The organism is Eubacterium album (assembly GCF_025336545.1).
Classification (GTDB): domain Bacteria; phylum Bacillota; class Clostridia; order Lachnospirales; family Lachnospiraceae; genus Eubacterium_U; species Eubacterium_U album.
Genome location: NZ_JAODBU010000006.1, coordinates 57,672 through 173,014, shown reverse-complemented (window position 1 = coordinate 173,014; position 115,343 = coordinate 57,672). Strand labels below are relative to the sequence as shown.

Genomic DNA, 115,343 nt, shown 5'->3' with positions numbered 1-115,343 from the left:
AATATCACAACAAACAGAAAAAAGTTGTAGCTGCCGCATAGGAATTCATAATAGCATTCTTATGGGGTAAGGGGAACTATACCCTTTTTTATGCAATATAACTATTATTATAACCATAAGCAAAAGGACGCATGAAAAAACTCTCGTTTTTTCACACGCCCTTTTAAATAAATGCAACCGTTACAATATTTACTGTGTATCTTATTACAAAGGGAACCTTGGAAAGGAGTCGTGTACATATATGAAGGCTTATAAAAAAATAATCAGTTTTATCCTAACACTCGTTATGATGCTGTCGCTAAGTGTTAATGTTTTTGCAGCAGAGCCGCTTACAGATGACCCTAATATGATTGAATGGAAGTACACTGTGTTTGCTGACGAAAGCCTGCAGAAAGTTGTTGAAGAAGGTGTTATTCCAAATGCATATGCCCGATATACTTGGCGCGGAATCACATTGAAAAATGGCGAAGTCGCCATATTAACACCATCAAATAACAGTATGGGACTTTATTGTAATAGCGGCAGATACATAACTATAAATTACACTTTGAGCCGTTCTGCTTTTCATCGTTCAAGAGTACGCGCATACGTAGCTGGACCTTCATCAGAATTTGTGCGTGAGATTACAGCAAGTGGTTTGCGTTCAGGATTTACGACACAGGCAACAGATTACTATTACGGCATGGTAACTAATCTGTCCTCTGATGCCTTTACAATCAAATCATTTTCTATTACATTTTAATAGTGGAAAATATTTCAAGTGCTGGTGAGTACTTATCCTGATTTTAATTGAAGCTTTTTAACTTGGTTTCTCGGTTCCCTTTTTTGAAAATACACATTCCCATTATTAAACCACTGCTATAGTATTCACTGAATTTATGAGGTAGAAGCATGTTATTTAACATAGATGAGAAACAACTGATGCTCGAACTAAAAAATAAAGATGAGCGCGCTTTAAAAATATGTATGAACAAATACTACAGATATGTTGTATACATAGTCGAGAATATTATTGGAAGTGCTTTGCCATATGAAGACAAGGAGGAGGTCGTGTCTAATGTTTTTGTAGCTCTATGGAATTACAGTGCAGATTTAGATACAGATAACTACAGCACATTCAAACCCTATTTAGGAACAATCGCAAGAAACATGGCAAAAAACGCATTACGAAAAACCTCTAAGATGCATTTTGAAAATTACGAAGATGCGTTTCAGGTTGGAACGAACGAACATATTGAATACGGGCCGTTAAAAGAAGAAGTAATCAAATGCTTAAAAGAAAGCATATATGAACTATCAGTTGACGAAAGAAAATGTTTTATCTCGTACTACTATTACACTAAGACAATCGCTGTAATAGCAGAAGAAACCGGATTAAAAGAATCTACAGTAAAATCCAAACTGTTACGCGGACGTAAAAAATTAAAACTAAAAATGGAAAAGAAGGGATTTAGATATGAAGACTGTAAAATTTTCTTTGAATGAGTTAATGAGTGAAATTGATGAATCTTTTATTGAGGAAGTGTATTTTCATGATTGCAATAAAATACTGAAAAAATATTCCAAACAAAAGATACGTCAAAATGTATTTTGTAAAACAGCTTCAAAACATAAGCCTTTAAAGTTCACTTATAGAACTGCAATTATTGTAACTGTGGTTTCAGTGTTTTTGTGTATGCCTGTATATGCTGCAATCAGTCATCTGTTAACATCGGCTTTAATTGATGACAGCAATCGACATTTAATCGGGACAGAAACCAATGATAGAAGCTACATCATATTAAAAGACGGTGTATATACCAATGAAAAGGGGAAAGTTGTTGATATTGAGGAATTAGCCAAATCTTCATCAGAATTTCCTGAAAGCAGAATTGTTAAAAGCAGTCTGATGCCTAATTTCATACCATCATCAATAGTAGAGATTCCTACTGATAAATCAGATGAAATGTATATCATTCCAGAAATAATTCTAATCAACAATTCACTTTGTGTACTTACACAAGACAATGGAAAGGGATGGGAACTAACTGATAAAGATAATATAGTCATTTCGTTTGATAAATATAAATCAGACATTACAGTATCCCAAGATTTGATTATCGGTTATGTAAAAGACGGGATAATGTATGAAGGAGAAGTGTTCGATGAACTGAGTGGAAAATATAGTTTCTCACCAGATGAAAAAGGGGAATATTTTTTCTATCTGCTTAGCGGAAGTTCCGATTATCTATCTCTTAAAAGCGGTAATCTGGAGGTAAATTAAATGTTGCTTTTGCGGGACTTCAGCATACCAATTAACTTTAGTATAAGGACAGGAAGACCTCTTCCGTACAGGAATAGGTCTTCTTGCTGTCTCCGTGCATGCTTTAAAGTATAAATAGGCTTTAATCTGGATACAATTTCAACTGCATCGTTGATACACGCTGTGTTTATCTCGTTTACTGTATCATTCATAAGAATTTAATTGGTTATGTTTATTGTGATGATAGAGTAGCCTTTGTTTTGAACATCTTCCTTGAAAGATTTGTAAACGATACTGTAGATTATCATATTCATTATGTCGGCGTAGATTCTTTAGATGAAGAATGTATTGAATGCAGAAAATACTCTGATTATTGTGAACATATTTTACCTGCTTTCTGGATAGATGACGATTTTTGTGAATAATGAAACACTGGTGTTTGGTTATTCAAAATTTAAGCTGATAGATACTGGTGTTAAGTATATTAATCCGAAGCATTTTTCCGTAAAAAACTTTGTAAAGTATTGCAGATTCAATAAAGAGTGAAATTACAGTAAAATAAAAGATAGTTTTTTCGTTCCTTTGTTATGCCATTGTTCTACGCCGGAATCTTTTCTGCCATCTCCGGCAGGCACTTCTCAAATAATTCCCGATATCTTCGATACCCTTCATCCCGGAGTGGACCTTGCAGTGATGTCAGAGACCAAAGGAGAAGCTCTTCCTCTTCCACAGCATACGGAGAGGTATAGACAAATTTTTTCCCGTCAAAATGCGGTTTTGATAACTTCAGTATTTCCGTAATCTCTCCTTTTGTTTCCGCCTGCATAATCATTTCCACTTTCTTCCGATGGAACTCGCAGACGATGCTCTCCAGAAATCCCTGCTTCAGATAAAATTCCGCCCTTCTATAAAGTTTTACAAGAGCCTCCACTCTTTCATCAAATAACTTGTCCTTTTCACTGACTATCATCTGTGCCAGTGCGTTTGCATGTTCCATAACCAATGCTGTTCCCATTACATTTCCTCCCATAATAAAAGCTGGCATAAGAAATTTCTTCTCACACCAGCACGATTCTTTTATTCCTCTGTGATGATCTCACTGCTTAATTTTCCATGTACCAGATAGCGATAATTCCGTCTGGAATTGACACAGGTAGACAGCGTAACTATCCGATCCGTTGCCGACAGCTCGGTGCCGGTATCATAATCCCTATAAGAAGACACCGTATCCAGAAACGTCTGAAAATCTTCCGCTTCCGGGAAATGATACCTATATCCCTCACTTCCGGTTCTTCCCGCATAGCAGGAAAAGATACGATACTTGAGGATCTTGTCCGGCAAATAGAGATAAAACTCCGGATGTTGTTCAAATAGCTCTTTGTCTTGGTACTTATCCAGAGTTCCGAACATGCTCCCGTTTTTCATATTATGCCCGTACACGATCGTATTCTGATCCGTAAAGTCCGGCTGATTATGGCAGTCCACAAAGATGCTCCCGTTGATATTGGATTCTCCCGAAAAAAGGTGATGAAGATAATATGCATTATCTTTCCCCTGTACCACTGGATAACTGATATCCAGTGCCGGAATCTGAATCCACGCTATGACATCCGGATTAACCGCTTTTAAACCTGCAAAATCAATTTCCAGATACCTATTCTTAGGTTCCTCCTTTTCTTTCTCAGGCTCCGGTGATTCTTCTTCCTCTGGTTCCTGAACATATTCCTGCAGTTTCTCGTAACTTACGTCCCCTTTCTGATACTTCAGATAAGCACCAAAGAGTTTTCCTGCCGCTGCGAGAAAAACAAGCAACAGGCAGATAATGAGTCCTGCAAGAACCGTATTTCCTTTTTTTCTCATGATTATTCTCCTTTCGGAAGAGCCGAAGTCTGTGCCCCGGCTCCTTCCTTCTGTTTGATGGCGGCTAAATAGTCATCAATCCCCTTGTGTTTCCCGTTCCACTCCCCGCTCTCGTCCATATCCCAGACCATCCGGTTCATCGGCAGGGAAAGCTCCCGGCAGATTTCATAGACCTTATTGCAACCGTTCTGGATAATCCTCCGTTTCTCCGCCTTATGCTGGCAGATAACAGGGGAACGCTCAAAACAGACCGCACACTTACTGTCATGATGATTACAGGCTACTTTCATCTTCTTATCCATGTCATACGCCTCCAAAAGCTGTTTCATCCCATAACCTTTCATCCGTTCCAGCACTGGTTTTAAATTCCGATACTGATTCACTCCGGCAACACATACAAAGGTCGCACTGGATAGATAATGGGCGATAGTTCCTTTTAACGCCCCTTCTGTCAAATAGACTCGTTCAGCATGAAGATCACCGATGACATGTACCGGACTTCCAGAGGAAACTCCCTGGTCATAATTGACACTGGACAGCCAGATATATTTTTTCGTGTCAGTCACATGATCTACCCGGATCTGAAAACCCTGGATGAACCCGTCCAAAGAAACTATGGGAATCAGGATTCCTGAGTTTTCTGCTTTGAAGTTAATCGTCCAGTTTCCGTCTGTATCCCGGTAGAATCCCGGCACGCCTTTCACCCTATATCCTTCTTCTGCCAGCCTTTTGACCAGCTTCTTCATTCCAAACAGCGGGACACTCCGGTAACGCTGTGCTTCGATCTGTTCCGGTTTTAATCCCCGTCTTTGCAGATCCTCCTGATGCTTCCTGTTAAGCGTGAGCATGGACAGCATTCTCTGATACGTCCGATGGATTTCCTCTATGGGTGCAAGCTCTGCCGTTGCCTTTTCTTCCTGTACCGGCGTTGCTTTGATATAATCCGTCCGGTATTCTCCTTTTCCTAATGCTTCCCGGATCTGCTGATTTGCTTCGGAGAGTGTAACATTGTGCAAATCCGCATAAAGCTTCAGCATCCCCCCGGACGCATCACAGCGGTTGCACCGGAATACATTCTTTTCCACATTGATATTGAGTTTTCCATGCGTCTCTCCACAAAACGGGCAGTCATAATAGTTTCCCCGCCGCTTTCTGAGATGCAGCACCTGCACCACATCCAGTATTCCATAATCAAACCCAGACATATCATAATACATCCCGGTCTCTTCCTCCTTTCCCCCACAGAAAAAAGCTCTCTGCGGGGTTCTTCCTTAACCAGCCATCGGCATTGCTTTTTGTAAAATTACCTTTGCTGCCGCCGGAACCAGATTGTTCGGTCCGGAATATTGCTCGGCAAACCACTGGATCGTTGACGGGCTTTCAACTGCCACCTGTCCCATGGTCTTTCCGCCGTATTTTCCCTTTCCCGGAATCACAGTCCCGACTGCCATTTCATAGTTCATGTGTTTCATCAGTTCTTCTACCGGAAGGGACGTATCCAGATTCTGTAATGCTCCCTGCAGCATCTGTCCGGTCTTTGGCGGCGTAGAGGCAGCCGGAGCGGAACCGTAGCCAGGCATTTGTCCACTGCCATGGTAAATGGTGCTTCCCGCCGCCTGTGCCTGCTGATAGAACTGATTCATCATCTGCTGACCTGCATATTCCGACTGGCCTGACATCTCTCCATAATTTGGCATAGCCGCCTTTGGCATGACACCCGAATCCGACATGGCAGCATTTGCCATGGCATCTGAATCCGGCATCTGTGGATTCTGATATGGAATTCCGGCATCTACCTGTGCAGGATCATTTTCCTCTCCCACATCCGCAAACTGCACACCATATCCAGCATCCGATAATGCCCTTCCTACGGCTGCTGTTTCCGCCATTTCCAGAAATTTGTCTCCAAACTTCGGATCATCGCTCCGGAATTTCTGTGAAAAGGAATTGGCTACATAATTGTCTTCCTGATCACATTTATCCAGATAGATACGTGCTTCCACAACTGCCATATTCTCTGTGAAAGTGATAATCCGGCTGATGATCTTTCCTGCAGGATTGACCAGACGAAACCAGAGCTTCCGGTATTTCACATCCAGATAAAGCTGCTCCTCCTGCCCTTCTTCTCCAATCTTTCTTGCCAGTTCCATCGGATGGAAGCCATCCACACGGTTTAAAGCGGCAACTGCCTCTGATTTCTTATACAATAATTCTTTCATTCTCTGCTCCTTTCATTTAGAAAAGCAGACGTTCCCCTATATAAGAGTAATAGTCCGCTTATTTCAAAAATTGAAAAATATTTTTAAACAACAAGTTTTAACTGCTCCATTTCCGGTTTCTGTTCACTCTGATACTGATCGTAATACTGTACGATCCGCTCACTCAGAATGGTGTTCCTTGTCCCGCTGTCATCCGTATGGATTGCCTGACAGACTGCAGCCCATTCCCCTACCAGATAAACCTTGCTTTTCGCTCTGGTCACTCCGGTATAGAGAATATTGCGCTTCAGCATCATATAAAAGGCTTTTACCCAAGGGATGATGACAACCGGACATTCGGAACCCTGTGCCTTATGGATGGTTGTTGCGTTGGCATGTTCGAGCATTTCCATCTGGTCAGCTTCATATTGCACCTGCCGCCCGTCCGGGAATCCGATCACTGCCCTGGCATTTCCATCCTCATCCGTGATACAGTCCAGTATCTTGCCCAGATCGCCGTTACTCGCCATCTCGGTATTTTTATTCTGTAAAATCTTATCGCCAACCCGGAACACCTGACTGCCGATATGCAGTTCCTTCTTCCCTGCGATTGGCGGATTTACAAAATCCTCCAGAGATTTGTTCAATTCATCCACTCCGGCAGCACTGCGTTTCCGATACGGAGTCAGGATCTGTACCTGATCCATGCCGTTTTTTGCAATCTCGTCCAGATAAATCCTCCGGACAATCTCTGCCGCCTCATCTGCTCCTTTGCAGGCAATGAACTGAAAATCCTCCCCAAAGCTCAGATTAGTCTTATTCTCCTGCATCAGTTTTGCATTATAAGGGATGCTGCTCAAAGCGCCCTGTCGGTAAACCAGATCCAGTACCGTGACCGGAATCAGCCCGCAGGCAATCATCTGCCGGAACACATCCCCGGCTCCTACCGATGGGAGCTGGTTCTTATCCCCGACTAAAAGGACTCTGGCATGTCTGCTTACCCGCCGGAAAAATTCATAGGCAAGATGCATGTCCACCATGGACACCTCATCTACATTTAAAAATCCGGCAGACAGGTACTCAAAATCCGGTTCAAAATCCGTATCATCTCCCAAAAGCCCCAGGGCCAGATGCATCGTGGATGCATTTTCACAGCCGGTACTCTCCACCATACGTCTTGCCGCACGTCCGGTCGGAGCCATAAGCTGTACCTCTGACCTGCATAACGCCTGATGGATATAGAGAATCACCTTGAGAACCGTTGTCTTTCCGGTTCCGGGACCTCCGGTAATAATACTGATGGGATGTGCAAACACCATCCGCACTGCCTGTTTCTGTGTTTCTGACAGCGTGATCCCCAGTGTCTTCTGTGCCTTTTCCAGCTCCAGTTCAATGGACAACGGAACCGGCTTTTCCAAAAGCCGTCTCGCTATCATGGAAGCAGTCTGCGTTTCTTCTTCATACTGCCGGATAGAATAGATCCGTTCTTCCTCCACTACAATGCTTTTTTGCAGCACCAGCCGGTAAAGCACCTGACTGACATCCTGCTCCGATACTGCCATGACCTGCAGATCCCGGTTCAGCATTTCCAGTGCTTCCCTGATAACCTCCTGACGCTGCTTAAACAGATGTCCATCTTTCATTGCCTGATTCATGATATGTCCGATGCACCCGGATATCCGCATGGGATCATTGAGTGCACAGCAGCACTGTCTTCCGATCGCATCCACAGTCAGAAACCCGAAGCCTTTGACTGCACTCAGCATGTAAGGGCGGTGCCGGATAATATCCACCGATTCATTTCCGAATTTCTTCAGAATCATATTCACTTTTTTGGGTGTCACCTTAAAAGGCGCCAGAAACGTCATCAGTTCCCGGAACACCTGGTTTTTTCCATAGGACTCCACAATAGCAGAAAGCTTCTTCTCGGAAATCCCACGGATCTTTAAAAGTTCTTTCGGACTGTTTTCCATGATTTCCAACGTCTGAAGCCCAAACTTCCGGAAAATAGTATCTGCCATCTTGGGACCGATGCCTTTGACTGCACCGGAAGAAAGGTATCCTAAGATACCCTCCTTTGTCCGTGGTACAACCTCCATGAAATTTTCCACCTGATACTGGGTTCCATGCTCCCCGCTCTCCCATCTGCCTTCCATCTCAAGCTCAATCTCGTCTGTAAGCGGAAGACCGAATCCAATCGCTGAGAAGCCGATGATATTCCGGGATGCCAGATATTTGTCTCTGGCTGACAGGGGGACAGACGTATCCTGTGTGGTGAATATGGCAATCGTATACCCATTCTCCTCATTCCGGAAAATCTTATGTTTAAATCTGCACCTCATTGTTTATATCCCTCCAGCTTTTTACCCGCATCCGTTCATTTAGTTTTCTCATTACGCCGCCTCCTTCTTAATTCGGAAAGTACGGCTCTCCGTTGTTTTTGTATATTCCTCATAGATATCCGGATGCTGGTTTTTCAGCTTCTCCATCTGGTCTTTCCCAACCGAAGTACGTCTGGTCGGATTATAGGTAATACGGTAACGGTTCGTACCGTCCTCCAGCACTGCCTTGCAGCCCTGCCCCAGCTGTTCCACAAAAGGAACACTGATTGCCCGCTGTTCTGCTTCGATTTCCTTTTTCCGTTTTTCCAACTGTGACTTTTCCTCCGAAAGGGTAAGATACTTCTCAAGATTTTTTGATTCCAGACCGGAAAGCACAATTTCCGGAATAGATTTGTCTGCAAAACCACCATAATTACGGATATTTGCCAGAACCAGATCGGAATTCCCGTTATGCGGCGGTACTACATTTTTCAATACATGTTCCTGCCAGAAATACGTTTCCTGATCAATGATGTCTTCTTCCTCAATCAGATCACGCTCAATGGTGCGATACACAAACTCATTCTCGTTATTTCCATACAGGCATGCGATAAAGGCTTTCTGCATATTCATCACAGACAGATAATGCCTTACCTGCAGCACATAATGAGCTGGAATACCCTCATCAGCCCACTTATCTTTCGCATTATAATTGCAGGTTTTACATTCCAGAATCGCAAATGTCCCATCCGGCATACGAACAAAAAAATCCACATCTGCAAGCATGAACGGATATAATGGATGCCGGAACATGACACGTACCGGAAATACTTCCAGTCCGGTCTTTTTGGAAAAGATTTCTGCCACCAGATCTTCCAGCCGGTGTCCGACTTCCTTGGCAACCCAGTTGCTTTCCTCTTCCTCCTGAATGACCGGCTGCACACCTGTTTTGTTGTAAAACAGATCCCGGATAGTGGCAAATGGAGAGATCCCCATGATTGCCGCTACATCACTGCCGCCGATTCCTTTTTTGCGGTATTCCAACCAGTCTTCTCTTGACAGGTTACTGATATCCACAACCTTTTCCGGTGTATACTCTGCTTTGTTATTCATTCCAATTCCTCCTAACATTTGACTGCTCCATAAACGTCATATTTTTTCCAGTCTTTTATAAGCGCCTTCGTAATATCCTCCTCCAGCTTCAGGATGCCCTGTCCGGACATTCCTTCACAGGCTGCAAAAAAGGAGGCTTCATTCATGGCATAATAAAGATCATGTGCCGTACAGGCACCTTCCCCGTTCTGGGATACAAATAGCTCCACCACCTCATTCCGGATCTTCTGTTTAATGCCAAGTTCCTTCATCAGCAGCTTCAGGCAGTTCACCGGATTACGGATCTCAATGTCCATAAGCTGAGTAAGATTCTTCATCGCATCCACATAGCGGGCGCATACCTGCTCCAGATTTTTCCGGAAGTCCAGAATCGTTGCCCCTTTATCGTGAGCCAGCTTGATTGGACTTCCCAGACTGATAACGCCGTTTGGTCCGTCTGTCAAAAGCATCGGATACAGATTTGCACCGCTCGCTGCCACGTCAGATGTGGTAAAACGAAGTGCCGGTGACAGGATCTTCTCATCCATTCCGTGTGCATCCAGTGCTTTTCGGTAAGTATCCAGAAGTTCCTGACTTCCTCCGAGCTTCCACATGGCAGATACAATGGAATGGTCATAGATACCAGAGCCCTCCATGTAAACACTGCCTTTGAAATTCAGATTCAGATATTCGCAGGTTGTCTCAAACATGGCTTTCATATCAAGGATGCAATAATCATGTTTATCCCCGCCATGTACTGCGGAAACCTTTCCGTCCGCAATCTTAATCAGGGCATCCCCTTTTGCAACCCGCAGGCAGTAATTGACTACCTTCGCATATGTTGCCTTATCCAGCTTGCGAAGCCCGTCTCCATTGACACCTGCGCGGCTTAAAATGGTGCGGATGGCACAGTCACGTACCGGATAGGATTCTCCTCTCATTTTCAGTATAAGCTGCGTATTCTTCTCTGTATCCTCCAAAATTTCTTCCATGGATGCATCTGCCGCATCCAGATTTTGAGCCTCCTTTTCCAGTGGTGCCAGCCGTAACGTATTCGTTGGCTTTCTGATCCATTTGGCATTTCTTCCTCTCTCTGCCAGAAACTCCAGCAGATCTTTTACTTCTGCAAAGGATCTCTCAAATCCATCTGCATACACTCTTGCTTCATTCATGTTCTTATTCCACCTTTCTTAAAATAATATTTATCCATCAACAGCCGAAGCTGGTTGTGGCATGCAACTATGCCGAAACCTAAATGTAAGCACAAAAAAAGAATGAAAAGAGAGTCTTTTCTCTGTTCATTCTTAAAAGTCTGGTTTCTTCCTGAAAAAACAAAAGTGCCACGCAGCCAAAAAAGGCATACCGTGACACTCACTACAAACATAAACTACTTATGCCAGGAATCAGCTCCTGCTGTTTCCTGTAAGTTTGGAGATTCTTATGAATCCCGAAACTCCCCAAAAAGGGTGTGCATAAAATAAACTATATCAGTATACTAGCACAAGATATTCCTCATGTCAATTCAGGCTTATACTATATATGGTGTTTATATTTGTTCAAAATACTACATCTATTTTTCTACTACGAATTCAATCTTCTCTTTCAGATACTCCCGGCAGCCAAACCGAACCGTTCCACACTGCTTTGACTCCTCTTTCGCCTTTTCATTACAGCAGTCCAAGTAGGGACAATCGTTACATTGATTCCGCAGTGCTTCCTTCGCCCATTCAATTTCCTGCTCATTTCCTATAATCCGCACAGACATCCACTTCCTTTGCTATCATCATACCCCAAAATCCATTTTCTATCATCCATAATTTCTTTTTTTGTATCATTTTAGTAAATTACGGTTATATTACGGAATAATCACTATATTTCAAATATATCTCTATTTTATTCCGTAATTTGCTGTAAGTAAATAGTTTAAAATGTGGAAGAGAGGTGTAAATGTATGGATAAAAACTTTATTGGAGAACGCATCAGCGAACTGCGTTTAAAGAAAAATGTATCTGAATATCAGATGAGTCTGGATCTTGGCAAAAATAAAAGCTACATCCAGTCCCTCACTTCCGGACGTTCTCTGCCTACCATGCAGAGCTTTCTGGATATCTGTGACTATCTGGAAGTCACTCCTCAACAGTTCTTCGATTCAGAGCTGCACAATCTTCCTCTGATTGACAAAGCAACTGATCTGATGAAACAACTCGATGACGAGGATATGCTTGCGCTCATTTCCATGCTGAATCGTCTGGCTCTAAAACGCAAATAGATTTCCGTGGCTGCCAAATCAAGGCAGCTTTTATTTTTATCATTTTTTCTTAAAATTTTTCAATCTTAAAGAAAAGCCCCCTATTCCTTAATTGAATGGGTAATATATCCATTCGCCGTACCTTGAAAACAAAAGAAATCTTTCGGGAGATTGATATAGGTGACTGCAGATAGTTTGCATCTTCGCACGCCTGCAGCTTAATAGTTACAAAGTAACACCGTTTTACGTGGCCGGAACGGGCATAGGAACTGGCTTCTGAAAGAATAACATAGACTTTTGGGATTTTAGCTTATAGCGCTTTTATTAGAGAACTTTTACTCAAAATTTGATATAATAATAGACAGGTATCAAGTTGATTCCCTGTCTGTGGAAAGGAGATTCATGATAACTGTAACAAAAAGGGATTTGATTGAATTAGGCTACGGTCCTTCCTTTGCTGCTGATATTATCAAAAAAGCAAAGGAACTTATGGTAGAAAAGGGGCATACCTATTATCAATCCAGAAAATTAGACAGGGTTCCAAAAGAAGCCGTTGAAGAATTATTAGGGATTACTTTGCCCGATAAGCAAGAATGATCGTGCTTTTTGCATTTTAGTAAGGAGTGAAATCATGGCAAAAGATCCAATTAAAAAAGCAGAAAACGGCACTTATTATTTTCGAGCCAACCTCGGATATCATCCTGTAACCGGAAAACAGATTCAAAAATACCGCAGCGGATTCTCAACAAAAAAAGAAGCCCGTGCCGAGTATTCCAAATTGATTCTTGCATCAACGGAAGAATTAGCTGATAAGAAGGAAGACATTACCTTCAAAAAGTTTATTGAAGAAATCTATCTTCCGTGGTACAAAACTCAGGTGAAAGAAAGTACCTACAAGAATCGTTACTCGACCATTCAAAAACACTTTGCCTATTTCTACAAGAAGAAAGTGTCCGAAATAGAAGCGATAAATGTACAGACCTGGCAGCTCAAGTTGGCAAAACAATTCAGTCCAAACTATGTACGCATTGTTCAGGGAATGTTATGTTTAGCTTTTGACCGGGCGATTATCCTCGGACTTGCAAAGAAGAATCCTGCCCGCATGATCGGCAATATCAAATCTAAAAAAGTAAAGATCGACTTCTGGACTTTGGAGGAGTTTCAGAAGGTAATATCCCTGCTGTACAAAGGTGACTACTACGAGCACTATCTCTTCATCTCGTTCTGGCTTTTATTTATGACTGGAATGCGTATTGGAGAGGCTGCCGCCTTACAGTGGGATGATATTGATTTTGAAACAGGTATGCTGATTATTAGTAAAACACTGTACTATAAAACAATGAATGACTACAAATTCGTTGAACCTAAGACGCAGGCAAGCAACCGTACCATTTATATTGATGCTGATACCATCAAGGAATTACAAGAATGGAAGGCGGTCCAGGCAAAGGTTTTACCAAATTGTGGATTCGTACTGAGTTATAACAGTACACCCACCAGCAAAACAACGCTTCCAAGAGCATTAGAGAAATTGGCAAATTTAGCTGGTGTCCACAGAATCAAAATTCATGCCCTGAGACATTCGCATGCTTCCCTGCTTATCAGCATGGGCGAAAATCCACTGCTGATTAAAGAGCGTCTTGGACATGAAAAAATACAGACGACACTAGGAACTTATGGTCATCTGTATCCAAACACCAATATTGAGATTGCAAAGAAGCTGACCGGGGTTCTCAGCTACCAGTCAGCTTCTCAAAGTATTGCTAATTATACCAGTAATCAGCATACTGCAATGTATCACAAAGAAATATAAAAATGCAATGATAATGCAATTTCAAACACCCAAAGCCGCAAAGCCCCGTGGTTACAGGCTTTGTAGCCCAGCGTCAACTATTCAAACTCCTACTCACAAAAATTTACTTCTTTACAAAGCAGGATATTTATTGTATTTAACAGTTCTCTTCTGTACTGTTTTAGTATTGTTACATATAGTTTCCAGTGAAAATATTGTCATTTTATTGTCATAAGATATATTCTAATAAACTAATTTAATTATAATCATAAGCAATAAACTAATGATTCTTCCTAAAATCATATATAAGTGCTAATCGTCGTAACGTTGTTGGCACCTTTATTTCCCCTTTGCTCTTAATCTTATTAAGTTCATCTATTATATATTCTCTACATTTTTCAATTCCAATAGTATCAATATTTGCAGCAACAACACAATGTTTATGGTATTCTTTCAACCCTGCATTTTTAATTTCTTCCAAACTATTATACTTTTCAGTAAACTGTAACAAATCTATTTGATCTTTAACATCTACAAATGTTCTTAATCTTTTTCTCAATTTTTCTTTTTCGCTTTCAGCTAAACTACTTTTCAAAATAGATTCCTCCGATAGGTATCTCCAAAAAGGAAGAATATTATTATTTTGGCTCGCTATGAACCTAAGCATAGTATCATTATTTTGCTCTGTATCATCCCTAATGTAGTCTAAAATATATTCTACAACATTAGGCATATTGAAAATAAGTTTACTATCGCCTATTGCCACTACAATATTCCTATCTTTTAGATTTTTTTCTATATCATCCAGCTCATTCGGTGATACCAAGACTGACTGAAGACTTCCAGCTTTTCCCTTTTCAATAATTAACTGTTTTATTACATGTTGATATCTTCTAACTTCAGCTGGAGCAACGCCCTGATTTATTTCCGCAATCTTATCATAAATTAATGAATAATTATCTGTTCTTATAACTGTAAGCCTGCATCCTAAATCCGGGTCATTTATAACCTGCTCGACAAGTTTTTCACTGCCTTTCTCCCATTGAACCAAGAGTAATCTTTTCTCTAGTTCCTCTTTTTCTTGATCTGATAAAGACATAGCAAAACTTTTAATTAGTTTTCTCACATTCCGGTCAGTCAAAGAATATCCTAAAAAAATAATGGGAGAATGTAAAAGCATCGAAATAACTTTTGCACTAATTAAAATACTATTTTCATCATATAATTCATAGTCCGTTTTTCCAATAACTAATGACTTAGGTTCAGATATGCAACCATGTATCTTATATATTTCTGAATAACCTATCGTTTGTTGAAAGAATCCCCGTTGTCCTATATACTTTTTTATATTATAACTACTTTCCTTATTATATTGATCCTCAATAAAAGTATCATAGTTTGTTGTCAGTATCATTTGAGACTTCACCAACATTTTTCTAAAATGTGCCAACTCCTCCAAATAACTATCTTTTATCTGGTATTTTGAAAACCTATTAGCCAATGCTTTTTTAAATGGGGACAAATCATTTTTATATGCTTCTTTTTGAGTCAATCCTTCTATTTCTATATCTCCATTATAGAATTTCATATTAATTATTTTTTCTATTTCTGACGCAACATTTACATTTATCTCAAAATCTTGATCAATTCTACTAGATAAATCTCCAATTTTGTCTCGTTCTTTATTCAGAAAGCCATAAAAATTTTCTTGTTCGGCTTTCCTCCAAAATTCTTCTAACAACTCTTCCCAGCTCGGGTATTTAACCAAATACCTCCTAGGTATCCCTGAACCAATAAAAATAATTGGAAATTCATTCCTATTTATCATAATATCAAGAATTGATTTTTCCATAGCATCCTCCTATTTTTATCTTTTTTTCACAAAACTATATTGCAAAAAATTTCTTTATGGGCATATAATCTTTTTAATGTTATATACAATCATTCTAATCTTAGCACCCAAACAACAGTATTTACTATACTACATTAACCGTTTTTCATCACCCTCCCTTGAATATAACATCATTATGATATTTTATAAATTCTCTTCCTGGCAAAAATTTATCTGGTAATCTTATTTTTTTGCCATTATAAAAAGAAAACCACTCTCTTGTTTTGTCATCCATCACCACATCGTTAATTATACGAGAATTTACAATACAGTAATTCTTATCAATGGTTATTAGCCCTCTATCAAAAGCCTTATCATGCATAGCATTTAAGCACAATCCATTGCTTGGATTTGTCCTCTCTGTTTTAGCATCACTTACATTCCAAGGTTTAATATGACTTGCAATAAGTAATTCATTATTTTTCAAGCCTGTAACACAACATGCATTTCCGTATGACATAAGTACAGATGTACGAAAAAAATACTGTCCTATTCTTACCTTTGCCTGTTGGTCTTTAGTTATACCCAATGGTATTTTATCCAATTGTAAATCTGGTAATAATTCATCTACTGATACATGTTGTAGTTTAGCTAAAATATTTTGCGCCACAAAAGATAATTCTTCTATATTATTCGAAAATTCATTATAAATAATTTTATCTAATTTACTTGTATGAGATAATCCCGATATATTTCTTGCCTGCAACTCTGGGTCATAATGTGCTATATTAGACATCTTGTACGCTACCGCATCTGGAGTTCTATTTATAATCCGTGCGAGCTTAACTATCTCTGGATTATTTTTTCCTATTTTTGAAAAAGGCATACGTGTATATAGGTCCATTGCTAAAATAGTTTCTTCCCTTGTCCAATTTCTCCTAACCATACCTTCACCACCTTTATAATTATTATATAACTTTGGATGCTATCTGTATATAAATTATTTTTGCTGCTTTACGCAGCATATATAAATAATTATTGCGTTTTTGCAGCAAATATTGTATAATCAACTGGAAGGAGGATGCAATGAACAATCCAGGACAATATTTAAAAAATATACGCAAAGAACTCGGACTTGGTGTAAAAGCTGTATATACTAAAACAGGTGTAGGTGATTCCACTATCCGCCGTATAGAAGAAGGCGTAACAAAATGTCCTCCTGCTCCACAGTTAAAAGCCCTTGCTAATTTTTACGGAATAAATCTGATTGAATTATACAAAGCTTATGGATATTTGGATGAAGCGGATATAAATTGTAAAAACAACTGTTTTAAAAATATAGAATTTTTAAGCGATGATGCAACTTCTCATATACAGGGGCTGATAAATTTATTGACAGAAAAGAGGACACTAAAATGATTTATAGACTAGGTGAATTATTCTGTGGGCCCGGTGGAATAGGCTGGGGTGCCACTAATGCAAATATAGGTGATGACAACTACCGTATTATACACCAATGGGCTAATGATTATGATGAATCGACTTGTGAAACATATCGTCACAATATCTGTCCTAACGCTCCTGAAACAGTTTATCACGAAGATATTAGGACACTTGATATGTCTAAATTAGCACCAATTGACGCTCTTGCTTTTGGTTTTCCATGCAACGACTATAGTGTTGTGGGCGAGCAAAAGGGAATAGATGGAACATTTGGTCCTCTCTATTCTTATGGTGTCAAAGCATTAAAGCTATTTAAACCAATGTGGTTTCTTGCCGAAAATGTTGGTGGATTAAGAAGTGCAAATAAAGGGAAAGCTCTTACCAAAATTTTGAATGAGTTAAAGGATTCCGGATATACCATCACTCCTCATTTATACAAATTTGAAGACTACGGTATACCTCAGGCAAGACATCGTTTGATTATTGTTGGTATAAGAAATGATATAGAAGTAGAATTTAAAATTCCTTCTCCTGCACCTTATTCGAATATTGATAATACCTGCAAAAATGCAATTGAAAATCCACCAATTCCTATAGACGCTTTTAACAATGAGTTTACAAAACAATCAAAACAAGTTGTTGAGAGATTAAAGCACATAAAACCTGGGCAGAATGCTTTTACAGCTGATTTGCCTGAAGATTTACAATTAAAAGTTAAAGGTGCAAAAATTAGTCAAATATACAAAAGACTTGACCCAACAAAGCCATCTTACACGGTAACCGGTAGCGGTGGCGGTGGTACACATATCTACCATTGGTCTGAACCACGCGCTCTTACAAATCGTGAGCGTGCACGTTTACAAACCTTTCCTGATTCATATCAATTTTTAGGGTCAAAAGAAAGTGTCCGTAAACAAATAGGAATGGCAGTTCCATGTCAGGGAGCAAAAATTATTTTTGAAGCAATACTTAAATCATTTGCTGGAATTGAATATGAAAGTATTCAGCCTTCCATTAACGAATAAAATTAGCTGTACTACTTCTATTTTGAATAGTACAGCTATTATTTTACACATCTTCTATAACATCATAATAGATAATATCATTTGGTAACTTTATATTAGGTATCCATAATTTTCTACCACCCCAACCTTTATTTCCAGTAACTTGATACATTGTCAATACTAAATTTGAAGGAAACTCACTTCCTAATCTCCAATCATTTGGCGAAAGCAACGCCCCAGTTCCTTGTGCAACATCTCTGTTTCTTCGAACAATCAATATTCCTTGTCCTGTTGGTTGCTCTGATAATATTGTATCAATTATAGAAACAAATGCTTTTAACTTAAAATCCGGACTCGGTATGATATGACTTAAAATTTTCTTAATAATTCTAAGATTAACTTGATAATACTGCTCATCAGCATTAAATGGTTCTAGTAGTTCTGATAATTCTTCTATTGAATCATTATCGGGATATGATGGATAGTAATTTGTTCCACCTGATAGCATCTCCACACAGTTACTATCAAGTACATTTTTTCTTGTCGGATTCAAACCATTTGGATAATATACCTTTACATCATCAATCCCCCTTTCAATCTGGGCAATAATGGAGTTATTTGTTGCGTTTATATCTGAAAATAATTTATACAATTTTTCTTCGATATATACTCTCATAAGTCCTGGATCTCTATCATATCCAAACATCCTACTATGTTGCCACATTGTATCAGCTTGTGGTTTTTTGCTAGTCCTTGTGTAATAGATTGTTTGAAGACAAGGAAATGTAACTCCTCTTCCCAAAGTGTTTCCACCAACTATGAAATTACATCCTTTCCCATACTGCTCACTATCAACATCATTTTTCCCATTCATTATAAGTATGTGAATCATTTTGTTATCTAATAACTCATATGCCTTTTGAATATATTTACTAAATTTAACCTTATCATTTCTATATGGTGTCAAATTATCATATTCTTTTTCCAACGCCTCTTTAAAATCCTCATTTCTATTTTCTACACACCACGCAATTTCATTAAGTATTTCATCAGCATATTTTTTATGTTCTGCCTGTCTTACACTTGGATGAAATAAACAGTTGGCAACTTTTCCTCCAGATGCTAAAATCTGTGCTGCCACAGCAATATGCCTAATAACTACGTTTCTTGTAGGATTTTGAATCTGTTCTAAAAATTTTACACATTGTGGTTTTCCTGTTGAAGGGAAGAAAAAGTCACCACCCAAATAACTCTCTCCCGGTTGAAAATAATAAGTAAAGTATGGGTGCCATCCAGACTCTATCGTCTGCAAAAAAATTGCTTGGGGTGTTCCTGTTACTTGTAAATATATACTACTTGATGCTCCATTTTTAATTATATCCAAATACTTATTAATTGATGATTGTCGATCCCTATTAACAAGTGTATTCAAAGATGCTGCATCTGCTTCATCATCAATAATAAATAGCGGATTTCCTCTCATAAATCCCGTAGAATTAAATATGTTAGACCATAATTTCAAAATACGAACGTTCTTTTTTAAAACAATAATTGTCGGTTTTGTCAAACAGTTGTCTGTGAAAATTCGTGCATCATTCTCTCCACATATGCAATACCCCTCAAGATCCGACTTAACTCTATCTAATGTTTGTTGTTGTAACACAACATTATCTGTTGTCAGCAAAACAAAAACTGGAAAGCCTAAATCGGTTGCTTTTGAGATTATTCCAAACATCTGACCCGTCTTACCTGATTGAACATTTCCAAAAAGCAAACCCACCTCATGACTTGTAAACGAGAAATTTTTAATATATTTATCTCCAACTTCTTCAGCTGTATTCATAATAGATTCTGCAAGTTTCTCATTGCCGCGTATTACTATTTTATCAAGATAATTCTTCAAATACTGCATTACTCTTCTTCTCCTTTCTCTTCAATCTGCTTAAATGAAAGCATCCATACATCTAGCGGTGTTCCATCGCCATCAAGTGCTGTCTGCCCAGTTTTTTTGAGATATAGATTATCACATCCGTATTCTTCGAGCATCTCCTTTGTAATCATTCCTTCACGCTCGGTATCTGCTTGAGTATCATTAACAGGTTTTACCAATCCAGCAGCCGCTAACCTACCCTTAAGCCATCTTCCCATAATTAATTCATCGCCTACCGCACTAAATTGTTTATTTCCATCACTTGTAGTGTGGGCTTTGAACCAATAACCATCATCTGTCACAATATAAAAAGGAACTTTCTTTTCCGGATAGCCTTCCAACCTTGTTATCTCTTTTGACACCGTAAGTTGTGTTTCATACCAATCCCTGGATTTTCTTTTATTTCTAGGAGCTGCATAGCAGACATTAACATTTGATTTAGTAAAATGTTTTCCATCATCCATATACCTTTCGTTCTCAGAAGGCACCTTTAACGGCAAACGAAATGATGCATATGATGCACACCTTTTATAAAATTCAACATTTGATTTTGGAACCTCTGTAACAAGTTCAATACCTGACAATGCTGTATTTTTTTCATAAATAAGTGGCATTCCTTCTATTTCAGCTATATTTGCTGATACATTCGATTTCTTTAATTCTTCTATATGATTCACAATTTCTTCAACTTCATACTTTTCCTCTGTTATAGCTGAAATTTCATACTGTCTTCTATTATTTGCCTCAAGTTTTAATACTCCCAAATTAGCTGATCCAATTATTGCAGAAACTGGTTTTCCCTCTTTATAAAACACATAAAGTTTTCCGTGATATTTGAAAGCTTTAACCATACGAATTTCTCCGATTCCCAAATTCTTCCACTTCTTATTTATTCTAAGCGCAGTATGATATGAGCCCTCTGGCATTCCCTCAGTAAAATACATTCCTAAGTTAAGACAAATATTTTTTATATTATGCTTCTCAACTAACATATCAATTTCTTCTAATGCTAATCTTGAAACGTACCCAACTGCAATATCAATCCTATCTGCTAACTGTATTTGACTATTTATTGCTTCTGCAATAGTTTCTTTTCCTTCTTTTATCGCCATCGGTAATATATTTGAATATAGTAGCTTCATTTTTTCTCCTCCATTGTGTGATGCAAACAACTAAATGGTTTAAATAAATTACTTTAAATATATACTACCATAAAATTATCCACTTCTAAATAGTCCTTTCATTCAAATAATATTTTCAATTATATGGTCTTACTTATTTCACTTTATATTTTCTACTGCACCTCCATTTTTAATTTTCCTTTAAAATCACTTTTACATAATTCTTTTACAGTATAAGTTGTATTTTTTTCTTCTCGTCCATCTTTACTTTTTTCTCTCGCTGATGCCTTTTCCTGCACATTCTCCATATACTCCCTGACGTTCTCATCCAACATTTCTTTAGCATCCTCCGCCCTGTCAACGGAATCTTTATACGCATCCATTTCCATTCTCATTCGGTTAAATTTTCTTATAACCCCATCCACACTGTCACCATTTAATTTTTTCAACAATCTGTTTTCTAAACTCCTTGCTGTTTTCTCCCGCTTTTCCAACTGTGAAATTTCATCCTTTAACTTTTTCTTTCCTCCAAACATCCTGTATTCTTTTCGGTCTATTTGGTCTTTTGCCTCTCTTATTGCCATATGCACTCTGTTTAATGCCCTATGATTTTCCAATAATTCATCAACCATTTTTGCATACTGCTTATACTCTTTAACCGGTTGTGGTGGCTTTGGTGCAATTGCACCTCTAAATATCCTAATTAATCCCTTTAAACAATCACATGCCATTTCAACAGTCTTTTCAAAAACTCCGGCAAATATTCCTACGCCTGCACTTTCCCTTGATGACTTGTTTTTCCTTAATCCACCAACTGTCTTTGTTTCCGTCTTTCCAAATTTATTTACATTCTTAAGTATATTTTCCTCTTTAATGGTTCTGATGTGTTTTTTTGGAACCTGATAAAACAGTGCTTCATCAACTGTACTGTTCCACTTCATTCTCACCTGATTGTTTTTTCTTATCTGCTCTGCTTTCGGATTATTCTTTCCAATCTTTTTTGTTGGCAGATAGACATCTTTATTGTTAAACACCTGCAGTTTATCTTTGTCATTTAAGAAGGAATTGATATGCTCCGTGTACAATGATTTTACTCCCTTTAGAAATGACCTTGCCTTAAACTCCACTTTCTTTTTTGAAAATCTGTTGTACTCATAAACCTGACCTTTTCTGATGATGTTACAGCCTTTTCTTACATTCCCATTGTCATCCAGTATTTCCTTTTTGGTCCTTACATGCTTTCCTGTTTCATCATAAAACATGTTTCGTGTGGAAATTTTCTTTATGCCGTTTTTCAATTCCTCTCTTTCCGAAAATATCAAATGAATGTGTAAGTTTGTTTTTGTCTTGTTGTGATGCATTGCTGCAATGCAGTTTACTCCGTAAGTTTTTCTAAACAGCTCAGTAAAATCTTTCAATACCCTTTGTTTGTCTATGTTACAGAATGGTTCAGGCAATGCAATAATCAGTTCTCTTGATTCGATACACTTTCCTGCACTTCCGCTTTTCTTAAATTCCAATCTGTTACACCCGGCAAGATCATGCCAAAATGTATCGTCTGTTGTATTGTAAACAGCGTACAGATTTTCCTGCCTTTTGGGATTTGTAATGTAATCTATGCGCCCCTTTAAATTGCCTAATTTGCTTATCTGAATAAATGAATTTCTAGCCATATATTTGTTCCTCCTGTTCTTTAAATCTTTATGTTTAAGTAAAATAAAAAGCCCCCTGCAAGGGCGAAATGTAAACCCTTAAGAGCATAAAATCGTAAGATTTTGTGCGATGGGTGTATTTCGCTCTCAATCGCCGAGGGCTAATCTGCTTTCCTTTTACCTTTAGTTTTTTTGTCGCTACCGCATATATTGTTGCCGACTTGTCTGCTCTACAACCTGCAAGTGCCACTTGCAGGTCATTAACATTAAGCAGAAATTTACCAACGGAAATCCTCCGGGATTTCCTTTCTGTCAAGATATTCTTTTCTTGCATTTTCTCTCTCCTCTGCTGATTCGGCAATCTTGCTTTCTGTATAAATGTTTCTCAAAATCATCTTATCCATCTTATCTTTAAGACCTGTCTTAATCAGTTCCGTTTCGTCCTCACGACCATATATAAAATACTGATATATCATTCTAAATAAGTCTTCATCTATTTTTATCTGTTTAACCTTTTCAACCATACCAATCTCCTTTCCGTAAATTGAAAATGTAAATCGGTTTTAAAAAACTTTATTTTTTTAGTTTTATTTAGCCAATTTACAATTTACGATTTACAAATTTCAAAACATCCCTTAAATAAAGGGATTGAAACCATTCTGATGTAAATTGGCTCTTTTTTTTACGTCATTTCCAATTTACAAATTCATCTTTCTGATTTGCAAACCACCCAATTTACATAACAAATTTACATTTTTCTCTTCCATGCAAGCTGGGTTCCATATCCTTCCTTAATGAATCTGTGACTTTTCACCTCTTCCCACTGCTCTGCAAATTTAAGCCTCATGATACTTGTAATCTCTCTTGATTCATACTGTTTCGGCTTGCAGTTTTCGTGGTGCAGCGCCCTCTCGTAAATCATTTGAACACACACAAACTCCTCATCCGTCATTTCAAGAAACATTTCAATGATGCCAACAAGAGTATCCTGAGGCATACATTCCTTCTGAAATTCGATGAGTTCCTTTTCCAACTCCTTATTAAATACAAGTCTAGTGTTAATGCCCTTTTTATACATATTCATTATTTCAGCCCAGCACTGTTCTATGTAAGCCCTTGTTTCTTCCTCATCCTCCAACGGATGATGCAATGCCTTTTCCTTATTTACCATTACCGGTACAAATCTTCTGTTACCTGTACGGTCAAATGGCAGGAAATCAGCATTATTGGAAGAACCCACAAATATGCACTGTCTTGGTCTGTCCTCAGGATGAGTTTCATAAGGTACCTTGTAAGTTTCACTCTGACGGCTTAGAAATGACTTAATGTCCTCAACGCTTCTTGCGTTACAGGTTGCAAGCATTTCTGCCATTTCAATAATCCAATGTCCCTGAATCTTACGAAACACATTGTCATCATCAAGTTTTCTTAAGTCATCCGAAAACCACTCATTTTCCATTGCAAGAAGTCTTAGAAAACTTGACTTGCCTGCTCCCTGCCCACCTACCAGACAGACCATATATTCAAACTTACACCCGGGATTATACACTCTGTGTACCGCTCCCATCATCATTATTCTTGTAGCCTCAAATATGTAATCACTTTCATCTGTTCCAAGATATCTAGGTAACAAATATCTAAGCCTTGAGTTTCCATCCCACTCCAGACTTTCCAACTTGTCTATAATGGGATGATAATGGTTGTTGTTGCCTACAATGTCAATTGCACGCTTAATGTTTTTATCTCTTGTAATACCGTAAAACTTTTCCATTCTAAGCATTATGTTGTTAAAATCCGTATCTGTAAAAGTCTTTGAACGTCTCCCCCAGTCCATTTCCTTAACAATGTCCGTCTTACAGGAAAGTTCATTACGCCTTATTGCATCCTTTAACATTGGGTCATTATTTAAAACTTCGATGACATTTTCAATGGTTTGTCTCGGACTTCCATCAAAACGTTTTTTAAGGCTATCCCTTATAGCCTCGATTTCTTTATTATCTGTGTCCTCCACATTGGAGGATTTATTCATTACCGTGTTATTCATTTTTCCTCCGTAATTTAAAAATTTTGTTGTTATTGGAGGTAACCCCTGCTATAATTTAATTGGTGATAAAAGTAGCGGGGACAACCTCCTTGTTACCTTGTAAGTCTTAAGCTTATTGCTTAGGGCTTTTTTCTTTCTTCAAATCCATCTAATATATCCAACATTGTTCTAATTGGGACAAATACCTCTTCATCAATTTCTCCACCAGCCTCAATCCTCTTTAACTGTGCTATTATTTCTTGGAGATATTTTCTGAAACTAAGCATCATTAGCGGATTCCCCACAGCTCTTATTTTTGTATAAAGTAATGATTGAACAATAAATTCCTGCTTTGTCTGAAATCCACTTAGTTTTGCCCTCATATTTATTTCTTCGTTTTCTTCTTGTGACACCCTAAAGGCAACTGTTACATTTCTCCATCTGCCTTTTGCATCATTATTCTTCGCACTCATCTAATAAAGCCTCTCTTTCTGCATCCATAGTTTTTGCCATATCTGTTTGTACAGTTGGAAATAGATGTGCATATTTATAAGTGATGTCTACAGCCTCGTGGCCTAGTCTGTCGGCTATGGCAAGTGCTGTATAGCCTTTATTAATCAAATATGATACATGTGAATGTCTTAAATCATGTATTCTTATTCTTTTAACTCCTGCAGCTTTTGAACCTCTTATCATTTCATGGCGAAAATAGCTTTTTGAATTTTGAAATATTCTGTCATTTTCTTTGATGCCATATATACTTGCCAAATATTCCTTAATTTCTTCTGCCAAAAATTCAGGAATTACTATATCCCTTATGCTTTTAGGTGTCTTTGGGTCCGTCACAATGTCTTTACCTTTAACCTTTTTATATGACTTTGTTATTTTCAAAACATTATTTTCAAAATCAAAATCTTTCGGTGTTAAGGCAAGAAGTTCACCAATTCTAAGCCCACACCAATAAAGTATTTCAAATCCATAATATGATTGTGGTTTATCTGCCACCTGCTCAATAAATTTCTGGTATTCCTTCTGCGTCCAGAAATCAACATTTCTATCTCTTGCACTGCCCATGTTCCCAGCCTTGCTTGCGACATTCCATTTAAGCCCATAATATCTGACTGCATGATTAAGCATTGCACTTAGCTGATTATGAATTGTTCCAAGATATGATTTTGAAAAGCTCTTACCATTTTGAGTTGTTAAGCTCTGAATTTCTCTTTGCCACTCAAAAATGTCCGTTACCTTTAATTCATTTATTTTTCTCTTGCCAAGATAAGGAAGAATTTTTGTTAAAATTATGTATTCCTTTTCTTCCCAAGTGTTTGGTCTTACCTTATGACTTACATCTCTTTTATATAATTCAAAGAAATCTTCAATGGTCATATCCAGGTCCTGGTGGTCTTGCAGTTTGAAATGTCTTTCCCAATCAAGAGCTTCAGATTTTGTTCTGAAGCCTCTTTTGGTTTTCTGTTTTCGCTCACCTTTATAATTTTTGTAATAACATCTAACTTCCCATTTATCTGTTTTGGGATTCTTAAAAACCATTTATTTCACCTCCTATTTAGTCTTAATTCCATAGATTCGTTCTTCAAAATACTGTCTGCTAAGTCTCCCCTGAACAGTTACAAACCCCTGCTCTTTAAGTTCATTATTAAGTTTTCTAATAATCTTATAAGCCATAGCTTCTGAAACTCCCATTTCCTTTGCTACATCGCTTGCTCTAACAAAAAGTGTATCTGCCATAATATCACCTCCTACCTATTTAAATTTCATCGCTTTGTACAGTGCATTTTTGAACTGTGTTGCACTCATTTTATCAGTTCACTTTTGCACTGTCAAGTAAAACATTTCACTTATGACTGTTTTGTAATCTTTATATTTCACAAATGAACTGTTTATGATATAATACAAGCAGTTATAAAATGATATGGAAGGATATGTTTTATGGGAAAAAATAAAAGAGATTTTTCTTTAAATGCTAAAAATCTTGCCTCAGCAAATTTAGGACAAAAGATTAGATTTTACAGACAAATTGCCGGCATGACTCAAAAAGAATTGGGATCTGCCTGTGGTGTAAATGAATCAACTATAAGAAATTATGAACTTGGAAATCGCTATCCGGATTCAGACACTATATTTGAGATTTCAAATGCTTTGGAGATTTCTCCATACGTGCTTGCAACTCCTGATCCTATTTCAGCTGCAAGTTCTCTACAATACTTATTCAGTATGGAAAAAACTTTGGATTTGACTCCAACAACTATAGATGGAAAAGTTTATTTAGAGGTATCTTCCGACATAGACGTAAACGATGCTACTGTTGCTCCTCTTTCAAATCTTAAAAGAATGTTTAGCCATTGGGCAACAATGTATGAGAAATTTATCAATGAAGAAATTGACGAGGAAACCTACCTATTATGGCAGGCAAAGTATTTAAGCTTTGGAACCGATTCAGCTGACTTCTTATTGGATGCAGAAAACGAAAAAGCTATCGAAGTGGATAAGAATATCTCTGATGCAAAGAAGAGATTTAGGAAAGCTAATTTGAAGGATTAAATTTATATGTTTATTTAAGAGAGATGATAAAATGGGAAAAAATATCAACGAATATATCAATAAATTTATTGATAGTTACCATAACGATAAAAACGGAAGATATAGATCATATGATCACTGTAGAGAAAGTTTCTTAAAATATAAAAATGATGAAACCATGTACAATTATATAACATTAAATTTATATGCCTATCTAGCTAGTTGGGGTATGCTACGAAATTCTTTTTTAATGCAAAAAGATTATTTATTTAGTAAGCCTGTTGTCGAAATACTTTGTAAGGATAAATATTCAAATTTAATAAGTTTTAATCCTTTTAAAGAGAATATTATCACAGATCTTGAAACTATAATGAGTTTAAGAGATGAAATAAAAGAGTACTATATGGGTCAAACTTATATAGAAGATGGTACTAACAAAACAAAAACAATTTCCAATGTAACAGATACATTAATTACTAAAATCATATTAGGAACTCTTGGATGCGTTCCAGCATATGACCAATATTTTGTAAAAGCGCTACGTCGGAACAAAATAAATGGGGTTTTCAATTTAAATAGTATGAAGCAAATAATTCAATACGCCAAAGACAACAAAGAAGAAATCGAAAAAGCTTGTAATAAACTTGGTGATTTGTACACCCCTATGAAAATTATAGATATGTATTTCTGGGAAGTTGGAATTGAAAAATAGAATATTGGTATTTCAGTCATAACCACCCCTGCGGTGTCACTGCAGGGTCTTTTTATTTTATAAAGGAAAAATATGTAATTTTATCAGTTCATAAATGTACGCTTTTGAACGTTTTTTATAAAAAATAGCAAAAAATATTGTCATTTTATTGTCACTCTAAAAAAGAAAAAACCTACAAACCCTTTATTTATGGGGTTTGTAGGCATATAGAATTTATTTTTGCATTATTCAAACTCTACAAAGACTAACGCTTTTTGTTTAGGAATTATTCTCTGTAATGTTTCTCGTTCTTTTGATTATTTGATATATCCATATTATCCTGCCTATACGAGCTAATGTTATCATTTTGTTATCGGCATTGATAACACCTACTCGATAACTGTGGATAATAACTATATGTAGCATGTCAAATTATAAGCTATTTTGCTTAGAGATTCAACACAAAACTGAAATTTTACTTTTCCTTATATTCATCTGGTATTGCTATTTGAAATGTTTCACACAACAGCATCACATCATGCACATCATTTTTATCGTGTTCATATCCCAAATGAAGCATTACCTGACTCAATGGTTCAATACAAGAAACAGTTATATCTCCAACTTTTCCAATACCGGAAAAAGTTTTTGATGGAAATATATCTCCCTCATAAACAATTCCGTCATCTGTAAATTCAAAACAATGTAAATCAATGATTCTTTGTTTATCATCTTTCCAGACAGTATGACCATCCGTTGTATAATCAGTATTTACTTCCTCAAATCCATGCTGCTTAATCACATAAATATAATCATGATAATGTTTCAGTTCAACAAACAAATCAATATCATTGTGTATTCTTGATTCTCTTTTAAGAAGTGCATCAACACCCCATCCGCCATCTAAATATACTTTAATTTCGTTTTGCAAAGCATATTTTATAATTTCACATGCATCTTCTGTACGTACCATAATCTATCCTCCAAATTCAAATCTTTGTATGCTTTCCAACTCACTAAAAGCCTGAAATTTGTCAGTCTTTCATCCTTTTTGTTATCAATCACCAATTAGCTGTAATCCATTAGGATTTAGCTGATATATTTTATCGCACACCTCTTCAATATACTTTCTATCGTGAGAAATGCTAATGACAGCCCCCGGAAATTCTCGGAGCATTTTTCTTATTACCGGACCGGACAATGGTGAAAAATTTCTTGTCGGTTCATCCAGAATAAGAACATTTGCACCACTTAAGCTCATCCTCAAGAGAAGCACTTTCGCCTTTTGTCCGCCTGATAACTCCCGAATCGGATGCTCCATTTCATCTGGTGTGTATTTAAGTGAACCAAGGTATGTTCTAATTCTTGTACGCTCTTCTTTATCTCCTGTTTTATCAAGGTAATCAACCGGTGTAACATCCAAATCCAGCAGGTCTTCATAAGTTTGAGGCATATATTCTGCTTTAATGTCATTCCGATTTAGGAGTTCTTCCGCTATCTTTTTTAGAAGAGTCGTTTTTCCTGCCCCGTTGGCTCCTATCATACAGATTTTTTCTGAACCTTTTATTTTTAAATGAATTCCTTCTGCTAAAATTCTTTTGCCATCCGGAGTCACAAGCTTTGAAAGTTCATATTCTATGACCGTTTTTCCTGCGGGAATGTGTGAGTTTTCATCCCCTAATTTGACAAAGATTGCTTCTTCCTGTTCCGGCATCTGAGTCATATTTTCATCTTCTTTTTCAAATCTTCGTTCCATTGCCTTAACCGTATGCATTTTGTCCTTTAAGTTTTTGGCAACAGACGGTGCTTGTCTGGTACAATTTCTTAATGCACCTTGTACACTCTGCATAACTCTTTGATATTTTTCATCGCGAATCTTTTTCTCCCTACGGTCACTCAGTGCCCGCTGTTTTTGGATTTCAAATTTATGAAGCCGTTCTTCCACATAGCGTCTATAGGGAAGCTTTGCCACGGTATATCTCGCCTTTGTTTTTCGTATAATCTGCTCGATATGTATCACCATGTTGGCAGTACGCTCTATCAGCGTTTCATCGTGTGAAATAAAAAGCACAATGTGCTTCCAGTCATTTATGATTTTTTCCAGTAATGTAAGCGTCGCAATGTCGATGTCATTGGAAGGTTCGTCCAACAACAGCACAGAAACATCGCGAATGAAAAGCCTCATAAGTTGTGTCTTGACTTTTTCGCCTCCTGAAAGACTACCCATTGTCTGGTTACTGTAGAAAAAATCATTTTTCATTCCAAATTTTCCCGCAATAACAGACAATTCTTTAGGCGTTTTCTCCCAGAATATTTCCTCTTCAGAAAAATATTCGTATATTGTTTTTTCCTTATCTTCATCGAGCATCTCCTGCGGAAGATAACCAAGACGTTCGTGTCCCATTATCCTTTCCCCATCTGCTTCTATATAGTTTTCTACAAGCGACGGATTGTATATCCACTTCATTAATGTCGATTTCCCATTTCCCTCTTCTCCAATAATAACTGCCTTATCTCCATCATTTAGCACAAGGTTGAAATCATTAAGAATTATTCTCAGGTCTTTTTTATGTGTTAAATTTAATTTTTTTATCTGCAACATTAAAGTTTCTCCTTTTCGAAGTCTGAGCCAATTATTATTTTGAACACACAAAAACGAGTCTTTTTTGCATACGCAAAAATAGACTCGCTAAATAGCCCCTTATTTCTTTTCCAAAAGGAAAACAAAGGAAATGCCTCTTGCGATAATCCAACTTAAGCGTACACAAAACAAACCTATTCTCTACAGGCTCAATAACTATATGTGTCTTACTTAAATCAAATTATCTATTAATCATTTCCTCACCTTACACAAAATGTGCCTTTCTTTCTTCTAATGGCAATACTATCATACTGTATTTTTTGTGTCAATACATTTCACCTTATGGAAGTGCAAATTAAAATTTTCACTTCCTAATTATACATCCAACCATTACGAAATTCAATCTTTCACAACCTCTTTACAACCACAACCACAGCACTCCAGCAAACGCAGGAGCACCATACCGTAAAACGCTTATGTGTAAATCAACTCCGTTCCTACAACTTCCCTCACACAAGCCTGAATATTATTCATTCTTCCAATCCATTCGTAGGGATTATCTTTCTTTAATTGTTCCGTCACATCTTGTCTGTCGGCATATTCCTTTACCAGTCGAAGAAACATATCCTCTGCTTGCTTATCGACTTCTGCAAGATAACTATGCAGCTTTCCGCTTGTCAGCAGGTTCATATATAACACTTTATAGTGTTCCTTTAAATGCCTTGCATGTCGTTTCCCCCATAAACCAATCGGCTCTATTTCTTCTTCGGCTGGTACTGTGATGTTCGGCAATAAATAATCACCCACCTGTCTATAAGTTCCGCCCATTTCTTCAAAAATTGTCTTTGTCATTTTCCTTTTCCTCCTGTGATTTTTGTCTATCGTGATCGTGTATTATCACGCTTGCGACCTTTAACTGTTCTTGCCTGCTCCAACAAATCATCTATCTGTTTGCGACCAAAAACCTTACGGAGCAGGCTGTAATCTTTATTTTCTGCTTTTAGGATTTTGTTTTCTTCGGTCAATCTTTCATTGACTTTCTCCAAACGCTGATTGGTGCGGTATAACTGTGCATTCGCTGTATTCAGCCTATGATAGTTGTCCCACCCCTCAAAGCAGCGGGCAAGCACCGTTTTGACAAGTTGCTTCAATTTCCTTACAACCGGCTCTGCCATTTTGGTTTTATATGCCTTTGCAGTCATAAATTTCTCTGGTTCTGGCAACTGATATTTCGGTGCAGTATCAAGCTCTATTTCAAGATTTGACAGCTCGTCTTTTGCCTTATCATAGTTCAATACTCGTTCCGACAACACATCAAATTCAATCTGTTTCTGCTCGATTTTCGCACCTAATGCCGCCACTTCTTTTTCTCTTTCCTGCTTTTTATAATCCAAAACAGAAAGATGTTTTTCGTGTGTGCCTAAATGTTCCCACTCAATCCCATAACGTTCCATCACCGCCGCAAGCTGTTCTTTTTCGGACTGTATCCATTGCGACCACTCCGTATCGCCACGACTGCCGCCCTTAAAACCTTGCGTTGCAAGAGCCTGCTTTAGTGACACTCTTGTATCAAGTCCACGCTTGCTGCCTGTGGTAAAAGGTACAAAATCTATGTGCAGATGTGGTGTAGCTTCATCCATATGCAGATGAGCCGAGAACACCCGAAGCTGTGGATTTCGCTCCTGAAAACCCTGATAGTATTCATCTAAAATCTGCTTTGCCAGTTCTCCGTTTTCCGTATCGGCGTTCATATTTCCCTTACCGCCCACCTGTAAAATGATTTCGTGGAACGGTTTTTCCTGCTTGGAACTTCGGATTTTTTCATAATAATCTTTTATCTTTCGGTCTGACCTTATCTGCTTGGCATTGTATCTTTCCAATGCTTCATCAAACAATTCGTGATAAACTGTCTTTATATTTTCATTGCAGTAGTCGATATTGAGATGAGTACGAGTTCCGTCTACATTTTCTGCTCGAAACTTTCGGCTATTGTGATTGACCGAGCCTTTACCGACCATTGCACTTATCGTTCTCTGCATTTTTTCATCTCCCATCTGTAAATTTCAACATTCTCAGGTTTTGTTACTTTTGTCAAAAGTAACGCAAAAGCACTTTTGACGGGTACACCCATCAAAAATGCGACCTGTAAACAGGTTTTGCGTTCTCCGAAGGCTCTCCGAGGGGTGAGCGTGTGCCGGTGGCACACACGCCTGCGAACCGACCGAGCCAGCAGGCGAGACCAAAGAGCCGCCTTTGAAAAGGCACTCTCTGCACACTCCCCTAAACTTTATCCGGTGTCAAAGTGTGACGATGGTGACAATGTTTTTCACAGCGTGCTGCTCTCAAAAACATTGACACCTTTGACACCGTTTGTCACGCCGTCTGCTCGGTTTCTTTCCAAAGTGAAACCTTTCTTCCGTCGTGTGTGCGGCTGTTCTGATAACGGATACCGTAATCACGAAACAGCCTGCTTGCGTTGATACTGAGCCTTAAAGAAAGTACATTCGGCTTTATATCCACCGCAAGCCTTTCGCAAAGTTCCGAAGCAGTTCCTTCCCATCTGTCACTTTCCGAAAAGAGCGTATCCGCTATCTTCTCAAGCAGAGGTTCGGACGGTTCTTTCCACATCTCCGTTTCCGATTTTGCAAAGTTCCACACCAATCGCTCGCTGTCCCTTACAAGATGGATTTTCATATCCTGCTGGTCTCTGCCAGCAACATCAAGTGTGGCATTGTTGGAAGTACGCTTGTCCTTACTGAGAACAAATGCACCGTCTGCCGCACCCATCAGACCATTCGTGCCTGAAATCATATCGAATATATCTTCCGATTTTTGTTTGCGTGTATGATGAACAATAAGCATTGAAACCTTGTAACTGTCTGCCAACGCTTTCAGCCTTGCCACAACATCATAATCACTTGCGTAGCTGTAATCTGCTCCGCCTGCTTCACGCACACGCTTTAAGGTGTCTATGATAATCAAGCCTGTGTCTGGGTGTTCCCTCATAAACCCTCTTATCTGTTCTTCCAGTCCGCCATTGACCGTTTTACATTCCGTTGCGAAATACAGATTGCCTGTCTCCTTTGCACCGAACATCTGAAACAATCGCTTCTGCAAACGTGGGTAATCATCTTCAAGGGCAAAATAAAGCACCGTTGCCTTACGCACCTTATACTCCCAAAGCGGTGTGCCTGTGCTGATATGATAGGCAAGCTGTGCCATCATAAAGCTCTTTCCCACTTTCGGGGAACCTACGAAAAGGTAAGTTCCCCTTTGGAGCAGACCGTCGATAAGTGGTGTCTGAACCTCAAACACCGTATCATACAGCGTTGTCATTGATACTGTTTTCAGATAGGAAGGGTCTAACTGTCTGAGTATTTCCCTTTGCATTTCTTCAAAAGATTGCTCGTACCCCTTGAAATCCGTATCCTGATTGACTATACTATTGTCAGTACATTTGGAAAGTGACTGTTCCGCATCTGTTGCCGCAGATACATTTGGAATAGTCATTTCTTTTTTATTCTCCATTCGCATCCTCTCCTTTCAAACCGCCGAGAATAATGGAAATCAGTTCTATTACACTCAGCAGTTCATCATCCACACCTTTTCCTGCTTCAATCCTTTTCAGTTCCGCAAGGACTGTGGCAAATTCCGTTTTCAACGCCTTATACACTCTCGGATTGCCCTGTACCACCACATCCTGATTTAAGCAACGGCGGTAACAATACTCCTGTTTTGGCAATCCTGATAGAGCTACAGCTCTGTTAATGAGTTCGTTTTCTTCGGGCGATACTCGAAACCCTACTGTGATATTCCTCCAACGATTTTTGTTATCTCTGTTCTTAGCTGACATTTTCAAAATCTCCTTTCCCTAAATCATCTAATTTTTCTGCCATCTCAATCTGCTTTGACGGAAAGAGGTGTGCGTACTGATAAGTAATATCAATACTTTCGTGACCAACTCGGTCAGCAATCGCCACCGCAGAAAAGCCCATATCAATCAAGAGTGAAATGTGGCTGTGACGGAGATCGTGAATGCGGATACGCTTCACGCCTGCCGCCTTTGCCCCTCTGTCCATCTCGTGATGAAGATAGCTTTTCGTCACCGTAAAGATACGGTCTTTCTTCTTCAATCCGTAAAGCATACCGAGATATTCTTTCATTTCCTCACACAGAAACTTCGGCATTTTAATCGTGCGGTTGCTCTTTTTCGTTTTCGGAGAAGTAATCACATCCTGCCCTTTCAAACGCTGATAGGATTTATTGATTGTGACTGTTTCCTTATCAAAGTTGAAATCTGCCGGAGTCAAAGCTAACAGCTCGCCCTCTCGGATACCGCACCAGTAAAGCATTTCAAACGCATAAAAGGAAACAGGCTTGTCCATCATCTCAAAAGAGAATTTCTTGTATTCTTCCTTTGTCCAGAACAGCATTTCCTTGTGTTCCTCACGTCCCATATTTCCCACCTTTGCCGCAGGATTGGAACGCAGTTCATAGTAGCGGACAGCGTGATTGAAAATGGCGGACAACTGATTGTGCAGCGTTTTCAGATACGTCTGTGAATAAGGCTTTTTCTTCTCATCACGATAGGCAAGCATTTCATTCTGCCAAGTAATAATCTCCTTTGTGGAAATCTCGCTGATTTTCAGTTTCCCGAAATACGGAAGTATCTTTGTGCGTATGATATGCTCTTTGGTAAGCCACGTGTTTTCCTTCAAACGGTTCTTCACATCATTGATATAAAGCTCCGTAAAGGCTTCAAAACTCATATCAAGGTCTGAAGAAGTCTGCAATTTGAACATTCTTTCCCATTCCTGTGCTTCTCGTTTGGTAGCAAAGCCACGCTTGCATTTCTGCTTGCGTTCCCCTTTCCAGTTCACATACCTTGCCATCACATACCAAGTACCGTTATCTTCATTCTTAAATACCGGCATTTACATTTCCCCCTTTCCTGCTCCGTAGAGCCTTTCGTAAAAATACTGGCGATTTACACGCCCTGCAATCGTAATAAAGCCCTTTGCTTTCAATTCCTCATTTAATTGTCTGATGAGTTTATATGCATAAGGTTTTGATACGTTTAGTTCCTGAGCCACATCTTCGGCTCGGATAAATCTGTTTTCCATATCCTTTTTCTTCCTTTCTTAAAATAATTTTTTGCTTGCCGCTTTCTCCGTGTTAAAGTTCCAACAGGCACTCCTGCTTGTCGGCAGGCGCTGTGCTGTCCCAATGCACCGCAGTACATCAGGCGCTCGCTCGTATAGGGGTTCCCGAAAAGTCGGAGACTTTTGGGGAAGAGGAGGAGCAGTGCAGCGAATGAGCTTTTGTGCTTGCACACAAGCGAACGATACGGAACTTGCTCCGACGAGGTCTTGGCGGTTTGGCTTTTCGGACGGTCATTCAGTTGTCGCATTAAGCATATTTGTTTAATTCGTAATTTATTTTACTAAACATATTTGCTATTGTCAAGTGGTTGCAAAGAAAATATTAAACATTTTTGTTTCGGTTTTTCTTGACTTCCACTAAACATTTCTGCTATACTTATTTCACTAAATATAAAAGGAGCGTATCATTATGGCTATCAGCGAAAGAATACATTTTTTCAGACTAATGCGTGGTATGACACAAAAGTATCTCGGTACAGCAATCGGTTTTCCAGAAAAGAGTGCTGATGTGCGTTTGGCACAGTACGAAACTGGTACACGCAAACCGAAAGCAGACCTTACAAATGCATTGGCACAGGTGCTTGATGTTTCTCCACAGGCTCTTGATGTTCCTGACATAGACAGCTATATCGGTCTTATGCACACTCTGTTTACCCTTGAAGATATTTACGGTCTTACTGTCAGTGAAGCAGACGGAGAGGTATGCTTAAAGGTCAACAAGGACAAAGGCAGAGAAGCATATGAACTCCTCAAAATGCTGTATGCTTGGAAAGAACAGGCAGACAAGCTATCTTCCGAAGAAATCAACAGAGAAGAATACGATAACTGGCGTTACCATTATCCAGAGTTCGACACCACACAGCGTTGGGCAAAAGTTCCATCACAGGAATTAAGTGACGCTCTCGTGGAAGCATTCAAAGACCACTTGAAAGATAAATAAGCACCTACAGGACCTGCCACTGGCAGCTCCCTACAGATGCTTTGGCAACGACAAAAAAGCCCTTAACTATGGTTATTAACCACAGCTAAGGGCTTAGTTTATAATATGGAATTTGTTCAGAGCCAAGCTCCGAACTTTAGTCTGCAAGCCACCTGTTAATTGTTCCGTTACCCATAAACCACTGGATAACAAGAATAATGGCACTTGCTATGACTGTTATCAATTTGTTATCAAAAGACTAATCGAAATCGCTGAAACCCGCATAAACACTGGCTTTTTTAAGCAACTCGATTTATTCAAACTCTATAGTTCCAGGTGGCTTACTCGTCAAATCATACATTACTCTGTTGACTCCTCGCACCTCATTTATAATTCTGCTCATTACCTTTGATAATACTTCGTAAGGTATTTCTGCAGCTTCTGCTGTCATAAAATCTACAGTATTTACTGCACGGAGTGCAATGGCGTAGTCATATGTTCTTTCGTCACCCATTACACCTACGCTTCGCATATTTGTAAGTGCTGCAAAATACTGGCCGATTGTTTTATCAAGTCCGGCATTTGCAATTTCCTCGCGATAGATTGCGTCTGCATCCTGTACCATTTTAACTTTCTCGGCTGTTACTTCACCGATGATACGGATTCCAAGTCCTGGTCCCGGGAATGGTTGGCGGTATACAAGATAATCAGGTATGCCCATTTCTAAGCCGGCTTTTCTTACTTCGTCCTTAAACAAGTCACGAAGTGGTTCGATTATTTCTTTAAAATCTACGCAATCAGGTAATCCTCCTACATTGTGATGTGACTTGATTACTGCTGATTCACCACCCAATCCACTTTCTACAACGTCAGGATAAATTGTTCCCTGTACTAGAAAGTCTACTGCTCCGATTTTCTTTGCTTCTTCTTCAAATACACGGATAAATTCTTCTCCGATAATTTTACGCTTCTTTTCAGGTTCAGTTACTCCTGCTAATTTGCTATAGTAACGTTCCTGTGCATTTACACGAATAAAGTTTAAGTCATATGGACCATCAGGACCAAATACAGCTTCTACTTCATCTCCTTCATTTTTACGAAGTAAACCGTGGTCTACAAATACACATGTAAGCTGTTTTCCAATTGCTTTTGAAAGCATTACTGCTGCAACAGATGAATCTACACCACCTGATAATGCGCACAATACTTTTCCATCTCCAACTTTTTCGCGGATTGCCTTAATTGATTCCTCTACAAATGAATCCATTCTCCATTCACCTGAGCATTGGCATACTCCACGAACAAAATTGTAAAGCATCTTTGTTCCTTCCTGCGTATGAAGTACTTCAGGATGGAACTGTATTGCATAAAGTTTCTTATCTGCATTTTCTGCTGATGCACAAGGGCAGTCCTTTGTATGAGATGATATTTCAAATCCAGGTGCTACCTTTGATATATAATCAAAATGACTCATCCAACAAATTGTTTTAGGTGAAACGCCTTCAAATATCTGTGAATTTGTTTTATCTACGATTACTTCTGTTTTACCGTACTCGCGAACGTCTGCACGTTCTACCTTTCCTCCTAAAACATGCATCATAAGCTGTGCTCCGTAGCAAAGTCCTAAAACAGGAACTCCCATTTCAAATAATTCCTTTGAATATGTTGGAGAATCAGCTTCATAACAACTATTAGGTCCTCCGGTTAAAATAATTCCCTTTGGATTCATAGCTTTTATTTTTTCAATGTCAGTCTTATAAGAATAAATCTCACAATATACATTGCATTCACGAACTCGTCTTGCAACCAGCTGATTATACTGACCACCAAAATCAAGTACGATTACTAATTCTTTCTTCACTATAATTCCTCCTAATTAATATGTGTTTCCACTTGAATCGTTGGCTAATTTTCGAAAACATTTATTAAAACTGAACTTTATTCATTTTGTTTTCTCCTATAATGGCTTTAACCAATTTATTGTAAAATACGATAAATGCTATTAATATCATTAATTGTATTTTTCTCAAATCATTAACAATTCTACATTATTTTTAATATTAAAACAAGTAGGCTATTGTTAAAACCATAACAATATAAATCTTTTCTTAAATTAACAAAGCACCTGACATTTATTAATATCAGGTGCTCGTATTTAAATACCTTACTTCTAAAATTGATTCATTAGCTGCAGATCAAACTTCATTAATCATTAATCTTATATGAAACTATACTCCCTTACTTTACTTTCGATTTATCATACCTAATCAAAATCGTGTTTCAAAAATACCATCTGCAAATAATTTAATATATCTACATATATAAGGATGTTATCTTTCAAATCTCTGTAACAACGTTGCCACTTGGAGATTAATAACCATCCTTCAATCCACTCTCTTCTTACAACTCTTCCGATCCGTTGTACCTTATGTAGATAATCCGGTAACTCCTTTCTTACCTATATTTGACTAATATTCACTCGATTCCAATTGTTCTGTTTTCCTAGCACGGATTAAATAAATATTGGAGTCTCTCGTTTTCTCCTATAGGACTTTTTCCCATTAAACATTCCTCTTGGATACTTACTTAATTTTCATCTCATGACACGTTCTAATGATAATTTTTAGAAGCCTTACGGTATTAATTTCTTATTAAGTTTTAATGTACTTTTCCTTTAACTTGTAACTATAATCTAGCACATTTTTATGCAGTTTTAAAGGGTTTAAAAACATGTTTTTAATCTTTGTAACCATTGCTGTTTTTGGCCTTTTTAAATCCTTTTTATTTTCCTGTTTTTTATGAAAAATACACAATATTTTAAAATGTCAACTTTATTATTTTTTGTCTTTTTCCAAATACTGTTTTACGTATTTTGCAGTATAAGATGTAGGGTGTTTTGCTACCTCCTCAGGAGTTCCCGAAACTACAACAGTTCCACCTCTGTCTCCTCCATCAGGACCCATGTCAATAATATAATCTGCGGTTTTAATAACATCAAGATTATGCTCTATTACAACTACCGTGTTTCCTTCGGCTGCAAGCCTTTGTAGAATTTCTACTAACTTGTGTACATCTGCAAAATGAAGTCCTGTTGTAGGTTCATCAAGTACATAAATTGTTCTTCCCGTACTTCTTTTACTTAATTCTGTAGCAAGTTTAATTCTCTGAGCTTCTCCACCGGATAATGTAGTTGATGGCTGTCCTAATTTAATGTATGACAATCCAACATCGTATAAAGTCTGTATCTTGTTATGAATTTTTGGTACATTTTTGAAAAAGTCCAATGCCTCCTCAACTGTCATATCAAGTACATCGTATATGCTCTTTCCTTTATACTTAACCTCTAATGTTTCACGATTATATCTCTTTCCACCACATACTTCACATGGCACATAAACATCCGGAAGAAAATGCATTTCTACCTTTAAAATACCATCACCTGAACAAGCTTCACAACGGCCGCCTTTAACATTAAAACTAAAACGACCTTTCTTGTAACCTCGCTCCTTAGCATCCATTGTATTTGCAAATAAATCTCTAATAGTGTCAAATACCCCTGTATAAGTTGCCGGATTAGAACGTGGAGTTCTTCCTATTGGAGACTGATCAATATCAATAATTTTATCTAACTGCTCTACTCCCTCTATTGTCTTATGCTTTCCGGGAATATATCTTGCTCTGTTTAACTGTTTTGCAAGAGATTTATATAAAATTTCATTTACAAGTGAACTCTTACCTGAACCTGAAACACCTGTTACACATGTAAGCACTCCTGTAGGAATTTTTACATTTATATTTTTTAAATTATTTTCCTTTGCTCCAACGATTTTAAGCCAACCTGTCGGTTTTCTTCTTGTTTTTGGAACAGGAATCTTTATTTCACCACTTAAGTATTTTCCTGTAATTGAGTTTGGATTCTTCATAATATCTTCAGCCGTTCCGGTAGCTATAACTTCACCTCCGTGGGCTCCTGCTCCCGGACCTATATCTACTATGAAATCTGCTGCTCTCATTGTATCTTCGTCATGCTCAACTACTATCAATGAATTACCCAAATCACGCAAATGTTTAAGTGTTGCAAGTAACTTATCATTGTCATTCTGATGAAGACCTATACTTGGTTCGTCTAATATATAAGCGACTCCAACAAGCCCTGACCCTATCTGGGTTGCAAGACGTATTCTCTGAGCTTCTCCACCGGATAATGTTCCCGTTGCTCTTGAAAGACTTAAATAGTCCAATCCTACATCAACCAAAAACTTGAGTCTTCCCTTTATTTCTTTAAGAATTTCATCGCCGATTTTATGTTGCATTTCTGACAGTTCAACATTTTCCAAAAACTCTCTTAAATCCCTAACAGGCATTTCTGTCATCTCATAAATATTCTTATCTGCAATTGTTACAGCAAGCGATTCTTTTTTTAATCTTTGTCCGCCACAATTCTTACACGGTGTAATTCTCATGTATGTCTCATATTCTGCCTTTGTTGATTCTGCACTTGTTTCTCTATATCGCCTTTCAACATTTCTTATAAGCCCCTCAAATGCAATATCATAAACTCCTTCTCCACGCTGTCCTCTATAATGAACAGGCACGGAAACTCCATTTGTTCCATATATCAAAATATCATGAATTTCCTGTGGATAGTCTTCAAACGGTGTATCTAAATCAAAATTATATTTTATACCTAAAGCCTTAAGAATGGCATTTGCAAAGCTCTTACCATCATTTGCACTCTGCCACCCAAGAACAACTATCGCTCCCTGATTAATACTTAAACTTTTGTCAGGAATCATTAAATCCTCATCAAACTCCATCTTATATCCTAATCCATAACAATCAGGACACGCACCAAACGGATTATTAAACGAAAAACTTCTCGGCTGAATTTCATCAATACTAATTCCACAATCCGGGCATGAAAAATGCTGACTAAATGTCATTGGTTCTCCATCAATTACATCGATAATCATTAAACCATCTGCTAATTTAAGTGCATTATCAATAGAGTCATTAAGTCTCTTTTCCATTCCTTCTCTAATTGCAAGTCTATCTACAACTATTTCAATATTATGCTTTATATTCTTATCTAATGTTATGTCTTCTGTTAGTTCGTACATATTTCCATCTACACGAACACGTACATATCCACTTCTTTTCGCTCCTTCAAGCACTTTTTCATGGCGTCCTTTTCTTCCTCTAACAACCGGTGCAAGAACCTGAATCTTTGTTCTTTCAGGAAGTGCCATTATCTTATCCACCATTTCATCAACAGTCTGTTTTTTTATTTCGCGGCCACATTTCGGGCAATGCGGAATACCTGCTCTCGCAAATAAAAGTCTTAAATAGTCATATATTTCCGTAACAGTTCCAACTGTAGAACGTGGATTTCTATTTGTTGACTTCTGGTCTATTGAAATTGCCGGAGGAAGTCCTTCTAAACTTTCTACCTGTGGTTTTTCCATCTGTCCTAGGAATTGTCTTGCATAAGAAGATAATGATTCCATATATCTTCTCTGCCCCTCAGCATAAATTGTATCAAATGCAAGAGACGATTTACCTGAGCCACTAAGACCTGTCAATACGACAAATTCATCTCTTGGAATATCTATATCTATATTTTTTAAATTGTGCTCTGCTGCACCTCTGATTTTTATATATTTTTTATTATCCAATTGTCTGTCCTCTCTACATGCAGGGTGTTCTGAATATTAATTAAAAATAACAAGCTGTAAATTCACTACAATTATTATAATTATATTTTCTCTCAAACCTCTTACACTATGCCTATATTCAAATCTGTTTAATTCAAATATTTTCGCAAATCTGCTATCTTATCTCTAAATTCTATTGCTGACTCAAAATCAAAATCAGCTGCTGCCTTCTGCATTTTCTTTGTCAGCTTATCTATCAATTTGCAAATTTCCTTTGGATCCATTGATTCCGGATCTTTCTCAATATCATTAATCTTCTTGTCCACTTCTTTTGAAATACTAATAAGGTCACGCACTGCTTTAATAATAGTTTTTGGCGTAATTCCATGCTCCTTATTGTACTTCATCTGTATATCTCTACGACGATTTGTCTCATCTATGGCAACTCTCATTGAATCAGTAATCTTGTCCGCATACATGATTACATGACCCTCAGCATTTCTTGCGGCACGTCCTATCGTCTGGATAAGCGATGTCTCCGATCTTAAAAAGCCTTCCTTATCTGCATCTAATATTGCTACCAATGCAATTTCCGGAATATCAAGACCTTCCCTTAAAAGGTTAATTCCTACAAGTACATCAAATTGGTCAAGTCTCATATTTCTTATAATTTCTGCTCGCTCCAATGTATCTATGTCCGAATGAAGGTATTTAACCCTGATTCCAACTTCCTTCATATAGTCAGTCAAATCCTCTGCCATCCTCTTAGTCAAAGTAGTAACTAATATTTTATTCTTCTTTTCTACTTCTTTATTAATTTCAGAAATTAAATCATCTATCTGCCCTGCAACCGGTCTCACTTCAACCTCAGGATCCAAAAGACCTGTAGGTCTGATAACCTGTTGTGCTCTTAATAACTCATGCTGGCTCTCGTATTCTCCCGGTGTTGCCGAAACAAACATAATCTGATCAATCATGCTTTCAAATTCATCAAAATTAAGTGGTCTGTTATCTTTTGCTGATGGAAGTCTGAATCCATAATCCACCAGTGTTGTCTTTCTTGACTGGTCGCCTGCATACATTCCTCTAATCTGTGGAACTGTAATATGCGATTCGTCTACTATTATTAGAAAATCATCTCCAAAATATTCCATTAATGTATGAGGTGTCGCACCCGGCTCTAATCCTGCCATATGTCTTGAATAATTCTCTATGCCTGAGCAAATTCCGGTTTCCCTAAGCATTTCCATATCAAAATTAGTACGCTCGGCGATTCTTTGTGCTTCAATCAGCTTATCCTCACTCTTAAAATAAGCTACCTGTTGTGCCAGTTCCTTCTCAATTGCCGCAATCGCACCTTCCATCTTTTCAGGTGGAATAACATAATGAGAATTAGGGAAAATTGCCACATGTTCCAGTCTGTTCTTAACTTCACCTGTTAATGTATCAATTTCCGTTATCCTGTCCACCTCATCTCCAAAAAATTCTATACGGACTGCCGTGTCGCCATATGAAGCCGGAAATACCTCAACAACATCTCCTCTTACGCGAAAAGTACCACGCTTAAAATCCATATCGTTGCGATCATATTGTATCTCTATTAATTTTCTTATTACTTCATCCCTATCCTTAATCATTCCCGGTCTTAGGGAAACAACCATATTCTTATAATCAATCGGATCTCCTAAGCCATAAATACAGGAAACTGACGAAATAATAATAACGTCTTTTCTTTCCATCAAAGCCATTGTTGCCGAATGTCTTAATTTATCTATTTCATCATTTATTGCCGAATCTTTTTCTATATAAGTATCTGTACTTGGCACATACGCCTCCGGCTGATAATAATCATAATAGGAGACAAAATATTCCACTGCGTTATTTGGAAAAAATTCTTTAAATTCACCATATAACTGAGCTGCCAAAGTCTTGTTATGAGCAATAATCAGCGTTGGTTTATTAAGTTGTTGTATAACATTCGCCATTGTAAATGTCTTACCTGAACCTGTTACACCTAATAAGGTTTCACACTGATTACCTTTTTTAAATCCTTCAACTAATTCTTCTATTGCCTGGGGCTGATCCCCTGTCGGCTTAAATTCTGATACTAATTCAAAATGATCCATAAAATACCTCTGTTATATTTATCCCCTTATTTTATGTGATGCCAGAGTCAAAAGGTCTAAGTCCACATGAGTTTGCCCACAAATAGGGGTCGCCCTGCAAACGAATTTTATAAAGAGTTGATAAATAGCATTATTTGCTCACAAATAGAGGCTTTCGCCCTAGCATCATATTATTTCATTATAAAACTTTTACTCTATTCGATATCTTCTTAGTATTGCTACCTGATTAGTATATCATTCAGGCAAAAAAAAGTACAGAACAAAATCGAACTTTTGTTCTGTACGCTTTTAACAATTTTTTATTCTTCTGACAATGTATCTATTGCTTTTTGTAACTGGTCATCTCTTTCTGTCTCAGAATTTTCTTCTACTTTAATATCCGGTTCAATGCCTGTTCCCTGAATATTAACTCCACTTGGTGTAAAATATCTCTGTATCGTAAGTTTTATTGCCGAACCGTCAGATAATGGCATTATTGTCTGTACAATTCCTTTTCCAAATGATGTATATCCTATTATTGTACCTGCCTTAAAATCTTTAATTGCCCCTGCAAAAATCTCTGCTGCACTGGCACTGTTTTCATTCTGTAAAACAACCATAGGCATATCAAGGCAATTTGCATCAGATTTTTGTTCCTCTTTATTGCCATCTTTATCCTCAGTGTACACCAAAACTCCCTCAGGCAAAATATCATCTAACATATTTACTACAGTTTTATACATTCCACCCGGATTATCTCTAACATCAAAAATAATAGACTTCATTCCCTGCTTCTTTAAACTTTCCAAGCCCTCTTTAAACTGATTGTATGTAACCTCATCAAATTCTGTTATCTGCATGTATCCTATATTATTATCAAGCATTTTTGTTTCTATTGTAGGAACATTAACTTCATCTCTTTCAATTTCCATATCAATGTACTTTGATGTAGATGGACGATATACTGTGACTTTAACCTTAGTTCCTTTATCTCCTTTCATCTTTGCAACAACGGAGCTTAAATCTTCACCGGTTACTTCTTCATCTTCTACTTTATATATAATATCCTTAGCTTTAACACCCGCTTTATCTCCAGGTGCTCCGTCAAATACTCTAACTGCAGTAATTACTCCCGTATCATTATTCTGGCTAACAACAACACCTATTCCACAGTAGCTTCCGCTAGTACTTTCAAGCAATGACTGATATTCTTCTTTTGTATAATACACAGAATATGGATCATCTAATCCATTTAAAAGACCTTTATAAATACTGTCTTTTATTTTTTCATCATTCTTATTGTCATTGTAATCCAAATAATAATCATCAATCAATTTATTTAGATAATTCATCTTTGTCTGTACTTGTGATGCAATGTTATCTGAGCTATTTGTCTTAATTATTGTTGAAATTGTACCTGCTGCAAATCCACCTCCAAATACAAACACAACAACCAAAATTACGCCTATTATTTTAGCAGCTTTCTTCTTTTTCATGATTTATATGTCTCCTTATAATAGTTATTTATATTTTTGCCGTATATAACAGAACAAAGGCACCCACTATTTTATCTTAGTAGTGTGCCTTCGTTTTCTTTATTTGCTCACGTAATTCCAAGGACTTACATATGCCCCATTTAATCGTACACTAAAATGCAAATGATTTCCTGTTGACGAACCTGTTGTTCCTACAAGCCCTATAACGTCTCCCGCACTTACATTTTGTCCTGCTGATACAATTAATGCAGAACAATGCATATATACAGTATATACACCATTGCCGTGATCTATTCCAATCCAGTTTCCTGCTGTTGTACTATAGTTTGCCCACGCAACCTGTCCTGATGCGGCTGCCACAATTCTTGTTCCTGCCGGAGCCGGTATGTCTATACCTGAATGATATGACTGTTTGCCTGTAAATGGATCTGAACGGTATCCAAAATCAGATGATACTGTGCTATATCCAGGCAAAGGCCAAATATATCCTGTTGCAGAATTTACGGTATTTTGTGTACTTCCTGCATTGCTGTCAGTATTTGGTTTTGTCTGAGTTACTCCTGTTGAAGCAGAACTCTGTCCTGTACTTTTATTAGCATTCTGAGCTGCAAGTGCTGCTTTTCTTGCTGCCTCTTCTCTTGCCTTTTCAATGCTTTCCATTTCCTGAATAACCTGTTTCTGATTGCTGATTTCATCATCTATATTATCTTTGCTTTTCTTTCCTGCAGCAATCAGGTTATTATATTCTTCCATTTCTTTTTCTTTTGCATCAGACAATATCTGCAAATCGCTCTTTTGTTTTGAAAGCTTTGTTTGCAAATTCTCTAAATTAGTTTTACTGTCTTCTAACGCAACTTGAGTATCAGCAATTTCCTGCTTTGTCTCTTTCATTTTATTTAACATTTTTCTGTCATATGATGAAATTTCTGATATGTATTCTGCCTTATTAAGAAAATCGCCAACACTCTTTGATGACAAAATCAAATCCAACATCTGTGTATCGCCATTTTCATACATAAACTGTATTCTAAGTTTCATCGCAGCATACTGATTCTCTATGCTTGTCTGAGCATTCTCTAATTTTTTCTCATTTTTCTTTATTTTCTTTTCAGTTTTATCAAGTTCATTCTCGTTGTCATACATTTGTTTTGAAATAGCTGAAACCTGAGAATCCACTGTATTAATAAATGTTTTTGCGTCAGCCTTTGATTTTTCCAAACCATTAATCTGCTGTTGAACATCTTCCTGCTCATTCTGCAAATTATTTAATTTATCTTTTTCGTCCTTAATTGTAGCTCTAGACGGCACTGCCGTTCCTATTATTAAGCTAAGGACAAGAAATCCACACAATATCTTGTTTCTTTTTTTCATGAACATTCTCCTCATATATGTGTTGCCCCCTCCCTTCGGTCGGCGGCTATTCGTCGGAAACATTTATAGAAAATGAACTTTGTTCATTTTGTTTCCTCCTCCTTAAACCTTTAAGTGCTTTCTAATTGATAAAATACTTCCTACAAATCCAATTCCTGCACCGATTCCTAATCCCATAGGAACCAATACTGCAAAAATTGTGCTCTGTGGTAAAAATACAATTATAGAAGATAATGCGCTAAACTGCTGCATTACGAATTCGACAACCTTTTCATATAACACTTTAATAAGTACTAATGGAATTGTTGCTCCTACTAAACCTATAACTATACCTTCTATGATAAATGGTGCTCTTACAAAAATATTTGAAGCACCAATTAACTTCATTACTTTTATTTCTTTCTTACGAACAGAAATACCAATCATTACCGTATTACTAATAAGGAAAATACCTACAGCAAGCAATACAACAATTATAGCTACAGATGCATATCCAACAAGCCTTCCAAAGCTTGTCATTGCGCTTACTGTTCCTTCTGAATAATTTACTGCTCTTACACCCTCTACCTGAGACATCTCATCTGAAAAGCTTTTCTGGTCTTCTATATTTTTCAAATATACTGTATAAGATGCTGAATTTGCCAACGGATTGTCATCCTTAAATCCTTCTGCTAAATCTTCATTCTGTTTAAAATATTCTACTTTAAAAATATCCCACGCTTCTTCTGCTGAAGTAAATGTGTAATTTGCCACTTTATCATTTGCAGCTATCTGCGCCCCTATGGCATCAATTCCTGCCTGATCTATTCCTTCGTTAAAAAATATAGTAATTCCTACCTGGTCTTCTGCTGATTTTACAATGTACTGGAAATTTACTACAATTGTATAAAACATACCAATCAGAAATACACAGGCAGCTATTGTACTAATCGAAGCAAGTGAAAATAATTTGTTTCTCTTTATATTTACAAGCCCTTGCTTAAGGCAATATAATGCTGTTCTAATTTTCATCTTTAATCCACCTTACTGTCGCTTACCTTTATTCCTTTTTTCATTGTAATTACTCTTTTTTGCATTCGCTCAACTATTTCCATATTATGCGTAACTACAACTACCGTCGTTCCCTGTTTGTTAATCTCATCCAACAATTTCATGATTTCCCATGAATTTCCCGGATCCAGGTTTCCGGTTGGCTCATCTGCCAACAACAATGCCGGCTTATTTACCAACGCTCTTGCAAGTGCAACTCTCTGCTGTTCACCACCTGATAACTCATTTGGAAATGACTTATATTTTTCAGAAAGCCCAACTAAAGATAACATTCTAGGAACATTTTTCTTTATTTCTCTTGTGGACACACCTATTACTCTCTGTGCAAATGCGATATTTTCATATACATTTCTATCTTTCAAAAGACGGAAATCCTGAAATACAACTCCTACTTTTCTTCTGTATTTTGCAGTCTTTCCTGATCTTAGTTTTCTTAATTCAGTATCGTTTACGATAATTTTTCCTTCTGTCGGTTCTAATTCCTTCAAAAGTAATTTAATAAATGTTGATTTGCCTGAACCGCTTGTTCCTACAACAAATACAAACTCTCCATCTTCAATTTCTATATTAAGGTTACTTAGCGCCGGTGCACCATTACCATACGACTTAGTAACATTTTCAAAAGTAATCATTTTCTTTGTCCTCTCACCCTGCCGTGACTCCTAAAAGCATTTGAAATGCGCAGAAAAACTGCGCATTCCATTATAGCCGTATTTAGAATTCATTCATACTATCCATATAATTCATATATTTTACTACCATTAATGCAATCTTAAATGTTATTGCATCTTCAAACACTCTTAAATCAAGTCCTGTGCTCTTTTGTAATTTATCTAATCTGTATACAAGTGTATTTCTATGAATATATAACTGTCTTGATGTTTCAGATACATTCAAATTATTTTCAAAGAACTTATTTATTGTTGTAAGTGTTTCTTCATCAAAATCATCAGGTGACTTTCCATTGAAGTTTTCCTTTATAAACATCTTACAAAGAGGAATAGGTAACTGATAAATCAAACGTCCAATTCCTAAGTTGTTATATGCAATAACACTCTTATTGCTATAGAAAATCTTTCCTACATCTAAAGCCATCTTTGCTTCCTTATAAGAACGTGACACTTCTTTTAATTCTGAAATAATTGTACCATATGCAACTGTTGCCTTAACCATTGCTTCTGTATTTAACATATCAACAATTGTTTCTGAAATCTTCTGAACATCTTCATATCCTTGTTTTTCTTCAAGATTCTTAATTAATATTATGCTCTTTTCATCTACTGCTGTAATAAAATCTTTCTTCTGTGTTGCAAATAATGTTCTGACAGTTTCTAATGCAACACTGTCTTTTTCATTCTTTGTTTCAATAATGCACACAACTCTTCTTGTATCCATGTCTATGTGCAATTTCTTAGCTCTGTTATAAATATCAACCAACAAAAGATTATCTAACAAAAGATTCTTTATGAAATTATCTTTATCAAATCTTTCTTTATACGCTACCAAAAGATTCTGTATCTGGAAGGCTGCCATCTTTCCAATCATAAATACATCATCATTTGCTCCCTGAGCTATTAAAATTAATTCTAACTGGTTCTCATCATATACCTTAAAAAATTGGTATCCCTGAACAGACTGGCTATCTGCCGGTGAACCTGCGAATGCAATTATAGCATCTTTAAACTGGTTTCCAATCTGGGAAGTACTGGCAACTATTTTTCCATCTGTATCAGCAACATATAAGTCAACTCTTGATATGTCTTTTACTCCTTTGATTGTTGATTGTAGTATCTGATTTGAAATCATTCTGTATACCTCTATTTCTTTATAATTTAATGCATCCCAACATTTTGTTTTCTAAGAAATTATAATTTAAAATTATAAATTTTGTGTGTACGTAAATCTTTTCTGACTAGAGTTTATCTTTTTATTTTCATCAAAATAAGCTCAACACATTCTTATCTTATAGTTTAATATAATTTTCATTAAAAAAAAAGAGAAAATACACTTTTTTTGTGCATTTCCTCTTTTTTTCACATTTATTTCATTTTTACTAGTTTGTGATAACCTGTTCTGTTTCTTTATCAAAGATATGCAACTTTGTAAGATCCATTGCCATTCTTACTTCATCACCAGGTCTAGCCTGTGTACGAGGATTTACTCTTGCTGTACAATCGAATCCTTCTACATCGAAGTATAAGTAAACTTCAGCACCTAATAATTCGTATAATCTGATTGTTGTTGTAAATACACTTTCAGGTGACATTTCAATGAAGCTTTCTTCATCATGAATATCTTCTGGTCTGATACCCATAACAACTGTCTTTCCAACATATCCGCCTTCAACTAAAGCTCTAGCCTGATCAGCTGGTACTGTGATGTACTGTCTTGCCTGACCAATGTGAAGTTTAACATCTTCTCCATCTCTTTCAACTTCAGCGTCGATGAAGTTCATCTGTGGTGATCCCATGAATCCTGCTACGAATAAGTTAACCGGATTATCATATAAGTTCTTAGGTGAATCTACCTGCTGAACTACACCATCTTTCATAACTACGATTCTTGTACCAAGTGTCATAGCTTCTGTCTGGTCATGAGTAACGTAAATGATTGTTGCTCCTAATCTCTTATGAATCTTAGCAATTTCAACACGCATCTGAACTCTTAACTTAGCATCTAAGTTTGAAAGAGGTTCATCCATTAAGAATACCTTAGGATCACGAACGATTGCACGACCCATAGCAACTCTCTGTCTCTGACCACCTGATAAAGCCTTTGGCTTTCTGTCAAGTAAGTGTTCCAAATCAAGAATCTTAGCTGCTTCTTTAACTAATCTTTCAATTTCAGCCTTAGGTACTTTTCTTAACTTAAGACCGAACGCCATATTATCATATACTGTCATATGTGGATACAAAGCGTAGTTCTGGAAAACCATTGCGATATCTCTATCTTTAGGTTCTACATCGTTAACTAACTTGTCTCCAATATATAATTCTCCTGATGAGATTTCTTCAAGACCTGCAATCATACGAAGTGTTGTTGACTTACCACAACCTGATGGTCCTACGAAAATGATAAATTCCTTATCCTTGATTTCAAGGTTAAAATCTTTTACTGCAACAAATCCGTTAGGATATACCTTGCTAATGTTTTTTAATGATAAACTTGCCATAAGTTCCTCCTCTAATATCTAGTGCCTGGCGCAACATACTCCGCAAATCACGCCTCCGTACTCTTCTTTATTACAGTGGTTATTGTAAATCAGCCCCAGAGAAAATTCTATATTGTAAATAGCCAAAATATAATTTTATAATTTGGCTAAATTGTATATCGGCATTATTCTTTTGTTAATTTTATTGAATTTACCCCAATTGACACCTTACGTTCTTTGAGCAATCTGCCGATACCACGCTTAAATTCATTTTTACTCATATTAAAATCATTTTTAATAACTTCCGGTTTTGCCTTATCTGTATATGGCAATTCACCACCCATTGCCTCTATTATTTCATATATTTTCTTTGCATCGTCTTCCATTTGCAAATATGCTTTCTTCTGGAGGCTCAAATCCATCTTGCCATCTTTTCTTACATTTATAACTCTTGCTTCAATCTGCTCACCTATCTGAACATTTCTGTGGAGTTCTCTTTTTAAAAGCATTCCGTGATATTTGTTATCTACTGCTACAAATGCTCCAAATCTTTCATTATAATTGTAAACTATACCTGAAACCTGATCATCTTTCACATATGGCGGATTATCTTCCAAATAATCGTATACATTCATGGTTCCACATAATCTGCTACTCTTATCAATATATAAAGCTATCAAGTATCTTTCACCCGGTCTTACCTGCGTTGTCTGTTCTTTATATGGAAGGAACAAATCTTTTTCAAGTCCCCAGTCAAGATATGCTCCATTTTTTGAAACATCTTTTACTGTAAGCATTGCTACTTCACCTAATGTTAATAGTGGCTGATTTACAGTAGAAATCAGTCTGTCCTCTGAATCTCTGTATATAAATACTTTTATTGAATCGCCAACACTAATATCCTGTGGTACCTGTTTCTTTGGTAACAATACCTGTTCTCTTTCATCCCCAAGATATACTCCTATTGTTGACTTTCTAACTACCTTTAATATCTGATATTTTCCTAATTCAATCATGTGTTTCCGTCCTTTCTGTATCTGTTTTTATTTATAAATATTTAAATGCCTGCCATAATATATTTTCTAACTATTTTTTAATTTTTTAATTTTAATCAGACATTTTATTAATTATTTACGACTTTATTATATTTTATAAGGCGGGAGATTTCTACTCCCGCCTTAATATTTTTATTCATTATTCCTAAAATGTTAGTCTAAAATCATTTATCCTTATTTCTGAGTAATGAATTGTTTTATTTTATAATGCTATTTATTTTGCAGTCTTACCTTTGCCAGTACATTCTCATCTTTATCTTCAAATGTAATTTCAATTTCATTTTCCTCACGATGCAAATATGCTGTCATCATTTCGCCTTCCATAGCTTCCTTATTATAGATAATATCAACCTCATAGTATTCAAAATCTGCCGGTACAAATTCTGCTGCAACCCTTAAGTAATCAGCATTATTCATATGACCATTATTATCTATATAAGTCTTTAGGACTTTAAATTCACCAACTTTTTCCCTTTCAGAAGAGAATTTGATTTTTCTGTCAGCCTTCAAATCATTTATTCCTTCTTCAATTACATATCCTTTTCTTTCTTCCTCGGATACTCTTATGGGATGGCGTGTTTCCATGTCCATTAAAACCCATATACTATCGGCTTCTACTAATTTTTCACCATCTAGCGATTCTATTTGAAATTTTCTGTCTCCATAAAAGCTGCTAAAACTACTTGCTGCCGTTCCAACACGGACTTTTTCGCCATATCTTAACTTCTTTTTTAATGAGATTTTGTATGAAACAAGTATCCATCCTTTGTTAACCTGTTTCATATGCTCAACTCCCATTCCTATGCTTGAAGACTGCATATTAGTGCAATCCTGCAGCAAATTTAAAATTCCATATAGTGGCAAATTTCCATTTCTGTCAACAGCACTGTAGCTTATCATTGTTTCAAATGTATACATATCTTAATATCTTTCTGACCAATCTTTATCCTGATTAGCTGAATTTTTTGTTGTCTGTGGTGCAGTTGTTTCTTCCTGCTTTGTTGTCTCAGCAGGCTTTGTTGTTTCTGGTGTAGTAGTTGTTTCTGGAGCCTTTGTTGTCTCCGGTACAGTAGTTGTTTCAGGTGTCTTAGCAACTACTGTTACTGTTACTTCAACTTCTCTTCTTGTATAAGCAATTCCTCTGTTAGCTGCTGCATATACTACCTTGTATGTTCCGGGAACATTTGAATTAACTGTACCTGTAATGCTTACATTCTTAGCGATATCAATAGCAACGCCCTTAAATGTCTTTAATTCTGAAACATATTTTAATGGTTCAAATATTTCACCCTGATTAATTGTAATGTTAGTGTTTACAGTTAATTTAACTCCTCTGTCAACAACATTGTACTTAACTGTTGTTGTTCTTGTTTTCTTATTATTTCCTGTTACTTTGTATACAACTTTGTAAGTTCCTGCTTTATCAAATGTAACATTTCCCTGTTTTACTCTTACTTTGTTGCCTGCTTCATCAATAACTTTTACCTTGATTTTCTGAGTCAAATCTTTTCCTGATGCTGCCTGTGCTGTTACACCATTTAAAAGATTCTGAGTTGTTGTCATCGCAACTGTCTTTTTCTTTTTATCAACTAAAATCGTAGGTTTCTTATTATCAATAACATTAAATTTAAATGTCTTGCTTGTCTTCTTTCCAAGTTTATCTGTTATTCTATATGTAACTTTATATTTACCAACTTTTGCTGTATTTACTTTTCCTTTTACTTTAACCTTTGCTTCTTTAGCTGTTAATTCATTTCCAGCTGAATCCTTAATTAAAACTAAGTCTTTTACATTAACCTTTGAACCAAGTTTAACTGTAGCTGTTTTAGCTGTTATTGTTGGCTTGTTTCCTCTGAATGGATTCTTTGGGTCTGGGTCTGTTGGGTCCCATGAAGTACGTGATTTTGTTGAAAGTGGTGTAAATGATGGTCTTCCTAATGGATCATCTTTCTTTGTTCCGTTAAAAATAACTACCTTTGTTTTTAATGCACAATTGTCATAAATCCATTTTGCATCTTTGCAAAGTAAACGAACACATCCGTGAGATGCTTTGTTACCCATTACGTTGTATGCTGATACTGACATTGTTGACTTATCACCATTTTTGTAATACCAAACTGAGTGGAAAAGTATTCCATCCCAAGTAATTCTTGTACAGTACTGTGCATAGCAGTTACCAATCATTTCATGCCATTTATATTTTACAGGAGTATAAAATGTTCCTACAGGTGTTTCATTACTTGGAGAACAAATCATAGCCTTAACCGGCTTCCCGTCTTTATCATAGACTGTAACACAGTTTGTCCCTTTATTAACTTTAATAACGTAATCTGTTCTTTCTTCAGCCTGTACCGGTGTACTAAACTGACCAACTGTAGTAACACAAAGTACTAATGAAAGTACTAACATCATTAATTTTTTCTTCATTGTTTCCATAATTCCTTTCCTATAATATAAGGGTTATTTATAATCGTAAAATATTATACACTTTAAATTTTGAATAATCAAATACTATTGGATTTTAATTTTAAATAGGTTATAATCGACTTATTAAAATTGTTTCAATTCACATTATACACATATGATGTTGTGGCAAAAGTCCCAATTTTTATGCCCATGGATTGTTACGTACTACGCACTCCTACCGGCATCACACATATTATATTATTAATATTTATTACAAATGTTATCTCTTTAAAATTTCATTTGGTGACATCAATGGATACACTTTTTTTGAAAATATAACATTTGTATTATTTTTTTAGGTTTGTACATATTAATAAGGAGGATTCTATGAAATTATCCCGTGGTAAACTTAGTATAATTTTATTTTTACTTGGTTTCTTATTTATTGTTTTAGATGTTAATATCGACACAGGAATAGCATATCCTAATAATTACAATAACTCTGACAACGTTATTGGTGAATTTCAATATTACAATATCAAATCAACTTATGGAGCTTCCTGTACTTATAAAATGATAGAAGACAAGCATGACAGCTCTTTGTCTGATGATAATTCAGATGCAGTTTCAACTAACGAGGCCAAAGTAATTGATAAAGTATTTTTTGACAATATTCATATAGATATTTTTAATGATATTGTCGGATTTATTTTAATTGCAATCGCCGCTTTTCTTCTCAAGAACAAAGGCAGCCGTCAATTTAATTATGCTATATTACTCAGTATTATTTCTTTAATTCTCAGCATTATTATTTATATTCTGCCATTTTTCGTTAATGGAATATTGCTTTGTAATTTAGTATTTGCTATTGGTTTTGCATATTTGTTCGCTGGTGTTATAACAACATTTTTTTACACTCACGGCTTTCTTAAATTAGCTCCGGGAATTGCATGTCGTGATGAGCGTAGTTGGATAAAAGCTGCATGGTATGTAAGCGTAGTTGGATTTGTATTGGCAACTTTTGTTTACTGGCTCGGTTCCGATTATCATGCTTTAATTGTAACCGGCAATCTTTTCACGTTTGTAATTATTTGTCTTATTGTTGTATACTATTTATTAGCGAAAAGGTGTTTAGACTATATTAATGAAAATTATAATTCACAAAAATAATATTAAAGCCGAGGTTTAACATTATGAGTATTAATTTTTCATTACGAATGAAAAAATCTGTCAGGCATATATTTTTTGTATGCCTGATTTTTATTTTACAATTATATCTGCCTCAATTTATTGTTGATGCTAACGCAGGACAAATGTCAATGACTGCCATTTATGCCGGACGTGGAGATTGCATTTTAATGGAAAGTGAAGGACATTATATGCTTGTTGATTCAGGTGTTAATACAGAAACTGAAAATATTGTTACTTATCTTAAATCGCTCGGAATCTCAAAAATTGACTATGTTGTTTCCACGCATCCTGATGGAGACCATGTCGGTGGATTTGCCCGTATCTTTAAAGAATTTGAAATCGGAGAAACTTTTTGTTCTCCATGCTCAAAAGATTTAGATGTATTTTATGCCTTTATGGAAGCTTTAAAAGCTGAAGGATGCCCTTATTCTAACCCTTCATATCTTCAAAGCTGGTCATTTGGCGATGCCACAGTCACATGCTTATATGATGGAACCATGGGCTCAACTTATAATGAATGTAGTCTTGTTTTAAAAGTTACCTGCGATGACAGATCAGTTGTGTTGACCGGAGATTTGCCTTCTACGATGGAAGAAAAGTTATTGGCAATGGGAATTGATTTTAAATGCGATGTATTAAAAGTTGGTCATCATGGTGCCGCATTATCTTCTTGTGCGGATTTTTTAGATGCATGTGCACCATCAATGGCTGTTATTTCATCCGAAAGGGGCAATGAGACTACTCTTCCAAAACCATCTGTTCTTAAACGATTGGCTAGAAGATTTATTAAAACTTACCGTACTACAGACGGTAATGTTAAAATTAACTTTGTAAATGGCGAAATAACTACAGATGCCCAGGAAAATAATCCATATGTTTCTTTGAAAAATGCTTCTGTAACTCTTAGCCAAAACATTTATACGTGCAACGGCTCAGAGCAACGCCCTGACGTAACAGTAACTTATAACGGACAGGTTGTATCTCCTGACAATTACACTGTCGATTATTCAGACAATGTATATTCCGGCGTAGGTTCTGTTAAAGTAATAGGAAATGAGATTAAATATTTAAGTTCATGTTCCGCTGATTTTTTAATTTTACCAAAGCAAGCTAAAATTACATCAGCTAAAATTAGCCGTTCCAATGAAATTAATTTAAAATGGACTACCCAAAACGGAGTAAGCGGGTACACTATACAATATTCTAAAGACAAAAAATTTAAAAAGCACGTAAAAACTATTAAGGTTGACGGAAAGGATTCAAAAACCGTCATCAAAAAGCTTCCTTATAATACAAAATATTATATACGTATGCGTGCTTATACTAATAATGTAGGAATTGGGAATTGGAGTAAAACAGTTTCAGCAAAAACTAAAAAGCAACCTAAACTTGATTCCGTTAAATTTGCAAAGAAGAAACTAAACAAGTCTAAAGAACTCAAGCTTACATGGAAAACTGATAAAAATTGTGACGGATATTTTATTCAGTATTCCTATGATAAGTCATTTAAAAAAGGTGTCAAAACCGTCCGTGCATCAGGCGGCAAGACATCTACATATAAAAAACATTTGAAAAAGAAGAAAACATATTATTTTAGAATCCGTCCATATAAAATGGGAGTTCCTGCAATAAACTATGGAAAAATTATTAAGGTTCGTACATAATTTTGCAACGCTTCCAATACTTAGGAGCAATTTATGAAGAAAATTTTAGTCATTTTAACCGGAGGAACTATTGGAAGCAAAGTCGAGGGAAAAATTATCAATACCACTGCTGCTTCCTCTTATAGACTTCTTCAGTTATATAATGAGAAATATGCTGATGATACTGAATTTGAAGTAATTCAGCCGATTAATATTTTAAGTGAAAATCTTACTCCTGTAGAGTGGGGCGTTTTATGCAATTGCCTTTTGGAATTAAATTTTGAAAAATATCAGGGAATCATTATAACACATGGTTCTGATACACTTTCCTATACATCAGCTTTAATTGGAACAATGTTTGAAAATTGTTCTATTCCAATTGTACTTGTTGCAAGCAATCTTGCTTTGGGACTTCCCGGCAGTAATGGCATGAACAATTTCAGAAATGCTGTATGTTTTATTAAAGAATCTCACATGCATGGTGTGTTCACTATTTTCGAAAATAATAAGGGGGAAATGCCTGTTTATCTTTCTACTCATATTGTAGAATCAGACCCTTTTACAGACCAGTTTCGCAGTTTTACGGGTGACTATTTTGGCAAAATGATTGATGAAAGATTTTTTGCTAACGAAAGCTATCCTCATTTGTCAGAATCCCATAAATTAAATATATCATTTAAAAATGCACCTGATTTTAATAATATTTGCAATAATTCGGAACACTGCGAAACTTCGATTTGTGCTAATGACGCTAACTCTGCTTTATGGAGTGGGAACTTTAACAACGGGATATTATTAATTCGTCCTTATCCGGGTCTAAAATATGACAACATTGATTTAAGTACAAAGCCAAAAGCTGTCCTTCATTATATGTATCATTCAGCAACGGCATGTACAACTGATGGATATTCTATTATTGATTTTGCAAAAAAATGTATAGATTTAGGAATAGATTTTTACTGTGCATCATTTAAAAGCAAAGATGCAGCCTTATACGACAGCAGTGCAAAAATTATAGATACCGGTGTAACTCCTCTTTACAATATTTCTTGCGAAGCTGCTTATGCGAAATTAATGATTTTATATAATTGCGATTAGTTAAACAGATTCGCTATTAGTTGTATTGTGTATTAGATTAAAATAATACATTTAATTTTTCCTATGCCCGATTCTGTTATACCGGGTACAGGAAAAATTAAGTTGCTATCATCATTTTATAAAAAATACAGACCGAATATTAGAAATCCGGTATATGAACGATTTAGTTACTATCATCACTTTCCCTTAAATGCTCAATAAGATTAAATACTTCAGGATGTCTTTGTCTTAAATGTTCATCAAGAATATGCCTTCTTTTCTTGAATCGCTCTGCCATTTCCGGATGCTCATTTTTGATTCTCTCATGGATTTCTTTTCTATGTTCTTCAAATCTGGTAGCAATGCTCTTTTCATCTTTTCCTGAAATATTAACGATTTCCTTCAAATGTTCTTCTAAATGTTCTAACCATTCATCCTCGTCAAATGCATCCATATGAGACCAGCTTCCGTGGAAAAGTTTTTCGATATCTCCCGTTTTCTTTAGCTGTTGAATCTGTAAAACTATCTGTTTTTCTATTTGCTCCTCGCTTTCAGCTCCAAACGCCCATACGAATTCCTGTACTTTGTTATCCGCACGCTTTCTTGAAGCACTTCTTTCTTCATTTTCAATTCCACCCTCTAACGGATATGGTCTTGCGATTCCCATATCTTTTAATGCTATATGTATTGTTCTTCTTACCCTTCCCTCTTCAATCATATATCCAAGCCCAAGAGTTCTTATCTGCTCATTTACCTTTGCTATATGCTCGGTCATGTAAAATCGTATTCCTTTTTCCTTCAAGGATTTATATAACATTGCAAGTCTGTCTGCTGCTGTTATATCTATGCTTCCTATTCCGCTTGCATCTAAAATTACTGCCTTTGTATCAGGTTTTATACTGTCTTCTATATCACGCTGTAGCACTCCGATATTTGCAAAAAACAAATTACTGCTAAATCTGTAAATAATTACACCTTCTATGGCATGAATCTGATTTCCTTCTTTCAAATCCCTAAAATGTCTATGTCCAGGCTGTATTCCAAGAAAACATCTTGATGGTTTTGAAGTTCTTATAATCATTTCTGTAAACGAAAGAATTATTCCTATTAAAACTCCATTTATTGTTCCAAGTAATAGTACGCCTAAAAATGCTCCTACAAAAATAAGAAATTCTGTTCTGCTCAATTTCCAAAGTCGTGCTGCAAGGTCAAACTCTGTTGCTCCCAAAAGTGCTGAAATAACAATTGCTGTTAAAATTGGTATTGGCAAATAACCTATAAACCCTGTTCCACAAATAAGCAACACTATCATTGAAAGTCCTGCAACAATTCCTGTAAGTTGAGTTTTTGCCTGATATTGTTCTCCCATTGCAGTACGTGAGACGGAACCATTAATTGGACAGCATCCTGTAAATGCCGCCATAAAATTTCCAACTGAAAAAGCCAGGATTTCCTGATTATCATTTATACGATAATTATTTTTTTGTGCGAAACTATTTTCTGCCAATAAGGTTTCTGCCATTATTACTACTGCTACAGATAAACTTATTGTTATTGTCTGCTGAATAGAAATAATAGAAAAATCCGGAATGCTCCACTTTGGGAGCCCCGGTTCCACGGCACTTAGAGTATTTATTCCCCAATCTCTTATTGGCATATTTAATGTTATTATTGTTCCCGCAAACATAAGCACTACTGCCATTGGAAACTTTGGTATTAATTTTTTTGAAACTAATAATATAACAAGAGCAATCACCCCCATTATTACAGATGGAATATTTGCATGCTTTAAGGTTTCATATATGTGCTCTGCCAGCTCAAAAAATTCTCCTGTTCCGGAGCTGCCACCCATTATTTTCGGAATCTGCATTAATATAATCGTTGTACATATTCCTGTTATAAATCCACCCATTACAGGTGCTGAAATATAATTTACCAGCTTTCCTGCCTTCATAAAATAGAATGCAAGCAACCATACTGCCACAAAAAATGTCATTACCGGAACTGCTGCAATTGCCTCGTCTGAACCTAACTCTATATTAAGGCTTAATAAAGCAGAGCCAACAAGAGCCGCTGGAGCCGCATCGACTCCAAATATAAATTGTGGTGATGTGGAAAAAAGTGCAAATGCAAGTATCGGAAATACTGAACCATATATTCCATAAACTGCCGGCAATCCCGCAATCTGAGCATATCCCATTGATATAGGAATAGACACGGCCATTATTATAATTCCGGCAATTATATCTTTTATAAGATTTTTTCTATCATAATTTTTTAAAGTATGTAATAGTTTTATTTTCATTTTTCAGCCTTTCAGTTTTTCTTTTATTGTAGCACTAAATCTTTCTCAATGAACACCTATGTATTTTAGATTCTGTTTTTATTTAGAAACTGTACAAAATGATATATATCCCTTTCATTGGATGTCCAGTAAAAGGGGTACATATCAAAATGTCAGCCTCTAACTTTTGGCCTTTATAGCCATATATTTCTGCCAAATCTTTATCTAGCATTACCTGCCCCTTAGTTAGGTTCTTTTCGGCTGAGCAAGCAGACCGTCTCCACATGAACGGTTTGACCAAACATATCGCATGGCGTTGCTTCCTTTAATTTATATCCATTCTCGCTAAGCCATTTTACATCCCTTGCAAGTGTTGCACTGTCACAACTTACATACACAACACGCTTTGGATTCATTTTTACAATCGTAGACAATAATTTTTCATCACAACCTTTTCGCGGAGGGTCAACAACTATAACATCCGGTTTACACTCAGCTTCATTTTCGTGTTTAGAAAAATACTCTGTAACAACATCTTCTGCTGCTCCTACGAAAAATTCCGAATTATCTATTTTATTTATTTTTGCATTTAATCTTGCATCTTCAATTGCTTCAGGTACAATTTCAACACCTAACACTTTCTTTGCCTTCTTTGCGAGGAATAAGGAAATGCTTCCAATTCCACAGTATAAATCCCATACAATTTCATTTCCTGACAAATCAGCATATTCCAAAGCCTTATTATATAACTTTTCTGTCTGAACAGGATTTACCTGAAAAAATGATAATGGTGAAATTCTAAATTTTACATCTCCAATATAATCTTCGATATATCCCGGTCCATACAAGTTTATAATTTTGCTGCCTAAAATTACATTGCTCTTATTTGTATTAATATTTAAGGACACACTGTGCATACCTTCTAGTTTACATAACTTTTCTACTAATTCATCTTTATTTGGTAACTTTCTACCATTTATAATGATGCATACCATTATCTGTTTTGTTTTTGCACCTATTCTTATAAGGACATGACGCACTAATCCTTTATGCGTAACCTCGTTGTATGGTTCAATCTGATATTTAGTCATGAATTTTTTTACAATATCCATAACTTCTTTATTAATGTCTCTGCCATCTAATTTAAGTCCTAAATCACAACTGTCAATTCCAATAATTGAATGTGTCCTTCCGGCATAAAATCCTGAAACAATATTTCCTTCTTTATCTATGCCCACAGGAAACTGTGCTTTGTTTCTATAATTAAATGGTTCCTCCATCCCTATTATATCTTTCATTACAAAGTCATCCTGTCCACCAATTCGTACAAGATTGTTATACACTTTATTCTGCTTGAACTTAAGCTGTTCTTCATAACTTAAGCACTGAATCTGACATCCACCACACTGTCTTGCCACACTACAACGCGGAGTCACTCTATCTTTTGATGGTTTATTAATCTCCATAAGTCTTGCAAATCCAAAATTTTTATTCGCCTTCATTACTTTGACAGTAACTTCATCACCAATTACCCCATCTTTAACAAAGAGAGTATAGCCATCAACCTTGCCTATACCCTCTCCGTTTACTCCTAAATCTTCAATTGTTAAATCTATAATATCGTTCTTTTTAACCATGAATATTCCTTTACTCGCTTGTCTTTCTGATATTTGTTTCCAGTAAGCGGTTATAACCTAACCATTCATCTGAAGACTTATTTGCATTAGCCTTAAACAATTCTGCCATTGTTTCCATCTTAGCATCTGTATTATCTGCGAAATTAAGAGCCATAGCTTCAACTAATGCCGGTTTCTTTGGTGAACCATATTCAAGTTCTCCGTGATGAGCCAAAATACAGTGCTTTAATTCCACTAACTGAGTTTTTGGAAATCCACTAATTGTTCTGGCAATATCTCCTACCATTTCTGAGCCCATAACTATGTGACCTAAAAGTTGTCCTACATCTGTGTAGTCATTTAATGGGAATGAAGATAATTCATATACTTTTCCAATATCATGACAAATTGCTGCAGTTATAAGCAAATCCTTATTTAACATTGGATACTGCTTTGTGTAGAATTCACACAATCTTGTTACTGAAACTGTATGCTCAAGTAAGCCACCAATAAATCCATGATGAACACTTTTTGCTGCTGAATGATTTTTAAATGCCTTAGCAAATTCCTGATTTTCTATAAATAATTTGCTAAGCAACTGCTTATAGTATATATTCTCAACATTTGAAATAAATCCTAATAATTCATTAAACATATCATCAAGATTCTTATCTGAAACAGGCAAATAGTCAGAAGGATCATATTCTCCCTCTTTTGCCTTTCTTGCTCTTTTAATTGATAACTGTGTCTGACCATTAAATACAGTTACGTCACCACTTACTTCGACGTAATCTAATGCATCAAAATCATCTATTCCCATTGATCTTGGATCCCATATTTTGGCATCCAAAGAACCTGTCTTATCCTGAAGGATTACATTTTCATATTCTTTACCTGTCTTTGTCATTGCAACATTCTTTTGTTTACATAAATAGATTTCCTGAATCCTTTCGCCTTCTCTCAATGCTTCAATATATTTCATTTCTTCCTCTTTCTAAGCCAAATGGCCACTACACTAATTTTACTAAGGCATTTTTCCCTTTACCTTGCAACTGTTCTTTATTATAATTGATTATGAATTTAAATACAAGAATTGGAGTATTATCATGAACAAAAAGGTCTTAAAAACTCTTGAATATAACAAAATTATAGACAGACTTTCAGATTGTGCGTGCTCTGAGCTTGGAAAAGAAAAATGTCGCAAGCTTGAGCCGATATCAGATTTAAATAAAATAAAAAAATTACAAAAGGAAACTGCTGATGCTCTATCACTCGTGTGGCAAAAGGGAAGCGTATCATTTTCCGGATTATATGATATAAGTGCAAGTCTTAAAAGACTTGAAATTGGCAGTGCACTCGGTGCCGGAGAGCTTTTAAAAATCAGTTCCTTGTTAAAAATTGCCTTGCGCGTAAAAACATTTGCACGTAAAGAAGATGCAGATGGTGAACCCAACAGTCTTGACCAATTATTTGACAGCATTGAACCTTTGTCAAACTTAAATTCTGAAATTACAGGTTGTATTCTTTCAGAAGATGAGATAGCCGATGACGCTTCAGCTAATTTGAAAAATATCCGTCGACAGATAAAGATTACTAATGATAGAATTCATTCTCAATTGAATTCAATAATTAATTCTCAGTCAGGGCGTACTTATTTGCAGGATGCATTAATTACAATGCGTGACGGTCGCTACTGTGTACCGGTCAAGCAGGAATACCGCAGTGCAGTTCCCGGCATGATACATGACCAGTCTTCAACAGGCTCTACTCTTTTTATTGAGCCTATGGCGGTTGTCAATTTGAATAATACACTTCGTGAACTTGCATCAAAAGAAGCTGATGAAATTCAGGTCATTTTAGCAAATTTAAGTATTTTATGTGCTGAGCATTTATACGAATTAAAAACAGATATGGATATTCTTGCTGAACTCGATTTTATATTTGCAAGGGCTATACTTGCTAAGAATATGAAAGCAAGTGAACCTATATTTAGTAATAATAAGCAAATTAATATTAAACAGGGACGTCATCCATTGCTTGACCCACATAAAGTAGTTCCTATTGATATACATTTAGGAAAAGATTTTACTTTATTAATAGTAACCGGACCAAATACCGGTGGTAAGACAGTTTCTTTAAAAACTGTAGGTTTACTTACATTAATGGGACAGTCTGGTCTTCACATTCCTGCATTTGAAGGAAGTATGTTAGCTGTATTTAATGAGGTATTTGCCGACATCGGTGATGAACAAAGTATTGAACAAAGTCTTAGTACTTTCTCTGCCCACATGGTAAATACTGTAAATATTTTAAACGAAGCTGACGAAAATTCTCTCGTTTTGTTTGATGAATTAGGCGCGGGAACTGACCCTGTAGAAGGTGCTGCTCTTGGAATTTCCATTTTGTCATTCTTAAAAAATATCGGAACACGCACAATGGCAACAACACATTATAGTGAATTGAAGTTATTTGCCCTTTCTACTGACGGTGTAGAAAATGCCTGCTGCGAATTTAATGTTGAGACTCTTCGTCCAACATATAAACTGTTAATTGGAATTCCCGGAAAAAGTAATGCTTTTGCCATTTCTTCAAAGCTCGGACTTCCTGATTACATTATTGATGATGCAAAGAAACGTATTGATTCAGAAAATGAAAAATTTGAAGATGTCATTGCAAAATTAGAAGAGAGCAAACTTACAATTGAAAAAGACCGTGAGGAAATTGCAGCCTATAAATCACAAATTAAATCATTAAAGCGCGATTATGAATTAAAAAATAAACGTTTAGATGAACAACGTGAAAAAATTATTACTAAAGCCCGTGAAGAAGCTGTTGATATTTTAAAGGATGCAAAAGAATTAGCTGACGAGTCAATAAGAACAATTAATCAGGGCTCTAAATCTCATAATACAAAGGCTATGGAAAAATCCAGAAGCAAACTCGGCAGCAAATTAAAGGAAAACCAAAGCGGTCTTTCCATGAAAGCTTCCGCTGCAAAGAAAAAGCACAAGCCTTCTGAATTTAAAATCGGAACAGGAGTTAAGGTTCTTAGTCTTAATTTAAAAGGAACGATTTCTACTTTACCAAATGCCAATGGAGACGTTAATGTACAAATGGGTATTTTAAATTCCAAGGTTAACATTTCTGATTTAGAGATTCTAGATGAGCCTGATGTAAAAGCACCTGGTCTTGTCCGAAGCAACACAGGTAAGATAAAAATGGACAAGGCTAAAAACGTAAAAATGGAATTAAATTTAATTGGCAAAACTGTAGATGAAGCTATATTTGAATTAGACAAATATTTAGATGACGCTTATATAGCACATTTGCCTCAGGTTTACATAATTCACGGAAAGGGAACCGGTGCTCTTAGAAGTGCTATCCAGAATCATTTGAAAAATCTGAGCTATGTAAAATCATACAGAAACGGCGAGCATGGCGAAGGCGGTGCCGGAGCTACTGTTGTTACATTTAAATAATAACAATAATCGAATGTAACAATGAATATTATTTTTTAAGTTTCTGCCGTTACATTTAAATAAAAATATATACAATGTTTGTTCATTTATGTATGTTACACTTTATTATGTTAATTTATGCATATGAAAATGTTGCTTCTTTGCGAAAGCAACCGTATATGTATAAATAATTTCAAATATTTATGTGAATATTATTGGAGGATATTATGGTTAGTAAACAGAAAATTTTAATCGTAGATGATGATGAACATATTGCAGAGTTAATCTCTCTTTATTTGACAAAAGAATGTTTTGATACCCGTATTGAGCATGACGGACAGTCTGCAATCACAGCATTTAAGGAATATATGCCTGATGTTGTTTTGTTAGACATTATGCTTCCCGGAAAAGACGGTTATCAGGTATGCCGTGAAATAAGAATGGAGTCAAATGTACCAATTATTATGCTTTCTGCCAAAACAGAAGTTTTTGATAAGGTTCTTGGATTGGAACTTGGAGCAGATGACTATATGATTAAACCATTCGATTCTAAGGAACTCGTCGCAAGAGTCAAAGCTCTTTTACGTCGCGCAAACCAGACAACTTCTACTACTACCGGTGGAGCTGAAGTCGTTAAATTCCCAGACCTTACAGTTAACCTTTCTAATTATGAAGTAGTTTATAAAGGTGAAACTCTTGAAATGGCACCTAAGGAAATTGAACTTTTATATTTCCTTGCTTCCTCTCCAAATCAGGTATTTACAAGAGAACAGTTATTAGACAATATCTGGGGATATGAATATGCCGGAGACACCAGAACTGTCGATGTACACATTAAAAGAATTCGTGAAAAAATTCACGACAGCGACACATGGGCCCTTTCCACTGTTTGGGGTATTGGATACAAATTTGAAGTACACAGCAAAGCATAATTTATCAAGATGCTAGGGTCAAAAGGTCTAAGCCCACATGAGCTTGCTCATGAGTGGGTAAAGTACCTTGTGCCCCGCCATTATAACAAATAAAGATTATGTTGCTATTTACAAATTGGAGATTACTATGAAGGATTCTATTCTTGAAAAATTTTTTATTGGTTATATTTCATTTGCAATTTTAGGTATGTTGATTATTACCTATTGGTCAACAAATATAACCTATAATCATTTGGTTGAAACAACAGCGTCGCAATTATACAGCTACGCTACTGTTGCTTCCAAAAATATTGCTGACGACTGCAACTATTCACTTTCAGATATTACTGATTTTGAACCATATGTGGAAGATTTTAATAAGATTTTAAATTCTGAGGTTTGGATTTTAGGTTCTGATTTTAACTTAAAGTATTCAAGTGATGGTTCTGATTTAACCTCTGATTCTTCAAAGTCAATTATTATTTCAAATTTTAATCCTGCAGATTATCAGAATGGAGGGCATTATCAGATTAGTAATATGTACAACATTTTTAAAACCGACATGCTTCATGTTGTCCACCCGATTAAATCTGGTTCATCAAGCCCTTACGGTTATATGCTTGTACATGTTTCCACAGCATCAATAAAATCTTCAAGTTACACCATAACAAAGATTTTTTATTTAACATATTTTATAATTTTATTATTGTCGTTAATTATTTTCTTCAATTTTGTTTGGTTTATATATGCACCTTTAAAGGATATAAGAACTGCAGCAATGCAATATGCTCAAGGTAATTTTGATTTTGATCCTATAAAAATATATTCAGATGATGAAATTGGTGATGTTGCCAACTCATTAAATTATATGGCAAGCCAATTAAGAGACAGCAACGAATATCAGCAAAAATTTATATCAAATATTTCGCATGACTTTCGTTCTCCTCTTACTTCAATAAAAGGTTACATTGAAGCCATTATGGATGGAACCATTCCTCCTGAAATGCAAAATAAATATCTTGGGATTGTTTTGTCTGAAGCAAACCGACTGGAACATTTAACCAATGGTCTAAGAGATTTAAATGTTTGGAGCAACAAAGGTCCTGAACTTATTTTAGAAGATTTTGATATACTTGAGCTTATACATAGTTCTATTGAAACTCTCGAAGCTGTAAGTTCAAAGAAAAATATAAAATTAACTATTGTTAATGAAGCAAAGAAAACTATTGTCACTGCCGATAAAGGTAAGATTGAACAGGTTATATATAATCTCATTGATAACGCCATTAAATTTAGTTTTAATGATTCTGAAATTATTATCAGACTATACAACAATCGCGGTAAATTATTCTGCGTTATCAAAGACAATGGAATTGGTATTTCCCATGATAATATTAATAAAATCTGGCAGCGTTTTTATAAGACAGACTCTTCAAGAGGTATGGATAAAACCGGTTCCGGGATTGGGCTTTCCATTGTAAAAGAAATTATTTCAGCGCACAATGAAACTATTGATGTTATAAGCACCGAAGGAGTGGGAACAGAATTTATTTTCTCATTATCACTCGCAAAAAAATAATTTTAATTATAAAAACAGACATAATTACCTAATAATTATATAAAAAAAGAACCACTATTATTTTAAAGAATTGATAAATTACTTCGGTGTAAATTTACAAAATAATTTATCAAATATGCTACACATACATCGCATTTCTTTTTAATAATAGCAGTTCTTTTTTGTCTTTTACCCCAATATAGCTTAAAGCATTCCCCATATAGAGTTTTGCCTAACTACCTATATGAATTAATTATGTATTGTGACATTGTTGCAATAAATTCTGAATTTGTTGGTCTTTTTCTTCCTTTATCTAAATTAACGCAAAATTTGTTTTTTAAATCACTGTCACTATTTTTATTCCAAGCAACTTCAATTGCATGTCTAATTGCCTTTTCAACTCTTTGCGGTGTTGAATCATATTCCTTTGCAATGTCAGGATATAATATTTTTGTAACTCCCTCTAGCACTCCCTGATCTTCTGTTGCTCTTTTTATTCCTGTCGCTACATATCTGTATCCTTTTAAACTTGCTGGAATACCTAACTGAATCAGTGAATTTGCAATTATAGAATCTACACTATAAATTGCACTAAATGTTTCACTATTTTTATTTTCTCCGATTATACGCTTAACTCTGTTCACTATTGTGTTTACATCATATGGCTTAACAACAAAATAATCTATTCCCTTATCAAAGGCCTCCCTAACTATATTTTGTTGATTAATTACAGATGTAAGAATTATTTTTATATCATATTTGCATTCTTTTATATAATCAATAATACTAAATCCATCTATTCCTGTTAGCAGTAGTTCCATTATGACTATATCCGGATTATATTTATTAATTGCTTCCAATCCGTCTATTCCATTTTCTTCAACTGATACTACCTCAATGTTTTCTTCACACTCTAAGCTTTTACTAAGCTCCCATACTGCCTTCTTGTCATTGTCAATTACTACAATCTTGGTTTTACTCATTAAAACACCCCTTGCTCTCATAATATTTTATTAATGAATAAGTTGTATTTTCGCCTTATTCTGCTATATGATAAGCCACACCCCAAGCTTGTCACCTACAGCTAACTTGAATTTATTTAATTCTTATAATAAAATATAACTGTAACCAAAGTTATTTAAAAGAACTTAAATTGCACTATTTTAATTTTCTAAAATTTTAAAAAGTGCCATCGAAGGAACCAAAATGAATCTTAAACAATTTGACTTATTACAATATACTAACACTGTTGTAGAGACAATTAATCAGATTCTCAATGAAAGAAATTGGACTTTAAAGAAATTATCTGATGTTTCCAACATTTCATATGACACTCTAAAAAAACTGATGAGCGGTCATACCGGATGTCCTACAACATATAACTTAATAAAATTATCTCAAGCATTAGGTGTCTCAATAGATTATCTATTAGGACTTGACAGACATCTAAATATAGATTACACAAAGCTCCCTGAAAGAGCATGTAATCTAATTTCTGAAATAGCAAATTTTGAAACAAAATTGTACAACTTAAATCAACTTCAGGGCAAAACCTATATTCCTGTCATTGTTCCAACCGGTTGCATGGGAGACGAAATGTTATTTGACAGTTTTTATGCCGATTACATAGATGTTTCATCTTATGAGGAGGAATTCGGTTCATCTATGATGTGCGGAATAAAAGTCACTAATAAATCACTTCATCCGGCATACCTTAAAGACGATGTTTTGATTATTGCAAATGACCGTTCTCCTGCCTACGGAGAAACCGGTATTTTTCTTAAAGGACGTCATGTTTATATCAGAAAATATGAGTATGGCACTCCTTCCGTGCTTAAACCTGTAAATGGTTTTGGAAAAGATATTGTTGCTACTGACCCATCTGAATGGTATGTATTCGGACGCGTACTAACGGTTATAAGGTAGGTTTTTATAATTGCAAATAAATTAAATACAAGCAGTAATTCCCAGATTTATAACAATAAATGAGTATTCTTTTACTTCTATCCGGATATGAATATTATTTTTAATATATGCACATTTTTTCATATATTTTATAGGTCCATTTTTTACCTAAAATGTTTATTTTTCTCATCACTTAGATGTTGCAATATGTAATTATTTGTATTATTATTACTGTATAAAACTATAAAGGAGGCATACATAATGGCTTACAAAATTACAGATGGTTGCATCGGATGTGGTGCTTGTGAAGGAGCTTGTCCAGTTGGAGCAATCTCAAACGACGGTAGTGCTTGCGTAATCAACGCTGATCAGTGCATCGAATGTGGTGCTTGCACAGCAGCTTGCCCAACAGACTCAATCGTTTTAGACTAATTTAAAATCGGACGATTAATATTTAGAATCTAAATATTAGAAAAATATAAACAGGGTTGTCATAATGACAACCCTGTTTATATTTTTGTATGCTATTTCGTCTTACCTATAAATTTACTTTCAATACAATTCTAATTTTTATAATCTAATTAATTATATTTTTGTATTTTTAATTTATTTATAAACTTCTATTTAACGCTTTTTATAAACATTAAAGCCTTCAATTTTACCATCTCTTTTATAATGACTTTCTATATAATCACAAATTTCAATTGGAAACTGCCTGTTTGTTATATCTTTTTTATCATACATTAACACAACATCTTCTTCGCCTACAATTGATTCAAATGCCTCAATAGGTGTTTTTTCGCCTAAATTTCCATTTAAAAAGCATCCCTCATATTTTATATATCTTCCTAACTCAACATCATAAAACGCTGCATATGGGTCGATAATCTTTACATTTCCATTATTATCTGACACAAACTTATCTATTTTATGAAACTTGTTATATGTATAATCCGTTGTAAAAACATAACCATATCCATTTACTTTTCTCAATTTTGCACTTGACATAGCTGAACATGACATATATATAAGTACAATCGAGCATACACAAACTGTAACTATCTCCGGCTTAATTTTTCTATTACCTTTACTTATCGGTAAAAGTAACGCTAGTATATAAAATCCCTGATAAAAATGGACCGGATCAAATATTGGATAAGCTGCTGCAAAATTTGAAATTGCCAAGATAGCAACACAAATTTTATCTTTATTATAATTTTTATGTTTTATAGTATCAAATAAAATTGCTACCGGTATAACTAATAAAATTGCCAAAAACACAATTATGTACGCATTGTCCATTATTTCCCGCATTGACAATGCATTATTCTTAAACTCAGTAGTCCCTGCAAATGTCATATCAAAAAAATCTGCAAAGCTACCACTTGCCATTAAATATCCTAAAAATAATGCATTAGGAAGCATAAGACCTGCTAAATATGTTGCTATATGTATTAATGTATGTTTAATGCTTGTTCCTTTGTTCCTTATTTTTATAAATATTACGATTATTGTGCCTAAACACACAACTATTCCTGTTGAATATTTACACAAAATTGCCAATGCATTTAACAGACCTATTTCAAATAAATTCAAATTACTTATTTCATCTCTAAGAATAATATATATTATTCCTAATGTTGCAAGTAAAACCGCCTGATTATAGCATAAATATATGCCATTTTGTATGCTGCAAAAGAAAATAAAAAACAAATTAATAGCAAATATTTTTAAATTACTTTGATTTAGTTTTGCTGCAATTATATGGAACATTAGTAGCATTGCTGCCCACATTATTACTGTTATAATTCTAAAGGAAATCAGACAGGGTTTTATTTTAACGAATAAGGCTCCAATTAAATAGACTAAAGGCGTGTTAACTAAATTTATATCCTTATATAATTGTTTTCCATTTACAATAGCCTGACAAATATTATACTTCCAAATTTCCTCCATATTTCCAATAGGTGTAGTAAAAATCGCTAATATTATTACCAAAATATATATTAGCACCAAAACTATAATATCGTTCTTTGTCTTTATATTTTTCCTCATACACATTCCCCTTTTAATTAATTACTCTAAAATAGGCTGTTTCTTTGTTTTCCTTTACCAGTTCATATTTATCTGCATTTGTAATTAAATACTGATATAATGGTCTGTTTACATCGACTAAAAATGCATCAAAATTATATTTTTTTATAATATCCTCAACAAACGTATGCTTATTATATTTTTTATTAGGTTCAGAATATACTGTAAGTTTTGTAAGATTATTCCAGTCCTCAAGTGGCGTTCCTGTATAAACATCAGCTCGTCCATCCACCAAAACCTCTATCCCATAATATATCAAATCTCCTCCATAATTATATTCTGTATATGGTCTCTTCGGTTTCTCTACTTTCATGATTTTTACAAATTTGTAGTCCAATTCATGTTCTATAAGTTTGCCTTTATCATATGTACTTACACTATTAACAGCACCAAACGCTGTCATTCCTATTCCTGCTGCAATAAGAATTGTTGCAACAACTTTATCGGCTTTGGATTTCACTTCATTTAATGTTCCAAATTTTGGTATATAATTAAAAATATAAAATGGATAGCTTATTACTAACATTACTATAAATCGTGTACTTCTAAAAAACATATATGAAAAAAATGCAAATATAAGTAAATCAATTCCTCTTATTTTCTTTTCTGTTGTTATAATGCTGATCAACCCCAATGCAAATGGAACAAAGAAAAATAATAGTATAGCAACATTTTTTGCGTCAGGTGCTCCCCACTCAGCAATTAAATCAAGCATCAAATTGTCTGCCATATTTGTATAAGGATACAGAACCATATCTAAACCATATGGGTTTATGAATACTGCCACTATTGTAGCCACCATAACCCCTAATAACGTTAATATTTTATTTTTTTCTAATCTAACAAAGCTTATTTTTCCAAATTCAAAATTAATTACACCAGCAATTAAGAAGAACAAACATAATAAATATGATAAATTAGATGACCCCCCATGTATATTCACCCACAAAATTCCCAATAAAGGAACAAAAAATATCTCTTTATTACTTTTTTCATTTATATAATCATATAAAAATTTTAATTCCATAAAAATTAAAAAATAACTAAATAACTGTGGTCTTCCATAGAAATAATTTTTAATAATCATCATAGTAAATATAAATATCAAAACTGTATACATAATATTATTAAGTACATATTCTTTAGCCACTTTATAAATCATATATAACATTAATACTCCTGCAAAAAAGCAGAAAAAATATATTGCCAATTGTCCTCCTAATGAATATATTCCATAATATATAACCTGTGCTAACCATTCATGAGCATACCATTTAAGATGCTTATCCATTGCCATCCATGAAAATATTCCCTCGCGAGGAAACGCCTTATTTTCTACAATCCATTCTCCAGACTTAATGTGCCACCAAAAATCATTTCCTGAAATACCATAAGACATCATTATTGACAGTATTCCAACACATAACGCAAATAATATATAAAAATAAAAATATCTTGTATTTGTATTTTTTATTTTTTCTTTTAATTTTAACATAAAAATCCCCTTATCTTATATTAGTGTAAATTCAAATAATTATTTTAAACATAAAAATAGCTGTCACGTCAATGCAATAGTATCAACATAACAGCTATTTTTATTATATAATAATTATTCCTGTCTTTGTTTAAGTACAGATTCAAGACTTCCCATTGATGAAATAAGTGAATCAATTAATTCCTTACTATCAACAACTGCCATCTTCTTACGCATCTGAGTCATCTCTTCTTCCATGCTCTGGATTCTTGTCTGACCTTCTTCTACCTTTTCCTGAGTTTCTAATAACTGAACCTGACTATCTTCTAACTGGGCCTGACATTCTTCAAGTTTATTCTGATTATCTGCTAATTTATTTTGACTTTCATCTAATCTGCTTTGAATTTCACCTAGTTTGTCAGTTGCTGCTTTAGCTTCCATTGCACTTGCATCGACACTCTTTTGTAATTTAGCATTCTCAATACTTAAAGTCCTGTTCTTTCCAATTAATTCATTATTCTCGGCATAAAGAACTTCATACTCAGCACTTCCATCGTCTGTAGATGGTTTTTCTACCGGCACTTCAACGTATACAATTTCAGGTTCCGGTTTTTCTACTGGAGCGGCAGGTGCTACACTCTGCTGTGAATCTCCTGCTCCTTCTGCTAATGCTAATATTTCTTCTCTAAGTTCCTCTATTGTTGCTTTAAGTTCATCATTCTCTTCTTGAAGAGCACCATTTTTCCCATGTAAATCATTGATTTCACATTGAAGCATTTCTCGTTCTGTTTCAAACTCTTCTTTCTGTTTATTTAAAACATTCTGTGTGTTTTTGTAGTTGCCGAAAAGGTTATTAATATAATCATCTACTTCTTCAGGATCATATCCTCTTACCGCATGATTAAATCCATAAGCATTCTCTTCTGCTGCAACCTCCCCAATTTCGTTGCTCTGCATAAACCTGGTCTGTGGTCTAGCTATTCTTGACAACTTAGCCATACTTCTCAACTCCTTTTCCTAGATTTTTTACATTTCAATTGAAATGTATAAATGCTGGAGTCCAATTTCAATGTTTCCTACTCCACTGAAATAACTTGTCCAACCTGTAACATATATTTATTTGCAGTTCCGCTTGGCAATTCTAACACCCTTCTGCCCTTCGAAACCATTTTTCTTATTTTTCCCGGTTGAATTTCATGGTCTATATACAAAATCACATTATCTTTATCCAATGTCAATGTATCTATAGCAAACTTCATCCCGAAAGTATGTATCTGATTACATGGTTCAATCAAAAGTCCTGCACCTTCAGCCAATGATTTTCGACCCATAAGCCCCTTAAATCTCTTAAAAAATGTATTTGCATATTCAGCCTCTGTACATATAATCTGATTACAACATTTTATAATCATATCCATACCTCGATTCTATCACTTTTTTTACAAATTTGCATTATTAAATCAAATAATTTTTTCTTTTTTTCTTTAAAAAAGTCCCATGTTCATAATGTTAATTACAACTGGTCCTAAGATTACAATAAACAGTACTGGGAAAATAAGTCCTACCATAGGCAAAAGCATCTTAACAGGAGCTTTCTGACCTTTTTCTCTTGCCATCTGCATTCTTGTTTCCCTAAGTGTTTCCGACTGAACCTTCATAATGTTATTCATCGGAATACCTAGCTGAGTTGCCTGTGCCAGGGCTGCAATAAAAGTCTTTAATTCTGGAATTTCTGATGAATTTGCCATATTTTTTAATGCCTCACCCCTTGGAACACCCATCTGAATCTGTCTATAGAGTTTTAATAACTCATCTATAAATGGTCCCTTCATTCTTTCAGATACTTTTAGTAGTGAAGCATCAAAGCTTAATCCTGATTCTATACAAACACCCAATAAATCCATTGCATCCGGTAACTGATCCCTAATTCCCTGCTGATAGCTTTTAACCTTTACATTTAAATACATGTTAGGGAGCAGTAAAGCTATTAACAATCCAACTAATACTAAAAGTGGAATCTTTGTAATAACAGCTATAAATGTCATAACTACCATTATCAAAGCCATGATAGCCTTCTTATAAAAGAAAAAGTTTTCCGGACTTATAGATAGTCCCGCTAATCTTAATTGTTTTTCCGCAGCTTTATATTTTGCATTTTTCTTTACATTAGCTGCACTTTTATTGGCATAATTATTAATTGCCTGTATTTGAGATTGCAAAAACCTTTTTGAAGACTTTTCACCCTCTTTTTCGCTTTGAATTTTTTTCTTGCCACTTATGTATTCTATTTTTCTTTCCTTGTCATCAATCTCTGTTCCTTTATTATATCCAATGGAGGAAACAATAAAGAAAACAAACGCACTAATTGCTAATACCATAAATTCCATATTTTTTTCTCCTTTTAGAACTTAATCGTAACAATTTTATTAATAATAATTGCACCAACAGTTTCCAATCCAACAGATATAAGTAAAAGAATATTTCCCGTTGATGTAGTAAATAAATTCATAATAAGTTCTTTATTAATCAAACTCATTATAAGTAATAGTGCAACTGGTAATGCTCCGATTATAATTCCTGAAACTCTACCCTGCCCGGTCATAGTCTTTATCTCACCTCTAATCTTGTATCGCTCACGAATTGTCCCTGCTATTGTGTCAAGTATTTCTGATAAGTTACCACCAGTCTGTCTTTGAATACTAACAGCTGAAACTACAAGATCAAAATCTTCACTTTTTACTCTTCCGGCCATTGCTTCTAATGCAACATCCTGCGAACTACCAAATGTTATTTCGTTAACTGTTCTCTTAAATTCTGATTTTATTGGTTCTTCACATTCGCTTGAAATTGTGTCCATTGCCTGATTAAATGTTAAACCGGACTTCAAACAGTTACTTGCAATCATTAAAGCATCACTTAACTGTGATTCAAATGTATCTCTTCTCTTTTTTTGCTTACTTTTTATATATATAATTGGTGCAACAGCTCCAATTACCATAAGCATAGGTGCAATTAACTGATTTTTAAATATAAGCATAAATAATAATCCCGGCACAAAAGTTACTACAATCCATATAATTATAAAATCTTCCGGTTTTTTTGAAATATCGCTTTTCTCTAATTCCTCTGCTAAAATTTTATTCAGCTTGGTAAATGCACCTTTATTACTTAATGTTTGTTTTTTATTATTTTTTTGGCTTTTAGTATTTTCAGCCTTCTTTTCTTCTTTTTTCTTTCCTACAATGTAGTCTTCTCTTCGTTTTACATTTCTACTGCTTTCCGTTATTTTACCAACTATCGTTATTACAAGTACAAATGTAACAATCATCATAACTACAACAAAGAAAATCGTACTAATTTGCAAACCATTCATTCTTTACAACAACCCCATTTCCTCTAATCTTTTCAATACACTTTGGAACTACACCTGTTGCTCTAAATTGTCCCTTAAACTTTCCTCTTGAATCCAATGTTCCATCCGTCTCATAAACGAATATATCCTGCAAACTTACAACATCTCCTTCCATACCAACAACCTCAGTAATTGAAGTTACCTTTCTGGATCCATCTCTAAGTCTGCTCTGCTGTATAACTAAATCTATGGCCGATGACGCCTGATCCCTGATTGCCTTAACCGGCAATTCCATACCTGACATCATAACCATAGTCTCAATACGTGCCATTGCATCTCTAGGCGAGTTAGCATGAGTTGTTGTTAATGAACCATCATGACCTGTATTCATAGCCTGAAGCATGTCTAATGTTTCCTCTGAACGAACTTCCCCGACAATTATACGGTCAGGTCTCATTCTTAATGCATTCTTTACAAGAGATCTGATTGTTATCGCACCTTTACCTTCAAGGTTTGCCGGTCTACATTCAAGTGTAATAACATGATCCTGATGCAACTGAACTTCTGCAGCATCTTCTATTGTTACAATACGTTCATCTTCAGGAATATATGATGATAACACATTTAACAATGTTGTCTTACCTGAGCCGGTACCACCAGATACTACTATGTTTAATTTTCCCTTAACACACGCCTCTAAAAATGAAAGCATTACAGGGTTTAATGAACCCCATTCTACTAATTGTGCTGCTGTTACCGGTGTTGAACTGAATTTTCGAATTGTAAGTACAGCTCCAATAAGTGAAATTGGAGGAATGATGGCATTTACACGGGAACCATCCGGAAGTCTGGCATCAACCATAGGACTGGCCTCATCTACATGTCTACCAACCTGTGTGACAATTCTGTCAATAATATTCATAAGATGCTCTTCATCTCTAAATTTTATATCTGTAAGAACTAATTTACCTTTTTGTTCAATATATACTCGGTTTGGACCATTGACCATTATTTCACTACAACTATCACTATCAATTAAATCTTGAATAGGACCATATCCCAATATATCATCCAACAAACTCTTTACAATTGATTTTCTTTCTACTCTTGGAATATTGTACTCATCCTTGTCAACCTCTTCAGTAAGAAGTTTTTCCATTTCATCTCTGTCAACAGTAGCCTTTCCTGCTCTATTCAAGGCTAAAATAATTCTTCCATGAATTTTTTTCTTTACGGCATCATATGGATCTTCTACTTTTACTTCTTTTACTTCTTCAACCTTTTTTTGTTCCTGTTTGGTTGTAGATGTTTCTTCTCCATTTTCCTCTTTATTTTTTTCAATTATGTCTAGTAATCCCATATTCGATTAACCTCCGACCTTTTACTCTCCTTTATCAGCAATAACCCTTTGTATAAAGCTTGAGAATTCTTTTGCTGCCACCGTTCTGCTGGTTCTTAATACGAACGGTTCTCCTTTATTTACGCTGCTGTTAAACATTTTATCAGCTGATATTGAAGCATAAAACGGTATTTCCAGCATAGATTCAAAATCCTTCATTCGGATTAAACTGTTAACATTTTTATTCATTATTAATCTTGCTTTTTCTTTTATTCCCAACTGTTCCAATATGCTCACAGCTGATTTTGCTGCCTTAAGCGATAAAATATCCGGATTATTTACAATCATAATTTCATCACATTCCTGTAATGCTGCTATAGTTTCATCACTAAAGTTTGAACCCAAATCAACTAGTACATATTCATAATATGGTCTTACACTACGAATAACCTTTGTAATATGATCCGGCTTTATATATTCAGCATATTCAGGACTTTTTGGCGCTGCAAGTAAAACTACACCTGATGAATGCATTATACTAAAGGCATTAACTCTCTCTATTGATATACCTTCAGGGTCCTGTGCCAATTCAACAATTGTATCCTTAGGCTCCAAATCCAATAGAATATTCTGATCTCCAAATCTTAAATCCATGTCCAAAAGAATAACGTTACTTCCTCGCTTTGATAACGCAACTGCAAGATTTGTTGCCATTACAGATTTTCCTGTGCCACCTTTACATCCGAAAAATGCAATTACTTTTGATCTTACTCTCTTCTGAATATTTAACTGTGCCTGAATTACTTTTTCATATTCATTAACCTGTACTACTCTTGAATAAAATTCATTATCCTTCATATCTAAAGGCAACACCTGTCTAATTCCAAATCTTGCTGCATAATTTACTAAATCAACAGTCACGTCATCTGTAGCTATTACAGCCGCGCATCCCTTACTCTGGAATTTCATACTTTCAACAAATGAAAATACTTCAGGATCAATCGGAACTTTAACACCTACAATAACTACATCCGGAAACAGTCCGTCTATCTTTAATCTTGATTCGTCCTTAAAATCTGCATAACCAACAATCTGAATATCTTTATCTGCTAACTTTTTTTTCAAATTAACACGAATTGATGTATCTTCTGAAATAATAACAACCTTTACACTTTCCATATTATTCTCCATCCTCCGCAGTTCTCTTATTTAATATAAGTTTATATCCTGAGTATTCTCCTGAATTTTCTACTCCGTATAAAATATCCGCATCTTCATATGATAACTCTACTGTAATTGATGAATATGTAACTATCGCATTCGATGTATCTACATTTACGTCATTTGTTGATATTTTTAACACTTTAACATCACTTAAAACTGTATCGACAGTAGCCTTGCCGTCTCCTGTCTTCATTGCTAAAATATTTACCGTATCCCCAGGTAAAATGTATCCGTCTACACCTGTAACGCCTTCTGCAGACATACTGTACGCAACCATTCCATCCGGAAGATTGTATGACAACCCTGCATTTGCTTCCTGTTCAGTTCCAAAGCGCTTGATAGATACCTGCTCTCCTGCATAAATATATCCTGATGATGTATTACCTACAACCTCATCAAGGCTTCTTACGGCTCCATCTACAATTGCTGCATTATCTATCATTCTTGTGCTAAAATAAGTGTTAACATTACCAGCCGTAACCTGTGTTCCCGCCGGAACATCTGTTATCGCATACACCACCTCTGATTTATCCTTGTTAGGATCATTATTACTTATGACTGATTGTGCAAACATATATGTTGCGATTCCTGCAACCAATGCACTTATAAGTGCAATCAAATAAATTCTCTTCATGGTAATTGTACCCCTCTGTTTCTTATTTTTAGTATTTTATTAATCTACGATTCTGTTTTTATTGTTACCGTATATGAGAGCTCCTTTGTCTTTCCATATACGACTCCCAAAACCGGTGTTAATGTTGTCATCTCTGCTTTTACGTTTACCTGTAGATCTCCTTCAAGCGGGCTGGTTGGATTTGTTAGTTTAACGTCAACTTTAACCGGATCTAAATTATCCGGAAGTATCGCCTCTACCTTGTTGGTTACTATCTGTGTCAGCTGTGCATCCTGAGAATTTACACATCCGACTCTTGCACCTTCTCTGCAGGCATTTTCAACTGATAACTGATTGTAAAACAACCACCCGAAATCCAAAATTCCACACACAATTAAAAGTAATATAGGTAAAACCAAAGCAAATTCAACAGCTGATTGTCCATTCTCTTTTTTCATTGATGCTACCTCTTAAATAATTATCCCATATTTCAAAATAGAGGGGCAAACGCCCCTCTATTTTAATTTGCTTCATTATTGTACAATATCTATGTATTGATTAACAATATTAGTGTCCTGCATTATTCAATGCATCACCAGCTTTATTGAATAATCCACCAATCTTTGGTCCTAAAAGTGTTAAAGCACCAATTACAACGATTGCTACTAATCCGATGATAAGACCATATTCAACCATACCCTGTCCATCTTCATCCATTAAGAAATTCTTTACATCTCTCATAATATTTCCTCCTTCTTGCATACGACTCTCTTTTACTCCGTCGTGCTTAATTATAAATTTAATAAATTAACGGGAAAAATAATGAAACCAAAACCCCTCCCGATAAAAACGGTGCCATAGGAGCTGCTGTTTTTAAGTTGCCTCTTCTTGTGATTTTTAAGAACAAATAATAGATAAATATTGTAAAACCCATCACTGCCATTGCTTCAACATATCCTTGAAGGCCCAACATAAAACCAATTACGGCGCTATATTTCACATCGCCAGCCCCAATCCTCAATTTAAAGAACCCCGGAATAACAAATATTACATATGCAATTATCAATCCCATAAATGAATTAAAAAATGTATCCATAAACACATCTAACCCACCACTTGTAATTACTATGTTGCATATTTGTAAAAGTAACATTCCTAATAATAATGCATTAGGTATTCTTCTTATCAACATATCAATTCCTGCTACATTTATTGCCATCAATATGATAAGCATATATCGCACTGTCTGCCAGTAATCAAATTCTTTAAGGGCTATACCTACAAACAATACTGCCGGAACCACCATCCATGCTATTCTGTAACCTATGTTGTTTATTCGTTGTCCTTTATTTTCTGTATCATATATACTTCTTACTTGTATCTGGTATCTCGCCAGATAGTAAAAGCATAATCCAGAGAGCAAACCCACCGTCGCGTATATCGCGTATTCCATTGCTGTTTCCTCCTCTGTATTTACTTGCATCTACATAGAAAACCCTTATGTATTAAATGTTTAAAACGTTTTCTTTATGATAGTATTATTATAATACTTTTCGTCATTTAGTCAATATTTTTTAATAATTTAGTCACAATTTGTACATTATGTACATAATTTCATTTACTCAATGTGCTAAACGCCAATTTTTTAGACTTCTCCCTATTTTTTTCAGACTTTACTCGCACTTTTTCGGCTTTTTTTCGAGCCCTTTCAGCTTTTTTGTTCATAACTTTTTCATCTTTATTAATGCGGCTTTCCATTTTTCGCTCTTTTCTGGACTTTCTTTGTTTTTTTCTTATTACTTCATCTATTTTTCGATAACGTTCTTCTTCTCTTTCATCCTGCATTCTAATAATATAATCTACACCTTTCAATACTTTTTCGCTCACACAATCACTCACTTCTTTAGACATATTCTGTGTCGACTTATTTATCGCTCTGGTAACTATACTTTCGGTATTTTCCTCTAAGGCTCTCGAAACTATGTTTCCCATAATTTCCTGAAATTGCTGCATTTTACTTTCTGAGCTAACACTTTCAGTTAAAGATGTTTTATTTTCTAATCCTCTATATTTTTCTATGTCTCCACTATTATCTTTTGTTTTTGTATCCATAATTTCTTTATTATTTACACCATTATTACATCCTTCTTCATCTTCTTTATAAAATGTATTTTTTTCACTCTTTGGTTTGTCAAAAAGATTTCTAATGTTGACTGTATTAGGATTAGAACGATTAATGTCAATTTCTCCATTAATCATCATTTTTATAGTTCTTAGACCATATCCCTGTTCTTTTAAATCTCTTATTTTCCGAAGTAATTCAATATTTTCTTCCGTATAATATCGATGTCCCATTTCATTTCTGGGAATCTTTATCTCAAGTTCTTCTTCCCAATATCTTAACACATGAGATTCTACCTTTAGCATTTTAGATGCATCTGAAATAATATATCGTCGTGTTCCCATTTTCCCCTCCAAAAAAATAATGTTAACAATAATTTCCAAATTATTGTTAACATTAGTATAATTCTGACTATTACTCAATTCAACGAATTGGCAGTCCCATATTCAATTATTTTTTAAGCAAATGACGAATGCCGTCAAATGAGTGTAAACATCTCATCTTTTTCGTTCAAATTCGCATATGGCTTAGCATAATTATTCTCTCGCATTTATTTTGAACCTATATTTTTCACCAGTTGTTTGATTAACAATATAATAATTATTCTCTCACATTTGTTTTAAAATGCGGACAAACAAGCAAATCTACTCTCTTGCTTTTGTCTCGAATTTTGTATATTCAGGTAACCATAATAATTCTATAGCTCCTACAGGACCGTTTCTTTGCTTAGCAACATCCACAATAATAGTATTTCTGTCTTCTGTTTCGTCCTCTTTGTTGTATTTTCTTGATAAAAGCATTACAACGTCGGCATCCTGCTCGATAGAACCTGATTCTCGCAAATCGGCCATGATAGGTCGATGGTCAGGTCTCGATTCTACGCTTCGGTTAAGCTGTGAAAGTGCAACTACCGGAATATTCAACTCTCTGGCAATTCCCTTTAATGATCTTGAAATATCCGCAATTTCCTGTTCACGGCTTGGATAATTACCATTTCCTCTCATAAGCTGTAGGTAGTCAATAACCACAAGCTGTATATCTTTTTCTAATTTAAACTTTCTGCATTTGGAACGAAGGTCACCAATCGTAATACTTGGCGTATCGTCAATTACAATATTTGAATTTCCTATAATATCCGCTGTTTCTACAATTTTTTCCCATTCAGATTCATTAAGTTCTCCTGCTCTCATTTTCTGAGAACTTACCATTGAATGCTGTGATATAAGACGGTTAACCAACTGTTCCTTTGACATTTCCAAACTAAATATAGCGACTGCATTCGGCTTACGTATAGCTATATGCTCTGTTACGTTAAGTGCAAATGCTGTTTTACCAACTGAAGGTCTTGCCGCAATCAAAATAAAGTCTGATGGCTGCAATCCGGATAACTGATTATCAAGATATATATATCCGGTTGCTAAACCTGTAACAGTTCCCTTTGTAAGCGATGCCTGTTCTAATTTATCAAATACATTAGCAACTACTTTATTAATTGGGACAAAGTCGCCACTTGAACGTGATCTAAGCACTTCAAAAACTTCTTTTTCAGTACTCTCCATTATATCTTCAAGCTTATCCGTTCCTGCATAACATTTAGCTGAAATATTATCATTTACTTTTATTAATTTACGCAACATTGCTTTTTCATATACAATAGTCGCATACTGCTTTATATTTGCTGAAGTCGGTACCATTTCTAATATTTCCCTGATAAAATCAAGGCTGATTACTTCACTAGAAACATCCATCTCTTCCAATTTAGCCTTTATGGTAACCAAATCTCCATTTTTTCCTTCACGGTACAATTCTGTCATTGCCCCAAAGAGCAATCCATATTGTCTGTTAAAAAAATCATCTTTATTTATCAACTCCATAGCTATCGGAACAGCATCCGGATCCATAATCATCGAACCTATTACTGCCTGTTCTGCTTCATAGCTATGAGGTAGTATTTTTTTTACTATTGGATCTTCCATTAATAATTATCTCCTATAAAGCTTCAACCTTTATGTCTAAAGTTGCCATTACATCCTTGTGCAATTTAACTTTTACTGTATGGACTCCAAGATTTTTAATTCCCTCTTCCATAACAATCTTCTTTTTATCAATTTCTAAACCAAGCTGCTTCTTTGTTTCTGCTGCTATTTCCTTTGCAGAAATTGAGCCAAATACACGGTCTCCATTTCCGGCTTTAATCTTTATAACTACCTTTTTATCTTTTAATTCTTCTGCCAAAGCTTTTGCTGCATCCAATTTTTCCTGAGCAACCTTTGCTTCATTAGCTTTTTGAAGTTTTAAATCATTTTTATTTGCGCTATTTGCTTCTACGCCAAGTTTTTTCTTTAAAATAAAGTTTTTAGCATATCCATCGCTTACCTTTACTACTTCACCTTTTTTTCCTAATGCTTTAACATCTTCTAATAAAATAACTTCCATATTCATGTCTCCTTTCAAAGCAATAAACTTATTATATCTAAGCAATTAATTTCATTTTTTCAAATTCGATCCGGCAAACTATATTAATGTTAAGGTCAAATATCACTTGTGTAAATAACTATATTTCACCTTCATCAGTCATATCCTGAATAATCTCTTTTATCAAGTTCTTTGCCTGTTCACATGTACAATCTTCAATCTGTGCTCCGGCAAGATTCATATGACCTCCACCGCCTAATCTTTCTGCAATTAACTGAACGTTAACTTCATCTATTGACCTTGCGCTTAAATATACTTTTTCATTATAAAACGTACATACAAACGCTGCCTTTATGCCTTTAATATTAAGCAATTCATTCGCTGCCTGTGCTCCAACAACTGTCGGCATACTTGTTCCTTCAGACGGGCAAATGGCTATAGCGTATTTATCCATAAATATCTCTGTATTTTGAATGGCCTTAGCTTTTGCCTTATAATCTCCAATATCATCTCTAAACATTTTTCTAACTCTGACAATATCAGCTCCATTTTTTCGCAAATAAGCTGCTGCCTCAAATGTTCTTACACCTGTTCTGTTAGAAAAATTATTTGTATCCATCATAATTCCGCTATACAATGCATCTGCCTCATACGGTTTCATTTTAACTGAATCAACCATATACTGCATAATTTCAGTAACCATTTCACATGCTGATGATGAATATGGTTCAATGTATGATAAATGTGCATTTTCTATTGCATCTGCACTTTGTCTATGATGATCTATTACTACAAGTGTTTGTGCTCTTCTCACTAATTCAGGATATTCAGTATATCCTGCTCTATTACAGTCAACTACAATGAGCATATCATTTTTTTCTAAAATAGTTGTAGCCAATGTTCCTGCAATAAACATATCTTCTTCATAGCCATTATCTGTCGTAAACTTATCAATCAAAGGTTTTACTGAAGAACTCATAGTTCCCGTTACCACATAAGCTTTTTTACCCATTGTAGTTATGGCTCTATACAAACCAATTGCTGCGCCGTAAGAATCATTATCACCCAAATGATGTCCCATAATGAATACTTTATCTCTTGTTTCAATTAATTCTCTTAATGCATGAGCTTTTACTCTGGCTTTTACCCTGGTATTCTTTTCGACAGACTTGCTCTTACCGCCATAATAATATATCTTTGCGCCATCTTTTAATACTGCCTGGTCACCACCTCTGCCAAGTGCCATATCGATAGCTGCTGTGGCTGACGTGTAATTCTGAACATACGAATCTGAACCCATTCCGAATCCAATACTGATTGTAGCTGTTCGCTCATTACCTATCTTAACATTCTTTACATCATCAAGAAGTGAGAATTTTTTACTCTGCATAATTGCTATATTTTTAGCCTTAACAACTACAAAATATTTATCTTTTTCAAGTTTTCTTACCAGACCGTCCATTTCTGCAAAATATCGCTGTATCTGTCGATCAATCAATGCAACTAACAGTGTTCTTCTGGCATCTTCAATACTTTGAAGAACCTCTTCATAATTATCTATGTAGATAAGTCCCGGTATCATCTTATCATTTTTATTTTCCTTAGATAATTGCTGAATTCTTGTATCATCAAATAAATAAAGTGCAAACATATCCGCATCGTCATCATCTGAATCAAGTACTGCAATAGGCACTTCATCAACTGCATCTTTCATTTTAAACTTCTTTAGCACAGCTCTATATATTTTTTCATTATACTCAACTTTGAACTCTTTCTTTTCTTCTTTAAATTCAAATTTATCCTTTGTAAACTCTTTAAATATAGATTCAATTCCCCTCATATTTAAAAGTTTAGTTTCGCACGCCTTTTCCATTTCGCTATTATGCCACAGCATCTTTCCATTACAATCAAGTAACGCATAAGGAATTTCAAATTCATGCATCATCTGTCTTTGTATCTGACTATACTCTGCGCCAAAATCCACAAGATATCTTTTGATATTTGGATAAAATCTAAGCATCATAACAATCGCTATTACAATAAACACAATTGTTGCAAACGCCATAACCACTCCGGCTCTTTTGTCAATAAAAAATATTATAGCCGTTACTACTATCCAAAGCACACTAAGGTTAATAGGCCACCTTAAATACTTTGTAATTTTCCCATTTAATGCTACTTTTTTATCATTTAACATATAAGCACCTCTAATTTGCTTTATTCTTCATCTCTGCCTTATATTTGTATATCTTTAAAATATAAAAAGCTTACAACGTTTCTAACGCACTTTAATTATTTAGTATACCATATTGTAATTTTTATTTCCACTATACTACTTTATAAGCCATAACAGATTACTAATATACTCTTTACATGTTTTATTATTTCATATAAAATTACCCTTAATTAAATGATGTCAGGGTTAACCGCCACGACTATGATGCCTACAGATTGTTCAGTGCTACGCACTCTCACAATTATCCGGCATCTTTACATTAGTAAAATATGAAACAGGAGATAGTTTATATGTTTAGAATATGGGGAAGAACCTTCAAAAATAATAAAATGATAAAAAATACCACAATCGAAATAGATAACCCTGAGATGACGAGAACTCACAAAGTTTTCAAAGCACTTGAAGATATTTGCGAGGAATTTGATTTAAGCAATCCAATCTGGCTTGATAATAACATTGATGAATTCAAACGCATTTCACGAACCAGATTTTATCAGGACAGTTTTATTGAACATATTGATTTTGATTATTTAGATTTTTATATTATCGAAGAAGATTAATATGTTGGGGTCAAAATCATTCTTGACAAAAAAGCCTTATAGAAAACATATCCCCTCTTTACCGGACAACCGATACAGAGGGGATATTTATATACTATTTAAATTTACCGGATATAACACGAATCGCTCCGTGTTATCTTATAATTAAAGTCTTTTCTGTAATTCTGCTGTCATGTCTTCATAACCCGGTTTTCCAAGTAATGCAAACATATTCTTCTTGTAGCTTTCTACACCCGGCTGATTAAATGGATTTACTCCAAGAATATATCCACTTACACCACATGCAAATTCATACATGTAGAATAATTCTCCAAGATAGAATTCGTTCTGTTCAGGTACATTAACCATAAGGTTAGGAACATTACCATCTGTATGAGCAAGAATTGTTCCATTCATTGCACTCTTGTTAACAAAATCCATATCTTTTCCAGCTAAGTAATTTAATCCGTCAAGATCATCTGCTTCTTCCTGAATTACGATATCAGCATCTGTCTTTTCAATATTTACAACTGTTTCAAACATAAGTCTTGATCCGTCCTGAATGAACTGACCCATTGAATGTAAATCTGTTGTCAAATCAACTGCTGCAGGGAAAATACCTTTCTGGTCTTTTCCTTCGCTTTCACCATAAAGCTGTTTCCACCATTCACCAAAGTAATGTAAACTTGGTTCATAGTTAGCTGTAATTTCAATTGATTTTCCTTTTCTTAATAAAATATTTCTGATTGCTGCGTATTTTACTGCATCGTTATCTTCAAATGTATTGTTTAAAGCTTTTTCTCTTCCGCTTGCAGCACCTTCCATTAATTTATCTATATCAGCACCACTTACTGCGATTGGAAGCAAACCTACTGCTGTAAGAACTGAGAAACGTCCACCTACATCATCAGGTACTACGAAGCTTTCATATCCTTCTTCTGTTGCAAGATTCTTAAGAGCTCCCTTTGCCTTATCTGTTGTAGCGTAAATTCTCTTTGCTGCTTCTTCTTTGCCATATTTCTTTTCAAGTTTTTCCTTGAAAATTCTAAATGCGATAGCAGGTTCTGTTGTTGTACCAGACTTAGAAATAATGTTAACTGAGAAATCTCTGTCTCCAACAACATCTAATAATCCCTTTAAGTATGCAGGGCTAATGCTATTTCCTGCATAGTAAATTTCAGGTGTTTTTCTGATTTCTTTTGATACATTGTTATAGAAACCATGTCTTAAGAAGTCAATTGCTGCTCTTGCTCCTAAATATGAGCCACCAATACCAATAACAACTAAAACTTCTGAATCACTCTGAATCTTCTTAGCTGCTGCTTTAATTCTTGCAAATTCATCCTTGTCATAATCTACAGGTAAATCAATCCATCCTAAGAAATCATTTCCTGCTCCTGATTTGTTAACCAAAACTTCTTTTGCATCTTCTGCGATTTTCTTCATTGCTACTACTTCATCATCTGAGATGAATTTTGATGCCTTTGAGTAATCAAATGTTACCTTAGCCATATCTTTTTCCTCCGTCATTTCAAATCCTGCTATCCCGTACACCTTGCAAACTGTCATGGTATCTCTCCACTAAATCCACAGTGTCCGGTAAAGCGTTTATTTATCGACATAATATAATATTCATGCCGACCGGTAAAATTTCCTTCAAATTCTCTCTAACATATATACAATAAATATTTTGTCGTCATATGTCAATGTTTTTAGCATATTTATTGAAACAATTTTATTGGAGTCAACCCGAGAATATATCCCCGAAACTATTTTGCTTAATCTGCGAATATTTCCTTAAAACATATTTGTTTCAACCTGCGAATATTTCTATATAAATTATACAATTGAACCTGTAAACATTTCTACAAAACTTATATGATTAAATCTTAATTTATTTTTGCAAAACCATTTAAATCTTTACTGCAAATATTCTCCTAAAACTTCGTTGATTATTCTCTCCTGTTCTTTTGTAATATTTATTCTACCCTGTTTTTCATTTTCTATTTTTTTATTTGTATTATTTATTTCATTTACATTAACATTCTGTTCCGATTCCTGCTCATTTTTGCTGCTACCTATTTCTATGTTGTAATCATTTTCCCGCCTACTAATCTGCTCTCGCAAATTAACACTATTTTCAAAGAAATCCGTAATAACATATATCAGTTCTGTTTTTCTGTCATTTGTATGAATTGTATTTTCAACTACAAATAATGCAAGTGCAAAATAAAATCCTACAAGAATATACGACATCGCCGTTGTCTTTCCGTATCCCTGATTATACAGTATATATCCACATAATCCGCCTATTGCCACACACAAAAATCCACACCAGCTAATAATTTTATTTATGGAATCAAGATAAAATATGCCTATTTTACACTTATTTATGTACCTACTTACTAAAAGCATGGGATTAGCCACCGTGCCGTTTATGGTTTTAATACTTTCAAATTTCAATTTTATCTGGCGAAGAATATTACTTTTGGGGCTATCCATATTTTCTGCCTTTTTAATCATTTTACCAAAAATCCACATTACCAGACATTTACTTACAATTCCTACTAAAAAAATACTTCCTAATAAACATAGGAAGTACGCTTTATTTTCAATTATTGATGTGATTTTTTCCATATTAACATTAAAACATGACATACATTTGTCAAACATAAAAAACCTCCTCGTACGATATGTATTGACCAGCCTTTTGTTGGTGGCCGATAGTCGGAAACATTAATGCTTAAACTTTGTTTTTTGTTTCCTTTATACAATAAAATTTTATCATACAAGAGGTCTTTTAACACTATAAATCGTTCGTCAAATTTCTACAAATTCTTAATTAACTGTTTTAATATTTTAATTGAATTAGCCGCTGCTTTCTTTTCAAATGTAGGGTAATCCATTTCTGCACTTCCATCTGCCTTATCAGAAATCGCTCTGATTATAAGACATGGAATATTGTTAACATATGCTGCATGTGCTATAGAAGCACCTTCCATTTCTGCACAATCTCCGGCAAATGTATTTACCAAATCATCTTTCTTTTCCTTACCGGCAATAAACTGGTCGCCTGAAACAACTCTTCCTGTAAATACCTTAACAGAAAGATTTGCCTCTTCTATACTTTTGACTGCTACATCAATTAATCTGCTGTCACTATGAAATACAGAGTTGTCCATATCAGGAATAACTCCACGTTCATAACCTAACGCCGTCACATCCATATCATGCTCAATGGCATCCTTTGATATAACAATATCGCAAATATCAATATCACTATTTAATGAGCCTGCAACTCCTGTATTAATAACAGAATCTACTTTATATCTGTCAGCAAGAATCTGTGTGCATATAGCTGCATTTACCTTTCCAATACCACACTTTACAACAACTACATCTTTATCATGAATATGTCCTTCATAAAAATCCATTCCTGCAACTGATGTAATTTTCGCATCCGGCATTTCATTTTTTAATTCCTGGACTTCGCTGTCCATCGCTCCAATTATTCCTAACACGTTACACCTGTTCCTTTATTTATTTTCTTCTAAGTACAATTTTAATGCCTTTGCAAGCTGGTCCGGACATGAAGTTCCTCTTCCTGCACAATCAATTCCATCCATTCTTTTAATTGCTTCGTTCACATCCATTCCTTCGACTAATGCAGCAACTCCCTGTGTATTTCCACTGCATCCTCCAAGAAATCTTACATTAGTAACTTTATTATCAACAACATCAAAACTAATTTCTCTTGAACATGTTCCTTTTGTCTTATAATTCATAACTGCACTCCTATCCAAGGCTTTCTAATCGCCTATCTTCTTTTCATAAATTTCTACAACATCATCTATATCACCTTTGGCAATTAACTGACCATGTTCCAAAATGATTGCCTTGTTACACAATCTCTTAACCTGAGCCAAACTATGTGATACAAATAAAACTGTAACCCCATGATCAAACATTTTTTTCATTTTCTTTTCGCATTTTTTTCTAAATTTAGCATCACCAACTGATAATACCTCATCTAAAATAAGAATTTCCGGTTCTACAACTGTAGCAATTGAAAATCCAAGTCTTGCCTTCATACCTGAAGAATAGTTTTTAATTGGAACGTCTATAAATTCTCCTAACTCAGAAAATTCAAGAATTTCATCATATTTTGACATTAAAAATTCTTTTGAAAATCCAAGAACCGAGCCATATAAGAATATATTTTCCCTACCTGTATAGTTAGGATCAAATCCTGCACCAAGTTCAATCATAGGTGCCATATGTCCATATCTTTGCACTGAACCTTTTGTTGGCTTATAAACACCTGCAATTACTTTAAGAAGCGTACTTTTTCCTGCTCCATTAAGTCCAAGTATTCCGAGACGTTCGCCTTTTTTCAACTCAAACGAAACATCTTTTAACGCCCAGAATTCATTAAAACGAAGCTTTTCGCCTTTTAATTTCTTTATAAATAATTCTTTAAAATTATCAACTTTTTCTTTGCTTAAATTAAAACAAATACTAACATCATTAACTCTAAGAGCTACATCATTCTTTGCCATAACTCCTCCTAAATATGAAGAATAAACTTATCCTGATTTTTCTTAAATACATATATTCCAAATATCAGTAATACAACACTACAAGTTCCTGAGTATGCAAATAATTTTAAATTTGACACTCCGTAACTATAACTGTTAAACATAGAATGACCTTCTAACAATACAGCTCTGAAGTTACTGATAATTCCGTAAAGCGGATTTAATTTGATAAGAATTAATCCCTGTCCCATACTTGAGATTTTGTAGAAAATTGCTGAGCAGTACATAACAAGCATCAACACAACATCCCACAAATATTCCATATCTCTAAAGAATACACATACCGTTGACAATACCATTCCTGCACCAATTGACAAAATAAACAAAATTGTCAAAGGAATAACCGCTTCAATTACATGCCATGTAAGTGGAACACCTAAAACTACTGAAACTACTGCAAGAACTATTAATGACAGTAAGAATAAAATGTAGTTATAAATGCAACTTGAAAGCGGATACAAATACTTAGGTACATAAACTTTCTTTATCATTGCCTGATTTGCCCTGATAGACCTCATCGCAATCTTTGTTGAACTTGAGAAGCAACTATATATAAGTCGTCCACACAAAATGTAAACAGGATATAATCTGTCACCTTTACCAAGCAACTGTCCAAATACGATTGTAAGAACAATCATTGTAAGTAACGGTTCAAGCATTGTCCATATAAGTCCCAGATATGATCTTCTATACTTTAACTTAATTCCTTTTTTTACAAGTTCGATTAATAAATATCTGTATCTTGCAAAATTTTTCACGTACTTATTCATATAACCTCCAAAACTGAAGCACTTATTTTTATAGTTTATCCATATAAGATTAAATTCCCGACAATAAACTAATCTTATTATATATTATAATTTTTTTATGTCAAATTAACGGGAAATATAATGATATAAATAGCTTTGGCTTATATAATTAATAATAGTTGCCACTTTTGTTACACACATAAAAATGCACCACTTTCGTAACAAAATTTGTTTAGAAAGTAGTGCATTAAAATCAGCATATTGTGAATATGTATATCTGGGAAATTTTCCAGTTTTACCAGCCAAAGCTTTTTATCTGAGATAATTTTTTTGAATTCAGCGCGAGCGTTATTTAGTTAATATTACAAACCCTCACAATTAAGAATTAATCTGTGGGAATTTTTGTTATTCTACATTTTTCAATGCATCTGTCATAGATATTTTTTAATTAGTTAAGTGCAAGCAATTTCCATGTCTTAATTACTTTTACTTTATCAATCTGAATTTCTGACGTATTGTCCTGATTTGAACAATATTTACCTGCTGCAGATTCGAATACCATATATGTCTTCTTTCCGCTTACACAAATTCCTTCCATCATTGATGGAAGCACAACTGTTTTTACAGGTGTATCAAGTGCGGATGCTGTCACAATATTTACCGGTTCATAAACCATTAAATATGAATCTGCTATTCTTCCGTATGACTGGGACAATGTAAACTTTCTTTCTGTAGCAGAAATCTTATTTACAACCAATCCCTGTGTATTTGCAGGAACATAAAGGTTATATTGATTTGTAAATGTTAATCGTTTTGTCTTTTTATTTCGCTTAACTCTATATCCATACATAAGGCACGAATTACTGTTTGCACTTCTTCCTGCCCAGAAATGAGTTCCGTCAAATGCTGCAAAGTCTGCGCATCCTCTAAGAGTTACTCTATAGCTAAATTTTATTGTCTTTCCATTTTTAGCTTTCAAAAGTTTTTTATATGTAATTATACCTACTTTATCTACTGCACCCGGAAGGTTATTTATACCTACTACTAAATTTTTCTTTACATTTGTTACTGAACCTACGTGATCTTTTATTGTCAATTTAAGTTTCTTTACGAAATTACCCCGTTTATTATATATCAAAAGTATTGATTTTGCTGTCAAATTCTTGTGATACATTGAAACTACAATGTATTTTCCAATAACACAGGTTCCCTGTGGTACATAATTTTTAAGAGATAATAATATGTATTTATCCTTTACTGACTGAATTCCACTATTTACAAGCATATCGTATACTCTTAAATCCTCAGCCATTCTTTCTTTTTCAGAATCTGTATATTCCCAAGGTATATTGTTAACTCTTGCATATTTTTTTCCTGCTGAATTTGAATATACCTTAAGAGTTAAATTTGTTGCTCCTGCAAAAGCATTTGCACCTATTGTCTTAACTGTTTTATATAATGTAAGCTTTTTTAGTGATGTACAATTCTTAAATGCACTTTCTCCAATTTTCTTAATTGTTTGAACCATCTTTATTGTTGATAATTGAGTACATCCGCTAAATGCCTGATATCCTATTGAAGTAAGTGTTTCCGGTAATATAACTTTTTTTACTGAATTTGCATTAAGTAAAACTCTGTTTGGAACTTTTGTCATTCCATTAGCAAATGTAACTGTTGTAACATTTGCCCCTTTGCCGATTATTTCATATGTACTTGTTACCGTGCTTGGAATTGTAAGACTTGTAAGCCCTGTCATTTTGTAAAATGCATGATAATTTATTTTCTGCAAGCCCTCAGGCAAAGTTAATTCTTTTACTTTTTTAATTCCATAAAAAGCTCTCTTATAAATATACTTTATTGTTGTCGGTAATTTAATTTCCGTAACGGCACTGCATCCTCTGTATGCTTCAATTCCAATAATCTGCAATCCTTCAGGTAATTCAATTGTCTTTAATGCTGTACATTCTTTAAAAGCATTTTCTCCAATTTCCTGAAGTAATGAGCCCTGTTCAAATGTTACCTTTTCAATATATTTATACTGATAAAATACATTTGCATTAATCTTTGTAACACTTGCAGGAATTACAATTTCTTTATTTGTTGTATCTGTTGCTGCCTTTTTGTACCCTGTAAGGACTCCGTTTTCAATTACGAAATCAGGGTTACTTGTAGGAGCTTCTGTTGTTGGCACTTCTGTTGTCGGTGCCTGTGTTGTTGTTTCAGTTGTTGATGACTCTTCTGTTGTAGATGTTTCATCAGTTCCTGTTTCCTTAGTACTACTTTCATCCGTGCTCGTTTCTTCAGCCGGCTTTGTTGTCTCTGTGTTTTCTTTTGTTGTTTCCTGTTCACTATCAGCTATGCTTACTTCTGCTGCCATGACTTTATCCTGTTTATAGTTTCCATGACCTGCAAAAGCACCTGATGGTAATGCGATAGTGGCTATCATAACTGCAACAAGCAACTTGCTTATGCTTTTTAATGTTTTCTCTTTCATAACTACCTCCTCTAAACTCTACGTTACATTATAATGGTTCTTTCTTTTTCGTCAAAGGATTTATGCCATCTGCCAGACAATTGCCACATTTAAAATTAACTCTTTCTTATTTGAAAAATACAGTTGTGTATACTATAATCTTCCTATATGTATATAGCATTAGGAGGTTTATATGCTAAGTAAAATTAAGACAAAATTAGGCAATTTCAAAGAAACTGCAAGACGTAGCAAATACGCGCATTATTATAAAGATTACGATATCGAAGACAATATTATTTTATACGACTCATATTTTAGCCGTGGAATGCTTTGCAATCCTTATGCAATTTTCAGAGAATTACTTTCAAATTCTGAATTTGACAAATACACTCATGTATGGGTTGTTGATGACCGTGTAGGAAACGAACCTGTTATGGAACAGTTTGCTGACCACGATAATATTTATGTCATAAGAAGGCATAGTAATGACCATTTGAAATATTTAGCGACTGCACATTATATTATTTCAAATGTATCTCTGCCTTTTTATTATTGCAAAAAGCCCGGACAAATTTTTGTCAACACATGGCACGGCACTCCTATAAAAAGCTTAGGATACGATATTCCGGGTTCAGCAGCCACTATTTCAAATGTTCTTAGAAATATGCTTTCTGCTGACTATATGATTTCTGCGAATCCATTTTTAACAGAAGTTTATTTAGATAAATACAAATTACGCGGGCTTTACAACGGAAGTATTATCGAGGAAGGTTATCCAAGAAATGACCGTCTTTTAAATTGTCCTAAAGAAGAAATAAAGTCAATTCTTCTTAAATATGGAATAGAACTTGAAAAAGATAAGCAGGTTATTTTATATGCACCTACATGGAAAGGTGCCGATTATAATAAGCCTGAAGTAAATCCTGATGACTATTATAATTTTAAAAGAGAATTGGAAGAATATATAGATACGGACAAATATCAGATTCTTCTTAAGCCGCACCAGGTTGTATATAAAGAGTTGGTAAAATCAGGTATGTTTAGCAATTCCTTAATTCCTGCTTTTATTGACACAAACGAACTTTTGTCTATTACTGATATTTTAATATCAGATTATTCAAGTATATTTTTTGATTTTTTAGCAAGCGACAAACCAGTGTTATTTTACATTCCTGACTTAGAAGAATATAAAAATTATCGTGGTTTATACATGGAACCTGACAAGCTTCCCGGACCTGCATTAACATCTGTTAAGGAAATTGGAAATTCTATTAACAATTTGGGTGAAGTTATTAATAAATATAAAGATAGTTATTCACAAGCCAAGAATTTTGCATGTCCATACGATGATGGCAATGTTTCTTCAAGAATTGTTGACATTGTTTTTAGAGGAAATACTTCTGATTCAAATGGTAATCCATACCGCATTATTAAATGTGAAAATACAAAGAAGAAATTATTATTCTTTGGCGGCGGACTTCGCATGAACGGAATTTCCACTGCTCTTAGAACAATGCTTGATTTCATCGATTATGATAAATATGACGTAACAGTTTATGCCGGCAATTTAAAATTTGCTGACAGTAAGGATATGATTTGTACATTTAATGATAAAGCCAGAATTTTTGCCAGAGTATCATATACTCCCGCCACATTTGGCGAGCAGATTCGAAATGACTTTTTAAGAGTTTTTGGATTTAATTTTCCTTTAATGAAGAAAATTTACCCAAAAGCAATGTATGACAGAGAATTTATCCGTTGTTTTGGCACAAGTGATTTCGACGCAGTAATTGATTACTCAGGATATGGTTCATTTTATTCAATTCTGCTTTTAAGTGCAAAAAATGCTAAGAAGCTTATTTGGCAACACAATGATTTATTAACAGATAAGAATAAAATCGTTAATCACAAAAAACCTCACAGCAGAGAACTTAGGGTTGTTTTTTCAACTTATCAGTTTTATGACAAAATTGTAGGCTGTTCAGAGGCAACGATGAAAGTTAATTTAGAAAAAATCGGATATAGTGAGTTAAAGGATAAATGTTGCTTTGTAAGAAATGCTGCTAATTTTGAACGTGTAATAAACGGTTCTAAAGAATCCTATACGGCTGAATCTGCAAATGAAGCAGGTTTTCCTGATTTATTAAATAAAGACCTAATTTCATTTGTAAACATGGGCCGTCTTTCACCTGAGAAAAATCAGGCTGCATTAATAAAGGCATTTGCAAAAGCTTATGATGCAAATAAGAATTTAAGATTGTATATTATTGGCGATGGTGCCCTTATGGGTGAACTTAAAGGTCTCGTTCATAGTTTAAATCTGGATGGCAAAGTTATTTTAACAGGAAATTTGGATAATCCATTTATGCTTATGAAGGATTGCAGTTGTTTCATTCTTCCATCCCTTCATGAAGGTCAACCTGTTTCCTTGTTGGAAGCGCGTTTGTTAAAACTTCCAATAATTATGTCAAATTTCAGTTCCGCAGCTTCTTCATTATTTGACAACGGACAACTTGTAATTGGCAATTCTGTTGATGATATTTACAACGGATTAATTGCATTTATAAATAATGAAGTTCCTACTTGCGAATTTGAATACGCCGATTATAATAATATTACAATCAAACAATTTGAAGATATTATTAATGAATAATTAATCTCTATCAAAAACATTATTTATAATTTTAAGAAAGGAATCGCCATATGAAATATACTGCTAATGCTCCGCAAGGTTTTAAGTATAAATTAAAACGTACAGTAAAAAAAATTGTTCAGCCTTTTCGTATATCCGAAAAAGATAAGGGCAAGTTACTTTATAACAAATTTCTTTCTATGCCGGTTAATGACAAATTTATTTTTTATGAAGCATTTGCCGGGCTAGGAATTTTGGACAACCCGAGAGCTATTTTTAAATATTTGTTAAATCAGGAGGATTTTAAATCATACACTCATATATGGTCTGTTGAAAATCCGGAACTTGCCGCAGATAATATTTCTGAATTTTCATCTTTAGATAACGTTATTATTGTAAAGCGTGAATCTGAGGATTATTACAAATATTTGGCAACAAGCAAGTATTTAATAAATAACTCAACTTTTGGATATTATTTTGAAAAGCGAAACAGCCAGGTTTATATTAATACATGGCATGGTGTTCCTACAAAATATATGGGATACGAGCATACTGCCGAAAGAGTTGAAAATTCCCGTGGTCCTGCACGTAACTTTCTTTTAGCTGATTATTTGGTGTCTGCCAATCAGTTTATGACTGAGGTTATGTATAAGCGTGCTTACAAACTTGATGGATTGTTTCAGGGAAAAATTCTTGAATTAGGTCATCCGAGAAGTGATGCCATTGTTAATGCTAACACTTTAGATGTCCACAGAAAACTTAACACTGCAGGCATTCACACTGATAAAAAGATTATTTTATATGCCCCTACATGGAAAGGCACTTTATATAATAATTTAGATTATAACGTAGAGGATTTTAAAAAGACCGTTGCCAAATTATCCGAAAATATTGACACTGAGCACTATCGTATTTATCTTCGTGTTCACTATTTCCTTTATAAGATTTTGGCAACTGACCCTGAATTAAGACCTATGTTAATTCCATTTACAATTGATACTAATGAATTATTATCTGTTGTTGATGTTTTAATATCTGATTATTCAAGTATATTCTTTGACTTTCTGGCAACTAAGAAACCTATTCTTTTCTACGTTCCGGATTTAGAAGAATATCAGTCAGGTCGTGGTTTATATGTTCCTGTCAGCAGACTTCCGGGATATGTGTCCTCCAATATAAATGACATTTCCATTACTCTTGGAAATATCTGTACATCGGAACTTGTTAATCCGATTCGAGAAAAGTATTTGGAACGTTACTCTAAACTTCATGAGGACATGTCGCAATGGTGTATTTATAACGATGATGGCAATTCCTGCAAACGTTTAGTGGATGTAGTGTTTAGAAGAGAACCTGTTTCTGAGCTTGAAGGTGACGGCGTATATTCTGTTATCAATGGCTTAGAGGCTCATAAAGAAAAGATTTTAATATGCGTAAATACTAATTATAACGATATGACATTTTATGAAAATCTTCGTAAGAAATTGGAATCATACGAATATAGAACAACTGATGTTACAATACTTACTACTTCATTTACTGACACTAAATATAAAGTATATTTTAACAACAATATTCCGAAAGAAGTCCGTGTACTTGTATGGTATGCACTTCCTTATGTGACAAAATATAACCAGAAATTTTTCAAACGTGAAATCAAGCGTTCTTTAGGAAATGTGCGTTTTGACGAAGTCTTAATGGAAGGCACATTAACTGAATATTGGGCTGAATTTGGAAATGCAATAAAGAAATTGTAGGATATTTTTAATTCAATAAAAAATACGGATGATATTTAACTTATTTATATCATCCGTATTTTAGTTTACATAATTAATTATATTGTCATAATCCTCTTGAGAAAATTAGCCATTCAGTTCGATTCCGCTTCGCTTCATCTCACTGTGGCTAAGCGCCCTTCCTTTTTACTAGTTAGCCATTCAGTTCGATTCCGCTTCGCTTCATCTCACTGTGGCTAAGCGCCACATAACCAAAAAACCAAAAGCACCCTTTTATGCAAGCATAAGGGTGCTTTTGGTTTTTTGGTTGAATGGCTAACTAGTTTCCAAATACAGCTTTTACGACTCTTTCGGCTGCATGTCCATCGTCTATGCAACAGAATCTGTCATAAAATTCTGCATATTTGTCTTTGTATTCTTCTGTTACTTTGTCTATGTTTTTAATTGCTTCCACAACTTCATCGTTTGTCTGAAGTATTGGTCCCGGAAGTTCTTTTTCTACGTCAAGATAGAATCCTCTGAGTACATCTCTGTATTTTTCCAAATCATACATGTAATAAAGAATTGGTCTCTTTAAGTTCGCATAATCAAAGAATACAGATGAATAGTCTGTCATACAAATATCTGAAATCATGTATAACTCAGTTATGTCATCATAATCACTTCCGTTATATACAAATCCCGGATATTTAGATAAGTCGAGTTGGTCTACAATCCAATAATGCATTCTAAGAAGCACTACATATTCGTCTGAAAATTCTTTCTTTAATCTGTCCAAATCGAGGGCAAGTTCAAATTTATATTCACCTGCATCATAGTAATTATCATCACGCCATGTTGGTGCATATAAAAGTACCTTCTTGTCTAAAGGAATTCCAAGTTTTTCCTTGATATCCTTTGAGCGTTCCTCTAAATCCTCTGCGTAAAGAGGGTCATTTGCAGGATAACCTGCTTCAAGGATTTTTTCTTTATCAAATCTAAAGCAGCTTTGGAATTTTTCTGTTGAAAATGGATTGTCTGACAATAAATAATCCCATCCTCTTGACTGCTTATATACAATGTTTTTGTAATGTGGATTAGCCGCATGTACGTCGTCCATATCAAATACAAGTCTCTTCAAAGGTGTTCCATGCCATGTTTCAAGCATTATCTGACCTTCTTTTCTAGGAAGCCATGTTGGCTGTCTCATATTGTTAACCCAGTATTTAGAACGTGTCATATAGTAAAAATATCTTAATCCAAATCTTTTTACTGTTGTATGTTTTCCATCAATCTTAATTCCTTTTTTATCTACAATCCAAATATATTTATATTTGTCACCGTAAACTTTCTGCATATACTGATATACATACTTAGGCTGTCCTGAATAATTTCTTCCTACAAAACTTTCAAATGTTACCCAGTTTTCCTTCATGCTCATTTTATAGAAAATATGAAGGTTTACAGCTCTTAAGAACTGTCTCTTATTTGTAAGCATTTTTCCAAGTTTTTTCTTAATCAAAATAATATTTGTCCAGCGCTTCATTGCTTTTAAATTATTTTTTCTAACCTTGCTTATCAATACCTTATGTAAAAATGGCATTGTAACAAGTGATTTTTTATCTGTCTTTGCAATAGCTGTCTGGAATGGCACAAGTCTTTCATTATCCCACTTAGGATCTTTATCCCAATGGAATCTTGGAGCATAAAATCTGACAAAATATTTGCAGATTATCTCTTCCATATGTGCTTTTATCTTTTCATTATCTTTTGCATATTCAATAGCGAGATTATAACTTGCTATGTAATGCTGCTCTCTATTTTCATCTACAATCTGATTAATTGAAGGATTATCCTCTTTATCATTATGATAACGCTTTACATAAATTGCATTTTCATCACATTTGTAATTTTTTACACAACACATAACCTTTGTAAAGAAAGGTGCGTCAGCATAATACAACTGATTTTCGTCAAATCTTATATCGTTATCATCTAAGAAACTTTTTCTGTAAAGCATTCCAAGTACTGTTACTGTTTTTAATCTGTTGTACATGTTATATCTGTATTGGAAAATATCATTGTAAGTATATATCTGTTTCTTATCTTCGCTGTCGTTATCTTCATTTTCACCTTTTTGCTCTTCGTTGAAAGCTTTTTTCTGGAACCATGTATACATAATATCTCCATATGCAACATCATCCTCAGGTGTCATTAATTTTACTAATTTTCCAATTGTATCGCCGTCAAGATAATCATCTCCATCAAGGAAATAAACAAATTCCCCTGTTGCCTTTTCAAGTCCTAAATTTCTAGCTGCGGAAACACCATGTTTTCCTTCTAATCTGAATAATTTAATCTTTGCGCTTTCTTTGTATTTTTCGATTACTTCAGACGGATCATCTTCATTTCCATCTACAACAAGGATTGTCTCATAATCCTGAAATTCCTGCTCTGAAATACTTTCAAGACAATCTTCCAAATATGCCAATCCTTTTTTGTGTGTAACAATAATGCTTACCATTACTTTGCTCCTTTGAACCTTATTTCTTGTTTAAATCCTTTTTAATCTGTGTTGTTGAAATGTCCGGTGTTCTTGGTAAATAAACAACTTCGCATAAATCCTTAAGGAAGTCAAATTTGCCTTTCCAGTCATCTCCCATTACGAAAGTATCAATATTATACTTTTGTACATCAGATCTCTTCTGGTCCCAATTTTCTTCTGGAACTACTAAGTCTACATATCTGATTGCTTCCAACATTTTCTTTCTGTCTTCATATGAAAAATAGCATTTTTTCTGTTTTTCATTCCAGTTAAATTCATCTGTTGAAAGAACAACTACTAAATAGTCTCCTAATTCCTTAGCTCTTCTTAATAAATTGATATGACCATAATGCAACAAATCAAATGTTCCATAAGTAATTACTCTTTTCATTGGTTAATCTCCTTTAATTTATAATTTTTTCCAATGCTCTCCTGCTGGAATCACTTCCATCAAGATAATTAAATTTATTATTAAATTGCAGATATTTATTATCTACATTAAAATCGTTTAATGACCCTTCTATTGCATCTGCGAGTTCATTCTCATCTCTTACAATTCTGCCGGGTAGTTCATTTACATCTATATAAAAATCCCTAAGCTCATTCTTATATTCTTCATAATCATACATATAGAATATAATAGGTCTTTTAAGATTTGCATAGTCAAAAAATACCGAAGAATAGTCTGTTATAAGTATATCACTGATTACATACAATTCATTAACATCTTCTACATTTGACACATCATACACAAATCCTGCATATTTTGAGAAATCAATTCTTCCTGAAATAAAATAATGAGCCCTAAATAATATAACGTAATTTTCCCCTAATTTGTCTCTCATTTTATCAAAATTCATAAAATTCTGAATTTTAAAACCATCTTTTGCACTATATTTGTTATCTCTAAATGTTGGTGCATATAAAATAACTTTTTTATCCATTGGAATATTAAGTTTTAATTTTATATTTTTGCATTCATCATCAGTAAATTTGAACAAATAATCATTTCTCGGATAACCTACAGTTAACACTGCATCTTCTTTTCCAAATTTCTTCAAATCAAATGCTGAAATAAACTTTTCTGTACAGTATTGTGACGGAGAAATCATATATGTAATTTTTTCAGCCTCTCCATCGTAAATTTTTTGAATATTTTCATATTTAGTCATTGCATTTCCTGTACATCTAATGTCGCATCCTATTTTTTTGAGAGGTGTTCCATGCCATGTCTGGACAAAAACATGTTTTTTGCCCGGTTTCAAAAATGCCCTTGTATTTGAATTAACTATCCAATACTTTGTTTTTGCCAACGCCTTATAATATGAGTAACTTTCAAATTTAACAAGTTGAGTATTTTTTTTATTATTAAAATCTTCTCTGTCTGTTTTTCTCAAACCCCAGAAAAATGAAAACTCTTTATATTTATCATCCTGCTGCATTTGCAAATACATTGCTTTTGGACTACAGGCAAAGCTTCTTCCCTGAAATGACTCAAAAAACACAGCCTTTTCATCAGTTTTTGTTGTGATTTTTGCAATAAAAAACAACATTCTTTTGTATAGAAGCATAATGCATCTCAACAAATCTTTTATTTTTTTCATGAGTTATGTCTCCTAAATACCTTAGCTACAACTCTTTCACAGCTTTTACCATCATTGTAGAAATTTATTTTTTTATTTAACTCTCTACGTTCTTTAGCGTATCTGTCATTTCCTTCTATTACATCTTCTATAAAACTTAGAACATCACCATAATTAGATATTTTATATCCTGGCATGTAATCATACGGATTTTCAAATACAAAACCTCTGTTTTTTTTGTACTCTTCTATGTCATCTACCGTAAATCCAATAGGTCTGTCTAACATCATAAAATCAAAATAAACTGATGAATAATCTGTTATAAGTGCGTCTGCTGCTCTAAGTAATGAATAAACTGTCATTTCAGATTTATTCAACTGTTCCTGTGTAACAAATTCTATATATGAATATTTTTTCATCTCACCTGACAATTTTTGAAGGGGATGAATCTTTACTATAAGCTTAGCATTTCTTAATTTTAGCATTTCATTTAATTCAAGTGCCTGCCTTTCAGTAAGCACCGGTGTTGGAAAATCTTTTTCCTCATTTCTGTAAGTTGGCAACCACAAAATAACTTTATCGGCACCTCTTCTTACAGCACCATCCATGATAGGATTTTCCTTGAACATTTCATCGTTTCTAGGTTGTCCTGTTATAATTACCTGTTTTTCATTGCAGTTAAAACTTTTCATCAAAATAGGATTAAATAATTCTGATGTAGAAACTATATCAGTAAAAAAATTATAATCTATTTTTTCTAACCCTGACTCCATGTTTCCTATCTTCTTTAACGGCATACCGTGCCACAAATTAACAACTGTCTGTTTTTTTGATGGCTTAATAGGATATTTGCCAAAGCAATAGAAAGCATATTTTGCCTTCATAAAATACTTAATGCCCTCTTTATTGTTTACAAATGTAACATTCTCAGGGGCATTGTCCTTATAGTCTTCATAATCATTTATGCTTACTACAAACTTATAGCCCATATTGAATTTTTCCTCAATGAGGTAATCATACATAGCTTTAACATTGTCCCTAAATCCTAAATTAGAATAAAAGAATATAAGCCTGCTATCCTTTGCAGTAAATTTATTTAATATTGTTAAGGGCTTAAAAAAAAGCCTTAATACATTCTTGTTCATTTTCTCATTACCTTACTTGCGTAAAAGTTTTGCATATATGAATTTTCTAACTTTATATGGGACTATACTCACAATACTTCTTGCTACCGTATCACCTATAAATTGCCCTGTTGTTATAAATCCAATATCTTTTAAATGCTTTTTAAATTTATATATATAGGATATATATTTTAATCCTCCACGGCGTTTGTACATTCCTTCGCCTGCTCTCATATACAGCACCGGTTCCTTTACATTATATCCTATGCATCCGTCATTTAACATTGTTGCCCATAAATTATAATCCTCAAAATATGTATAATCTTCGTACAATCCTGATTTTAAAACTGAACTTTTTTTATACATAACTGCCGGATGATTAAATGGGCTTCTTTTTTTTGCAAATTCAATAATCTGCTCATTTTTTTCAGGAAGCTCTCTTTTGGCAGTCGGCTTATCTACGCTTTCATCAAATTCCACAATAGTTCCGCTAAGAATATCTGCTCTATTTGCTTCCATTGCTTCTAACTGGCGTTCCATTCGGTCCGGCATACTGATGTCATCGCTATCCATTCTTGCAATAATTTCGTTACTGCACTGCTCAATACCTTTATTTAATGCCTTTGCCAGTCCCATATTTTTTTTAAGAGTAACTATTTTAAATACACCCGGGTATTCTTCCACATACTCTTTTATTGTATTATCCAGTTTTTCTGTTAAAGGGCCATCTTTTACAATAATAAATTCATTTGTTTTTACAGTTTGATTTAAAATACTGTCTATGGCCTCTCTTAAGTTTTCTGCCTGTTCCTTATAATAAACAGACATTAAAACAGAATAATTTTCCAAAGTTATAACCCTGCCTTTATTTTTTCAATACATCTTTAGTTATTGTCGCTGTCTTCTGATTCTTTTCAACACCTTCTGTATTATCTTTCATAAACATAATCTTAAATGTCATAAGAATAAGTTTAATATCAAGCCAAAAACTATAATGTTCTATATAATATAAATCTAATTTCAATTTATCATATGGTGTAGTATTATATTTTCCATAAACCTGAGCAAATCCTGTAAGTCCGGCTTTAACCTTAAGTCTAAATGAAAATTCAGGAATACTTTCCAAATACTTTTCAGCAATTTCCGGTCTTTCCGGTCTTGGTCCTACAATAGACATTGTTCCTAATAATATATTAAATACCTGTGGAAGTTCATCTAAATGAGAAGCTCTAAGTACTCTTCCGATTGGAGTAATTCTGTCATCTTCCTTAGCCGCCAATCTTGCTCCGTCTTTTTCACTATCTACTTTCATACTTCTAAATTTAAATATCTTAAATTTCTTTCCATCTAAAGTAAGTCTTTCCTGAGTATAAAATATAGGACCTCGGTCGTATACCAAATCACACATTGCCACAATAATTGTCAAAATGATTGTTGGAATACAAAGTATAAGTGAAATAACAATATCAAAAATTCTCTTGATTACTGTCTGTTCCCATTTTAAAGCCTTGCTCTTGGTAATAAGTAATGGTGAATCAAATATATTATTTGTTTCGGCACCCATTAAAATAATGTCTGATAATTTAGGTGTTACATATACCCTTTTTCCGCATCCATAACAATATTTTAATATTTCATTTCTACTCTGTGCCGGTATATCACAAAGCAATACTGCTTCATGCTTTCTTATTGCCTTATATACATTCTCGTTGCCTTCATCTATATGAATTGATGCCTTAATGTCATATTTGTCTTTACGGGAGTTCATTTTCTTTACTAACCCCTCAGAATCTCTATCACAATATACAAGCAACAAATCTCTTGGTGGATATAACCATCTGTAGACTAATTTTGCAAAGCAGCTCCAAATTAATGCACATAAAAGATTGTCAAAGCTCATTCCTAAAATAGGAGCTACATTAACCATCTTTAATGAAAGCATTGAAATCTGCAAATACATTACCACATTAACAAATCCGAATGATAAAATCTGAGAAAATACCATATCCCCAAATCTTAATCTGCTTATTTGAAATGCTCCATAAACGTTTGCAAACACGCCAAACAATAATGCATATAAAAAAACAATTACGATATGTCCTTTAAAGAAGAACATTCTTGTTAAACCTTCACTATAATAAGTGTCCCAAAAATGCCAGAACGTATAAGTCTGCGCTACAATTATTATTGCCTGAAGCAACAATATAATACATCTTCTAAACGCACTTGATTCCCTCATAACTACTCCTGTCCGTTTAAACTACTACTATTTATTAGTGTACATAATTCTATTAATTTTATCAAAGCCTATAATGTTTGTCAATTAATGCCATATTTGTGAACTTTTTAAAATTTTCTTAATTATTGACATCATCGCCTTCATTAGTTTGTTTTTTTTTATTCAATATAGTATAATTACACAGCAAGTACGCTTGTATTTAATTACAGGCTGATTTTTCTCATTTATTTTGGAGGTACATATGAGCAAATCAAGAAATGAATATAAATCTGTATATGGTAAAGATTTTAATTCAGATTATTCAGATTCAGGAAAGAAAAAGAATCCAAATAAAGTTAGTACAATATTTGGAATTATATTATCAATATTACAATTAGTTACTTCAGTCTTTTTAATGATTAAACTGGTAACTATCAACATTTTAACAATGCCACTTACAATTGGTCTTGGCGTTGTTCTTGGAATATTCTTCTTAATTACAATTATATTTGCAACAAGGGGAACTATTTTAAGACGTATAGGTAAGATACTTTCTATTATAGTTATTATTATTTGTCTTTTAGGTACATATTTTGTTGCACCTTTAACAAAAATTATTGATACTAAAGGGGCTGCCGTTTCTGAAGACCCATTTGTTGTGTATGTTTCAGCAAGTGATACTTTTGGCGAATTAACTGACTCTAATTCAAATGGTCGTTCAGACACAAATATTTTAGCTATTGTTAATCCTAAAACAAATACAGTTGCTTTAATTTCAACACCTAGAGATTATTATGTGGAAATTCAGGCAGGTAAAAATATTGCTGCAAATTCATACGATAAACTTACTCACTGTGGTTTATACGGAAGTGGTGAACCGGCAGAACCAACAAGTCCTAGTGAATGGGGTTGGGGACAGGAAGTGACATGGAAGCCGGGTTATCAGGTTTTAATGAACACATTATCTAATTTATACGGAATACAGATTAATGGTAAAACTTTAACAACTGACAGTCCTGAATATCATTATCTCAGATTAAACTTTACAGGATTTTCTGAATTGATTGATGAATTAGGTGGAATAACTGTTAATGTTGAAGAAGGTTTCAGCACATATACTTATGCAAACTACACTGATAAAGATATGCAGACTAATAAATCAAAACGTAAGAAATATACTTTTACTAAAGGTAAAATGAAAATGGATGGAGCAACAGCTCTTACATATGCACGTGAGCGTCATTCATTTGCAAGTGGTGATGTTCAGCGTAACAAAAATCAGATTTCAGTTATAAAAGCAATGACTGATAAAATGCTTTCAGTTTCAACTTTAACTAATTACAATAAAATTATTAATGCAATCGGTTCAAGTTTTACGACTGACATGGATTTAGGTTCTTTAGCAAATCTTCAATTAAAGAAACAGTTAAGTGCCGGTTACAATGGCTGGAACATTGTTTCATACAGTGTTAGTGGTTTAAATGACGGCTATAAACAGTGTACTTGGAACGGACAGAATCTATCTGTTTTGTCAATTGATGAAACTTCTGTTGCCAATGCTTCTTCTATCATAGAAAAAGTTTTAGGTGGAGAAGATTACGAAACTGTTCAGGCTTATGTAGACAGCTTGAATGCAGATAAAAAATAAAATTATATGTTGTTATATTACGACACTCATGGGGTCAAAATGTGATTTTGGCCCCAAAATTATGATTATAAATCAGGAAACAATTTAAGTTTTGTTAAACTAAAATTAACAAAGTTTATTAACTGTTTTCTACGATTATCCACCAACCATTAGGCGGAGTCATTACATATTATGCAAGGAGATGTATTATTATGAAAAAGATTATTCTTACAGGCGGTGGTACAGCAGGACATGTAACACCAAATATAGCATTAGTTCCTAAATTAAAAGAAGCCGGTTTTGACATTAAATATATCGGGTCTTATAACGGAATGGAAAAACAATTAGTCGAAAAAGAAGGTCTAAACTACGTAGGAATTTCTTCAGGTAAGTTAAGAAGATATTTCAGTTGGCAAAACTTTACTGATCCTTTCCGTGTAATTAAGGGATATTTTGAAGCTAGAAAAATTATTAAGAAATATAAACCGGACGTTGTATTTTCTAAAGGCGGATTTGTAACTGTTCCTGTTGTTATGGCAGCAAGTGCTTACAAAATTCCAACAATTATTCATGAGTCCGACATGACTCCCGGTTTAGCAAATAAAATAGCAATGCGTTACGCAACTAAGGTATGCCACACATTTCCTGAAACAGCTAAATTTCTTGGAGATAAAGCAGTATTTACAGGTTCTCCATTAAGAGAAGAATTGTTTAAAGGAAACAAAGTTAATGCTCTTAATATGTGTTCATTTACTACTGACAAACCTGTTTTATTAGTCGTAGGTGGAAGTCTTGGTGCCAAAAAAGTTAACGATGCAATTCGTGCTGCTTTACCACAATTACTTGAACATTTTCAGGTTGCTCACCTTTGCGGCAAAGGTAAACTTGACGAAAGCCTTGTAGGTACAAAAGGTTATGCACAATTTGAATACATAAGTGATGAAATGAAAGATTTCTTTGCTATGGCAGATATTATTGTATCCCGTGCCGGTTCAAATTCAATTTGCGAAATTGCAGCACTTAACAAACCAAGTGTTTTAATTCCATTGTCTGCAAATGCAAGTCGTGGCGACCAGATTTTAAATGCAAAATCATTTGAGAAGCAGGGATTCTGTGAAGTAATAGACGAAGATACAATGACAACTGATGTTCTTTTAGATACAATTAAGAAAGTTTATGACAACCGTGCTGATTACATTGAATCAATGCGTGTTTCCGGACTTTCTAATGGTGTAGACACTATTATTTCGTTAATCAAGGACGTTACTTTATAAACACGGCTTTGCCCTATACAAAAAAGCGGTTGAATTTAATCAGCCGCTTTTTTTACATCTTATAACACATATTTATATATTCATTTAAATATAATTTTTATAATAAATCTTTTGCCTTGCTTATAATTTCATCGACAACAGCCTGGTCAACTTCATTTTGAACCCATTTGATATTTGCTGTATCGCCTTTATATCTTGGAATTATATGCATATGGAAATGGAATACAGTCTGACCTGCAATTTCACCATTATTCTGCAAAATATTAACTCCTTCGCATCCTGTAACTTCTTTTAATACAGTTGCTATTTTTTTAGCGAGTACAAATACTTTTGAAGCTGTTTCTTCTGAAAGTTCAAATACGTTTGCCGCATGCTCTTTTGGCAAAATAAGAACGTGTCCCTTTGTTGCAGGACTGGCATCAAAAATAACTCTAAAATCATCATCTTCATAAAGTGTATTTGTTTCAAATACGCCATTTGCTAATTTGCAAAAAATACAATCATCATTTACCATTGTCTTACACCTCTGTCTTTCTTTTATTTATGCAAAGGATTATTGCAAGCACTGCTCCGGCTATAAATCCACCTATATGTGCTACAAAATCCACTGTTTCCTGAAAACTTCCAAATATAAGAAGGAAAACAACAAATGCTATTCTTCCTATGCTGAATTTTCTTCCATCATCACGATTCATAATCATGAACACAATAAACGCTCCAAATATACCATATATTGCTCCTGAAGCTCCTGCGCTTACCGCATAATCCGCTATATAATAGTGATACACAACAGATGCTATACTTGCACAAAGTCCACTTACTAAGTAAATTCCTGCAAAATGTCTTTTTCCAATTTTAGTTTCCAATTCATTTCCTAAAACAGCCAACATAAACATATTATTAAGTAAGTGCTCTGCTCCAAAATGCAGAAACATAGATGTGAAAAGCCTGTAAAACTGACCATTCATAAGCACATCTTCATAATTGCTTGCGCCTATCTTTATCATATAATCAACATCTTCCGTGTTTCCAAATATTTGAGCAATTATAAATACAATTATATTTATCGCTACCAATAAAATTGTTATTATCGGAATCTTTTTCTTCTGTCTAAAATGGTCTGTTATGTCTACAATTTCTCCATTATTATCTCTTACCTTAACCTCATCCCAGTCATATTCATATTTTCCATCTGAGATGTCAGTCTTTTCAAGTTCACATTCTACAATACTTCTTAATCCTTCAAAATCATCCGGCTGGTTTTCATAGATTAACAACTTTTTTGTATTTAAATCAGCTATCCAGAATTTCATGCCATGTTGCTGAAACCATTCTACATTTTCTTTTCTATCGGTGATAATTATATAAAACGCTTCAAAGCTTTTTCCACCGGTCAATAGAATTTTATTTTCCACCTCTTTTGTAGATTCCACAACCTCTTCATAATTAAGTGCATTCAATCCCCAATTTTTAACTATGACACAAAATTTTGCTTCGCCATCTTTAAATCTAAACATGCAATCTGCGGTAACAGTATTTCCTGAAATATTTTGATATCCCATTTTCTCTAATGTATGCGTTATTGTATGCTGAATCATAGAAACTCCTTACGCCAATTCTTTCTCCGCGCAATCAAGCGCTGCCTCTATTACCTTATCCATATCATAATATTTGTAATTTCCAAGTCTTCCACCAAAAATTACATTTTCTTCTTTATCTGCCAACTCTTTGTACTGTTCAAATAACTTTCCATTTGTTTCATCATTAATTGGATAATATGGTTCAATTCCCGGCTTCCATTCTGATGAATATTCCTTTGAAATAACCGTCTTTGGCTGCTTTCCAAATTCAAAATGCTTGTGTTCAATAATTCTTGTGTAAGGTACTTCTCTTTCTGTATAGTTTACAACTGCATTTCCCTGATAATTATCAGTATCTAAAACTTCTGTTTCAAATCTTACAGTTCTATATTCAAGATGTCCTAATTCGAAATCAAAGTATTCATCAATCATACCTGTATATATTGTTTTTTCAGCAATATCAGGATGTAGTTTTTTAAATTCAAAGTAATCTACTCCAAGTTCTACCTGGCTTCCTTCTAACATTTTTTCAACAATTTCAGTATACCCACCAATAGGGATTCCCTGATATCTGTCGTTAAAATAATTATTGTCATAAATAAATCTAAGCGGAAGTCTCTTTATAATAAATGCCGGTAAATCCTTGCAATCTCTTCCCCACTGCTTTTCAGTGTATCCTTTTATTAATTTTTCATATACATCTGTTCCAACTAATGACAATGCCTGTTCCTCTAAATTCTTAGGCTCACTAATATTCAAATCCGCTTTCTGTTTTTCAATAATGGCCTTAGCTTCAGCCGGTGTTGCAATATTCCACAATTTACTGAATGTGTTCATATTAAATGGCAAATTATATAATTCATCTTTATATCTTGCCACAGGAGAATTTATGTAATTATTAAATTCTGCAAACTCATTAACATAGTTCCATATTTTCTTATTACTTGTATGAAAAATATGTGCACCATATTTATGAACATTAATATCTTCTATCTTTTCGCAATAAATATTTCCGGCAATATGGTTTCTTTTGTCGATTACAAGACACTTCTTCCCTGCCTTAGTTGCTTCATGGGCAAATACTGCTCCAAACAATCCTGCTCCTACTATTAAATAATCAAATTTCATTTTTCTTTCCTTTTCTTTTAATATATTTCTTTCAAATAATACCCTTGTTTGTATACTAATTTCCTAATATTACTTTTTTATTTTAACTCTTTCAAATACTCTTTAAATTTCAAACTTCTAAAGAACAATTATACAGCAGGTTAGGATATTAGTCGACAATTTTATCAACGTCATTTTTCTATGTATTGAACCACTTTCACACCTATGTTATACTATATAAGTTATGTTTAGTTCATTTGTTTCTAAACAACATAATACTATATGGAGATTAATATTATGAAAAATTTTTCGGAATTATTTATTAAGTACAAAGAAATTATTATGTACTTAATTATGGGTTTTGCAACTACTTTTATAAGCTGGGTTTCTTATTCAATTTTCACCTTCGTATTCTCAGCGTTCTCCGATGACACAAATGTATTACTTTCAAGTATTGTTTCATGGACAATTGCTGTTATATTTGCATATTTTACAAATAAAATATGGGTTTTTGAAAGTTACAGCTGGAAACCTTCTTTTGTCATTGCTGAATTTGGCAAATTTATTTCTGCCAGAATTTTTACCGGTATAATTGAAGTTTTTGGAACTCCGTTACTTGTAAAACTTGGTGTTACCGGAACAATTTTTGGTATAAAGGGAATGGTTAGCAAAGTTACAATAAGTGTTGTAGTTATTATCTTAAATTACGTTTTAAGCAAACTTGTAATTTTTAAGAAAGAAGTTGAAAATTAAATACATATAAAAAATGAGCATTAAAAGTGTATTTTATAATAATTTGATGGCAGGGTCAAAAGGTCTTTCACCCACTCATGAGCAAGCTCATGTGGGCTTAAACCTTTTGACCTTGGCATCACAAATTTAATCTAATACACATTATGGTGCTCTTTTTTTTACTCTTTGTTAAGCATTTGATAGCCCATGTTTATTTATTATCTACTTAAAAATGTTAATAATTTCGCAGGCTTCGTTTCAATTTAATATGTTTTTTCTTTTCAATTCTAAATTTTTTCATTTGCTCCCTAATGTAGGCAAATGTAGCATCCTCACCTTCACTGGCAAGCATTTTCAAAAGTTTTTCAATCTCATCCGATGTTTTTGGATGAATTGTTCTTTGACCATGTTTTGCATTAAAGTAATCTATAGGATCAGTTTCCTTATATAAACTTCCATTATAAATCTTACTTGCAGCAACTCTGTCACAAAACATTTCCACTACATAATTATAAGGCATTTCTACCGGATCATTTCTATGAGTAACATTACTATAGTCCATCCAATACTCAAAATGATGTTTATTTCTTCCTTTATGATGTAACCATGCGACAGAATACCCTTTATCAATTCGTTCACCTTCATTAGGGCTTTTTGTACCTGTATAGTATTTAACTCCAGGTATAAATTCTGTTGGTGAATATTTTGACAAGTCATGTCTTAACCCCTGCCAAAGTATCCCTGCTTTCTTACAATGTTTTATAACCATATGCCTATGTTTCGTTATTGTTCTTAAATGTCCAAAAAAATTGTTAACCACGCTCATTATTTAGATTCTCCATCAAGATTAATTTTAGGCAGATTATCGATTGCACTGTTACTACTATCTTCTGACTCTTTATAATCAGAATGTACACCCATAGCCTTCCATTTTCCATTGTATTTTATGCAATCAACTATATACTTCTTTTCATCTCCTGTGCTTGTCATTAATTTTACATTAACCACACAATAATCTTCTATGGAATTTTTATTGTCAACTTTGCTTCCATACAATTCCTTAGCCTTATCTATATCTCCATGATATTTTACTTGTGCACCTTTAACTACAAGGTCATAATCCATCTCCTTTAAAAGACTCTTTACATAGTTCTTTGCAGCGTTTGTTGGTTTATGAGTACTTAAACTTGTGGTCGACTGAATAACAGCTACCACAGCAATCACTATAATAGCAACTACGATAAGACCTATTAAAACAGTTATTCCATTTTTATTAGTTTTATCTTTCTTTTTTGACATTTATTCACTCTCTTATTTTTTATTATTTTATATTTTACTTTTTACCTTTTATGGCTTTCTTTATTAAGCCTGGTAAATAAGTAATTGCTTTTCCAATTTT

General features: G+C 34.7%; 103 protein-coding genes (2 of these 103 cut by a window edge). 27 read left to right on the top strand and 76 right to left on the bottom strand.

What is annotated here, in order from left to right; all coding sequences use genetic code 11:
• From N5B56_RS06740 to N5B56_RS06720, 5 genes are all read left to right on the top strand, one after another.
• A protein-coding gene (locus N5B56_RS06740) for an IS1182 family transposase (RefSeq protein ID WP_260978627.1) crosses the window boundary here: on the top strand, window positions 1–41 show its final stretch. Its footprint begins 1,534 nt before the window's first position; the window shows 41 of its 1,575 coding nt (coding positions 1,535–1,575); the start codon falls outside the window, past its left edge; its stop codon occupies window positions 39–41.
• 200 nt (window positions 42–241) lie between these two features.
• The gene (locus N5B56_RS06735) at window positions 242–742 is read left to right on the top strand and encodes a hypothetical protein (protein ID WP_020436705.1); all 501 of its coding nucleotides are present in this window, start codon (window positions 242–244) and stop codon (window positions 740–742) included.
• A 149-nt stretch (window positions 743–891) separates the two neighbouring features.
• Window positions 892–1,485 carry an RNA polymerase sigma factor gene (locus N5B56_RS06730; RefSeq protein ID WP_020436704.1) on the top strand — a complete coding sequence of 198 codons (594 nt, stop codon included), beginning with the start codon at window positions 892–894 and terminating at the stop codon, window positions 1,483–1,485.
• Window positions 1,457–2,263, top strand: a complete 807-nt coding sequence (locus N5B56_RS06725; RefSeq protein WP_005333388.1) for a hypothetical protein — start codon at window positions 1,457–1,459, stop codon at window positions 2,261–2,263. The genes N5B56_RS06730 and N5B56_RS06725 overlap by 29 nt, the downstream gene beginning before the upstream one ends.
• A 239-nt stretch (window positions 2,264–2,502) precedes the next feature.
• Window positions 2,503–2,667, top strand: coding sequence for a hypothetical protein (locus tag N5B56_RS06720; RefSeq protein ID WP_005333386.1), 165 nt, complete (start codon window positions 2,503–2,505; stop codon window positions 2,665–2,667).
• A 173-nt stretch (window positions 2,668–2,840) separates the two neighbouring features.
• Here N5B56_RS06720 and N5B56_RS06715 read toward each other — a convergent pair whose 3' ends face one another.
• The 7 genes from N5B56_RS06715 to N5B56_RS06685 form a co-directional block, all read right to left on the bottom strand.
• Window positions 2,841–3,257, bottom strand: a complete 417-nt coding sequence (locus N5B56_RS06715; protein ID WP_020436703.1) for a hypothetical protein — start codon at window positions 3,255–3,257, stop codon at window positions 2,841–2,843.
• A 62-nt stretch (window positions 3,258–3,319) separates the two neighbouring features.
• Entirely contained in the window at window positions 3,320–4,102 is a 783-nt protein-coding gene (gene srtB, locus N5B56_RS06710) for a class B sortase (RefSeq protein ID WP_117887981.1), read from the bottom strand.
• A gap of 2 nt (window positions 4,103–4,104) precedes the next feature.
• Window positions 4,105–5,319: a CHC2 zinc finger domain-containing protein gene (locus N5B56_RS06705; protein WP_117887980.1), complete on the bottom strand. Its 1,215-nt coding sequence runs from the start codon at window positions 5,317–5,319 to the stop codon at window positions 4,105–4,107.
• 54 nt (window positions 5,320–5,373) lie between these two features.
• Window positions 5,374–6,321, bottom strand: a complete 948-nt coding sequence (locus N5B56_RS06700; protein ID WP_260978626.1) for a hypothetical protein — start codon at window positions 6,319–6,321, stop codon at window positions 5,374–5,376.
• Window positions 6,322–6,404: 83 nt separating this feature from the next.
• Entirely contained in the window at window positions 6,405–8,642 is a 2,238-nt protein-coding gene (gene recD2 / locus N5B56_RS06695; RefSeq protein ID WP_118427047.1) for an SF1B family DNA helicase RecD2, read from the bottom strand.
• A gap of 51 nt (window positions 8,643–8,693) precedes the next feature.
• Window positions 8,694–9,734 (bottom strand): YqaJ viral recombinase family nuclease, encoded by a 1,041-nt coding sequence (locus N5B56_RS06690; protein ID WP_259320787.1) that lies wholly within the window; start codon window positions 9,732–9,734, stop codon window positions 8,694–8,696.
• A gap of 11 nt (window positions 9,735–9,745) precedes the next feature.
• Window positions 9,746–10,885, bottom strand: coding sequence for a transposase (locus N5B56_RS06685; RefSeq protein ID WP_117887977.1), 1,140 nt, complete (start codon window positions 10,883–10,885; stop codon window positions 9,746–9,748).
• Between the two features lie 779 nt (window positions 10,886–11,664).
• Here N5B56_RS06685 and N5B56_RS06680 point away from each other — a divergent pair.
• The 3 genes from N5B56_RS06680 to N5B56_RS06670 all read left to right on the top strand — a co-directional run bounded on the left by N5B56_RS06680 (window position 11,665) and on the right by N5B56_RS06670 (window position 13,774).
• On the top strand, window positions 11,665–11,982 hold the full coding sequence (locus N5B56_RS06680; protein ID WP_005333350.1) for a helix-turn-helix domain-containing protein: 318 nt from the start codon (window positions 11,665–11,667) through the stop codon (window positions 11,980–11,982).
• Between the two features lie 381 nt (window positions 11,983–12,363).
• Entirely contained in the window at window positions 12,364–12,558 is a 195-nt protein-coding gene (locus N5B56_RS06675; protein ID WP_005333349.1) for a DUF3173 domain-containing protein, read from the top strand.
• A gap of 34 nt (window positions 12,559–12,592) precedes the next feature.
• Entirely contained in the window at window positions 12,593–13,774 is a 1,182-nt protein-coding gene (locus tag N5B56_RS06670) for a site-specific integrase (RefSeq protein WP_005333347.1), read from the top strand.
• A 259-nt stretch (window positions 13,775–14,033) separates the two neighbouring features.
• Here the strand turns inward: N5B56_RS06670 and N5B56_RS06665 are convergent, their stop codons facing one another.
• Window positions 14,034–15,605, bottom strand: a complete 1,572-nt coding sequence (locus N5B56_RS06665) for an SIR2 family protein (protein WP_118564908.1) — start codon at window positions 15,603–15,605, stop codon at window positions 14,034–14,036.
• 148 nt (window positions 15,606–15,753) lie between these two features.
• On the bottom strand, window positions 15,754–16,530 hold the full coding sequence (locus N5B56_RS06660; protein ID WP_118564907.1) for an HNH endonuclease: 777 nt from the start codon (window positions 16,528–16,530) through the stop codon (window positions 15,754–15,756).
• Between the two features lie 140 nt (window positions 16,531–16,670).
• Here N5B56_RS06660 and N5B56_RS06655 point away from each other — a divergent pair, with 140 nt between their 5' ends.
• The gene (locus tag N5B56_RS06655; protein ID WP_118564906.1) at window positions 16,671–17,003 is read left to right on the top strand and encodes a helix-turn-helix domain-containing protein; all 333 of its coding nucleotides are present in this window, start codon (window positions 16,671–16,673) and stop codon (window positions 17,001–17,003) included.
• The gene (locus N5B56_RS06650; protein WP_260978625.1) at window positions 17,000–18,052 is read left to right on the top strand and encodes a DNA cytosine methyltransferase; all 1,053 of its coding nucleotides are present in this window, start codon (window positions 17,000–17,002) and stop codon (window positions 18,050–18,052) included. Before N5B56_RS06655 ends, N5B56_RS06650 begins: the two co-directional genes overlap by 4 nt.
• Before the next feature lie 43 nt (window positions 18,053–18,095).
• On the opposite strand, the gene N5B56_RS06645 is transcribed toward N5B56_RS06650, so the two are convergent.
• The 8 genes from N5B56_RS06645 to N5B56_RS06610 form a co-directional block, all read right to left on the bottom strand.
• A complete protein-coding gene (locus N5B56_RS06645; protein WP_260978624.1) occupies window positions 18,096–19,943 on the bottom strand; it encodes a Z1 domain-containing protein in 1,848 nt (615 codons plus the stop codon).
• Entirely contained in the window at window positions 19,943–21,103 is a 1,161-nt protein-coding gene (locus N5B56_RS06640; protein ID WP_260978623.1) for a restriction endonuclease PLD domain-containing protein, read from the bottom strand. The genes N5B56_RS06645 and N5B56_RS06640 overlap by 1 nt, the downstream gene beginning before the upstream one ends.
• 152 nt (window positions 21,104–21,255) lie before the next feature.
• Complete coding sequence (locus tag N5B56_RS06635) at window positions 21,256–22,755, bottom strand: MobA/MobL family protein (RefSeq protein WP_260978622.1); 1,500 nt, start codon at window positions 22,753–22,755, stop codon at window positions 21,256–21,258.
• Between the two features lie 257 nt (window positions 22,756–23,012).
• Window positions 23,013–23,258 (bottom strand): complexin-2, encoded by a 246-nt coding sequence (locus N5B56_RS06630; RefSeq protein ID WP_260978621.1) that lies wholly within the window; start codon window positions 23,256–23,258, stop codon window positions 23,013–23,015.
• Window positions 23,259–23,482: 224 nt separating this feature from the next.
• Window positions 23,483–24,778 (bottom strand): virulence-associated E family protein, encoded by a 1,296-nt coding sequence (locus tag N5B56_RS06625; protein ID WP_260978620.1) that lies wholly within the window; start codon window positions 24,776–24,778, stop codon window positions 23,483–23,485.
• Between the two features lie 119 nt (window positions 24,779–24,897).
• Entirely contained in the window at window positions 24,898–25,230 is a 333-nt protein-coding gene (locus N5B56_RS06620) for a plasmid mobilization protein (protein ID WP_117908219.1), read from the bottom strand.
• Window positions 25,214–26,305: a site-specific integrase gene (locus N5B56_RS06615; RefSeq protein WP_118564899.1), complete on the bottom strand. Its 1,092-nt coding sequence runs from the start codon at window positions 26,303–26,305 to the stop codon at window positions 25,214–25,216. The genes N5B56_RS06620 and N5B56_RS06615 overlap by 17 nt, the downstream gene beginning before the upstream one ends.
• Before the next feature lie 12 nt (window positions 26,306–26,317).
• Window positions 26,318–26,503: a helix-turn-helix domain-containing protein gene (locus N5B56_RS06610; protein ID WP_117910131.1), complete on the bottom strand. Its 186-nt coding sequence runs from the start codon at window positions 26,501–26,503 to the stop codon at window positions 26,318–26,320.
• Between the two features lie 201 nt (window positions 26,504–26,704).
• On the opposite strand from N5B56_RS06610, the gene N5B56_RS06605 reads away from it, so the two are divergent.
• The gene (locus tag N5B56_RS06605) at window positions 26,705–27,316 is read left to right on the top strand and encodes a helix-turn-helix domain-containing protein (protein WP_117910130.1); all 612 of its coding nucleotides are present in this window, start codon (window positions 26,705–26,707) and stop codon (window positions 27,314–27,316) included.
• A gap of 31 nt (window positions 27,317–27,347) precedes the next feature.
• Window positions 27,348–28,007 (top strand): hypothetical protein, encoded by a 660-nt coding sequence (locus tag N5B56_RS06600; RefSeq protein ID WP_117910129.1) that lies wholly within the window; start codon window positions 27,348–27,350, stop codon window positions 28,005–28,007.
• 454 nt (window positions 28,008–28,461) lie between these two features.
• Here the strand turns inward: N5B56_RS06600 and N5B56_RS06595 are convergent, their stop codons facing one another.
• The 8 genes from N5B56_RS06595 to N5B56_RS06560 form a co-directional block, all read right to left on the bottom strand.
• Window positions 28,462–28,959 (bottom strand): nucleotidyltransferase domain-containing protein, encoded by a 498-nt coding sequence (locus N5B56_RS06595; protein ID WP_009247521.1) that lies wholly within the window; start codon window positions 28,957–28,959, stop codon window positions 28,462–28,464.
• Between the two features lie 84 nt (window positions 28,960–29,043).
• Entirely contained in the window at window positions 29,044–30,588 is a 1,545-nt protein-coding gene (locus tag N5B56_RS06590) for an ATP-binding cassette domain-containing protein (protein WP_260978619.1), read from the bottom strand.
• Window positions 30,589–31,041: 453 nt separating this feature from the next.
• Window positions 31,042–31,419 carry a TnpV protein gene (locus tag N5B56_RS06585; protein ID WP_009247523.1) on the bottom strand — a complete coding sequence of 126 codons (378 nt, stop codon included), beginning with the start codon at window positions 31,417–31,419 and terminating at the stop codon, window positions 31,042–31,044.
• 26 nt (window positions 31,420–31,445) lie between these two features.
• Window positions 31,446–32,606, bottom strand: coding sequence for a plasmid recombination protein (locus N5B56_RS06580; protein WP_009247524.1), 1,161 nt, complete (start codon window positions 32,604–32,606; stop codon window positions 31,446–31,448).
• Window positions 32,607–32,940: 334 nt separating this feature from the next.
• Window positions 32,941–34,095 carry an AAA family ATPase gene (locus tag N5B56_RS06575; protein ID WP_260978618.1) on the bottom strand — a complete coding sequence of 385 codons (1,155 nt, stop codon included), beginning with the start codon at window positions 34,093–34,095 and terminating at the stop codon, window positions 32,941–32,943.
• On the bottom strand, window positions 34,085–34,420 hold the full coding sequence (locus N5B56_RS06570) for a plasmid mobilization protein (protein ID WP_009247526.1): 336 nt from the start codon (window positions 34,418–34,420) through the stop codon (window positions 34,085–34,087). Before N5B56_RS06570 ends, N5B56_RS06575 begins: the two co-directional genes overlap by 11 nt.
• Entirely contained in the window at window positions 34,410–35,501 is a 1,092-nt protein-coding gene (locus N5B56_RS06565; RefSeq protein WP_009247527.1) for a site-specific integrase, read from the bottom strand. Before N5B56_RS06565 ends, N5B56_RS06570 begins: the two co-directional genes overlap by 11 nt.
• Window positions 35,502–35,690: a helix-turn-helix domain-containing protein gene (locus tag N5B56_RS06560; protein ID WP_009247528.1), complete on the bottom strand. Its 189-nt coding sequence runs from the start codon at window positions 35,688–35,690 to the stop codon at window positions 35,502–35,504.
• Between the two features lie 448 nt (window positions 35,691–36,138).
• On the opposite strand from N5B56_RS06560, the gene N5B56_RS06555 reads away from it, so the two are divergent.
• The gene (locus N5B56_RS06555; RefSeq protein WP_009247529.1) at window positions 36,139–36,669 is read left to right on the top strand and encodes a helix-turn-helix domain-containing protein; all 531 of its coding nucleotides are present in this window, start codon (window positions 36,139–36,141) and stop codon (window positions 36,667–36,669) included.
• A 292-nt stretch (window positions 36,670–36,961) separates the two neighbouring features.
• Here the strand turns inward: N5B56_RS06555 and guaA are convergent, their stop codons facing one another.
• From guaA to N5B56_RS06495, 12 genes are all read right to left on the bottom strand, one after another.
• The gene (gene guaA, locus N5B56_RS06550; RefSeq protein WP_118565900.1) at window positions 36,962–38,509 is read right to left on the bottom strand and encodes a glutamine-hydrolyzing GMP synthase; all 1,548 of its coding nucleotides are present in this window, start codon (window positions 38,507–38,509) and stop codon (window positions 36,962–36,964) included.
• A gap of 973 nt (window positions 38,510–39,482) precedes the next feature.
• A complete protein-coding gene (gene uvrA, locus N5B56_RS06545) occupies window positions 39,483–42,323 on the bottom strand; it encodes an excinuclease ABC subunit UvrA (protein ID WP_260978617.1) in 2,841 nt (946 codons plus the stop codon).
• A gap of 128 nt (window positions 42,324–42,451) precedes the next feature.
• The gene (gene uvrB, locus N5B56_RS06540) at window positions 42,452–44,428 is read right to left on the bottom strand and encodes an excinuclease ABC subunit UvrB (RefSeq protein ID WP_260978616.1); all 1,977 of its coding nucleotides are present in this window, start codon (window positions 44,426–44,428) and stop codon (window positions 42,452–42,454) included.
• 299 nt (window positions 44,429–44,727) lie between these two features.
• Window positions 44,728–45,903 carry a S41 family peptidase gene (locus tag N5B56_RS06535; RefSeq protein ID WP_118565897.1) on the bottom strand — a complete coding sequence of 392 codons (1,176 nt, stop codon included), beginning with the start codon at window positions 45,901–45,903 and terminating at the stop codon, window positions 44,728–44,730.
• A gap of 99 nt (window positions 45,904–46,002) precedes the next feature.
• On the bottom strand, window positions 46,003–47,274 hold the full coding sequence (locus N5B56_RS06530; protein WP_158574544.1) for a murein hydrolase activator EnvC family protein: 1,272 nt from the start codon (window positions 47,272–47,274) through the stop codon (window positions 46,003–46,005).
• A gap of 102 nt (window positions 47,275–47,376) precedes the next feature.
• Window positions 47,377–48,285, bottom strand: coding sequence for a permease-like cell division protein FtsX (ftsX, locus tag N5B56_RS06525; protein WP_022088697.1), 909 nt, complete (start codon window positions 48,283–48,285; stop codon window positions 47,377–47,379).
• A gap of 2 nt (window positions 48,286–48,287) precedes the next feature.
• Entirely contained in the window at window positions 48,288–48,956 is a 669-nt protein-coding gene (ftsE, locus tag N5B56_RS06520) for a cell division ATP-binding protein FtsE (protein ID WP_022088698.1), read from the bottom strand.
• An 82-nt stretch (window positions 48,957–49,038) separates the two neighbouring features.
• Window positions 49,039–50,130 (bottom strand): PucR family transcriptional regulator, encoded by a 1,092-nt coding sequence (locus N5B56_RS06515; protein WP_022088699.1) that lies wholly within the window; start codon window positions 50,128–50,130, stop codon window positions 49,039–49,041.
• A 247-nt stretch (window positions 50,131–50,377) separates the two neighbouring features.
• Window positions 50,378–51,496 (bottom strand): ABC transporter ATP-binding protein, encoded by a 1,119-nt coding sequence (locus tag N5B56_RS06510; RefSeq protein ID WP_022088700.1) that lies wholly within the window; start codon window positions 51,494–51,496, stop codon window positions 50,378–50,380.
• Window positions 51,497–51,660: 164 nt separating this feature from the next.
• Window positions 51,661–52,491, bottom strand: coding sequence for a CvfB family protein (locus N5B56_RS06505; protein ID WP_117910111.1), 831 nt, complete (start codon window positions 52,489–52,491; stop codon window positions 51,661–51,663).
• A gap of 249 nt (window positions 52,492–52,740) precedes the next feature.
• On the bottom strand, window positions 52,741–53,448 hold the full coding sequence (locus tag N5B56_RS06500) for an acyl-[acyl-carrier-protein] thioesterase (protein ID WP_022088702.1): 708 nt from the start codon (window positions 53,446–53,448) through the stop codon (window positions 52,741–52,743).
• Window positions 53,449–53,451: 3 nt separating this feature from the next.
• Entirely contained in the window at window positions 53,452–54,966 is a 1,515-nt protein-coding gene (locus tag N5B56_RS06495) for a L,D-transpeptidase family protein (RefSeq protein WP_022088703.1), read from the bottom strand.
• A 357-nt stretch (window positions 54,967–55,323) separates the two neighbouring features.
• Here N5B56_RS06495 and N5B56_RS06490 point away from each other — a divergent pair, with 357 nt between their 5' ends.
• Genes N5B56_RS06490 through N5B56_RS06480 form a run of 3 tightly spaced genes read left to right on the top strand, consistent with a single transcriptional unit; the run spans window position 55,324 to window position 58,868 of the window.
• Window positions 55,324–56,106, top strand: a complete 783-nt coding sequence (locus N5B56_RS06490) for a hypothetical protein (protein WP_117910110.1) — start codon at window positions 55,324–55,326, stop codon at window positions 56,104–56,106.
• Between the two features lie 23 nt (window positions 56,107–56,129).
• Complete coding sequence (locus tag N5B56_RS06485) at window positions 56,130–57,791, top strand: MBL fold metallo-hydrolase (RefSeq protein ID WP_022088705.1); 1,662 nt, start codon at window positions 56,130–56,132, stop codon at window positions 57,789–57,791.
• A gap of 33 nt (window positions 57,792–57,824) precedes the next feature.
• A complete protein-coding gene (locus N5B56_RS06480; protein WP_260978615.1) occupies window positions 57,825–58,868 on the top strand; it encodes an asparaginase domain-containing protein in 1,044 nt (347 codons plus the stop codon).
• A 163-nt stretch (window positions 58,869–59,031) separates the two neighbouring features.
• Here N5B56_RS06480 and N5B56_RS06475 read toward each other — a convergent pair whose 3' ends face one another.
• The 3 genes from N5B56_RS06475 to N5B56_RS06465 form a co-directional block, all read right to left on the bottom strand.
• Window positions 59,032–61,152 (bottom strand): SulP family inorganic anion transporter, encoded by a 2,121-nt coding sequence (locus N5B56_RS06475; protein WP_260978614.1) that lies wholly within the window; start codon window positions 61,150–61,152, stop codon window positions 59,032–59,034.
• A gap of 221 nt (window positions 61,153–61,373) precedes the next feature.
• On the bottom strand, window positions 61,374–62,768 hold the full coding sequence (gene rlmD / locus N5B56_RS06470; RefSeq protein WP_260978613.1) for a 23S rRNA (uracil(1939)-C(5))-methyltransferase RlmD: 1,395 nt from the start codon (window positions 62,766–62,768) through the stop codon (window positions 61,374–61,376).
• Between the two features lie 10 nt (window positions 62,769–62,778).
• Window positions 62,779–63,729, bottom strand: a complete 951-nt coding sequence (locus N5B56_RS06465; RefSeq protein WP_022088709.1) for a 3'-5' exoribonuclease YhaM family protein — start codon at window positions 63,727–63,729, stop codon at window positions 62,779–62,781.
• Window positions 63,730–63,853: 124 nt separating this feature from the next.
• Between N5B56_RS06465 and N5B56_RS06460 the strand changes: the two genes are divergently transcribed.
• From N5B56_RS06460 to N5B56_RS06450, 3 genes are all read left to right on the top strand, one after another.
• Complete coding sequence (locus tag N5B56_RS06460) at window positions 63,854–66,226, top strand: endonuclease MutS2 (RefSeq protein ID WP_260978612.1); 2,373 nt, start codon at window positions 63,854–63,856, stop codon at window positions 66,224–66,226.
• A 206-nt stretch (window positions 66,227–66,432) separates the two neighbouring features.
• Complete coding sequence (locus tag N5B56_RS06455) at window positions 66,433–67,137, top strand: response regulator transcription factor (protein WP_022088711.1); 705 nt, start codon at window positions 66,433–66,435, stop codon at window positions 67,135–67,137.
• Window positions 67,138–67,264: 127 nt separating this feature from the next.
• A complete protein-coding gene (locus N5B56_RS06450; RefSeq protein ID WP_117910101.1) occupies window positions 67,265–68,695 on the top strand; it encodes a HAMP domain-containing sensor histidine kinase in 1,431 nt (476 codons plus the stop codon).
• A gap of 215 nt (window positions 68,696–68,910) precedes the next feature.
• On the opposite strand, the gene N5B56_RS06445 is transcribed toward N5B56_RS06450, so the two are convergent.
• Window positions 68,911–69,657, bottom strand: coding sequence for a sporulation initiation factor Spo0A C-terminal domain-containing protein (locus N5B56_RS06445; RefSeq protein ID WP_022088713.1), 747 nt, complete (start codon window positions 69,655–69,657; stop codon window positions 68,911–68,913).
• Between the two features lie 223 nt (window positions 69,658–69,880).
• On the opposite strand from N5B56_RS06445, the gene N5B56_RS06440 reads away from it, so the two are divergent.
• Window positions 69,881–70,600: a helix-turn-helix domain-containing protein gene (locus N5B56_RS06440; protein ID WP_022088714.1), complete on the top strand. Its 720-nt coding sequence runs from the start codon at window positions 69,881–69,883 to the stop codon at window positions 70,598–70,600.
• 240 nt (window positions 70,601–70,840) lie between these two features.
• Window positions 70,841–71,011, top strand: coding sequence for a DUF362 domain-containing protein (locus tag N5B56_RS06435; protein ID WP_022088715.1), 171 nt, complete (start codon window positions 70,841–70,843; stop codon window positions 71,009–71,011).
• A gap of 192 nt (window positions 71,012–71,203) precedes the next feature.
• Here N5B56_RS06435 and N5B56_RS06430 read toward each other — a convergent pair whose 3' ends face one another.
• From N5B56_RS06430 to N5B56_RS06355, 16 genes are all read right to left on the bottom strand, one after another.
• Window positions 71,204–72,634, bottom strand: coding sequence for a hypothetical protein (locus tag N5B56_RS06430; protein WP_260978611.1), 1,431 nt, complete (start codon window positions 72,632–72,634; stop codon window positions 71,204–71,206).
• 13 nt (window positions 72,635–72,647) lie between these two features.
• Window positions 72,648–74,168: a hypothetical protein gene (locus N5B56_RS06425; RefSeq protein ID WP_260978610.1), complete on the bottom strand. Its 1,521-nt coding sequence runs from the start codon at window positions 74,166–74,168 to the stop codon at window positions 72,648–72,650.
• A 114-nt stretch (window positions 74,169–74,282) separates the two neighbouring features.
• Window positions 74,283–75,146, bottom strand: coding sequence for a coiled-coil domain-containing protein (locus N5B56_RS06420; protein ID WP_260978609.1), 864 nt, complete (start codon window positions 75,144–75,146; stop codon window positions 74,283–74,285).
• 77 nt (window positions 75,147–75,223) lie between these two features.
• Window positions 75,224–75,559, bottom strand: coding sequence for a DUF192 domain-containing protein (locus tag N5B56_RS06415; RefSeq protein ID WP_260978608.1), 336 nt, complete (start codon window positions 75,557–75,559; stop codon window positions 75,224–75,226).
• Window positions 75,560–75,631: 72 nt separating this feature from the next.
• Window positions 75,632–76,534 carry a type II secretion system F family protein gene (locus N5B56_RS06410; RefSeq protein ID WP_260978607.1) on the bottom strand — a complete coding sequence of 301 codons (903 nt, stop codon included), beginning with the start codon at window positions 76,532–76,534 and terminating at the stop codon, window positions 75,632–75,634.
• A gap of 14 nt (window positions 76,535–76,548) precedes the next feature.
• Window positions 76,549–77,520, bottom strand: coding sequence for a type II secretion system F family protein (locus N5B56_RS06405; RefSeq protein WP_260978606.1), 972 nt, complete (start codon window positions 77,518–77,520; stop codon window positions 76,549–76,551).
• Window positions 77,501–78,859, bottom strand: coding sequence for a TadA family conjugal transfer-associated ATPase (locus tag N5B56_RS06400; RefSeq protein WP_260978605.1), 1,359 nt, complete (start codon window positions 78,857–78,859; stop codon window positions 77,501–77,503). Before N5B56_RS06400 ends, N5B56_RS06405 begins: the two co-directional genes overlap by 20 nt.
• A gap of 21 nt (window positions 78,860–78,880) precedes the next feature.
• The gene (locus tag N5B56_RS06395; RefSeq protein ID WP_260978604.1) at window positions 78,881–80,017 is read right to left on the bottom strand and encodes a CpaE/TadZ family protein; all 1,137 of its coding nucleotides are present in this window, start codon (window positions 80,015–80,017) and stop codon (window positions 78,881–78,883) included.
• Window position 80,018: 1 nt separating this feature from the next.
• Window positions 80,019–80,696, bottom strand: coding sequence for a Flp pilus assembly protein CpaB (gene cpaB, locus N5B56_RS06390; RefSeq protein ID WP_260978603.1), 678 nt, complete (start codon window positions 80,694–80,696; stop codon window positions 80,019–80,021).
• A 44-nt stretch (window positions 80,697–80,740) separates the two neighbouring features.
• Window positions 80,741–81,133, bottom strand: coding sequence for a TadE family protein (locus tag N5B56_RS06385; protein WP_260978602.1), 393 nt, complete (start codon window positions 81,131–81,133; stop codon window positions 80,741–80,743).
• A 109-nt stretch (window positions 81,134–81,242) separates the two neighbouring features.
• Window positions 81,243–81,416, bottom strand: a complete 174-nt coding sequence (locus N5B56_RS06380) for a Flp family type IVb pilin (protein WP_260978601.1) — start codon at window positions 81,414–81,416, stop codon at window positions 81,243–81,245.
• Window positions 81,417–81,474: 58 nt separating this feature from the next.
• Entirely contained in the window at window positions 81,475–82,128 is a 654-nt protein-coding gene (locus tag N5B56_RS06375) for a prepilin peptidase (protein WP_022088726.1), read from the bottom strand.
• A 161-nt stretch (window positions 82,129–82,289) separates the two neighbouring features.
• Window positions 82,290–83,141, bottom strand: coding sequence for a helix-turn-helix domain-containing protein (locus N5B56_RS06370; RefSeq protein ID WP_022088727.1), 852 nt, complete (start codon window positions 83,139–83,141; stop codon window positions 82,290–82,292).
• Window positions 83,142–83,441: 300 nt separating this feature from the next.
• Entirely contained in the window at window positions 83,442–84,773 is a 1,332-nt protein-coding gene (dnaB, locus tag N5B56_RS06365) for a replicative DNA helicase (RefSeq protein WP_022088728.1), read from the bottom strand.
• A gap of 13 nt (window positions 84,774–84,786) precedes the next feature.
• The gene (rplI, locus tag N5B56_RS06360) at window positions 84,787–85,233 is read right to left on the bottom strand and encodes a 50S ribosomal protein L9 (protein WP_022088729.1); all 447 of its coding nucleotides are present in this window, start codon (window positions 85,231–85,233) and stop codon (window positions 84,787–84,789) included.
• 118 nt (window positions 85,234–85,351) lie between these two features.
• Entirely contained in the window at window positions 85,352–87,409 is a 2,058-nt protein-coding gene (locus N5B56_RS06355) for a DHH family phosphoesterase (RefSeq protein WP_260978600.1), read from the bottom strand.
• Window positions 87,410–87,738: 329 nt separating this feature from the next.
• On the opposite strand from N5B56_RS06355, the gene N5B56_RS06350 reads away from it, so the two are divergent.
• Window positions 87,739–88,008, top strand: a complete 270-nt coding sequence (locus N5B56_RS06350) for a hypothetical protein (RefSeq protein ID WP_022088731.1) — start codon at window positions 87,739–87,741, stop codon at window positions 88,006–88,008.
• 144 nt (window positions 88,009–88,152) lie between these two features.
• Here the strand turns inward: N5B56_RS06350 and N5B56_RS06345 are convergent, their stop codons facing one another.
• The 7 genes from N5B56_RS06345 to N5B56_RS06315 all read right to left on the bottom strand — a co-directional run bounded on the left by N5B56_RS06345 (window position 88,153) and on the right by N5B56_RS06315 (window position 95,828).
• Entirely contained in the window at window positions 88,153–89,499 is a 1,347-nt protein-coding gene (locus N5B56_RS06345) for a glucose-6-phosphate isomerase (RefSeq protein WP_117910551.1), read from the bottom strand.
• Window positions 89,500–89,907: 408 nt separating this feature from the next.
• The gene (locus N5B56_RS06340) at window positions 89,908–90,660 is read right to left on the bottom strand and encodes a hypothetical protein (protein ID WP_022088733.1); all 753 of its coding nucleotides are present in this window, start codon (window positions 90,658–90,660) and stop codon (window positions 89,908–89,910) included.
• Window positions 90,661–90,815: 155 nt separating this feature from the next.
• Entirely contained in the window at window positions 90,816–91,508 is a 693-nt protein-coding gene (locus tag N5B56_RS06335; RefSeq protein WP_022088734.1) for a 5'-methylthioadenosine/adenosylhomocysteine nucleosidase, read from the bottom strand.
• A gap of 15 nt (window positions 91,509–91,523) precedes the next feature.
• On the bottom strand, window positions 91,524–91,772 hold the full coding sequence (locus tag N5B56_RS06330; protein ID WP_022088735.1) for a TIGR03905 family TSCPD domain-containing protein: 249 nt from the start codon (window positions 91,770–91,772) through the stop codon (window positions 91,524–91,526).
• Between the two features lie 24 nt (window positions 91,773–91,796).
• Complete coding sequence (locus N5B56_RS06325; RefSeq protein WP_022088736.1) at window positions 91,797–92,546, bottom strand: ABC transporter ATP-binding protein; 750 nt, start codon at window positions 92,544–92,546, stop codon at window positions 91,797–91,799.
• Between the two features lie 8 nt (window positions 92,547–92,554).
• Window positions 92,555–93,355, bottom strand: a complete 801-nt coding sequence (locus N5B56_RS06320) for an ABC transporter permease (RefSeq protein ID WP_022088737.1) — start codon at window positions 93,353–93,355, stop codon at window positions 92,555–92,557.
• 427 nt (window positions 93,356–93,782) lie between these two features.
• Window positions 93,783–95,828 (bottom strand): leucine-rich repeat domain-containing protein, encoded by a 2,046-nt coding sequence (locus tag N5B56_RS06315; protein ID WP_022088738.1) that lies wholly within the window; start codon window positions 95,826–95,828, stop codon window positions 93,783–93,785.
• A gap of 172 nt (window positions 95,829–96,000) precedes the next feature.
• Here N5B56_RS06315 and N5B56_RS06310 point away from each other — a divergent pair, with 172 nt between their 5' ends.
• The gene (locus N5B56_RS06310; RefSeq protein ID WP_260978599.1) at window positions 96,001–98,460 is read left to right on the top strand and encodes a glycosyltransferase; all 2,460 of its coding nucleotides are present in this window, start codon (window positions 96,001–96,003) and stop codon (window positions 98,458–98,460) included.
• A gap of 50 nt (window positions 98,461–98,510) precedes the next feature.
• Window positions 98,511–100,196 (top strand): CDP-glycerol glycerophosphotransferase family protein, encoded by a 1,686-nt coding sequence (locus N5B56_RS06305; protein ID WP_260978598.1) that lies wholly within the window; start codon window positions 98,511–98,513, stop codon window positions 100,194–100,196.
• A 298-nt stretch (window positions 100,197–100,494) separates the two neighbouring features.
• Here N5B56_RS06305 and N5B56_RS06300 read toward each other — a convergent pair whose 3' ends face one another.
• From N5B56_RS06300 to N5B56_RS06275, 6 genes are read right to left on the bottom strand one after another with little or no spacing between them, the layout of a single operon-like run.
• Entirely contained in the window at window positions 100,495–102,678 is a 2,184-nt protein-coding gene (locus N5B56_RS06300; protein WP_260978597.1) for a bifunctional glycosyltransferase/CDP-glycerol:glycerophosphate glycerophosphotransferase, read from the bottom strand.
• A gap of 19 nt (window positions 102,679–102,697) precedes the next feature.
• Window positions 102,698–103,090, bottom strand: a complete 393-nt coding sequence (tagD, locus tag N5B56_RS06295; protein ID WP_022088746.1) for a glycerol-3-phosphate cytidylyltransferase — start codon at window positions 103,088–103,090, stop codon at window positions 102,698–102,700.
• A gap of 13 nt (window positions 103,091–103,103) precedes the next feature.
• Window positions 103,104–104,303 carry a CDP-glycerol glycerophosphotransferase family protein gene (locus tag N5B56_RS06290; protein WP_260978596.1) on the bottom strand — a complete coding sequence of 400 codons (1,200 nt, stop codon included), beginning with the start codon at window positions 104,301–104,303 and terminating at the stop codon, window positions 103,104–103,106.
• Entirely contained in the window at window positions 104,300–105,427 is a 1,128-nt protein-coding gene (locus tag N5B56_RS06285) for a CDP-glycerol glycerophosphotransferase family protein (RefSeq protein WP_022088748.1), read from the bottom strand. Before N5B56_RS06285 ends, N5B56_RS06290 begins: the two co-directional genes overlap by 4 nt.
• A 12-nt stretch (window positions 105,428–105,439) precedes the next feature.
• Window positions 105,440–106,255 carry a glycosyltransferase gene (locus tag N5B56_RS06280; protein WP_260978595.1) on the bottom strand — a complete coding sequence of 272 codons (816 nt, stop codon included), beginning with the start codon at window positions 106,253–106,255 and terminating at the stop codon, window positions 105,440–105,442.
• 16 nt (window positions 106,256–106,271) lie between these two features.
• Window positions 106,272–107,645 (bottom strand): exopolysaccharide biosynthesis polyprenyl glycosylphosphotransferase, encoded by a 1,374-nt coding sequence (locus N5B56_RS06275; protein WP_260978594.1) that lies wholly within the window; start codon window positions 107,643–107,645, stop codon window positions 106,272–106,274.
• A gap of 241 nt (window positions 107,646–107,886) precedes the next feature.
• Here N5B56_RS06275 and N5B56_RS06270 point away from each other — a divergent pair, with 241 nt between their 5' ends.
• The gene (locus N5B56_RS06270) at window positions 107,887–109,272 is read left to right on the top strand and encodes an LCP family protein (protein WP_022088751.1); all 1,386 of its coding nucleotides are present in this window, start codon (window positions 107,887–107,889) and stop codon (window positions 109,270–109,272) included.
• Window positions 109,273–109,463: 191 nt separating this feature from the next.
• Complete coding sequence (murG, locus tag N5B56_RS06265; RefSeq protein WP_022088752.1) at window positions 109,464–110,525, top strand: undecaprenyldiphospho-muramoylpentapeptide beta-N-acetylglucosaminyltransferase; 1,062 nt, start codon at window positions 109,464–109,466, stop codon at window positions 110,523–110,525.
• Window positions 110,526–110,622: 97 nt separating this feature from the next.
• Here the strand turns inward: murG and N5B56_RS06260 are convergent, their stop codons facing one another.
• The 3 genes from N5B56_RS06260 to glf are packed head-to-tail and all read right to left on the bottom strand — an operon-like array spanning window position 110,623 to window position 113,233.
• Window positions 110,623–111,039: an HIT family protein gene (locus tag N5B56_RS06260; protein ID WP_118565770.1), complete on the bottom strand. Its 417-nt coding sequence runs from the start codon at window positions 111,037–111,039 to the stop codon at window positions 110,623–110,625.
• A gap of 4 nt (window positions 111,040–111,043) precedes the next feature.
• On the bottom strand, window positions 111,044–112,123 hold the full coding sequence (locus N5B56_RS06255; protein WP_260978593.1) for a rhomboid family intramembrane serine protease: 1,080 nt from the start codon (window positions 112,121–112,123) through the stop codon (window positions 111,044–111,046).
• Between the two features lie 9 nt (window positions 112,124–112,132).
• On the bottom strand, window positions 112,133–113,233 hold the full coding sequence (gene glf, locus N5B56_RS06250; protein ID WP_260978592.1) for a UDP-galactopyranose mutase: 1,101 nt from the start codon (window positions 113,231–113,233) through the stop codon (window positions 112,133–112,135).
• 276 nt (window positions 113,234–113,509) lie between these two features.
• On the opposite strand from glf, the gene N5B56_RS06245 reads away from it, so the two are divergent.
• Window positions 113,510–113,965, top strand: coding sequence for a GtrA family protein (locus N5B56_RS06245; protein WP_260978591.1), 456 nt, complete (start codon window positions 113,510–113,512; stop codon window positions 113,963–113,965).
• A gap of 214 nt (window positions 113,966–114,179) precedes the next feature.
• Here the strand turns inward: N5B56_RS06245 and N5B56_RS06240 are convergent, their stop codons facing one another.
• The 3 genes in view from N5B56_RS06240 to N5B56_RS06230 are tightly spaced (at most 34 nt apart) and all read right to left on the bottom strand, a layout consistent with a single transcriptional unit that may run on beyond the window.
• Window positions 114,180–114,770 (bottom strand): DUF5662 family protein, encoded by a 591-nt coding sequence (locus N5B56_RS06240; RefSeq protein WP_022088757.1) that lies wholly within the window; start codon window positions 114,768–114,770, stop codon window positions 114,180–114,182.
• Window positions 114,770–115,243: a hypothetical protein gene (locus N5B56_RS06235; RefSeq protein WP_260978590.1), complete on the bottom strand. Its 474-nt coding sequence runs from the start codon at window positions 115,241–115,243 to the stop codon at window positions 114,770–114,772. Before N5B56_RS06235 ends, N5B56_RS06240 begins: the two co-directional genes overlap by 1 nt.
• A 34-nt stretch (window positions 115,244–115,277) precedes the next feature.
• On the bottom strand, window positions 115,278–115,343 hold the 3' end of the coding sequence (locus tag N5B56_RS06230; protein ID WP_158574533.1) for a glycosyltransferase family 2 protein. Its footprint extends 1,179 nt past the window's final position; only the last 66 of its 1,245 coding nucleotides appear in the window; the start codon falls outside the window, past its right edge — the gene reads right to left on this strand; its stop codon occupies window positions 115,278–115,280.

What these genes read in the sequence shown, in the direction of transcription:
- N5B56_RS06490 (WP_117910110.1), top strand. Translation starts at nt 55,324, where the DNA reads ATGAAATTATCCCGTGGTAAACTTAGTATAATTTTATTTTTACTTGGT.
- N5B56_RS06310 (WP_260978599.1), top strand. Translation starts at nt 96,001, where the DNA reads ATGCTAAGTAAAATTAAGACAAAATTAGGCAATTTCAAAGAAACTGCA.
- recD2 (WP_118427047.1), bottom strand. Translation starts at nt 8,642, where the DNA reads ATGAGGTGCAGATTTAAACATAAGATTTTCCGGAATGAGGAGAATGGG.
- N5B56_RS06650 (WP_260978625.1), top strand. Translation starts at nt 17,000, where the DNA reads ATGATTTATAGACTAGGTGAATTATTCTGTGGGCCCGGTGGAATAGGC.
- N5B56_RS06330 (WP_022088735.1), bottom strand. Translation starts at nt 91,772, where the DNA reads ATGAATTATAAGACAAAAGGAACATGTTCAAGAGAAATTAGTTTTGAT.
- N5B56_RS06635 (WP_260978622.1), bottom strand. Translation starts at nt 22,755, where the DNA reads ATGGCTAGAAATTCATTTATTCAGATAAGCAAATTAGGCAATTTAAAG.
- N5B56_RS06320 (WP_022088737.1), bottom strand. Translation starts at nt 93,355, where the DNA reads ATGAATAAGTACGTGAAAAATTTTGCAAGATACAGATATTTATTAATC.
- N5B56_RS06620 (WP_117908219.1), bottom strand. Translation starts at nt 25,230, where the DNA reads ATGAGTGCGAAGAATAATGATGCAAAAGGCAGATGGAGAAATGTAACA.
- N5B56_RS06475 (WP_260978614.1), bottom strand. Translation starts at nt 61,152, where the DNA reads ATGAAAATAAAACTATTACATACTTTAAAAAATTATGATAGAAAAAAT.
- glf (WP_260978592.1), bottom strand. Translation starts at nt 113,233, where the DNA reads ATGAAATTTGATTATTTAATAGTAGGAGCAGGATTGTTTGGAGCAGTA.
- N5B56_RS06530 (WP_158574544.1), bottom strand. Translation starts at nt 47,274, where the DNA reads ATGAAAAAAAGAAACAAGATATTGTGTGGATTTCTTGTCCTTAGCTTA.
- N5B56_RS06675 (WP_005333349.1), top strand. Translation starts at nt 12,364, where the DNA reads ATGATAACTGTAACAAAAAGGGATTTGATTGAATTAGGCTACGGTCCT.
- N5B56_RS06625 (WP_260978620.1), bottom strand. Translation starts at nt 24,778, where the DNA reads ATGAATAACACGGTAATGAATAAATCCTCCAATGTGGAGGACACAGAT.
- N5B56_RS06570 (WP_009247526.1), bottom strand. Translation starts at nt 34,420, where the DNA reads ATGTCAGCTAAGAACAGAGATAACAAAAATCGTTGGAGGAATATCACA.
- N5B56_RS06340 (WP_022088733.1), bottom strand. Translation starts at nt 90,660, where the DNA reads ATGTTTGACAAATGTATGTCATGTTTTAATGTTAATATGGAAAAAATC.
- N5B56_RS06505 (WP_117910111.1), bottom strand. Translation starts at nt 52,491, where the DNA reads ATGATTGAATTAGGAAAATATCAGATATTAAAGGTAGTTAGAAAGTCA.
- N5B56_RS06680 (WP_005333350.1), top strand. Translation starts at nt 11,665, where the DNA reads ATGGATAAAAACTTTATTGGAGAACGCATCAGCGAACTGCGTTTAAAG.
- N5B56_RS06375 (WP_022088726.1), bottom strand. Translation starts at nt 82,128, where the DNA reads ATGGAATACGCGATATACGCGACGGTGGGTTTGCTCTCTGGATTATGC.
- N5B56_RS06515 (WP_022088699.1), bottom strand. Translation starts at nt 50,130, where the DNA reads ATGATTTCAAATCAGATACTACAATCAACAATCAAAGGAGTAAAAGAC.
- N5B56_RS06485 (WP_022088705.1), top strand. Translation starts at nt 56,130, where the DNA reads ATGAGTATTAATTTTTCATTACGAATGAAAAAATCTGTCAGGCATATA.
- N5B56_RS06345 (WP_117910551.1), bottom strand. Translation starts at nt 89,499, where the DNA reads ATGGCTAAGGTAACATTTGATTACTCAAAGGCATCAAAATTCATCTCA.
- N5B56_RS06615 (WP_118564899.1), bottom strand. Translation starts at nt 26,305, where the DNA reads ATGGTTTTTAAGAATCCCAAAACAGATAAATGGGAAGTTAGATGTTAT.
- N5B56_RS06715 (WP_020436703.1), bottom strand. Translation starts at nt 3,257, where the DNA reads ATGGGAACAGCATTGGTTATGGAACATGCAAACGCACTGGCACAGATG.
- N5B56_RS06385 (WP_260978602.1), bottom strand. Translation starts at nt 81,133, where the DNA reads ATGAAAAAAGAGAATGGACAATCAGCTGTTGAATTTGCTTTGGTTTTA.
- N5B56_RS06260 (WP_118565770.1), bottom strand. Translation starts at nt 111,039, where the DNA reads ATGGTAAATGATGATTGTATTTTTTGCAAATTAGCAAATGGCGTATTT.
- N5B56_RS06285 (WP_022088748.1), bottom strand. Translation starts at nt 105,427, where the DNA reads ATGAACAAGAATGTATTAAGGCTTTTTTTTAAGCCCTTAACAATATTA.
- N5B56_RS06605 (WP_117910130.1), top strand. Translation starts at nt 26,705, where the DNA reads ATGGGAAAAAATAAAAGAGATTTTTCTTTAAATGCTAAAAATCTTGCC.
- N5B56_RS06395 (WP_260978604.1), bottom strand. Translation starts at nt 80,017, where the DNA reads ATGGAAAGTGTAAAGGTTGTTATTATTTCAGAAGATACATCAATTCGT.
- N5B56_RS06350 (WP_022088731.1), top strand. Translation starts at nt 87,739, where the DNA reads ATGTTTAGAATATGGGGAAGAACCTTCAAAAATAATAAAATGATAAAA.
- N5B56_RS06655 (WP_118564906.1), top strand. Translation starts at nt 16,671, where the DNA reads ATGAACAATCCAGGACAATATTTAAAAAATATACGCAAAGAACTCGGA.
- N5B56_RS06380 (WP_260978601.1), bottom strand. Translation starts at nt 81,416, where the DNA reads ATGAGAGATGTAAAGAATTTCTTAATGGATGAAGATGGACAGGGTATG.
- N5B56_RS06270 (WP_022088751.1), top strand. Translation starts at nt 107,887, where the DNA reads ATGAGCAAATCAAGAAATGAATATAAATCTGTATATGGTAAAGATTTT.
- N5B56_RS06415 (WP_260978608.1), bottom strand. Translation starts at nt 75,559, where the DNA reads ATGATTATAAAATGTTGTAATCAGATTATATGTACAGAGGCTGAATAT.
- N5B56_RS06580 (WP_009247524.1), bottom strand. Translation starts at nt 32,606, where the DNA reads ATGCAGAGAACGATAAGTGCAATGGTCGGTAAAGGCTCGGTCAATCAC.
- N5B56_RS06670 (WP_005333347.1), top strand. Translation starts at nt 12,593, where the DNA reads ATGGCAAAAGATCCAATTAAAAAAGCAGAAAACGGCACTTATTATTTT.
- N5B56_RS06445 (WP_022088713.1), bottom strand. Translation starts at nt 69,657, where the DNA reads ATGAGTAAAACCAAGATTGTAGTAATTGACAATGACAAGAAGGCAGTA.
- N5B56_RS06410 (WP_260978607.1), bottom strand. Translation starts at nt 76,534, where the DNA reads ATGGAATTTATGGTATTAGCAATTAGTGCGTTTGTTTTCTTTATTGTT.
- N5B56_RS06275 (WP_260978594.1), bottom strand. Translation starts at nt 107,645, where the DNA reads ATGAGGGAATCAAGTGCGTTTAGAAGATGTATTATATTGTTGCTTCAG.
- N5B56_RS06455 (WP_022088711.1), top strand. Translation starts at nt 66,433, where the DNA reads ATGGTTAGTAAACAGAAAATTTTAATCGTAGATGATGATGAACATATT.
- N5B56_RS06725 (WP_005333388.1), top strand. Translation starts at nt 1,457, where the DNA reads ATGAAGACTGTAAAATTTTCTTTGAATGAGTTAATGAGTGAAATTGAT.
- N5B56_RS06690 (WP_259320787.1), bottom strand. Translation starts at nt 9,734, where the DNA reads ATGAATAACAAAGCAGAGTATACACCGGAAAAGGTTGTGGATATCAGT.
- N5B56_RS06575 (WP_260978618.1), bottom strand. Translation starts at nt 34,095, where the DNA reads ATGGAGAATAAAAAAGAAATGACTATTCCAAATGTATCTGCGGCAACA.
- N5B56_RS06480 (WP_260978615.1), top strand. Translation starts at nt 57,825, where the DNA reads ATGAAGAAAATTTTAGTCATTTTAACCGGAGGAACTATTGGAAGCAAA.
- N5B56_RS06565 (WP_009247527.1), bottom strand. Translation starts at nt 35,501, where the DNA reads ATGCCGGTATTTAAGAATGAAGATAACGGTACTTGGTATGTGATGGCA.
- N5B56_RS06640 (WP_260978623.1), bottom strand. Translation starts at nt 21,103, where the DNA reads ATGAAGCTACTATATTCAAATATATTACCGATGGCGATAAAAGAAGGA.
- N5B56_RS06440 (WP_022088714.1), top strand. Translation starts at nt 69,881, where the DNA reads ATGAATCTTAAACAATTTGACTTATTACAATATACTAACACTGTTGTA.
- N5B56_RS06435 (WP_022088715.1), top strand. Translation starts at nt 70,841, where the DNA reads ATGGCTTACAAAATTACAGATGGTTGCATCGGATGTGGTGCTTGTGAA.
- rplI (WP_022088729.1), bottom strand. Translation starts at nt 85,233, where the DNA reads ATGGAAGTTATTTTATTAGAAGATGTTAAAGCATTAGGAAAAAAAGGT.
- N5B56_RS06465 (WP_022088709.1), bottom strand. Translation starts at nt 63,729, where the DNA reads ATGAAATATATTGAAGCATTGAGAGAAGGCGAAAGGATTCAGGAAATC.
- N5B56_RS06560 (WP_009247528.1), bottom strand. Translation starts at nt 35,690, where the DNA reads ATGGAAAACAGATTTATCCGAGCCGAAGATGTGGCTCAGGAACTAAAC.
- tagD (WP_022088746.1), bottom strand. Translation starts at nt 103,090, where the DNA reads ATGAAAAGAGTAATTACTTATGGAACATTTGATTTGTTGCATTATGGT.
- N5B56_RS06325 (WP_022088736.1), bottom strand. Translation starts at nt 92,546, where the DNA reads ATGGCAAAGAATGATGTAGCTCTTAGAGTTAATGATGTTAGTATTTGT.
- N5B56_RS06450 (WP_117910101.1), top strand. Translation starts at nt 67,265, where the DNA reads ATGAAGGATTCTATTCTTGAAAAATTTTTTATTGGTTATATTTCATTT.
- ftsX (WP_022088697.1), bottom strand. Translation starts at nt 48,285, where the DNA reads ATGAAAATTAGAACAGCATTATATTGCCTTAAGCAAGGGCTTGTAAAT.
- N5B56_RS06305 (WP_260978598.1), top strand. Translation starts at nt 98,511, where the DNA reads ATGAAATATACTGCTAATGCTCCGCAAGGTTTTAAGTATAAATTAAAA.
- N5B56_RS06610 (WP_117910131.1), bottom strand. Translation starts at nt 26,503, where the DNA reads ATGGCAGATACACTTTTTGTTAGAGCAAGCGATGTAGCAAAGGAAATG.
- N5B56_RS06665 (WP_118564908.1), bottom strand. Translation starts at nt 15,605, where the DNA reads ATGGAAAAATCAATTCTTGATATTATGATAAATAGGAATGAATTTCCA.
- N5B56_RS06705 (WP_117887980.1), bottom strand. Translation starts at nt 5,319, where the DNA reads ATGTATTATGATATGTCTGGGTTTGATTATGGAATACTGGATGTGGTG.
- N5B56_RS06555 (WP_009247529.1), top strand. Translation starts at nt 36,139, where the DNA reads ATGGCTATCAGCGAAAGAATACATTTTTTCAGACTAATGCGTGGTATG.
- N5B56_RS06300 (WP_260978597.1), bottom strand. Translation starts at nt 102,678, where the DNA reads ATGGTAAGCATTATTGTTACACACAAAAAAGGATTGGCATATTTGGAA.
- N5B56_RS06535 (WP_118565897.1), bottom strand. Translation starts at nt 45,903, where the DNA reads ATGAAAAAGAAGAAAGCTGCTAAAATAATAGGCGTAATTTTGGTTGTT.
- N5B56_RS06630 (WP_260978621.1), bottom strand. Translation starts at nt 23,258, where the DNA reads ATGGTTGAAAAGGTTAAACAGATAAAAATAGATGAAGACTTATTTAGA.
- N5B56_RS06660 (WP_118564907.1), bottom strand. Translation starts at nt 16,530, where the DNA reads ATGGTTAGGAGAAATTGGACAAGGGAAGAAACTATTTTAGCAATGGAC.
- N5B56_RS06235 (WP_260978590.1), bottom strand. Translation starts at nt 115,243, where the DNA reads ATGTCAAAAAAGAAAGATAAAACTAATAAAAATGGAATAACTGTTTTA.
- N5B56_RS06240 (WP_022088757.1), bottom strand. Translation starts at nt 114,770, where the DNA reads ATGAGCGTGGTTAACAATTTTTTTGGACATTTAAGAACAATAACGAAA.
- N5B56_RS06495 (WP_022088703.1), bottom strand. Translation starts at nt 54,966, where the DNA reads ATGGAAACAATGAAGAAAAAATTAATGATGTTAGTACTTTCATTAGTA.
- rlmD (WP_260978613.1), bottom strand. Translation starts at nt 62,768, where the DNA reads ATGGTTAAAAAGAACGATATTATAGATTTAACAATTGAAGATTTAGGA.
- N5B56_RS06700 (WP_260978626.1), bottom strand. Translation starts at nt 6,321, where the DNA reads ATGAAAGAATTATTGTATAAGAAATCAGAGGCAGTTGCCGCTTTAAAC.
- N5B56_RS06315 (WP_022088738.1), bottom strand. Translation starts at nt 95,828, where the DNA reads ATGAAAGAGAAAACATTAAAAAGCATAAGCAAGTTGCTTGTTGCAGTT.
- N5B56_RS06370 (WP_022088727.1), bottom strand. Translation starts at nt 83,141, where the DNA reads ATGGGAACACGACGATATATTATTTCAGATGCATCTAAAATGCTAAAG.
- cpaB (WP_260978603.1), bottom strand. Translation starts at nt 80,696, where the DNA reads ATGAAGAGAATTTATTTGATTGCACTTATAAGTGCATTGGTTGCAGGA.
- N5B56_RS06595 (WP_009247521.1), bottom strand. Translation starts at nt 28,959, where the DNA reads ATGGTACGTACAGAAGATGCATGTGAAATTATAAAATATGCTTTGCAA.
- N5B56_RS06730 (WP_020436704.1), top strand. Translation starts at nt 892, where the DNA reads ATGTTATTTAACATAGATGAGAAACAACTGATGCTCGAACTAAAAAAT.
- N5B56_RS06430 (WP_260978611.1), bottom strand. Translation starts at nt 72,634, where the DNA reads ATGAGGAAAAATATAAAGACAAAGAACGATATTATAGTTTTGGTGCTA.
- N5B56_RS06685 (WP_117887977.1), bottom strand. Translation starts at nt 10,885, where the DNA reads ATGAATGAAGCAAGAGTGTATGCAGATGGATTTGAGAGATCCTTTGCA.
- N5B56_RS06510 (WP_022088700.1), bottom strand. Translation starts at nt 51,496, where the DNA reads ATGGCAAGTTTATCATTAAAAAACATTAGCAAGGTATATCCTAACGGA.
- uvrB (WP_260978616.1), bottom strand. Translation starts at nt 44,428, where the DNA reads ATGGATCATTTTGAATTAGTATCAGAATTTAAGCCGACAGGGGATCAG.
- N5B56_RS06255 (WP_260978593.1), bottom strand. Translation starts at nt 112,123, where the DNA reads ATGATTCAGCATACAATAACGCATACATTAGAGAAAATGGGATATCAA.
- dnaB (WP_022088728.1), bottom strand. Translation starts at nt 84,773, where the DNA reads ATGGAAGATCCAATAGTAAAAAAAATACTACCTCATAGCTATGAAGCA.
- N5B56_RS06600 (WP_117910129.1), top strand. Translation starts at nt 27,348, where the DNA reads ATGGGAAAAAATATCAACGAATATATCAATAAATTTATTGATAGTTAC.
- N5B56_RS06500 (WP_022088702.1), bottom strand. Translation starts at nt 53,448, where the DNA reads ATGTATACATTTGAAACAATGATAAGCTACAGTGCTGTTGACAGAAAT.
- N5B56_RS06290 (WP_260978596.1), bottom strand. Translation starts at nt 104,303, where the DNA reads ATGAAAAAAATAAAAGATTTGTTGAGATGCATTATGCTTCTATACAAA.
- srtB (WP_117887981.1), bottom strand. Translation starts at nt 4,102, where the DNA reads ATGAGAAAAAAAGGAAATACGGTTCTTGCAGGACTCATTATCTGCCTG.
- N5B56_RS06735 (WP_020436705.1), top strand. Translation starts at nt 242, where the DNA reads ATGAAGGCTTATAAAAAAATAATCAGTTTTATCCTAACACTCGTTATG.
- N5B56_RS06585 (WP_009247523.1), bottom strand. Translation starts at nt 31,419, where the DNA reads ATGACAAAGACAATTTTTGAAGAAATGGGCGGAACTTATAGACAGGTG.
- N5B56_RS06245 (WP_260978591.1), top strand. Translation starts at nt 113,510, where the DNA reads ATGAAAAATTTTTCGGAATTATTTATTAAGTACAAAGAAATTATTATG.
- N5B56_RS06460 (WP_260978612.1), top strand. Translation starts at nt 63,854, where the DNA reads ATGAACAAAAAGGTCTTAAAAACTCTTGAATATAACAAAATTATAGAC.
- N5B56_RS06400 (WP_260978605.1), bottom strand. Translation starts at nt 78,859, where the DNA reads ATGGGATTACTAGACATAATTGAAAAAAATAAAGAGGAAAATGGAGAA.
- murG (WP_022088752.1), top strand. Translation starts at nt 109,464, where the DNA reads ATGAAAAAGATTATTCTTACAGGCGGTGGTACAGCAGGACATGTAACA.
- N5B56_RS06420 (WP_260978609.1), bottom strand. Translation starts at nt 75,146, where the DNA reads ATGGCTAAGTTGTCAAGAATAGCTAGACCACAGACCAGGTTTATGCAG.
- N5B56_RS06590 (WP_260978619.1), bottom strand. Translation starts at nt 30,588, where the DNA reads ATGTTGCAGATAAAAAAATTAAATTTAACACATAAAAAAGACCTGAGA.
- N5B56_RS06645 (WP_260978624.1), bottom strand. Translation starts at nt 19,943, where the DNA reads ATGCAGTATTTGAAGAATTATCTTGATAAAATAGTAATACGCGGCAAT.
- N5B56_RS06405 (WP_260978606.1), bottom strand. Translation starts at nt 77,520, where the DNA reads ATGAATGGTTTGCAAATTAGTACGATTTTCTTTGTTGTAGTTATGATG.
- ftsE (WP_022088698.1), bottom strand. Translation starts at nt 48,956, where the DNA reads ATGATTACTTTTGAAAATGTTACTAAGTCGTATGGTAATGGTGCACCG.
- N5B56_RS06355 (WP_260978600.1), bottom strand. Translation starts at nt 87,409, where the DNA reads ATGTTAAATGATAAAAAAGTAGCATTAAATGGGAAAATTACAAAGTAT.
- N5B56_RS06425 (WP_260978610.1), bottom strand. Translation starts at nt 74,168, where the DNA reads ATGTTAAAATTAAAAGAAAAAATAAAAAATACAAATACAAGATATTTT.